115 protein-coding genes (1 of these 115 only partly in view) are annotated in these 112,497 nt (G+C 74.4%); 66 read left to right on the top strand and 49 right to left on the bottom strand.

All coding sequences use genetic code 11. The annotated features are described in order from the left end of the window. Window positions 1-214, bottom strand: partial view of an aldehyde dehydrogenase family protein gene (locus O2W20_RS17945; RefSeq protein WP_269171807.1) — the start only. 1,265 nt of this gene lie to the left of the window's left edge; 214 of the gene's 1,479 nt are visible here — the first part of the coding sequence; its start codon is at window positions 212-214; the stop codon falls past the left edge of the window. A 164-nt stretch (window positions 215-378) separates the two neighbouring features. Between O2W20_RS17945 and rpe the strand changes: the two genes are divergently transcribed. The 8 genes from rpe (at window position 379) to O2W20_RS17905 (ending at window position 6,321) form a co-directional block, all read left to right on the top strand. Beyond that, window positions 379-1,044: a ribulose-phosphate 3-epimerase gene (gene rpe, locus O2W20_RS17940; RefSeq protein ID WP_269171808.1), complete on the top strand. Its 666-nt coding sequence runs from the start codon at window positions 379-381 to the stop codon at window positions 1,042-1,044. A gap of 19 nt (window positions 1,045-1,063) precedes the next feature. Next, window positions 1,064-2,119: a bifunctional diaminohydroxyphosphoribosylaminopyrimidine deaminase/5-amino-6-(5-phosphoribosylamino)uracil reductase RibD gene (gene ribD, locus O2W20_RS17935; RefSeq protein ID WP_269171809.1), complete on the top strand. Its 1,056-nt coding sequence runs from the start codon at window positions 1,064-1,066 to the stop codon at window positions 2,117-2,119. 1 nt (window position 2,120) lies between these two features. Continuing rightward, on the top strand, window positions 2,121-2,738 hold the full coding sequence (locus O2W20_RS17930; RefSeq protein WP_269171810.1) for a riboflavin synthase: 618 nt from the start codon (window positions 2,121-2,123) through the stop codon (window positions 2,736-2,738). Continuing rightward, the gene (locus O2W20_RS17925; RefSeq protein ID WP_269171811.1) at window positions 2,735-4,030 is read left to right on the top strand and encodes a bifunctional 3,4-dihydroxy-2-butanone-4-phosphate synthase/GTP cyclohydrolase II; all 1,296 of its coding nucleotides are present in this window, start codon (window positions 2,735-2,737) and stop codon (window positions 4,028-4,030) included. The genes O2W20_RS17930 and O2W20_RS17925 overlap by 4 nt, the downstream gene beginning before the upstream one ends. An 84-nt stretch (window positions 4,031-4,114) precedes the next feature. Continuing rightward, entirely contained in the window at window positions 4,115-4,624 is a 510-nt protein-coding gene (gene ribH / locus O2W20_RS17920; protein WP_269171812.1) for a 6,7-dimethyl-8-ribityllumazine synthase, read from the top strand. Continuing rightward, window positions 4,621-4,884, top strand: a complete 264-nt coding sequence (locus tag O2W20_RS17915) for a phosphoribosyl-ATP diphosphatase (RefSeq protein ID WP_269171813.1) — start codon at window positions 4,621-4,623, stop codon at window positions 4,882-4,884. The genes ribH and O2W20_RS17915 overlap by 4 nt, the downstream gene beginning before the upstream one ends. Window positions 4,885-4,973: 89 nt before the next feature. Continuing rightward, entirely contained in the window at window positions 4,974-5,837 is an 864-nt protein-coding gene (gene hisG / locus O2W20_RS17910; protein ID WP_269171814.1) for an ATP phosphoribosyltransferase, read from the top strand. Window positions 5,838-5,856: 19 nt separating this feature from the next. Then, entirely contained in the window at window positions 5,857-6,321 is a 465-nt protein-coding gene (locus O2W20_RS17905; RefSeq protein ID WP_269171815.1) for an SSI family serine proteinase inhibitor, read from the top strand. Between the two features lie 18 nt (window positions 6,322-6,339). On the opposite strand, the gene O2W20_RS17900 is transcribed toward O2W20_RS17905, so the two are convergent. Beyond that, the gene (locus O2W20_RS17900) at window positions 6,340-7,335 is read right to left on the bottom strand and encodes a DUF2877 domain-containing protein (protein ID WP_269171816.1); all 996 of its coding nucleotides are present in this window, start codon (window positions 7,333-7,335) and stop codon (window positions 6,340-6,342) included. Between the two features lie 312 nt (window positions 7,336-7,647). On the opposite strand from O2W20_RS17900, the gene O2W20_RS17895 reads away from it, so the two are divergent. From O2W20_RS17895 to O2W20_RS17875, 5 genes are all read left to right on the top strand, one after another. After that, window positions 7,648-9,561 carry a PucR family transcriptional regulator gene (locus tag O2W20_RS17895; RefSeq protein WP_269171817.1) on the top strand — a complete coding sequence of 638 codons (1,914 nt, stop codon included), beginning with the start codon at window positions 7,648-7,650 and terminating at the stop codon, window positions 9,559-9,561. A gap of 153 nt (window positions 9,562-9,714) precedes the next feature. Further along, window positions 9,715-11,157 carry a uracil-xanthine permease family protein gene (locus O2W20_RS17890; RefSeq protein WP_269171818.1) on the top strand — a complete coding sequence of 481 codons (1,443 nt, stop codon included), beginning with the start codon at window positions 9,715-9,717 and terminating at the stop codon, window positions 11,155-11,157. 164 nt (window positions 11,158-11,321) lie between these two features. After that, window positions 11,322-11,693: a VOC family protein gene (locus tag O2W20_RS17885; RefSeq protein WP_269171819.1), complete on the top strand. Its 372-nt coding sequence runs from the start codon at window positions 11,322-11,324 to the stop codon at window positions 11,691-11,693. 95 nt (window positions 11,694-11,788) lie between these two features. Beyond that, entirely contained in the window at window positions 11,789-12,286 is a 498-nt protein-coding gene (locus tag O2W20_RS17880) for an SDR family NAD(P)-dependent oxidoreductase (RefSeq protein ID WP_269171820.1), read from the top strand. Beyond that, entirely contained in the window at window positions 12,283-12,546 is a 264-nt protein-coding gene (locus O2W20_RS17875) for an SDR family oxidoreductase (RefSeq protein ID WP_269171821.1), read from the top strand. The genes O2W20_RS17880 and O2W20_RS17875 overlap by 4 nt, the downstream gene beginning before the upstream one ends. 18 nt (window positions 12,547-12,564) lie before the next feature. Here the strand turns inward: O2W20_RS17875 and O2W20_RS17870 are convergent, their stop codons facing one another. Continuing rightward, the gene (locus O2W20_RS17870; RefSeq protein WP_269171822.1) at window positions 12,565-12,960 is read right to left on the bottom strand and encodes an SRPBCC family protein; all 396 of its coding nucleotides are present in this window, start codon (window positions 12,958-12,960) and stop codon (window positions 12,565-12,567) included. 62 nt (window positions 12,961-13,022) lie between these two features. On the opposite strand from O2W20_RS17870, the gene O2W20_RS17865 reads away from it, so the two are divergent. The 3 genes from O2W20_RS17865 to O2W20_RS17855 all read left to right on the top strand — a co-directional run bounded on the left by O2W20_RS17865 (window position 13,023) and on the right by O2W20_RS17855 (window position 15,711). After that, entirely contained in the window at window positions 13,023-13,694 is a 672-nt protein-coding gene (locus tag O2W20_RS17865; RefSeq protein ID WP_269171823.1) for a hypothetical protein, read from the top strand. Window positions 13,695-13,794: 100 nt separating this feature from the next. After that, a complete protein-coding gene (locus tag O2W20_RS17860; RefSeq protein WP_269171824.1) occupies window positions 13,795-14,718 on the top strand; it encodes a DMT family transporter in 924 nt (307 codons plus the stop codon). Between the two features lie 168 nt (window positions 14,719-14,886). Beyond that, window positions 14,887-15,711 (top strand): sulfite exporter TauE/SafE family protein, encoded by an 825-nt coding sequence (locus O2W20_RS17855; RefSeq protein WP_269171930.1) that lies wholly within the window; start codon window positions 14,887-14,889, stop codon window positions 15,709-15,711. Here O2W20_RS17855 and O2W20_RS17850 read toward each other — a convergent pair. Continuing rightward, window positions 15,704-16,093: an ArsR/SmtB family transcription factor gene (locus O2W20_RS17850; RefSeq protein ID WP_269171825.1), complete on the bottom strand. Its 390-nt coding sequence runs from the start codon at window positions 16,091-16,093 to the stop codon at window positions 15,704-15,706. The genes O2W20_RS17855 and O2W20_RS17850 overlap by 8 nt on opposite strands. Before the next feature lie 117 nt (window positions 16,094-16,210). On the opposite strand from O2W20_RS17850, the gene arsB reads away from it, so the two are divergent. The 5 genes from arsB to O2W20_RS17825 are packed head-to-tail and all read left to right on the top strand — an operon-like array spanning window position 16,211 to window position 20,247. Next, a complete protein-coding gene (gene arsB / locus O2W20_RS17845) occupies window positions 16,211-17,341 on the top strand; it encodes an ACR3 family arsenite efflux transporter (protein WP_269171826.1) in 1,131 nt (376 codons plus the stop codon). Next, complete coding sequence (locus tag O2W20_RS17840; protein ID WP_269171827.1) at window positions 17,338-17,979, top strand: arsenate-mycothiol transferase ArsC; 642 nt, start codon at window positions 17,338-17,340, stop codon at window positions 17,977-17,979. Before arsB ends, O2W20_RS17840 begins: the two co-directional genes overlap by 4 nt. Then, window positions 17,976-19,385, top strand: coding sequence for an FAD-dependent oxidoreductase (locus O2W20_RS17835; protein WP_269171828.1), 1,410 nt, complete (start codon window positions 17,976-17,978; stop codon window positions 19,383-19,385). The genes O2W20_RS17840 and O2W20_RS17835 overlap by 4 nt, the downstream gene beginning before the upstream one ends. A gap of 26 nt (window positions 19,386-19,411) precedes the next feature. Then, on the top strand, window positions 19,412-19,825 hold the full coding sequence (locus tag O2W20_RS17830) for an arsenate reductase ArsC (RefSeq protein ID WP_269171829.1): 414 nt from the start codon (window positions 19,412-19,414) through the stop codon (window positions 19,823-19,825). Beyond that, a complete protein-coding gene (locus tag O2W20_RS17825) occupies window positions 19,822-20,247 on the top strand; it encodes an arsenate-mycothiol transferase ArsC (RefSeq protein ID WP_269171830.1) in 426 nt (141 codons plus the stop codon). Before O2W20_RS17830 ends, O2W20_RS17825 begins: the two co-directional genes overlap by 4 nt. Window positions 20,248-20,285: 38 nt before the next feature. Here O2W20_RS17825 and O2W20_RS17820 read toward each other — a convergent pair whose 3' ends face one another. Next, entirely contained in the window at window positions 20,286-20,609 is a 324-nt protein-coding gene (locus O2W20_RS17820) for a hypothetical protein (RefSeq protein WP_269171831.1), read from the bottom strand. A gap of 202 nt (window positions 20,610-20,811) precedes the next feature. On the opposite strand from O2W20_RS17820, the gene O2W20_RS17815 reads away from it, so the two are divergent. Next, entirely contained in the window at window positions 20,812-22,065 is a 1,254-nt protein-coding gene (locus tag O2W20_RS17815; RefSeq protein ID WP_269171832.1) for an APC family permease, read from the top strand. A gap of 22 nt (window positions 22,066-22,087) precedes the next feature. On the opposite strand, the gene O2W20_RS17810 is transcribed toward O2W20_RS17815, so the two are convergent. Next, window positions 22,088-23,500 (bottom strand): FAD-dependent oxidoreductase, encoded by a 1,413-nt coding sequence (locus O2W20_RS17810; RefSeq protein WP_269171833.1) that lies wholly within the window; start codon window positions 23,498-23,500, stop codon window positions 22,088-22,090. A gap of 100 nt (window positions 23,501-23,600) precedes the next feature. On the opposite strand from O2W20_RS17810, the gene O2W20_RS17805 reads away from it, so the two are divergent. After that, window positions 23,601-23,960, top strand: coding sequence for an ArsR/SmtB family transcription factor (locus O2W20_RS17805; RefSeq protein WP_269156817.1), 360 nt, complete (start codon window positions 23,601-23,603; stop codon window positions 23,958-23,960). Between the two features lie 56 nt (window positions 23,961-24,016). Further along, window positions 24,017-24,457 (top strand): MerR family DNA-binding protein, encoded by a 441-nt coding sequence (locus O2W20_RS17800; RefSeq protein WP_269171834.1) that lies wholly within the window; start codon window positions 24,017-24,019, stop codon window positions 24,455-24,457. Between the two features lie 128 nt (window positions 24,458-24,585). Here O2W20_RS17800 and O2W20_RS17795 read toward each other — a convergent pair whose 3' ends face one another. Next, window positions 24,586-25,395: a DUF998 domain-containing protein gene (locus O2W20_RS17795; RefSeq protein WP_269171835.1), complete on the bottom strand. Its 810-nt coding sequence runs from the start codon at window positions 25,393-25,395 to the stop codon at window positions 24,586-24,588. A 49-nt stretch (window positions 25,396-25,444) separates the two neighbouring features. Here O2W20_RS17795 and O2W20_RS17790 point away from each other — a divergent pair, with 49 nt between their 5' ends. Beyond that, window positions 25,445-25,777, top strand: coding sequence for a YnfA family protein (locus tag O2W20_RS17790; RefSeq protein ID WP_269156815.1), 333 nt, complete (start codon window positions 25,445-25,447; stop codon window positions 25,775-25,777). Between the two features lie 9 nt (window positions 25,778-25,786). Here O2W20_RS17790 and O2W20_RS17785 read toward each other — a convergent pair whose 3' ends face one another. Then, window positions 25,787-26,212 carry a hypothetical protein gene (locus tag O2W20_RS17785; RefSeq protein WP_269171836.1) on the bottom strand — a complete coding sequence of 142 codons (426 nt, stop codon included), beginning with the start codon at window positions 26,210-26,212 and terminating at the stop codon, window positions 25,787-25,789. Between the two features lie 103 nt (window positions 26,213-26,315). Between O2W20_RS17785 and O2W20_RS17780 the strand changes: the two genes are divergently transcribed. Together O2W20_RS17780 and O2W20_RS17775 are read left to right on the top strand one after the other, a co-directional pair. Beyond that, entirely contained in the window at window positions 26,316-27,833 is a 1,518-nt protein-coding gene (locus O2W20_RS17780; protein WP_269171837.1) for a Mur ligase family protein, read from the top strand. A gap of 45 nt (window positions 27,834-27,878) precedes the next feature. Then, on the top strand, window positions 27,879-29,090 hold the full coding sequence (locus tag O2W20_RS17775) for an MFS transporter (protein ID WP_269171838.1): 1,212 nt from the start codon (window positions 27,879-27,881) through the stop codon (window positions 29,088-29,090). Window positions 29,091-29,186: 96 nt separating this feature from the next. Here the strand turns inward: O2W20_RS17775 and O2W20_RS17770 are convergent, their stop codons facing one another. The 4 genes from O2W20_RS17770 to O2W20_RS17755 all read right to left on the bottom strand — a co-directional run bounded on the left by O2W20_RS17770 (window position 29,187) and on the right by O2W20_RS17755 (window position 31,308). Then, complete coding sequence (locus O2W20_RS17770) at window positions 29,187-29,390, bottom strand: hypothetical protein (protein WP_269171839.1); 204 nt, start codon at window positions 29,388-29,390, stop codon at window positions 29,187-29,189. Window positions 29,391-29,462: 72 nt separating this feature from the next. Beyond that, complete coding sequence (locus O2W20_RS17765) at window positions 29,463-29,852, bottom strand: hypothetical protein (protein WP_269171840.1); 390 nt, start codon at window positions 29,850-29,852, stop codon at window positions 29,463-29,465. An 18-nt stretch (window positions 29,853-29,870) separates the two neighbouring features. Continuing rightward, entirely contained in the window at window positions 29,871-30,224 is a 354-nt protein-coding gene (locus O2W20_RS17760; protein WP_269171841.1) for a hypothetical protein, read from the bottom strand. A gap of 103 nt (window positions 30,225-30,327) precedes the next feature. Next, on the bottom strand, window positions 30,328-31,308 hold the full coding sequence (locus tag O2W20_RS17755) for a helix-turn-helix domain-containing protein (protein WP_269171842.1): 981 nt from the start codon (window positions 31,306-31,308) through the stop codon (window positions 30,328-30,330). A 203-nt stretch (window positions 31,309-31,511) separates the two neighbouring features. On the opposite strand from O2W20_RS17755, the gene O2W20_RS17750 reads away from it, so the two are divergent. Next, the gene (locus O2W20_RS17750; protein WP_269171843.1) at window positions 31,512-32,333 is read left to right on the top strand and encodes an alpha/beta fold hydrolase; all 822 of its coding nucleotides are present in this window, start codon (window positions 31,512-31,514) and stop codon (window positions 32,331-32,333) included. A gap of 89 nt (window positions 32,334-32,422) precedes the next feature. Here O2W20_RS17750 and malQ read toward each other — a convergent pair whose 3' ends face one another. Genes malQ through hrpB form a run of 5 tightly spaced genes read right to left on the bottom strand, consistent with a single transcriptional unit; the run spans window position 32,423 to window position 39,343 of the window. Further along, window positions 32,423-34,354, bottom strand: coding sequence for a 4-alpha-glucanotransferase (gene malQ / locus O2W20_RS17745; RefSeq protein WP_269171844.1), 1,932 nt, complete (start codon window positions 34,352-34,354; stop codon window positions 32,423-32,425). Window positions 34,355-34,411: 57 nt separating this feature from the next. Next, complete coding sequence (locus O2W20_RS17740) at window positions 34,412-35,641, bottom strand: MFS transporter (RefSeq protein WP_269171845.1); 1,230 nt, start codon at window positions 35,639-35,641, stop codon at window positions 34,412-34,414. After that, on the bottom strand, window positions 35,638-36,234 hold the full coding sequence (locus O2W20_RS17735) for a TetR/AcrR family transcriptional regulator (RefSeq protein ID WP_269171846.1): 597 nt from the start codon (window positions 36,232-36,234) through the stop codon (window positions 35,638-35,640). The genes O2W20_RS17740 and O2W20_RS17735 overlap by 4 nt, the downstream gene beginning before the upstream one ends. Window positions 36,235-36,256: 22 nt before the next feature. Continuing rightward, entirely contained in the window at window positions 36,257-36,826 is a 570-nt protein-coding gene (locus tag O2W20_RS17730) for a sugar O-acetyltransferase (protein ID WP_269171847.1), read from the bottom strand. Between the two features lie 39 nt (window positions 36,827-36,865). Then, on the bottom strand, window positions 36,866-39,343 hold the full coding sequence (gene hrpB / locus O2W20_RS17725) for an ATP-dependent helicase HrpB (protein WP_269171848.1): 2,478 nt from the start codon (window positions 39,341-39,343) through the stop codon (window positions 36,866-36,868). Between the two features lie 107 nt (window positions 39,344-39,450). On the opposite strand from hrpB, the gene O2W20_RS17720 reads away from it, so the two are divergent. From O2W20_RS17720 to O2W20_RS17695, 6 genes are all read left to right on the top strand, one after another. Beyond that, complete coding sequence (locus O2W20_RS17720; protein WP_269171849.1) at window positions 39,451-41,541, top strand: elongation factor G-like protein EF-G2; 2,091 nt, start codon at window positions 39,451-39,453, stop codon at window positions 41,539-41,541. 45 nt (window positions 41,542-41,586) lie between these two features. After that, window positions 41,587-43,272 (top strand): SLC13 family permease, encoded by a 1,686-nt coding sequence (locus O2W20_RS17715; protein WP_269171850.1) that lies wholly within the window; start codon window positions 41,587-41,589, stop codon window positions 43,270-43,272. 131 nt (window positions 43,273-43,403) lie between these two features. Continuing rightward, window positions 43,404-44,609 (top strand): cation:proton antiporter domain-containing protein, encoded by a 1,206-nt coding sequence (locus O2W20_RS17710; protein ID WP_269171851.1) that lies wholly within the window; start codon window positions 43,404-43,406, stop codon window positions 44,607-44,609. 71 nt (window positions 44,610-44,680) lie between these two features. After that, complete coding sequence (locus O2W20_RS17705; RefSeq protein WP_269171852.1) at window positions 44,681-45,730, top strand: TIGR03885 family FMN-dependent LLM class oxidoreductase; 1,050 nt, start codon at window positions 44,681-44,683, stop codon at window positions 45,728-45,730. Between the two features lie 11 nt (window positions 45,731-45,741). Beyond that, complete coding sequence (locus O2W20_RS17700; RefSeq protein ID WP_269171853.1) at window positions 45,742-47,421, top strand: alpha-amylase family protein; 1,680 nt, start codon at window positions 45,742-45,744, stop codon at window positions 47,419-47,421. 136 nt (window positions 47,422-47,557) lie between these two features. Then, complete coding sequence (locus tag O2W20_RS17695; protein WP_269171854.1) at window positions 47,558-48,238, top strand: hypothetical protein; 681 nt, start codon at window positions 47,558-47,560, stop codon at window positions 48,236-48,238. A 78-nt stretch (window positions 48,239-48,316) separates the two neighbouring features. On the opposite strand, the gene O2W20_RS17690 is transcribed toward O2W20_RS17695, so the two are convergent. The 6 genes from O2W20_RS17690 to O2W20_RS17665 all read right to left on the bottom strand — a co-directional run bounded on the left by O2W20_RS17690 (window position 48,317) and on the right by O2W20_RS17665 (window position 53,235). Beyond that, window positions 48,317-48,799, bottom strand: a complete 483-nt coding sequence (locus O2W20_RS17690; RefSeq protein ID WP_269171855.1) for an SRPBCC family protein — start codon at window positions 48,797-48,799, stop codon at window positions 48,317-48,319. After that, a complete protein-coding gene (locus O2W20_RS17685) occupies window positions 48,796-49,161 on the bottom strand; it encodes an ArsR/SmtB family transcription factor (protein ID WP_269171856.1) in 366 nt (121 codons plus the stop codon). Before O2W20_RS17685 ends, O2W20_RS17690 begins: the two co-directional genes overlap by 4 nt. Window positions 49,162-49,274: 113 nt before the next feature. Continuing rightward, window positions 49,275-50,021 (bottom strand): hypothetical protein, encoded by a 747-nt coding sequence (locus O2W20_RS17680; RefSeq protein WP_269171857.1) that lies wholly within the window; start codon window positions 50,019-50,021, stop codon window positions 49,275-49,277. 76 nt (window positions 50,022-50,097) lie between these two features. Next, a complete protein-coding gene (locus tag O2W20_RS17675; RefSeq protein WP_269171858.1) occupies window positions 50,098-50,862 on the bottom strand; it encodes a sulfite exporter TauE/SafE family protein in 765 nt (254 codons plus the stop codon). Beyond that, window positions 50,859-51,647: a sulfite exporter TauE/SafE family protein gene (locus tag O2W20_RS17670; protein WP_269171859.1), complete on the bottom strand. Its 789-nt coding sequence runs from the start codon at window positions 51,645-51,647 to the stop codon at window positions 50,859-50,861. Before O2W20_RS17670 ends, O2W20_RS17675 begins: the two co-directional genes overlap by 4 nt. A gap of 55 nt (window positions 51,648-51,702) precedes the next feature. Then, on the bottom strand, window positions 51,703-53,235 hold the full coding sequence (locus O2W20_RS17665; protein ID WP_269171860.1) for a GGDEF domain-containing protein: 1,533 nt from the start codon (window positions 53,233-53,235) through the stop codon (window positions 51,703-51,705). Window positions 53,236-53,399: 164 nt separating this feature from the next. Between O2W20_RS17665 and O2W20_RS17660 the strand changes: the two genes are divergently transcribed. Beyond that, the gene (locus O2W20_RS17660; RefSeq protein WP_269171861.1) at window positions 53,400-53,963 is read left to right on the top strand and encodes a hypothetical protein; all 564 of its coding nucleotides are present in this window, start codon (window positions 53,400-53,402) and stop codon (window positions 53,961-53,963) included. Between the two features lie 18 nt (window positions 53,964-53,981). Here the strand turns inward: O2W20_RS17660 and O2W20_RS17655 are convergent, their stop codons facing one another. Then, window positions 53,982-56,603, bottom strand: a complete 2,622-nt coding sequence (locus O2W20_RS17655) for a DEAD/DEAH box helicase (RefSeq protein WP_269171862.1) — start codon at window positions 56,601-56,603, stop codon at window positions 53,982-53,984. 453 nt (window positions 56,604-57,056) lie between these two features. On the opposite strand from O2W20_RS17655, the gene O2W20_RS17650 reads away from it, so the two are divergent. Further along, window positions 57,057-57,914, top strand: a complete 858-nt coding sequence (locus O2W20_RS17650) for an SDR family oxidoreductase (protein ID WP_269171863.1) — start codon at window positions 57,057-57,059, stop codon at window positions 57,912-57,914. A 119-nt stretch (window positions 57,915-58,033) separates the two neighbouring features. On the opposite strand, the gene mmuM is transcribed toward O2W20_RS17650, so the two are convergent. Then, a complete protein-coding gene (gene mmuM, locus O2W20_RS17645; RefSeq protein ID WP_269171864.1) occupies window positions 58,034-58,951 on the bottom strand; it encodes a homocysteine S-methyltransferase in 918 nt (305 codons plus the stop codon). Beyond that, the gene (locus O2W20_RS17640) at window positions 58,948-59,871 is read right to left on the bottom strand and encodes a helix-turn-helix transcriptional regulator (protein WP_269171865.1); all 924 of its coding nucleotides are present in this window, start codon (window positions 59,869-59,871) and stop codon (window positions 58,948-58,950) included. Before O2W20_RS17640 ends, mmuM begins: the two co-directional genes overlap by 4 nt. Window positions 59,872-60,071: 200 nt before the next feature. Here O2W20_RS17640 and O2W20_RS17635 point away from each other — a divergent pair, with 200 nt between their 5' ends. Continuing rightward, window positions 60,072-60,929: an SDR family NAD(P)-dependent oxidoreductase gene (locus O2W20_RS17635; RefSeq protein ID WP_269171866.1), complete on the top strand. Its 858-nt coding sequence runs from the start codon at window positions 60,072-60,074 to the stop codon at window positions 60,927-60,929. Window positions 60,930-60,978: 49 nt separating this feature from the next. Here O2W20_RS17635 and O2W20_RS17630 read toward each other — a convergent pair whose 3' ends face one another. Beyond that, window positions 60,979-61,749 carry a hypothetical protein gene (locus tag O2W20_RS17630; RefSeq protein ID WP_269171867.1) on the bottom strand — a complete coding sequence of 257 codons (771 nt, stop codon included), beginning with the start codon at window positions 61,747-61,749 and terminating at the stop codon, window positions 60,979-60,981. Between the two features lie 143 nt (window positions 61,750-61,892). Further along, complete coding sequence (locus tag O2W20_RS17625) at window positions 61,893-62,387, bottom strand: SixA phosphatase family protein (RefSeq protein ID WP_269171868.1); 495 nt, start codon at window positions 62,385-62,387, stop codon at window positions 61,893-61,895. A 68-nt stretch (window positions 62,388-62,455) separates the two neighbouring features. Here O2W20_RS17625 and arfB point away from each other — a divergent pair, with 68 nt between their 5' ends. After that, a complete protein-coding gene (gene arfB, locus O2W20_RS17620; RefSeq protein ID WP_269171869.1) occupies window positions 62,456-62,893 on the top strand; it encodes an alternative ribosome rescue aminoacyl-tRNA hydrolase ArfB in 438 nt (145 codons plus the stop codon). A gap of 193 nt (window positions 62,894-63,086) precedes the next feature. Here the strand turns inward: arfB and O2W20_RS17615 are convergent, their stop codons facing one another. The 7 genes from O2W20_RS17615 to O2W20_RS17585 are packed head-to-tail and all read right to left on the bottom strand — an operon-like array spanning window position 63,087 to window position 69,175. Beyond that, complete coding sequence (locus O2W20_RS17615; RefSeq protein ID WP_269171870.1) at window positions 63,087-63,821, bottom strand: GntR family transcriptional regulator; 735 nt, start codon at window positions 63,819-63,821, stop codon at window positions 63,087-63,089. Then, the gene (locus O2W20_RS17610; protein ID WP_269171871.1) at window positions 63,818-64,231 is read right to left on the bottom strand and encodes an allophanate hydrolase-related protein; all 414 of its coding nucleotides are present in this window, start codon (window positions 64,229-64,231) and stop codon (window positions 63,818-63,820) included. The genes O2W20_RS17615 and O2W20_RS17610 overlap by 4 nt, the downstream gene beginning before the upstream one ends. Window positions 64,232-64,248: 17 nt before the next feature. Next, a complete protein-coding gene (locus tag O2W20_RS17605) occupies window positions 64,249-65,088 on the bottom strand; it encodes a hypothetical protein (RefSeq protein ID WP_269171872.1) in 840 nt (279 codons plus the stop codon). Further along, window positions 65,085-66,440: a dihydroorotase gene (locus O2W20_RS17600; RefSeq protein WP_269171873.1), complete on the bottom strand. Its 1,356-nt coding sequence runs from the start codon at window positions 66,438-66,440 to the stop codon at window positions 65,085-65,087. Before O2W20_RS17600 ends, O2W20_RS17605 begins: the two co-directional genes overlap by 4 nt. A 5-nt stretch (window positions 66,441-66,445) precedes the next feature. Beyond that, window positions 66,446-67,303 carry an ABC transporter ATP-binding protein gene (locus O2W20_RS17595; RefSeq protein ID WP_269171874.1) on the bottom strand — a complete coding sequence of 286 codons (858 nt, stop codon included), beginning with the start codon at window positions 67,301-67,303 and terminating at the stop codon, window positions 66,446-66,448. A gap of 5 nt (window positions 67,304-67,308) precedes the next feature. Continuing rightward, entirely contained in the window at window positions 67,309-68,124 is an 816-nt protein-coding gene (locus O2W20_RS17590; RefSeq protein WP_269171875.1) for an ABC transporter permease, read from the bottom strand. Then, window positions 68,117-69,175 carry an ABC transporter substrate-binding protein gene (locus tag O2W20_RS17585; protein WP_269171876.1) on the bottom strand — a complete coding sequence of 353 codons (1,059 nt, stop codon included), beginning with the start codon at window positions 69,173-69,175 and terminating at the stop codon, window positions 68,117-68,119. The genes O2W20_RS17590 and O2W20_RS17585 overlap by 8 nt, the downstream gene beginning before the upstream one ends. A gap of 142 nt (window positions 69,176-69,317) precedes the next feature. Between O2W20_RS17585 and O2W20_RS17580 the strand changes: the two genes are divergently transcribed. The 6 genes from O2W20_RS17580 (at window position 69,318) to O2W20_RS17555 (ending at window position 76,129) form a co-directional block, all read left to right on the top strand. Further along, window positions 69,318-70,067, top strand: a complete 750-nt coding sequence (locus tag O2W20_RS17580; RefSeq protein ID WP_269171877.1) for an FAD binding domain-containing protein — start codon at window positions 69,318-69,320, stop codon at window positions 70,065-70,067. Continuing rightward, window positions 70,064-70,546, top strand: coding sequence for a (2Fe-2S)-binding protein (locus tag O2W20_RS17575; RefSeq protein WP_269171878.1), 483 nt, complete (start codon window positions 70,064-70,066; stop codon window positions 70,544-70,546). Before O2W20_RS17580 ends, O2W20_RS17575 begins: the two co-directional genes overlap by 4 nt. Then, on the top strand, window positions 70,543-72,753 hold the full coding sequence (locus tag O2W20_RS17570) for a xanthine dehydrogenase family protein molybdopterin-binding subunit (protein ID WP_269171879.1): 2,211 nt from the start codon (window positions 70,543-70,545) through the stop codon (window positions 72,751-72,753). Before O2W20_RS17575 ends, O2W20_RS17570 begins: the two co-directional genes overlap by 4 nt. Beyond that, the gene (locus O2W20_RS17565; RefSeq protein WP_269171880.1) at window positions 72,750-74,159 is read left to right on the top strand and encodes an amidohydrolase; all 1,410 of its coding nucleotides are present in this window, start codon (window positions 72,750-72,752) and stop codon (window positions 74,157-74,159) included. The genes O2W20_RS17570 and O2W20_RS17565 overlap by 4 nt, the downstream gene beginning before the upstream one ends. Further along, window positions 74,099-75,652, top strand: a complete 1,554-nt coding sequence (locus O2W20_RS17560; protein WP_331254122.1) for an amidohydrolase family protein — start codon at window positions 74,099-74,101, stop codon at window positions 75,650-75,652. The genes O2W20_RS17565 and O2W20_RS17560 overlap by 61 nt, the downstream gene beginning before the upstream one ends. 99 nt (window positions 75,653-75,751) lie before the next feature. Then, entirely contained in the window at window positions 75,752-76,129 is a 378-nt protein-coding gene (locus O2W20_RS17555) for a VOC family protein (RefSeq protein ID WP_269171881.1), read from the top strand. On the opposite strand, the gene O2W20_RS17550 is transcribed toward O2W20_RS17555, so the two are convergent. The 3 genes from O2W20_RS17550 to O2W20_RS17540 all read right to left on the bottom strand — a co-directional run bounded on the left by O2W20_RS17550 (window position 76,123) and on the right by O2W20_RS17540 (window position 77,273). Next, window positions 76,123-76,584, bottom strand: a complete 462-nt coding sequence (locus O2W20_RS17550) for a hypothetical protein (protein ID WP_269171882.1) — start codon at window positions 76,582-76,584, stop codon at window positions 76,123-76,125. The genes O2W20_RS17555 and O2W20_RS17550 overlap by 7 nt on opposite strands. 30 nt (window positions 76,585-76,614) lie before the next feature. Beyond that, window positions 76,615-76,764: a hypothetical protein gene (locus O2W20_RS17545; RefSeq protein WP_269165494.1), complete on the bottom strand. Its 150-nt coding sequence runs from the start codon at window positions 76,762-76,764 to the stop codon at window positions 76,615-76,617. 74 nt (window positions 76,765-76,838) lie between these two features. Beyond that, window positions 76,839-77,273 carry a hypothetical protein gene (locus O2W20_RS17540; protein ID WP_269171883.1) on the bottom strand — a complete coding sequence of 145 codons (435 nt, stop codon included), beginning with the start codon at window positions 77,271-77,273 and terminating at the stop codon, window positions 76,839-76,841. A 286-nt stretch (window positions 77,274-77,559) separates the two neighbouring features. Between O2W20_RS17540 and O2W20_RS17535 the strand changes: the two genes are divergently transcribed. From O2W20_RS17535 to O2W20_RS17525, 3 genes are read left to right on the top strand one after another with little or no spacing between them, the layout of a single operon-like run. Beyond that, the gene (locus O2W20_RS17535; protein WP_269171884.1) at window positions 77,560-80,133 is read left to right on the top strand and encodes a molybdopterin oxidoreductase family protein; all 2,574 of its coding nucleotides are present in this window, start codon (window positions 77,560-77,562) and stop codon (window positions 80,131-80,133) included. Beyond that, window positions 80,133-82,673 carry a nitrite reductase large subunit NirB gene (gene nirB, locus O2W20_RS17530; RefSeq protein ID WP_269171885.1) on the top strand — a complete coding sequence of 847 codons (2,541 nt, stop codon included), beginning with the start codon at window positions 80,133-80,135 and terminating at the stop codon, window positions 82,671-82,673. Before O2W20_RS17535 ends, nirB begins: the two co-directional genes overlap by 1 nt. Further along, the gene (locus O2W20_RS17525; protein WP_269171886.1) at window positions 82,670-83,077 is read left to right on the top strand and encodes a Rieske (2Fe-2S) protein; all 408 of its coding nucleotides are present in this window, start codon (window positions 82,670-82,672) and stop codon (window positions 83,075-83,077) included. Before nirB ends, O2W20_RS17525 begins: the two co-directional genes overlap by 4 nt. Before the next feature lie 47 nt (window positions 83,078-83,124). Here the strand turns inward: O2W20_RS17525 and O2W20_RS17520 are convergent, their stop codons facing one another. Beyond that, window positions 83,125-83,556, bottom strand: a complete 432-nt coding sequence (locus tag O2W20_RS17520) for a DUF2000 domain-containing protein (RefSeq protein WP_269171887.1) — start codon at window positions 83,554-83,556, stop codon at window positions 83,125-83,127. Between the two features lie 50 nt (window positions 83,557-83,606). On the opposite strand from O2W20_RS17520, the gene O2W20_RS17515 reads away from it, so the two are divergent. After that, a complete protein-coding gene (locus O2W20_RS17515) occupies window positions 83,607-84,395 on the top strand; it encodes an AraC family transcriptional regulator (protein ID WP_269171888.1) in 789 nt (262 codons plus the stop codon). A 135-nt stretch (window positions 84,396-84,530) separates the two neighbouring features. Here O2W20_RS17515 and O2W20_RS17510 read toward each other — a convergent pair whose 3' ends face one another. Further along, the gene (locus O2W20_RS17510) at window positions 84,531-85,325 is read right to left on the bottom strand and encodes a hypothetical protein (RefSeq protein ID WP_269171889.1); all 795 of its coding nucleotides are present in this window, start codon (window positions 85,323-85,325) and stop codon (window positions 84,531-84,533) included. Window positions 85,326-85,446: 121 nt separating this feature from the next. After that, a complete protein-coding gene (locus O2W20_RS17505; protein WP_269171890.1) occupies window positions 85,447-86,883 on the bottom strand; it encodes an MFS transporter in 1,437 nt (478 codons plus the stop codon). 200 nt (window positions 86,884-87,083) lie between these two features. Between O2W20_RS17505 and O2W20_RS17500 the strand changes: the two genes are divergently transcribed. Further along, window positions 87,084-87,608 carry a DinB family protein gene (locus O2W20_RS17500; protein ID WP_269171891.1) on the top strand — a complete coding sequence of 175 codons (525 nt, stop codon included), beginning with the start codon at window positions 87,084-87,086 and terminating at the stop codon, window positions 87,606-87,608. Between the two features lie 87 nt (window positions 87,609-87,695). On the opposite strand, the gene O2W20_RS17495 is transcribed toward O2W20_RS17500, so the two are convergent. The 3 genes from O2W20_RS17495 to O2W20_RS17485 form a co-directional block, all read right to left on the bottom strand. Continuing rightward, window positions 87,696-88,571, bottom strand: coding sequence for a formate/nitrite transporter family protein (locus O2W20_RS17495; RefSeq protein ID WP_269171892.1), 876 nt, complete (start codon window positions 88,569-88,571; stop codon window positions 87,696-87,698). Between the two features lie 79 nt (window positions 88,572-88,650). Further along, complete coding sequence (gene cynS / locus O2W20_RS17490) at window positions 88,651-89,100, bottom strand: cyanase (RefSeq protein ID WP_269171893.1); 450 nt, start codon at window positions 89,098-89,100, stop codon at window positions 88,651-88,653. Between the two features lie 182 nt (window positions 89,101-89,282). Then, entirely contained in the window at window positions 89,283-90,434 is a 1,152-nt protein-coding gene (locus tag O2W20_RS17485; protein ID WP_269171894.1) for a uroporphyrinogen-III synthase, read from the bottom strand. Between the two features lie 139 nt (window positions 90,435-90,573). On the opposite strand from O2W20_RS17485, the gene O2W20_RS17480 reads away from it, so the two are divergent. The 5 genes from O2W20_RS17480 to O2W20_RS17460 all read left to right on the top strand — a co-directional run bounded on the left by O2W20_RS17480 (window position 90,574) and on the right by O2W20_RS17460 (window position 93,607). After that, window positions 90,574-91,083 carry a PH domain-containing protein gene (locus tag O2W20_RS17480; protein WP_269171895.1) on the top strand — a complete coding sequence of 170 codons (510 nt, stop codon included), beginning with the start codon at window positions 90,574-90,576 and terminating at the stop codon, window positions 91,081-91,083. A gap of 265 nt (window positions 91,084-91,348) precedes the next feature. Beyond that, window positions 91,349-91,996 (top strand): translation initiation factor IF-3, encoded by a 648-nt coding sequence (infC, locus tag O2W20_RS17475; protein ID WP_269171896.1) that lies wholly within the window; start codon window positions 91,349-91,351, stop codon window positions 91,994-91,996. Between the two features lie 91 nt (window positions 91,997-92,087). Continuing rightward, window positions 92,088-92,282 carry a 50S ribosomal protein L35 gene (rpmI, locus tag O2W20_RS17470; RefSeq protein ID WP_269156764.1) on the top strand — a complete coding sequence of 65 codons (195 nt, stop codon included), beginning with the start codon at window positions 92,088-92,090 and terminating at the stop codon, window positions 92,280-92,282. Window positions 92,283-92,319: 37 nt separating this feature from the next. After that, window positions 92,320-92,709, top strand: a complete 390-nt coding sequence (gene rplT / locus O2W20_RS17465; protein WP_166756901.1) for a 50S ribosomal protein L20 — start codon at window positions 92,320-92,322, stop codon at window positions 92,707-92,709. 94 nt (window positions 92,710-92,803) lie between these two features. After that, window positions 92,804-93,607, top strand: coding sequence for a TrmH family RNA methyltransferase (locus O2W20_RS17460; RefSeq protein WP_269171897.1), 804 nt, complete (start codon window positions 92,804-92,806; stop codon window positions 93,605-93,607). 1 nt (window position 93,608) lies between these two features. On the opposite strand, the gene O2W20_RS17455 is transcribed toward O2W20_RS17460, so the two are convergent. Continuing rightward, the gene (locus O2W20_RS17455) at window positions 93,609-95,858 is read right to left on the bottom strand and encodes a diguanylate cyclase domain-containing protein (RefSeq protein WP_269171898.1); all 2,250 of its coding nucleotides are present in this window, start codon (window positions 95,856-95,858) and stop codon (window positions 93,609-93,611) included. A gap of 155 nt (window positions 95,859-96,013) precedes the next feature. Here O2W20_RS17455 and pheS point away from each other — a divergent pair, with 155 nt between their 5' ends. From pheS to O2W20_RS17440, 3 genes are read left to right on the top strand one after another with little or no spacing between them, the layout of a single operon-like run. Then, window positions 96,014-97,081: a phenylalanine--tRNA ligase subunit alpha gene (gene pheS / locus O2W20_RS17450; protein WP_269171899.1), complete on the top strand. Its 1,068-nt coding sequence runs from the start codon at window positions 96,014-96,016 to the stop codon at window positions 97,079-97,081. Next, window positions 97,078-99,552, top strand: a complete 2,475-nt coding sequence (gene pheT / locus O2W20_RS17445; protein ID WP_269171900.1) for a phenylalanine--tRNA ligase subunit beta — start codon at window positions 97,078-97,080, stop codon at window positions 99,550-99,552. The genes pheS and pheT overlap by 4 nt, the downstream gene beginning before the upstream one ends. Then, window positions 99,545-100,366, top strand: coding sequence for an SDR family NAD(P)-dependent oxidoreductase (locus tag O2W20_RS17440; protein ID WP_269171901.1), 822 nt, complete (start codon window positions 99,545-99,547; stop codon window positions 100,364-100,366). The genes pheT and O2W20_RS17440 overlap by 8 nt, the downstream gene beginning before the upstream one ends. Before the next feature lie 50 nt (window positions 100,367-100,416). On the opposite strand, the gene O2W20_RS17435 is transcribed toward O2W20_RS17440, so the two are convergent. The 4 genes from O2W20_RS17435 to O2W20_RS17420 all read right to left on the bottom strand — a co-directional run bounded on the left by O2W20_RS17435 (window position 100,417) and on the right by O2W20_RS17420 (window position 102,752). Next, window positions 100,417-100,734: an STAS domain-containing protein gene (locus tag O2W20_RS17435; RefSeq protein WP_269171902.1), complete on the bottom strand. Its 318-nt coding sequence runs from the start codon at window positions 100,732-100,734 to the stop codon at window positions 100,417-100,419. A 110-nt stretch (window positions 100,735-100,844) separates the two neighbouring features. Next, window positions 100,845-101,249 carry a glyoxalase superfamily protein gene (locus O2W20_RS17430; RefSeq protein ID WP_269171903.1) on the bottom strand — a complete coding sequence of 135 codons (405 nt, stop codon included), beginning with the start codon at window positions 101,247-101,249 and terminating at the stop codon, window positions 100,845-100,847. Window positions 101,250-101,304: 55 nt separating this feature from the next. Next, entirely contained in the window at window positions 101,305-101,763 is a 459-nt protein-coding gene (arr, locus tag O2W20_RS17425) for an NAD(+)--rifampin ADP-ribosyltransferase (protein ID WP_269171904.1), read from the bottom strand. A 107-nt stretch (window positions 101,764-101,870) separates the two neighbouring features. Then, entirely contained in the window at window positions 101,871-102,752 is an 882-nt protein-coding gene (locus tag O2W20_RS17420) for a diacylglycerol/lipid kinase family protein (protein WP_269171905.1), read from the bottom strand. Window positions 102,753-102,880: 128 nt separating this feature from the next. Here O2W20_RS17420 and argC point away from each other — a divergent pair, with 128 nt between their 5' ends. Genes argC through tyrS form a run of 9 tightly spaced genes read left to right on the top strand, consistent with a single transcriptional unit; the run spans window position 102,881 to window position 112,198 of the window. Continuing rightward, the gene (gene argC, locus O2W20_RS17415) at window positions 102,881-103,921 is read left to right on the top strand and encodes an N-acetyl-gamma-glutamyl-phosphate reductase (protein WP_269171906.1); all 1,041 of its coding nucleotides are present in this window, start codon (window positions 102,881-102,883) and stop codon (window positions 103,919-103,921) included. Further along, window positions 103,918-105,069 (top strand): bifunctional glutamate N-acetyltransferase/amino-acid acetyltransferase ArgJ, encoded by a 1,152-nt coding sequence (argJ, locus tag O2W20_RS17410; protein ID WP_269171907.1) that lies wholly within the window; start codon window positions 103,918-103,920, stop codon window positions 105,067-105,069. Before argC ends, argJ begins: the two co-directional genes overlap by 4 nt. After that, on the top strand, window positions 105,066-106,106 hold the full coding sequence (gene argB / locus O2W20_RS17405) for an acetylglutamate kinase (protein ID WP_269171908.1): 1,041 nt from the start codon (window positions 105,066-105,068) through the stop codon (window positions 106,104-106,106). Before argJ ends, argB begins: the two co-directional genes overlap by 4 nt. Continuing rightward, a complete protein-coding gene (locus O2W20_RS17400; RefSeq protein WP_269171909.1) occupies window positions 106,103-107,293 on the top strand; it encodes an acetylornithine transaminase in 1,191 nt (396 codons plus the stop codon). The genes argB and O2W20_RS17400 overlap by 4 nt, the downstream gene beginning before the upstream one ends. After that, window positions 107,290-108,240, top strand: coding sequence for an ornithine carbamoyltransferase (gene argF, locus O2W20_RS17395; RefSeq protein ID WP_269171910.1), 951 nt, complete (start codon window positions 107,290-107,292; stop codon window positions 108,238-108,240). Before O2W20_RS17400 ends, argF begins: the two co-directional genes overlap by 4 nt. After that, window positions 108,237-108,782, top strand: a complete 546-nt coding sequence (locus tag O2W20_RS17390) for an arginine repressor (protein ID WP_269165463.1) — start codon at window positions 108,237-108,239, stop codon at window positions 108,780-108,782. Before argF ends, O2W20_RS17390 begins: the two co-directional genes overlap by 4 nt. Continuing rightward, complete coding sequence (argH, locus tag O2W20_RS17385; protein WP_269171911.1) at window positions 108,779-110,221, top strand: argininosuccinate lyase; 1,443 nt, start codon at window positions 108,779-108,781, stop codon at window positions 110,219-110,221. The genes O2W20_RS17390 and argH overlap by 4 nt, the downstream gene beginning before the upstream one ends. Before the next feature lie 4 nt (window positions 110,222-110,225). After that, window positions 110,226-110,900 carry a DNA-3-methyladenine glycosylase gene (locus O2W20_RS17380; protein WP_269171912.1) on the top strand — a complete coding sequence of 225 codons (675 nt, stop codon included), beginning with the start codon at window positions 110,226-110,228 and terminating at the stop codon, window positions 110,898-110,900. Then, window positions 110,897-112,198: a tyrosine--tRNA ligase gene (gene tyrS / locus O2W20_RS17375; protein WP_269171913.1), complete on the top strand. Its 1,302-nt coding sequence runs from the start codon at window positions 110,897-110,899 to the stop codon at window positions 112,196-112,198. The genes O2W20_RS17380 and tyrS overlap by 4 nt, the downstream gene beginning before the upstream one ends. The last annotated feature ends 299 nt before the right edge of the window (window positions 112,199-112,497 follow it).

The raw sequence follows: 112,497 nt of genomic DNA, 5'->3' as shown, positions 1-112,497 counted from the left end.
GCCGGGCGGCCCAGTCCCGCTGGGCCTCCTTCGCCCGGGCGTAGGCCTCGTCGAGGTCGTCGGCGTTGGCGAGCGGGATCTCGGTCAGGGTCTCGCCGGTGTAGGGGTTGGTGTCGGTCGCGGTCTTCCCGGCACGGCCGGCGCGCCAGGTGCCGGCGATCGGCATCCGGTCGAAGCCGTCGTAACGGGCAGGTGCTGAGTTGTCCGAAGCCATGGGGGACCGCGTACCCGGTGGTGCGCAACGGACACGTCCGCCCGTGGGCGTCGAGTGCTGAGCGGTGCACGCCTCGGGGCTCCACCAGACGTCGATGCTCCGGTGCTCGCCGGGCCGCCGGTGACCCGGCCAGGGTGCGCGGGGGCGGCCCCTACGATCAGCGCGTGTCCCGGGAACCCATGATCGCGCCCAGCCTGCTGTCCGCGGACTTCGCCCGGCTCGCCGACGAGGTGCAGCGGATCGCCGATGCCGACTGGGTGCACGTCGACGTCATGGACGCCCACTTCGTGCCCAACCTGACCCTCGGCCTGCCGGTGGTCAAGGCGATCCAGGCGGTCAGCCCGGTTCCGCTGGACTGCCACCTGATGATCGACGATCCCGAGCGCTGGGCCCCCGGCTACGCCGAGGCCGGCGCCCGCAACGTCACCGTGCACGCCGAGGCATGCACCGACCCCCGTGCCGTGGCCCGCGACCTCCGGGCCGCCGGAGCGCTCGCCGGACTGGCGATCAAGCCGGGCACGCCGCTGGAGGACTACCTCGACGTGCTGCCGGAGTTCGACACCCTGCTGGTGATGACGGTGGAGCCCGGCTTCGGTGGGCAGTCGTTCATGCCCGAGGTGCTGCCGAAGGTGCGGGAGGCCCGGCGGCTGGTCGAGGCCGGCCACCTCCAGCTGTTCCTGGAGGTCGACGGCGGGATCAACGCAGACACCATCGAGCAGGCCGCCGAGGCCGGCGCCGACGTCTTCGTCGCGGGCTCGGCCGTCTACGGCGCCGACGACCCCGGCCGGGCGATCGCCGCCCTGCGGGCCCAGGCCGCGCGCGCCCGGTGAACACCGCCGAGCAGGCCCGGTGAACACCGCCGAGCAGGCGGCGATGGCCCGCGCCCGGGAGCTGGGGCTGCGGGTGCTGGGCACCACCAGCCCGAACCCCCCGGTGGGTGCAGTCGTGCTGGACGCGGCCGGCACCGTCGTGGGGGAGGGGGCGACCTCCCCGCCGGGTGGCCCGCACGCCGAGGTGCACGCGTTGGCCTCGGCGGGGGAGCGCGCCCGCGGGGGCACCGCGGTCGTCACCCTGGAGCCGTGCGCGCACACCGGCCGCACCGGGCCCTGCGCCGACGCGCTGATCGCCGCCGGGGTCGCCCGGGTCGTCGTCGCCGTCCCCGAGCCGACCCGGCTGGCCACCGGGGGTGCGGAGCGGCTGCGCGCGGCCGGGATCGACGTGGAGGTCGGCGCTGAGCAGGCGGCCGCCGCCGAGGGAGCCCTGGCCGGCTGGCTCACCGGGGTGCGGGAGCACCGGCCGCAGGTGGTCTGGAAGGTCGCCACGACCCTGGACGGGCGGGTCGCGGCCGCCGACGGCACCAGCCGCTGGATCACCGGGCCCCAGGCCCGGGCCGCGGTGCACGAGCTGCGGGCCACCTGCGACGCGGTGCTGGTCGGGTCCGGGACGGCGCTCGCCGACGACCCGGAGCTCACCGTCCGCGACGCCGACGGCCGCCCCGCCGACCGCCAGCCGCTGCGCGTGGTGCTGGACCGCCGCGGCCGGGTGCCGGCCAGCGCCCGGGTGCACGACGACGCAGCACCCACGCTGGTCAGCCGGGCCGCCACCCCGGCCGCCCTGCTGGCCGAGCTGTTCGCCGCCGACGTCCGCCGGGTGCTGCTGGAGGGCGGACCGACGCTGGCCGCCGCCTTCCTCGCCGCCGGCCTGGTCGACGAGGCCGTGGTGCACGTCGCGCCGACCCTGCTCGGCGCCGGCGCCGGCATGGTGGGCGGCCTGGGAATCAGCACGATCACCGATGCGCTGCACCTGCAGGTCACCGACGTCACCCGCATGGGCGGGGACGTGCAGATCCGGTTGCGGCCCACCGGGCACACTGGGCGGGCAACGTCGACCGGCGGAGGGAGCTGAGGTGTTCACCGGCATCGTGGAAGAGCTCGGCACCCTGGTCGTGCGCGAGGACGGCGCGGACAGCGCCGTGCTGCGAATCCGGGCCCGCAAGGCGCTGCAGGACGTCGCGCTGGGCGACTCGATCGCGGTCAACGGCGTCTGCCTGACCGTGACCGGGGTCGAGCCCGGCCCCGACGGCAGCGGCGTGTGGAGCACCGACGTGATGGCCGAGACCCTGCGCCGCAGCAGCCTCGGTGCCACCGGCTCCGGCGACCGGGTCAACCTCGAGCGCGCCGTCACCCCGCAGACCCGGCTGGGCGGCCACATCGTGCAGGGCCACGTCGACGGCGTCGGCACCGTGGTCTCGCGCACCCCCGGCGACGCCTGGGAGGTCGTGCGGATCGCCGTCCCGGCCGAGCTCGCCCGCTACGTGGTGGAGAAGGGCTCCATCACCGTCGACGGCGTCTCGCTCACCGTGAGCGCCCTCGCCGACGCTCCCGAGCCGTGGTTCGAGGTCAGCCTCATCCCCACCACGCTGCGCGAGACCACCCTGGGCGACCGCGCTCCCGGTGACCGGGTCAACCTGGAGGTGGACGTCATCGCCAAGTACGTCGAACGACTGTTGGGAGCACGCCGATGAACGGGTTCCGGTTGGACTCCGTGGAGAGCGCGATCGCGGCGGTCAAGCGCGGCCGGCCCGTCGTCGTCATCGACGACGAGGACCGGGAGAACGAGGGCGACCTGATCTTCGCCTCCGAGCTCGCCACCCCCGAGGTGGTGGCCTTCATGGTCCGCTACACCTCGGGCTACATCTGCGTGGCGGTCACCGAGTCCGACGCCGACCGGCTCGACCTGCCCCCGATGTTCCGGGTGAACCAGGACCGCCGCGGCACCGCCTACACCGTCACCGTCGACGCCCGGGAGGGCGTGACCACCGGCATCTCGGCCGCCGACCGGGCGCACACGATCCGCACCCTGGCGTCTGCGGAGACCAGCTCCGCCGACCTGGCCCGCCCCGGGCACGTGGTGCCGCTGCGCGCCAAGGACGGCGGCGTGCTCCGCCGACCCGGCCACACCGAGGCCGCGGTCGACCTCGCCGTCCTGGCCGGCCTGCGTCCCTCGGGGACGCTGTGCGAGGTGGTCAGCGAGAAGGACCCGACCGGCATGGCGCGCGGGGAGGAGCTGCGGGTCTTCGCCGACGAGCACGACCTGGTCATGGTCTCGATCGCCGACCTCATCGCCTACCGCAAGCGCTTCGACAAACTGGTCGAGCGGGTCGCCGAGGCCCGGGTGCCGTTGCGCGCCGGGGAGTTCACCGCGGTCGGCTACCGCAGCTCCTACGACGAGCGCGAGCACGTGGCCTTCGTCTACGGCGACATCACCGCGAGCGACGGTGAGGACGTGCTGGTGCGCGTGCACTCCGAGTGCCTGACCGGCGACGTGTTCGGCTCGCTGCGCTGTGACTGCGGCCCACAGCTGGACGCCGCGCTCGCCGCCGTCGCACAGGAGGGCCGCGGCGTCGTCCTGTACATCCGCGGTCACGAGGGCCGCGGCATCGGACTGCTGCACAAGCTGCAGGCCTACCAGCTCCAGGACACCGGCGTGGACACCGTCGACGCCAACCTGGACCTCGGGCTCCCCGCCGACGCCCGCGACTACGGCACCGGCGCGCAGATCCTGGTCGACCTGGGCATCCAGACCATGCGGCTGCTGACCAACAACCCGGCCAAGCGCGCCGGGCTCGAGGGGTACGGCCTGAAGATCACCGGCCGGGTCGCCCTGCCCAGCAACGTCACCGTCGACAACGTCGGGTACCTGCGCACCAAGCGCGACCGGATGGGCCATCTGCTGGAGATCATCGAGCCCGACGCCCCCGACACCGGCGGCCAGCCGCCCGCGCCGGGACGGCGCGCCGACGAGCAGCCGATGTGACCGGGTCGCACCGCGGCCCACGGCACACTGCACCGTCCCTTACCGACCGTCCCAGCTGAGGACGAACAGCACCGAGGAGAACTCATGAGCGGGTCCGGAGCGCCGGGGCAGGAGCCCATCGACGCCGCGGGGCTGACCCTGGGGATCGTGGCGACCACCTGGCACGGCGACATCACCGAGTCGCTGCTGCAGCGGTCGATCGCCTGCGCGAAGGCCGCCGGCATCCCGGAACCGACCGTCGTCCGGGTGCCCGGCGCCATCGAGCTGCCCGTGGTCGCCCAGGCCCTCGCCGCGACGCACGACGCGGTCGTTGCCCTCGGGGTCGTGGTCCGCGGGGGCACGCCGCACTTCGAGTACGTCTGCGACTCCTTCACCGCCGGCCTCACCCGGGTGGCGCTGGACTCCGGCAAGCCGGTCGGCAACGGCGTCCTCACCACCGAGGGCGAGCAGCAGGCGCGCGACCGCGCCGGCATGGACGACTCCGGTGAGGACAAGGGCTGGGAGGCCACCGCTGCGGCGCTGCAGACCGCCCTCGTGCTGCGTGAGCTGCGCAGCCCGAAGCAGAGCACCGGTTTCGGGGTCGGCCCGGCGTGAAGACGTTCGACCAGCTGTTCGCCGAGCTGAGCGAGAAGGTGGCGGCCGGTGACCCCGCCTCGGGCACGGTCACCGCCGTGCGCGACGGCGTGCACGCCGCCGGCAAGAAGGTCGTGGAGGAGGCGGCCGAGTCCTGGATGGCCGCCGAGCACGAGGGCCCAGAGCGGACGGCGGAGGAGATCAGCCAGCTCCTCTACCGGGTGCAGGTGCTCATGCTGGCCCGAGGGCTCGACCTGGACGACGTCTACGCTCACCTCTAGAAGGACCCCGCCCTCCTCACCCCTCGCAAGCTCGGGGCGAGCCTCGGGACGGGGCCGGGGTCGGTCAACCACTGTTCGAGGAGTTCGCTGTGCTGCGCGTTGCCGTGCCCAACAAGGGTGTCCTCAGCGAGCCCGCGGCCGCGATGCTGGCCGAGAGCGGGTACCGGCAGCGCCGCACCTCCAGTGAGCTGGCGGTGTACGACCCGGAGAACGACACCGAGTTCTTCTACCTGCGCCCGCGGGACATCGCGATCTACGTCGCGGCCGGCACGCTGGACGTCGGCATCACCGGTCGGGACATGCTGCTGGAGACGACCCCGCCCGAGGGTGGCGACGTGGCGGCCGAGGTGATGCCGCTGGGCTTCGGCCGGTCGTCGTTCCGCTTCGCCAGCCCGGCGGAGTCCCCGGTCGACGAGGTGGCGAAGCTGGAGGGCAAGCGGATCGCCACCGCGTACCCGGGCCTGCTGCAGCGCTTCCTGGACGAGACGGGCATGAAGGCCGCCGTGGTGAAGCTCGACGGCGCCGTGGAGACCGCCTGCCGGCTCGGCGTGGCGGACGCCGTCTGCGACGTGGTGGAGACCGGCACCACGCTGCGCGCGGCCGGGCTGCGGATCATCGGCGACCCGGTGCTGGCCAGTGAGGCCGTGCTCGTCGGGCGGGCCGGGGCCGACGAGGTGCCGGCCGTCGCGCAGCTGCGCCGCCGGCTGCAGGGTGTCCTGGTCGCCCGGCGGTACGTGATGCTCGACTACGACTGCCCCAACGACCTGCTCGCCCAGGCCACGGCCCGCACCCCGGGGCTGGAGGGTCCGACGGTGAGCCCGCTGCAGACGCCGGGCTGGTCGGCCGTGCGGGCGATGGTCCGCAAGGAGGACACCAACCGGGTGATGGACGAGCTGTGGGAGCTCGGCGCGCGGGCGATCCTGGTCACCAGCATCGCAGCGTCCCGCATCTGACCCGGGCAGACTGGCGGGCATGCGCCGCGCCGTCCTGCTGTCCCTGGTCGTCCCGCTGATGCTGCTCGCCGCCTGCGGCACCGCGGACGACACCGGTGAGGCGGTCGGCTCCTCGACGCCACCGGCGACCTCGTCGGACCCGGCCACCACCACGCCCGGGGACGTCATCGGCGACCTGGTGGTCGAGTACGACCCGGGCGAGGGCGCGCCGGTGGAGCGCTACACCCTCAGCTGCGGAGGCACCGTCGAGGGTGATCTCCCCGACCCCGAGGCGGCCTGCGAGCACCTGCGAGAGCTCGAGGAGCCGTTCGCCCCGGTCCCGGACGACGCGATCTGCACGCAGCAGTACGGCGGGCCGCAGACGGCGCACGTCACCGGCGTGTGGCGAGGGGAACCGGTCGACCTGCAGCTCTCCCGTACCGACGGCTGCCGGATCGCGCAGTGGGAGCGGCTCGGGCCGCTGCTCCCCGGACCGGCCGGCTGACCGGTCGCCCCGGCCGGCTCAGCGGGGCCGGCTGGTCCGGTCGACGAGGTCGATCGCGGTGCACAGCCCCAACGCCATCGCCCGCCCGCTGGTCGACCCGGTGGTCAACAGGGTCGTGATCGCCGGTGCGAGCGCGCCGTGGCCGACCAGGCCCCGCAGCACGGCGGCGAACTCCCCGCTGACCCGCCCGGCCGCCGCGTGCCGGAGCAGCGCCCGGGACAGCTCGGTCGTGCGCCCGGCGGCCAGCCCGGTCACACCGGCCCCGAAGCGCTCGGCGGCGGGGTGCCCCAGCAGCACGAGACCCGCGGTGACGCCGGCCAGCACGTCGTCGCCGGCGGGGGTGAGGCCGGGACCCAGCCCGATCAGCCGGGTCGCGGTGCGCAGCGCGGCGTCGACGTCGGCCCGGCGGACGGCGCCGCGCAGCGCGGCCAGCGGACCGCTGGGACCGCTGGGCAGGCCGGGGAGGACGAACGCGCTGTGCGGCACCCCCTCGCCGTAGAGGGCGGAGCGGAGCTGGCGGACCCCTTCGGGGAGCAGCGCCGGGCGTGCGGTGGGCAGCTTGGGCCGGGGGTCCCACCATGCGGCGGCGCTGATGGTCAGGTCGCCGACGGTCAACCGGCCGCCGCCCAACCGGGCGGGGGCACCGCTGGGCACCGAGACCAGAGGCCGGCCGTTCGAGGGCCGGAAGAGCACGCAGCCCAGCGGCAGCCGGGCGGCGTCCGAGGTCAGCACGCCCACCACGTCGGGGCCGTGCGGGGTCTGCACGGTCAGGTACACCGCTGCCGGGACCGACAGCAGGACCCGCGCCGACCGGACCGGTCCGCGCAGCAGGTCGGCGATGCCGGTGCTGGCCTGGGCGGGGACCGTCGTGCCGGGGGTCCGGGCGCCGGCGGCTGCGGACTCGCGCGGCAGGGGGATCGTCGGGACGCCGGCCCGGGCGGCCTGCCCGGTGCGGGTGTCATCTGGGGTCGTGTCCCGGCCGTGGCTGCCGGTGCTCTCGTCGATGGTGCGCATGTGCCCTCCACCCGTGCGGTCGACGGGCGACGCCTGCAGCGGAGCCCGTCCCGGTCTGGCTCTCCCGGCCGGGACGCCGGACCCTCCGTCGATCGACGGAGCCGCCTACCATCCGAGCCGGGACACAGGACCGGGGCTCGAACCTACTGGCGCGTCCCCCGTGCCTGTATGGCGATTCTCGCCAAGCGTGCCTTCTGCCGTCCAGAGACGTCTGACAGAATCTCGCGCAGCCTGCTCGTGCACGGTGTTTTGGGGGAACGTACAGTGACCGAACGTGATTCGTCTGTGACCTACGCATCGCACAGCGACCGGATGGCTACGTTCAGTACCGTCCCCGCGTCGGCCGAGCCGGTGCTCTCCCAGCTCCCGCCGGCCGACCGGACCGCCCTCCAGGACAGCATGGGCCTGACCGTCGACCAGCTGCTGCAGCTGCCGGGGCTGACCGGCGCGCTCGTCGTCGGCGGCGCCACCGGCACCCGCCGGATCGTCCGGCACGTGGCCGTGCAGGACCCGGCCGACCCCGTCGCCGGTGCCGGGCCCGACCTGCTCGTCGTCCTCGGTGCCCGGCTGCCCAGCGGCGACCCGGCGCAGAGCCGGGCGCTGATCGATCGGCTCCACCGGGCCGGCAGCGGCGCTCTCGCCTACCGCGCGGAGGCCGGCTCCGGGAACCCGGCCGGCGACGTCCCCGCCGAGCTGCTCGCCGAGGCCGACCGCCGCGGCTTCCCGGTGCTGGCCCTGCCCGCGCGGGCCCGGCTGGACGAGGTGGTCGCCGAGGTGCTCGGCGCCATCATCGACAAGCAGACCCAGGCGCTGAGCCTCGCCAACCGGATGCACAACCAGTTCATCGACGTGGCGCTGTCCGGCGGGGGGCTGTCCGAGGTCACCACCCAGGTGTCGACCTTCCTCGCCGGGGCCGCCGTGCTCGGTCTGGGCCCCGACCGGGAGGTCGCCACCCATGCCGGCCCGCCGGAGGAGGTCACCGAGATCCGCGACTGGCTGTGGCTGCTCGACGCCGCGGCCGACGACGCGTTCGCCGACCTCACCCCGTCCCGCCGGCTGTCGGGCAACCGCGCCGACCAGAGCGTGGTCACGCCCGCCGACGTGCTCGCCGATGCCGACCTCTCGCCGGCCGACGGCATCCTGCTGGTCCCCGGGCACCACGAGCTGCCCGGCGGGGTCGGGGAGTACGCGGTGGCGCCGATCATGGCCGGTGACCAGCGGCACGGCTGGCTGGTCGCGGTGAACCGGCACGGCCCGATGCTGCTGGGCGCCGGTGCGGTCCTCGAGCAGGCCGCGGTCATCGCCGCGCTGTCGGAGATCCGTTCGCAGGCGGTGCACTCGGTGGAGCTGCGGTTCCAGGGCGACATGGTGCGCCGCCTGGTCGGCGGCACCTTCGCGCACACCGAACGGGCGCTGGCCTACGCGCGCTCGTTCGGCTGGCGGCTCGACGGCCCGGTCGTCGTCCTGGTGACCGCCACGGAGACGGTGGCCGACGCCGGCGCGGACCCGACCCGGGCGCTGGACGTGCTGGACCGGCTGGCCGACGGCTGGCGGGCCGCGGTCGACAGCGAGGTCGCCGGCGCCGCGGTCGCCGGGCTCGCCACCGAGATCGTCACCGTGCTCCCGCTGGACGGGCGCACGCCCGAGGAGCTCTCCAGCCTGGTCGCCTCGGTGACCGCCCGGGTCAACGCCCGGCTGCGCCGGGTCGGCCGGCTGCTGGGCACCGGGATCGGCCGGCCGGCCGAGTCGCTGTCGGCGCTGGGGGAGGCCTACCAGCAGTCCCAGCGCGCGCTCGTGGTCGGGCAGGAGATCCACGGCGGCCACGCGGTCACCCACTTCGACCAGCTCGGCGTCTTCCGGCTGCTGTCGCTGATCCCGGACAGCAACGAGCTGCGCTCCTACGTCGACGAGGTGCTCGGCACCCTCGCCGACTCCTCCGACGCGGACGCGGTGGACCTGCGGGAGACCCTGCGCGTGCTGCTGGAGACCAACCTCAACGTCGCGGAGTCCGCCCGCCGGCTGCACTTCCACTACAACACGATGCGCTACCGGATCGGCAAGCTGGAGCGGTTGCTCGGTCCCTTCACCACCGATCCCACGCTGCGGCTCAACCTGCTGCTCGCGCTGCACGCCGCCCGTATCCGGGGGCTGGACCAGCCGCACCGGCCGCCGGTGGAGAGCGTGGTCGCCGCCGTCCTGGACGACGGGCTCGAGTCACTGGTCTGAGGCGGCGGCGAGTCCGCCGTGTTGCGGCGCCGTTCATCTGCCGGTCCGTGATGGGAACGTGTCCAGGACCCCCTGGTGTGATCCACGGACTTCTGCCACTGTCCGGTACCTCAGCGCTGAGCTATCTGTTCGGCGTGGCTGCGAGGAGGACCGATGGCGTTCGGCTGGAAGCTCTACGGGGACGGGAAGACCCCACCGCTGGGTGAGGCGGTGGCGCCCGACGAGCGGCTGTCCTGGCCGTTGACCGTCGGCATCGGCGCCCAGCACGTGGTCGCCATGTTCGGCGCCACGTTCGTCTTCCCGCTGATCATGGGGCTGGACGCCAACCTGGCGATCATGATGAGCGGGATCGCCACGATCATCTTCCTGCTGATCGTGCAGGGGAAGGTGCCCTCCTACCTGGGCACCAGCGCCGCGTTCGTCGGCGGTGTCGCCGCGGTCCGCGCCCAGGGCGGGGACAGCTCCGACGTGGTCGGCGCGATCCTCGTCTCCGGCATCGTGCTGGCGCTGGTCGGGCTGCTCATCCAGGCCGCCGGTGTGGCCGTGGTGAACCGGGTGCTGCCCCCGGCGGTGACCGGCGCGGTGGTCCTGCTCATCGGCTTCAACCTGGCACCCGTCGCCGCGGGCCTGTACTGGCCGCAGGACCAGTGGGTCGCGTTGGCCACCATGGCGTTCGTCATCGTCGTCTCGCTGGCGCTGCGCGGGTTCTGGGCCCGGATCTCGATCCTGCTCGGCCTGGTGTTCGGCTACCTGCTCTCGCTGCTGCTGGACACCTTCTCCCAGGCCGTGACCTACGACGCCGCGGGTGTGGGGGTCGCGCACGACCGGGTCGACCTCAGCGGCGTCGGCGAGGCCTCGTGGTTCGGGCTCCCCGAGCTCACCGCGCCCTCGTTCTCGGTCAACTTCGCGCTGCTGGTGCTGCCCGCGGTGATCGCGCTGGTCGCGGAGAACGCCGGCCACGTCAAGGCGGTCGGCGAGATGACCAAGCGCGACCTGGACCCGGTGCTCGGCCGGGCGGTCTTCGCCGACGGCGCCGCCACCGTGGTCGCCACCTCGGTCGGTGGCTCCCCGACCACCACCTACGCGGAGAACATCGGCGTCATGGCCGCCACCCGGGTCTACTCGACCGCGGCCTACTACGTCGCCGCGCTGGTGGCGATCATGCTCGGGCTGGTGCCCAAGTTCGGCGCCATCGTCAACGCCACCCCCGGTGCGGTGCTCGGCGGGATCACCGTCGTCCTCTACGGGATGATCGGCCTGCTCGGCGCCAAGATCTGGAAGGAGAACCGGGTCGACTTCGCCAACCCGATCAACCTGGTGCCCCTGGCGGCCGGGATCATCATCGGCATCGGTGACGTCCAGTTGCGGTTCAGCAGCGAGTACTCCATCGGTGGCATCGCGCTGGGCACGATCGTCGCCGTCGTCGGTTGGCACGTCGCCCGGATGCTGGCCCCGGCGGAGATGAAGGCGTCGCTGTACCAGGAGGGTGGCTTCGCCGCCGGCACCGGTCCGGCGCTGGGGGCCACCGGCAGTCACAACACAGACCCGGGTGGGCCAGACCCCTCCGACGTCGACCGGGTCAACCGGACCCGCTGACCCTCGGACGCACCGGCCCGGCTCCTCGCGAGGAGCCGGGCCGGTGGCACGTCCGGGACGGTCCCGCGACGGCGTGCCTGTACGGATCCTGCCCGGGCAGGTGATGATGGCCGCCGACACCAGCCGGACGGTTCCTGAACATCACTGGCCAGCCAGGAGACCACGTGGACTTCCGACTGCAGCTCGTCACGGTCCCCGTCACGGACGTGGACCGATCCACGGCGTTCTACGTCGACCAGGTCGGTTTCCGGGTCCAACAGGACATCGAGGTCGACGATGACCACCGGTTCGTGGAGCTCGTGCCACCGGGGTCGGCCTGCTCGATCGCCCTGACCGCCGGCTACGTCGACGCCGAACCCGGCTCGTTGCGCGGAGTGCAGCTCGACGTCGACGACGTCCACGAGGCACACGCCGCCCTGCGCGCCGGCGGGGTGGCGGTCACCGATGTCGAAGAGCACCCCTGGGGCAGCTTCTGCTTCTTCGCCGACCCCGACGGCAACGGCTGGTCGGTGCACCAGCCGCCTCGCCTCGGCTGAGCACCCGGTCCGGGCCGCCGCGAGGGCGTGAGGCGCGCCGTCCCGGGGCACTGGGGCTCCGGGGCCGCACCGGTCGGCCCGGGGAAGAGGGACGCATGACCGAGAACAGCCGGCCGTTGCAGGGGAAGGTCGCCCTGGTCACCGGGGCCTCGTCGGGGATCGGCGAGGCCACCGCGGCCGCGCTGGCCGAAGCGGGGGCGGCGGTCGCCATCGGCGCCCGGCGCAAGGACCGGCTCGACGCGCTGGCCACGAAGCTGCGCGACGACGGTGCCCGGGTGCTGCAGCTGGACCTGGACGTCACCGACGAGCAGGCCTGCACCGCGGCGGTCGCCCGCACCCGCGAGGAGCTGGGCGGGCTCGACGTCCTGGTGAACAACGCCGGGGTGATGCTGCTGGGCACCATCGTCGGCGCGGACTCCGACGACTGGCGCCGCATGATCGACACCAACGTGCTGGGCGTGCTGTACATGACCCACGCGGCGATCGAGGGCATGGTCGAGCAGGGGTCGGGCGACGTGGTGAACATGTCCAGCGTCGCCGGCCGGACCGCCGCAAGGGCGCCGGGGTCTACAACGCCAGCAAGTGGGCGGTGAACGCCTTCAGTGAGTCACTGCGCCAGGAGGTCACCGGCCGCGGGGTGCGGATCAGCCTGGTCGAGCCGGGCGCGGTGGCCACCGAGCTGACCGACCACATCACCCAGCCCGAGGCCAAGCGGGCCTCGCAGGAGATGGCCGCGGGGATGACCCGGCTGCAGGCCGAGGACATCGCCCGGGCCGTGCTCTACGTGGTCAGCCAGCCGAGCCACGTGGCGGTCAACGAGGTCCTGGTGCGCCCCACCGACCAGGAGCGCTGAGCCCCCCAGCAGTGGGGGTCAGCCGGCCTCGAGCACCCGCTTCAGGGTCTCGAGGTCGGCGGACACCGCCGCGGCGTCGGCCTCGAACTCCTCGGCCGGTGCGCCGGCCGCCCGGCGGAGGGTGAAGACCACCTCACTGCCGGCGCCGTCGGCGAGCACCCGCACCGGGTTGGTGGTGGTCGTGCCGTCGGGCAGGACGACGTCGTGGTCGAGCACCCCGTACTCGTTGACCGGCACGAACCGCACCAGCACCCGGCCCATCGGGGAGTCGGCCACCCACTCGCCCCGCTCCCGTCGGATCCCGCTGGCCAGGCCGGCGGCCCACAGCGGCAGGTGGGCCGGGTCGCGGACCCAGGAGTAGACCGCAGCGGCGGGGCGGTCGATGGAGACGGTCAGGTGGCGGGACTCGGTCATGCCCGCATGGTGCCGCAGGCCGCCGACTGGAGGTCCACTCGCGCCTGCGGCACGCTGCCGCCGTGGACGGCACCTCCCCGCGAACCGGACCTGCGCAGACGGACGACGACCGGCGGTGGGCCGAGGCCGCGTCGGTGCTCCACGGCGTGCCGAGCAGCTCCGCAGAGCGGCGGCTGCGCCGTTCCCGGCTGCTCCGCTGGTCGTGGGTGCTCGCCGGGATGCTGCTGGCGCTGGCCGGCGGGGTGCTCCTGGCGGTGCTGGCCGGTGCGGCGCTGGTGCCCGACCCGGACCCGTCCGGCGGGTGGGTGGTGGTCGGCCTCGTCGTCCAGGGCGCCGGCCTGGTGGTGATGACCGGCTACCTGGTCGTCGCGTGGCGGGTCGGGCTGTTCCGGGTCGCGTGGTGGCAGCGGCAGCCGACCAGCGTGCTCAGCCGGGCCCAGCGACGCGGACTGCGCGCGCAGGTGCGGGGCCGTACGGAGGTCGACCCGGCGCGGCTGCCGCTGGCCCGGGACCTGGCCCGACGTCTGGTGCTGCAGCAGTACCAGGCGCTGCTGATCGTCGGCGTCGTCCTCCAGCAGGTGGGGCGCACGATCGGTGCGCCGACGCGGCTGAACGTGGTGATCACCGTGCTGGTCGGAGGAGGTCTCGTGGTGGCCGCCGTGCTGATGCGCCGGGAGGCCGGGCGGGCGGAGCGGTTCCTCGCCGACCACCCGGACCCCGGGTCTCCGGTCTGACCGCATCGATCCGGCCATCGTCCGGGACGGGACGGCCAATGCGGCTGCGACGACCGGAAACCGCCGGATCCCGTCGGCGGCGCCCCCTAGCGTCCGGTGCGTGTCCAGCCCCGTCCCGCGCGAACCGCTCACCCTCCTCGCCGTCAGCGTCACCGTCCTGGCGTGGGCGTCGGCGTTCATCGGCATCCGCGCGGTGGGCGAGGACCTGTCACCCGGGGCGCTGGCGCTCGGCCGGCTGGCCGTCGGCACTGCCGTCCTCGGCGCGCTGCTCGCCCGGCGCGGCTGGGTGGCACCGACCGCGGGGGAGTGGCGCCTGCTCGCCGTCTGCGGGATCGGCTGGTTCGGCATCTACAACGTGGCGCTCAACGCCGCCGAGCAGCACCTGGACGCCGGCACCACGGCGATGCTGGTCAACATCGGCCCGGTGCTGATCGCGGTCTTCGCCGGCCTGCTGCTGGGTGAGGGCTTCCCGCGCTGGCTGGTCATCGGCCTGGGCGTCGCCTTCTGCGGGGTGCTGCTGATCGGCTTCGCCACCCGCAGCGCCGGTGCCGACCTGCTGGGGGTCGCGCTGTGCGTGGTCGCGGCGGTCACCTACGCCGCGGGCGTGGTGGCGCAGAAGCCGTTGCTGCGCCGTCTGCCCGCGCTGCAGGTGACCTTCACCGCCTGCGCCATGGGGGCGGTCTGCTGCCTGCCCTGGGCCGGCGTGCTCGTCGACGAGCTGGGCACCGCGCCCGCCTCCTCGATCGTCGTCACCGTCTACCTCGGGGCGGTGCCGACCGCGCTGGCCTTCAGCACCTGGGCCTACGCGCTGCGCCGGATGGACGCCGGCCGGCTCGGGGCGACCACCTACCTGGTGCCGCCGATCGTCGTGCTGCTGGGCTGGGGTCTGCTGGACGAGGTGCCGCCAGCGCTGGCCGTCGTCGGTGGCAGCGTCTGCCTGCTGGGCGTCGCCCTGTCCCGCCGACGCGCCCGGGCGACCGGGCCCGTGCCGGTGCCGCAGGAGGCCGGGACCTCGACGGTGTGAGCGGCATCCTCCGGCGGGCGCGTGGTGGCCGGCGACGGAGTTGCCGAGCTCTCACGCGTCGTCTCACGGGCCGAGGGTGGGTGGTAAGCAGACTCTCCGTGACAGGCCGTGCCGTCCCGTTCCGCTGACGGGAGACGACCGGGCCGAGGAGAGGGGTTCGTGGCCGGGATGACGGACGTGTTCCCGGGTGACCTGCTCCCGGCGGGGCTGACCCCCGAGGTGCTCGTGCTCGTGCTGGTCGCGGCACTGGCGGCCGGGTGGATCGACGCCGTCGTCGGTGGCGGCGGCCTCCTGCAGCTGCCCGCGTTGTTGCTGGTCCCGGGGATGAGCCCGGTCCAGGCCCTCGCGACCAACAAACTGGCCTCCGTCTTCGGCACCACGACGAGCGCCGTCACCTACTACCGGCGCGTGCACCCCGACCTGCGGACCGCCCTCCCGATGGCGGGGGTCGCCCTGGTGTGCAGCTTCGCGGGCGCCTCGGTGGCCGCAGCGCTGCCGGCCAGCGTGTTCAAACCGGTCATCGTGGTCGCGCTCATCGCGATCGCGGCGTTCACCGTGCTGCGTCCCTCCCTCGGGGAGGTGACCGCGCTGCGCCACAGCGGCCGTCGCCACCACGGCGTCGCCGCAGTGACGGGCGCCGGGATCGGCTTCTACGACGGCATCCTCGGGCCGGGCACCGGGTCGTTCCTGGTGTTCGCCATGGTCTCGCTGCTGGGGTACGACTTCCTCCACGCCAGTGCCAAGGCCAAGATCGTCAACGTCGCCACCAACCTGGGGGCCCTGCTCTTCTTCGCGCCCTACGGCGCGGTCTTCTGGGGTCTGGGGCTCCTCCTCGGTGCGGCCAACACGTTCGGGGCCTACCTGGGTGCCCGGACGGCGACCGCCCGGGGCAGCCGCTTCATCCGGATCGTCTTCCTGGTCGTCGTGACCGCGCTGATCGGCCGGGTCGGCTGGGACGTCTGGACGGAGAACCTGCGGCCTCTCCTCAGCTGAGGTCGCTGTGCTGCCGGACACCGGGCAGTGCGGTCACGACCGCGTCCAGTGCCCCGGGCACCAGGGAGAAGTAGGCCCAGACGCCGCGCTTGTCGCGGGCGAGGAAGCCGGCGTCCACCAGCACCTTGAGGTGGTGGGACACGGTCGGCTGGGACAGGCCCAGCGGTTCGGTCAGGTCGCAGACGCAGACCTCGCGGCCCTCGTTGCCGGCCACCAGGGCGAGCACCCGCAGCCGCGCCGGGTCGGCCAGGGCCTTCAGCGTGCGGGCCAGGTCGGCGGCCTGCTCGGCGCTCATCGCGCCGGCGAGCTCGGCAGGGGAGCACCCGGGTGCCCCCACGTCGACCAGCTCGAGGTCCAGCCCCGCCGTTCGGCTGCTGTTCACCCGGCCAGTATCGGTGTGGCATTGACGGCTGTCGATACCCCCGGCATCCTCTGGGACAGATAGACCGACGTCGATGCACAGCCTCCCTCACCGGGGGGCAGAGGAGCAGCCCACCCCATGAGCGATCTCGCCGCGGAGACCCCCCGCTCCGGCACCGACCTCGAGACCCCGGTGCTGGCCCGGTTGTCGACCCTGGACCGCTTCCTGCCGGTGTGGATCGTCGCCGCGATGGTGCTCGGCCTGCTGCTCGGCCGGTTCGTCCCCGGGCTGGACGACGCGCTGGACGCCGTCCGGGTCGGTGAGGTGAGCCTGCCGATCGCCATCGGGCTGCTGCTGATGATGTACCCGGTGCTGGCCAAGGTGCGGTACTCCGAGCTGGACCGGGTCACTGGCGACCGCAAGCTCCTCGGCGCCTCGCTGGCGCTGAACTGGCTCGTCGGCCCGGCGTTGATGTTCGCGCTCGCCTGGTTGCTGCTGCCGGACCTGCCCGAGTACCGCACCGGGCTGATCATCGTGGGCCTGGCCCGCTGCATCGCCATGGTGCTGATCTGGAACGACCTGTCCTGCGGTGACCGCGAGGCCGGCGCCGTGCTCGTGGCGATCAACTCGGTGTTCCAGATCCTCGCCTTCGCCGTCCTCGGCTGGTTCTACCTCCAGGTGCTGCCCGGCTGGCTGGGGTTGTCGACCACGTCGGCGGAGTTCAGCTTCTGGGCGATCGTGCTCTCGGTGCTGGTCTTCCTCGGCATCCCGCTGCTCGCCGGCTTCCTCACCCGCACGATCGGCGAGCGCGCCAAGGGCCGCGACTGGTACGAGGGCCGGTTCCTGCCGAAGATCGGCCCGGTCGCCCTCTACGGCCTGCTGTTCACCATCGTCATGCTCTTCGCGCTGCAGGGCGACGCGATCACCTCGAACCCGTGGGACGTCGCCCGGATCGCGCTGCCGCTGCTGGCCTACTTCGCGCTGATGTTCGGCGGCTCGTTCCTGCTCGGCATGCGGCTCGGGCTGGGCTACGCCAAGACCGCGACGCTGGCCTTCACCGCGGCCGGCAACAACTTCGAGCTCGCCATCGCCGTCGCGATCGGCACCTTCGGCGTCACCTCCGGCCAGGCGCTGGCCGGCGTCGTCGGCCCGCTGATCGAGGTCCCGGTGCTGGTCGGGCTGGTCTACGTCTCCCTCTGGGCCGCCCGCCGCTGGTTCCCGGGCGACCCCACCGTCCCGGCACCCCGTACCGAAGGAGCGTCCCGATGACCTCGACACCCCGGTTCGTCGGGCTGCTGGACCCCGAGGTGGTGCTCCGGCGGCACGTCGAGGACCTGTCGGCCCGGTTCGCCGGCATGGTCAGCGCGGAGACCGTCGAGCGGATGGTCTTCGAGTCCTACGCCGCCCTGGGTCGCACCGCCCGGGTCAAGACGCACCTGCCGGTGCTCACCTGCCGCTTCGCCACCGAGCGGCTCACGGCCCTGGCCCAGGCCAAGGGGGCGCTGGCGAAGGGGGCGCCCGAGGTGCTGTTCGTCTGCGTGCAGAACGCCGGTCGGTCGCAGATGGCCGCGGCCATGGTGGAGCACCTGTCCGAGGGGCGCGTGCACGTCCGGTCGGCGGGCTCGATGCCCGCCGACCAGGTCGACCCGGTCGTGCTGGAGGTGCTGGAGGCTCGCGGCATGACGGTGACCGACGCCTTCCCCAAGCCGCTCACCGACGACGTCGTCCAGGCCGCCGACGTGGTGATCACCATGGGTTGCGGGGACGCCTGCCCGGTCTACCCGGGCAAGCGGTACCTGGATTGGAACGTGGTTGACCCGGCCGGCCGGCCACCGGCCGAGGTGGAGGCGATCGCCGCCGACGTCGAGGGGCGGGTGCGGGAGCTGCTCGCCGAGTTCGGCGCATGAGCCGCCGTCTGGTCGTCATCGGCGGCAGCGACGCCGGCATCTCCGCCGGGCTGCGGGCGCGCGAGGTCGACCCGACCGCCGAGGTCACCGTGGTGGTGGCCGACGCGTACCCGAACTTCTCCATCTGCGGGATCCCGTACCTGGTGTCCGGGGACGTGCAGCCCTGGCAGTCCCTGGCCCACCGCAGCCACGCCGACCTCGAGGCGGCCGGGCTGACCCTGCGGGTCGACACCCGCGCCACCGCCATCGATGTCGCGGGTCGGCAGGTGACCGTGACCTCCCCGGACGGCGCACCGGAACAGCTGGACTACGACGAGCTCGTCGTCGGCACCGGCGCCGTCCCGGCCGTGCCTCGGATGACCGGGCTCGGCGGACCGGACGGTCTCGGGACGGATGACGGCGTCCACCTGCTGCACACCATCGACGACACCCATGCCCTGCTGGCCGGCCTGACCGGTCGCACGGTGCGCTCGGTGCTGATCGTGGGTGCCGGGTACATCGGCGTGGAGATGGCGGAGGCGTTCGTCGCCCGGGGCATCGCCACCACCGTGGCCCAGCGCCCCGCCGAGGTGCTCGCCACCGTCGACCCCGAGCTGGGCGCGCTCGTCCGCAGCGAGATGGTGGCCCGCGGCGTCGAGGTGCTCACCGGCACCGGAGTCACCGGCCTGGCCCGCACCGCCGACGCCCGGGTCGCGGTCTCCGGGGACGGGTTGCACCGGACCTTCGACCTGGTGCTCGTCGTGGCCGGGGTCCGCCCCGACGTGCAGCTGCTGGTCGACGCCGGGGCGAGCACCGGTGCCGGCGGCGCGGTGGTGGTGGACGAGACGATGGCCACCGGGCTGCCGCACGTCTGGGCGGCCGGGGACTGCGTGGTCACCCACCACCGGTTGATGGGCGTCACCTACCTGCCGCTGGGCACCACGGCCCACAAGCAGGGTCGGGTCGCCGGGGCCAACGCCGTCGGCGGGCACGCCCGCTTCGCCGGCAGCGTCGGCACCCAGGTGGTGAAGGTCTTCGGTCTGGTCGCCGCCCGCACCGGTCTGCTCGAGCACGAGGCGCTGGCCGCCGGCTTCCGCCCGGTCACCACCCAGTCGAGCCCGGACGACCACAAGGCCTACTACCCGGGGGCCCAGCCGATCACGATCCGGGTCACCGCCGACGCCGACACCGGCCGGTTGCTCGGCGCCCAGCTGGTCGGGCGGCTGGGCAGCGAGGTGGCCAAGCGCGCCGACGTCTACGCCACCGCCCTGTTCCACGGCATGACCGTCGACGGCATGGCCGACCTGGACCTGGCCTACACCCCGCCCTTGAGCTCACCCTGGGACGCGGTGCAACTGGCCGCCCAGGCCTGGAGCTCCGAACACCGACCCCCTGCGCCCGCCGCACGAGCTGCGGCGTTGGCGTGAGCAGCCCCCTGAACGAGGAGACACCCGTGAACGACCGCCCCAGCGTCCTGTTCGTCTGCGTGCACAACGCCGGCCGTTCCCAGATGGCCGCCGGCTGGCTCCGTCACCTCGCCGGCGACGGCGTCGAGGTGCGCTCGGCCGGTTCGGTGCCCGGCGACCAGGTCAACCCCTCGGCTGTGGCCGCGATGGCCGAGGTCGGCATCGACATCTCCGACCAGCGGCCCAAGGTGCTGACCACCGACGCCGTCGAGGCCTCCGACGTGGTGATCACCATGGGCTGCGGGGACGCCTGCCCGGTCTTCCCCGGCAAGCGGTACCTCGACTGGGCGCTGGAGGACCCGGCCGGCAAGGGCGTGGAGTCCGTGCGCCCCATCCGGGACGAGATCGAGACGCGCATCCGGGGGCTGATCACCGAGCTCCAGGTGCCGGTCGCGCCGTGACCGGCCGACCCCAGGTGCTGTTCGTCTGCGTGCACAACGCGGGCAAGTCCCAGCTCGCCGCCGGTCTGATGCGGGACCTGGCCGGGGACGCCGTCGAGGTGCGCTCCGCCGGGACGGCACCGGGTGAGGCGGTCGACGAGGAGTCCGCGCACTCCCTGGCCGAGGTCGGCATCGACATCACCGCGGAGCGTCCCAAGCCGCTCACCGATCAGCTGGTGCGGGACGCCGACGTCGTGGTCACCCTCGGCCGGGAGGCCCGGGTGGTGCCGGTGCCCGGCACCCGCTTCCTGACCTGGGACGTCGACGAGCCCTCCGCGCGCGGCATCGAGGGGATGGCCCGGACGCGGCTGGTCCGGGACGACATCGCCCGGCAGGTGCGGTCGCTGGCCACCGAGCTCGGCGTCGGCCTGCGCCAGCGATGAGCCGGTCGTCCGTGCGGGACCGGGGACGCGGCCCCCGGTCAGGTCGTCGCCTCGGCCCCCTGAGCGGCGACCAGGTGGGTGACCGTGACGCCGGTGACCTTGCGCAGCCGGGACGGGAGGTCGCGGTGCAGCCACCGCGAGAGCCCCTGGGGCAGCGTGGAGACGATGATCTCGTCGGCGGTGAAGTGGCGCAGCGTGGTGCGGACCGCCTCCAGGGCGTCCGGGTCTCCCACCTCGCCGGTGACCGTGGCCCCCAGCGACCCGAGCTGGTCGAGGGCGTGGTCCAGGCGCTGCGCCGCGAGCGCGTAGGCGCGGTCGGCCGGAGCGGGGCCCAGGTGCCGGTAGGCGCTGGGGACGTCCACTGGTCGTCCAGTGGGGTGGCCGGCGCCACGACGTGGAACTCGTGCGTCTCGGCGGCGACCCGCTCCTCCACGGCCGCGCTGAGGGTGTCGGTGGTGAGGGTCTGGTTGGCGACGATCAGGCAGCGGCGCATCCTCGTCCTCCCGTGGGGTCGGGCATCCACTGTGACCCACGTCATGGTCGCGCGCCAGGCCTGGTGCTGCGGTGAGCGCCGGACCGGGTCTGTCCCGCCGGCTCGGCACCGGCGACGCCGTCGGCATCGGGCTGGGTTCGATGATCGGGGCGGGCGTGTTCGCCGCCTTCGCCCCGGCCGCGCAGGCCGCCGGTGCCGGCCTGCTGATCGGGCTGGCGATCGCCGCCGTGGTCGCCTGGTGCAACGCCACCGCCTCGGCCCAGCTCGCCGCGCAGTACCCCGCCTCCGGTGGCACCTACGTCTACGGGCGGGAGCGGCTCGGGGACTGGTGGGGCTTCCTCGCCGGCTGGGGGTTCGTGATCGGCAAGACGGCCAGCTGCGCGGCGATGGCGCTCACCTTCGCCGCGTACGCCGCGCCGGCCGGCTGGCAGCGCCCGGTCGCGGTGGCCGCGGTGCTCGCGCTCACCGCGACGAACTACCGCGGCGTGACCCGCACCGCCGGGCTGACCCGGGTGATCGTCACCGTCGTGCTGGCCGCGCTGGCCGTCGCGGTCGCCGCGATGCTGCTCGGCGATCCGTCGGGCCGGACGGCGTCGGGGGACTGGGCGATCGAGGGCGGCGTCCTCGGGGTGCTGCAGTCGGCCGGGTTGTTGTTCTTCGCCTTCGCCGGCTACGCGCGCATCGCGACCATGGGCGAGGAGGTCCGCGACCCGGCGCGGACCATCCCGCGTGCGATCCAGCTGGCGCTGGGGCTCACCGTCGCGGTCTACCTGGTGGTCGCGGTGTCGCTGCTGACGACGCTGGGCGCCGACGGCGTCGCGGCCACCGCCGAACCGCTGGCCGCCGCCGTGGCCGCCGGCAGCTGGGACTGGGCCGGGCCGGTGGTGCGGATCGGCGCGGCCGCCGCGGCGCTCGGCGCGCTGCTGGCCCTGATCGCCGGCGTCGGCCGGACCAGCCTGGCGATGGGCCGGCAGGGTGACCTGCCGCGGTACCTGGCCGCGGTGCACCCGCGCTTCTCCGTGCCGCACCGGGCCGAGGTGGCCGTCGGCGTCGTCGTCTGTCTGCTCGTGCTGACCGTCGACCTGCGCGGCGCGATCGGCTTCTCCTCCTTCGGGGTGTTGCTCTACTACGCCGTCGCCAACGCCGCGGCGTTCACCCAGGACGGCGAGCACCGCCGGTTCCCCCGGGCGCTGCAGGTCCTCGGCCTGGTGGGCTGCCTGGTGCTGGTGGCGACCCTGCCGTGGCAGGCCGTGGTCGCCGGCACCGCGGTCTTCGCCGTGGGGATCGCCTACCGGGCCACCCGGCTGCGGCTGGCGGCCCGGTGACCTCTTGACGGGCGTGAGGGGGTCACCGGCCTGGGGAGGAGGCCCCGGAACCGACCGGCTGCGGGGCCGCGCCGCAGCAGCTCGCCGCGTCCGGCTCCTCGGCCGACCACCCGTGGGCACTGCCGGTCGGGAAGCCGACGCCGGCGGACTCGGCGGCCTCCCGGTCGCCCAGGTCGGTGCTGCAGACGCCGGTCGAGGGCAGGTGCAGCTGCACCGAGTCCGCGGCCTCGGTGTCCCCGGCCAGCGCGGCGGCGATCGAGCGCACCTGCTCGTAGCCGGTGGCCAGCAGGAACGTGGGCGCGCGCCCGTAGGACTTCATGCCCACCAGGTAGAAGCCCTCGTCGGGGTGGGCCAGGTCGCGGTGCCCGTGCGGCGGCACGGTGCCGCAGGAGTGGGAGTTCGGGTCGATCAGCGGCGCCAGCCGGGCCGGGGCCTCGAGGGCGGCGTCGAGGTCGAGCCGCACCTCACGCAGGAGGTCCAGGTCGGGGCGGAAGCCGGTCGCGGCGGCCACCGCGTCGACCGCCAGCTCCAGCGGGGCGCCGTCCCGGCCGGTGCCGAGCAGGCGCAGCCGGCCGTCACCGGTCGGTGCGAGTTCGGTCCAGGTGACCTCGCGGTGCAGCTCGACGTGCCCGGCCTGGACGGCGGCCTTCAGCGTCGATCCGAGCAGCCCGCGAGCGGGGAGCCCGTCGGAGTCACCACCGCCGTAGAGCCGGGCGGGGGAGCGGCCACGGATGGTCCAGCTGATCCGCGTGCCCGGCTCGCTCTGCTGCAGCTCCACCAGGGCCAGCAGCGTGTTCGCCGCCGAGTGGCCCATGCCGACCACCAAGGTGTGCTTCCCGGCGAACCGGGCGCGGTCCCGGCCGAGCACGTCGGGCAACGGCCCGACCAGCCAGTCGCCGGCCTGCTCCTCCCCGATCGCGGGGAGGCCGGCCGCGCCGAGCGGATTGCGCTGACCCCAGGTGCCCGAGGCGTCGACGACCGCGCGGGCGGTCAGGTCCTGCACCCGACCGCCGACGACGGTGCGCACCACGTACGCCCGGCCCTCCCGCCCGACGGTGCGGGTCTTGTCCACCCCGGCCCGGCTGACCGCGACCACCCGGGTGCCGGTGCGGACCCGGCCGGCCAGCTGCGGCGTCGCGGCCAGGGGCGCCAGGTACCGCTCGACGAGCTCGGTGCCGGTGGGCAACGCGGTCCGGTCGGGGGACTCCCAGCCGGTCGGCTCCAGCAGCCGGACGGCGGCGTCGTCGACGTCGTACTCCCACGGGGAGAACAGCCGCACGTGCCCCCAGGCCCGCACCGCGGCCGCGGGGTGGTCCCCGGCCTCCAGCACCAGTGGTTCCAGCCCCCGCTCCAGCAGGTGTGCGGCGGCGGCCAGGCCCACCGGGCCGGCGCCGATCACCACGACCGGCAGGTCGTTCGTCGTGTACGCGCTCATGCCGTGCTCACGTCCTCGCTCGTCGGTGGTCCGTCCAACGTCGAGGCACGTTAACAGCGAACGCTGTTGACAACAACCATCGTGTGGCAGACTGGTCGGCATGCGCCAGGACCTGGACGTGCGACTGCTCGACGTCGACGAGCTGACCTCTCCCGCCGACCGTGCCCGCCTGCTCGCCCCGCAGCTCAAGGCGCTCGGCGACCCGAACCGGCTGCACCTGCTGCTGCTGCTGGCCGAGGGCCCGCGCACGGTGCGGGAGCTGACCGACGCCGCCGGCATGAGTCAGACCCTGGTCAGCCACCACCTGGCGCCGTTGCGCGAGCAGGGGCTGGTCACGATCACCCCGAAGGGCCGCAGCAACGTCTACGCGCTGTGCTGCGAGGCCCTGGCCGGGCCGGTGAAGGCGCTGGCCACGCTGGCGGCGCTGACCCCCGAGGGCGCCGACGCCTGCTGCTCGTGACCGGCCGCGGTCGGGCTTGACCCTGGACCCGGGTCCAAGCCCTAGCGTCCCGGGACATGACGACGACGGCTCCCCGAGGCCTCCGGGTCGCTGACCTGGCGCGCGCGGTGGGGGTGCGCACCGACACGATCCGCTACTACGAGCGGGTCGGGCTGCTGCCTCCTCCCGCCCGCACGGCCGCTGGCTACCGCGACTACGACACCGGCGCGGTCGACCGGCTCCGGTTCATCCAGGGTGCGCAGCGCCTCGGGCTGCGGCTGGTCGACATCGGGCACCTGCTCGCCGTCCGGGACACCGGGGACTGCCCGTGCGAGCCGGCCGCCGACCTGCTCCGTCGCCGGCTGGCCGACGTCGACGCCGAGATCACCCGGCTGACCGAGCTGCGCGCGGAGATGGCGGCCATGGCCGCCGCCCTGCCGGCCCCGGGGTGTCCCGAGCCGCTCCCCGGCACCTGGTGCCCGTCGGAGGAGGGAGGTGACTGCTCATGTCCGCACTGACCTGCGACTGCGACTGCTCGACCTGCGGGTGCTGCTGACCCGCTGAGCCCCCGGCACCGGCACGCGGACGGCCATCCCGCGCCGGGCTGCGGACGGGCCGGGGTGGCCGCCCCTGCCCGCCCGGCCGGTCAGCGGTCGGCGGATCGTCCCCGCCGGGGAGCCCAGGGGTCGTCGGGGTCGAAGTCGTCGGACTCGTCCGCCGTGGTGCCTGCGGTGCTCGCGCCCGGGGCCGGGCGGGCCGCAGCCTCCAGGGCGGCGTCCCGCTCCGCGGCCCGCCGAGCCCGCTCCAGCCGGGCGTCCTCGCGAAGCTGGCGGCGGCTCGGCGTCCCGTCGGGGTTGGTCAGCGCCAGCCAGCCGTCCTTCTGCCGCCACAGCACCGCACCGGCCAGGGCGAGGCCCAGCGGCACGACGTAGCCGGCCACCCGCTCCATGCCGCCCTCGCCCAGCCCGACGAAGACGGCGGAGGCGAAGAAGATCGTCGCGATGACGCCGACCAGCCCGAGCAGCGCCAGCGTGGTGCCCAGCGCCTCCGAGCGCGGCCGCACCCCGTAGGCCATCGCGATCAGCCCGATCCCGCCGCCGAGGAAGTGCGCGCCGGCCGCGATCGCGTGGACCGTGGTGTTGCCGTCGGAGGGGAAGAGCCCGACCAGGAGCACCCCGAGCCCGGCCACCACCAGCACCGGGCGGGCCAGGCGGCCACCCGTGCCGGAGAGCCCCGGTCGCAGCAGCAGCGCGCCGGCGATGATCAGCACCCCCTGCAGGACGAAGGAGGCGTTCATCAGCAGCCGGTCGGGCGAGGTCGCCGTCCCCAGGTCGCTGATCACGTTCGCCGAGTACGAGTAGCCCTCGTACTGCAGCGCCGCGATCGCCTCGACGACGAAGAACTGCAGGGTCAGCACCCACGCGAGCCCGCCCCAGCGGTACCGGCTGTCCGTCACGGTGAGCCATGGTCCCAGCCCAGGCTGTGCGACCGGGAGACTGGCCGGTGTGACCATCCGCTCCATCGCCCTCTTCGTGCTCGCCGCCCTGCTGGAGATCGGCGGCGCCTGGCTCGTCTGGCAGGGCCTGCGGGAGCACCGCGGCTGGCTCTGGGTGGGCATCGGGATGGTGTCGCTGGCGCTCTACGGCATGGTCGCCACGCTGCAGCCGGAGGCCGCCTTCGGCCGGGTGCTCGCCGCCTACGGCGGGGTCTTCGTCGCCGGGTCGCTGCTCTGGGGGATGGCCGCCGACGGCTTCCGGCCCGACCGCTGGGACGTCGCCGGTGCGCTCGTCTGCCTGCTCGGCGTCGCACTGATCATGTACGCGCCCCGGGGCGCCTGAGCAGCTCGGTCAGGCGGTGACCCCCGCGTGGGTGAGCACGGCGGCGTACTGGCCGGGCGACAGCCACGACGGGTTGCTCCCCGCCGGCATCCGCAGCACCTCCGCCGAGCGGGTCGCCGGGTCGGCCAGCAGGTCCGCCCGGTCCACCGGGTGGGCCAGCCGGGTCCACCGGACGGCGACCGCCGGCCCGCCCGGGGCCGCGGCGTCCACCGGCCCGGCCAGCTCACCGAGGGCGTGCACCCCGGGCCGGTCGCGGCCGCTCACCCACAGCAGGCACGGCCGGCCCGGGGTCATCAGCGTCAGCCGGTAGGAGGGCCGGACGCACCGGTCCAGCACGGCGACGGCGCCGGGCCGCCAGTCGGGGAGCAGCGCCTCCGGCGGCCGGCTGCTCTTCAGCACCCAGCAGGCGACGTCCTCGGCGGTCAGCTGCGGCACGTCCGTAGCCAACCAGCTCGCCCCGCGTGTCGGCGAGGGGGACGGTGGCGCGCCACCGGATCTCGTGCTGCCGAGTGTCGGTCCCTCGCCTACCGTCGGCCGGGTGTCGCCCCCCGCGGTGCCCTGGGCATCCGTCGAGTCCCGTGCCCGCACCGTGGCCGCCGGCCCCGTCGTCCGCTCCGGCGGCGAGGACCACCTGCTGCTGCACGACCTGGTCACCGACTCCCGGGCGGTGACCCCCGGCTGCCTGTTCGCCTGCGTGCGCGGGGCGCACAGCGACGGACACCGGTTCGCCGAGTCGGCCCTGGCCCGCGGCGCCGCCGCGCTCCTCGTCGACCGGCCGCTGCCGCTGGACGCACCGCAGCTGCTGGTGCCGTCGGTCCGCGCGCTGCTGGGGCCGCTGGGCGCCCTGCTGGCCGGCGACCCCGCCGAGCACCTGCGGCTGGTCGGCGTGACCGGGAGCAACGGCAAGACGACGACCAGCACGCTGGTGCGCGGCGTGCTCGAGGCCGCCGGCGAGTGCGCTGGAGTGGTCACCACACTCGGCGCACGGGTGGCGGGTCGGACCCGCGGCACCCGGCTGACCACCCCGGAGGCGCCGGAGCTGCACGGGCTGCTGCGCTGGATGCTCGACGCAGGCGCGACCAGCGCGGTGGTGGAGGCGTCGTCGATCGCGTTGGACGTCGGCCGGGTCGACGCCGTTCACGTCGAGGTGGCGGTCTTCACCGGCTTCGAGGAGGACCACCTCGACCACCACGGCACGATCGAGCAGTACTGGGCGAGCAAGGCGCTGCTGTTCACCCCGGAGCGCACCGACAGCGCCGTCGTCGTGGTCGACGACCCGTGGGGACGCCGGCTGGCCGACCAGGCGCGGGTGCCGGTGACCCGGGTGGCCACCCGGCCGGGGGAGCCGGCCGACGTCCGGGTGCTGGCCTGGCGCACCGGCGCGGACGGCACCAGCCTGGTCGTCGAGGACGACGGCGGGCGGCACTGGGTCTGCTCGCCGCTGGTCGGCCGGGTGCACGTGGGCAACATCGCCGCCGCCTGGGCGACCGGTCGCTCGCTCGGGCTGGCGCCGGAGACCATCGCCGCGGGCCTGGCCGCGACCGCGGCACCGGCGGGGCGCAACACCCTGCTGCGCGAGCCGGGTGGGCCGCTCGTCGTCGTCGACTACGCCCACACCCCTCGGGCGCTGGCCGCCGCCGTGCAGACCGCCCGCGACCTCACCGGCCCCGGCGGCCAGGTGCACCTGGTGCTCGGGGCACGCGGACGCCGCGACCGGTACAAGCGCCAGGGGCTCGGCGTCTCCGCCCGCGCCGCGGACGTGGTGTGGCTGACCAACGAGGGCAGTCACGGGGAGCGCCCGGAGGCGATCGTCGAGGAGCTGCGGGTCGGGCTGATCGGCAGCACCGCGACCGTGCACACCGTGCTGGACCGCCGGGAGGCGATCACCGCCGCCGTGGCGGCCGCCGGCAGCCGGGACGTGGTGCTCGTCGTCGGTCGCGGCCACGAGACCACGCTGACCGACGACGGTGCCCCCGTGCCGTTCGACGACGCCGGGGTGGCGCAGGAGGCGCTGGACTCCCGGGCCGCCGAGCTGGTGGACGAGCAGGCCTGTTGACCCCCCGCGCTGGGTGCCGAGCTCCACACGGGCAGGCTCCCGGGCGTGACGACGGGGGAGTGGCCGGGCCACCGGTCCGGTGAGCCCGCCTTCCGCCGGGCCGCGACCGCCGTCTTCCTCGCCGGCATCGCCGTCTTCGTCAGCCTGTACGCCCCGCAGGCGCTGCTGCCGGAGTTCAGCCGTTCCTTCGGTGTGACCCCGGCGGCCTCGACCCTGGTCATCTCGGTCAGCACCGCCGCGCTGGCCGTGGGCCTGCTGGTGCTCGGGCCCCTGTCGGACCGCCGCGGCCGCACCGGCATCCTCCACGCCAGCCTCGCCGCCGCGGCACTGCTCGCGGTGCTGATCGCGCTGGCCCCCGGGTGGGAGGCGCTGCTGGTGCTCCGCGGGCTGCAGGGGTTCGCCCTGGCCGGACTGCCCGCCGTGGCGGTGGCCTACCTGCGCGAGGAGCTGCACCCGGCGATGAGCTCGCGGGCGATCGGGCTCTACGTCAGCGGCACCGCGATCGGCGGCCTGTCCGGCCGGTTGCTCACCGGTGTCCTCACCGAGCTGGGCGGCTGGCGGACGGCGTTGGGCGGTGCGGCCGTGGTGGCCGTCGGCTGCGCGGTCGCCGTCCGGCTGCTGCTGCCCCCCGCCCGCCGGTTCACCCCGCTGCTCCGGCAGGGGCGGCTGCTCCGCCAGCTGGGCGCGGCCTTCACCGACCCGGCGCTGCTGGCGCTGTACGGGCTGGCCGCGCTGCTGATGGGCGGGTTCGTCGCCGTGTACAACGCCGGCACGTTCCGGCTGGAGTCCGAGCCCTACTCGCTGACGCCCGCGGTGGCCGGGCTGGTGTTCCTGGCCTACCTGCTCGGTTCGGCGAGCTCACCGACCGCCGGCTGGCTGGCCGACCGGCTGGGACGGCGGGTGGTGGTGCCCGGCGCCGTGGCGCTGATGGCGGCGGGGATCGCGCTGACCCTGCCGACGCCGCTGTGGTGCGTCGTCCTGGGGCTGTGCGTGCTGACCGTCGGGTTCTTCGCCGCCCACGGCGTGGCCAGCGGCTGGGTCGCGGCGCGGGCCCAGCTGGGCGGCCGACCGGTCGGTCAGGCGGCCTCGCTGTACTCGTTCTGGTACTACGTCGGCTCCTCGGTGGGCGGCACGCTGGCCGGCCGGGCCTGGCAGGACGCCGGCTGGCCCGGGGTCGTGCTGCTCGCCGGCGGGTGTGCGCTCGCAGCCCTGGTGCTCACCGGTGCGCTCGGCCGCACCCGCTCGCTGCAGCCCTGACCCGGACGCCCTGACCCGGACGCGACGAGGGCGGCGCCCCGGGTGGTCCCGGGTGCGCCGCCCTCGTCGGAGCCGGTCGGCTCAGGCCCTGCTTGCTCAGCCCTCGGTGGCGTCGTGCTCGTAGGCGCCGGCCGGGTCAGCGTCGTCGGACTGCACCGCCTGGCGTTCGAGCTCGGTGCGGTGCTCGAGCACCTCGTCGGACAGGTGCGGGTCCTTGGCGTGCTCGGTGCGGTCCCGGGGGGCCGGCTCCTCGGGGGTCATCACGTCGTCGAGCGTCGGCTCGTCGTGCGGGCTGGTCATCGCGTCCTCCGCTCTCGTGGCCCGGCGGCTCCGGGCGGCTCCCCCTCCCCGGTATCCCGTGGCGGCGTCCCCTCAAACGGGGGGCAGCTCCACGGTCTGCTCGCCGACGTGCACCCGGGTCCGCGTGTGCGGGTCCAGCCCGGCCGGCGGCTCGATCAGCGTCGTGTGCGAGGCCAGGTCCGCGGTCATCACGTCGACGGAGCCCGGGGGGAGCGGGGCGGTCTCCCGCCGGCCGATCGTCAGCGTCAGCTCGCCGTCCTGCACCCGCGCGGTCCGGGGCACGGTGGGATGGCTGCTGCTGCCCCAGGTGGTCACCGCGAGGAGGGCGCCGCCCTCGACCCACCGGACGCCGAAGCCGGGGTGGTGATCCCCGGGGTGCGGCGGGGCCCCGATGACCGGCAGGTCCCTGCCGTCCGGCCGGCCCTGGGCGCGGACGACCGGCTGATCCTGCTCTTCCGTCATGCCGCGCACGGTAGGGGGTCAGCCCTGGCTGAGCTGCCCAGCGGGCAGCCAGGCCTCGACCAGCACCGGGCCGTGCGCGCCGACGACGGTGTAGGCGACCCGGCCGTGCCAGCCGTCCTCCCGCTGCCGCCACTCCACCAGCAGCCCCGGCCAGGTGCCGGGTGCGTCGGGCGGGTCCTGCACCCAGCAGTGCCGGCCGTGCCCGGTGCCCGCCGGACGTCGGGCCTCGGCAGCCGGTGGGGCAGGCGGCTCCGGTGGGGCAGGCGGCTCCGGCGGGGCAGGCGGCTCCGGTGGGGGAGCCGGCACCCCGGAGCGGGCGGCGCGGTCGGCCAGCGACCCGCCGTGCCGCCCGCGCTGCATCCCCCCGGCCACCCGCTCATCCTCGCACGAGATCGAACACACGTTCGACCAGCGCCCTGCTCGCGCCGAGTGGCAGCTGAGCGGGCTTCCCGGCGCCGGGATCCCCGCTCAGCTGTCACTCAGTGCGGGCGGGGGCGGGGGCGGGGGCGCCGGAAGGGGTGGGCGGGCGCTGGGCGCGCCATTCCCGGGGTGTGGTGCCGAAGGCGGCGCGGAACCGGCGGCTGAAGTGCGACGGGTCGCCGAAGCCCCACGACCGGGCGACGGCGGCGATCGGTCGGCCGCCGGGTCGCGCCAGCTCCGCGCGGGCGCCCTCCAGGCGCTGGTCGATGACCCACTGCTCCAGGCTGAACCCGGCCGCCGAGCACAGTCGGTAGAGCTGGCGGACGCTGACCGCGTGCTCGGCCGCGATGCGGGCGGCGTCGAGGTCGGGGTCGGTCAGGTGCTGGCCCACCCAGGTGCGGATGCGGGGCAGCAGGCTCTCACCCGGCACCGTCCCGCCGGCGCCGTCGGCGGAGACGAGGAGCGCCCGCACCAGCTCGACGGTGGCCACGGACAGCGCCGGCCACCCCGGGTCGGCGGCCAGCCGCTCGGCGTCCCGGGTCACCTGGGCGACGTGCGCCCGGACCAGCTCGTACAGCGGGCTCTCCGGCGCGTACGGCGCCGCCCGCCGCACGACGTCCACCGACAGCCCGAGGCGGGCGACCGGGACCTGCAGGGCGCTGCCCGCACCCTCGGTGCCGCCCCAGCAGAAGTCGTACGGGGAGGTGACGTCGGTGACCGTGAGGCTGCCGGGCGGCAGTGCGCGGCGTCGTCCGCCCTGCTCGTGCTGGCCGGTGCCACGCTCCTGCACGTAGAGCGACAGCACCGGCGGGGTGTCCGCCGGGGGTCGGCGGCGGCTGACCACCAGCGGGCCGACGACGTCGGCGCGCAGCACCGGCAGTCCGCCGAGCTGCCAGGCGTCCAGCCGCACCTGCACGGATGCTGCCGGCTCGCGCAGCCGCACCCGGGAGCTCATGCCGGCCTGCAGTCGCGCGACCACCGCGGCCGGGCGGCGGTCGGCGCCGGTGAGCTGCCGGCTGTCCAGGAGCGTGACCATCGCGCCTCCCTGTTCGGGTGGTCGGCGACGCTGCCGCGGGCGCCGACATCCTGTCGCCCCGACCGGCTGCGGGGGAAGGGGGTCCGCCCCGGGGTGGGTCGGCACCCAGGGGCCAGCACCGGGCACCGAGGGCACAGTCCCGGGGCGTCGTCGTCCCTAGCGTGCTGACCGCCACCCACCGCAGCACCGATGGAGGAGACGCCATGCCCGTCCTGGACCACGACGGCATCGAGACGTACTACAAGGACTGGGGGACCGGTCAGCCGATCGTGTTCAGCCACGGCTGGCCGCTGTCGTCGGACGACTGGGACGCCCAGCTGATGTTCTTCGTGCAGCGCGGCTACCGCGTCATCGCGCACGACCGCCGGGGGCACGGCCGCTCGACCCAGGTCGCCGACGGGCACGACATGGACCACTACGCCGACGACCTGGCCGCGCTCACCGCCCACCTCGACCTGCACGACGCGGTGCACGTGGGCCACTCGACCGGCGGCGGCGAGGTCGTCCGCTACCTCGCCCGGCACGGCGAGGACCGGGTCGCCAAGGCGGTCCTGATCAGCGCGGTGCCGCCGATCATGGTGCAGACCGACGCCAATCCCGGCGGGCTGCCGCAGAGCGTCTTCGACGGCATCCAGGAGCAGGTGGCCACCAATCGGGCGCAGTTCTACCGCGACCTGCCGGCCGGGCCGTTCTACGGGTTCAACCGGCCGGGCGTGGAACCGGTCGAGGGGCTGATCCAGAACTGGTGGCGCCAGGGGATGACGGGCGGGGTCAAGGCCCACCACGACGGCGTCGTCGCGTTCTCCCAGACCGACTTCACCGACGACCTGAAGAAGATCACGGTGCCGGTGCTGGTCATGCACGGCGACGACGACCAGGTCGTGCCCTACGCGGACTCCGCTCCGCTGTCGGCCGAGCTGCTGCCGAACGGGACGCTGAAGACCTACGCCGGCTTCCCGCACGGCATGCCGACCACCCAGGCCGCCACCATCAACGCCGACCTGCTGGAGTTCATCCAGAGCTGATGACGACCGGGGCGCGTGCCCCGGCGGTGATCACCACGGGCTGGTGGCTGTCTCGCGAGGGTCGAGGCAGCCACCAGCCCGGTCTCGGCTCACCTGTGCTTGGTGCGGGTGCTCCGGCCGGTGCTCTTGCTGCGCTTCCCGCTCTTGACCTTGCCCTTGGTGGTGACCGGGTGCAGCCCCGCGTTCAGCACGCCCGCGACGGCCTGGACGCCGGGGTGTGCGGCCAGCTCCTCGGTGGGCACCGGCAGCGGCAGGCACCAGTTGGGCCGTTCGTTCGCGCCGGGCATGTTCGGCCGGCGCTCCTCGGCGAGCGCGTCGTCCAGCGTCGCCGAGAGCAGGGTCGAGGGCGCCGTGGCCAGCTGCCGGTGGGCCGCCTCCACCGCCTCCGCCGGGGTGGCGTCCTCGGCGATGAAGTCCAGGTGCTCCAGCAGCGAGGCGCGGCCGCGCAGCAGCTCCTCCTCGGTGCCCAGCCCGCGTTCCCGCTGCTCGGCCAGGTCCGACCCGGTCCACAGCCCGGCCACCGTCGGCAGGTCGTGGGTGGTGATCGCGGCCATCGCCTCGGCCGGCCACTGGGCGGGCTCGTCGTCCTCGAACCACAGCAGCCGGTAGGAGAGGATCCCGTGCTCGGCCATCGCCTCCCGGACGCCGTCCTCGACGGTGCCCAGGTCCTCGCCGACGACGATCGCCTGCGCGCGGTGGCTCTCCAGCGCGACGATGTCGAGCATGTCCTCGTGCGGGTAGCGGACGTAGGCGCCCTCGGCGGCGGAGCCGTCGGACGGCACCCACCACAGCCGGAAGAGGCCCATCACGTGGTCGACCCGCAGGCCGCCGGCGCCGGCCATGGTCGCCCGGATCGACTGGATGAACGGCTCGTAGTCGGCGGCCTGCAGCCGCCAGGGCACCAGCGGGGGTGAACCCCAGTCCTGGCCCTGGCTGTTGAAGGCGTCCGGCGGGGCGCCGACGCTCACGCCCTGCGCCAGCACGTCCTGCCAGGCCCAGGCGTCCGCACCGCCGCCGGCCACCCCGATCGGCAGGTCCTGGATCACGGTGGTGCCCTCGGTGGCCGCCCGCAGCTGGACGTCGAGCAGCCACTGCAGCCAGGCGTGGAAGGCGATCTCCCGGTCGTGGCCGGCCACGAAGTCGGCCACCGCGGCGCCGCGGGGGTCGCGGAGCGGCTCGGGCCAGGTGTGCCAGTCGGGGCCGTGCTCGTCGGCGATCGCGCACCAGGTGGCCCAGTCCATCAGCGGCTGGCCCTCGTGCCACCACCAGTCGCGGAAGGGACCCTCGTCGACCCCGGCGTCGAAGACCCGCTGGAGCACCCGGCGCTTGAGCGCCCAGATGGCGTCGCGGTCGATGAGCTCGCCGTCGTTGAGCGCCCGCCCGGCGTCGGCCTCCACGTCGACCGCGTCGGCGCCGGGCACCTCGGCGATCCGCAGGTAGACCGGGTTGCGGAACCGGCGGGTGGCCGGCAGGTAGGGGCTGTCCTCCTGGCCCGGCGTCGGGGCCACCGCGTGCAGCGGGTTGACCAGCACGAAGCCCGCGCCCTGTGCCTGGGCGAGCTCGCGCACGGTGCGCAGGTCGCCGAGGTCGCCGATGCCCCAGCTCTCCCGGCCGCGGGTGGCGTAGAGCTGCACCGCCCAGCCCCAGGCCCGCCAGCCCTCGGGCAGCCAGCAGCGCCCGGGGGAGACGATCAGCCGGCGCTCCCGGCCGTCGGGGGTGCGCAGCCGGTGGTAGCCGAGCGGGAAGTCCTCGGGCAGCTCGCCGTCGATCTGGCGGGTCCGCCCGTCCTCGCACTCGACGTCGGCGAGGTCGACCTCCAGGGCGTCCCCGGGCCGGGCGACGATCGGGGCGCGGTCCGGCAGGTCCGCGGGTGGGGTGCCGATCACCTCCCGCAGCCGGTCGATCGTCGACTGCGCGACGGTGTGCTCCTCGTCGAGGGCGTCGAGCCAGCTGGCGTCGATGCCCCAGGCGTCCGTGGGCGGGGCGGTCGCGGACTTCGGCGGTGGGGCGGTGCTCGTCACCCCCCGATCCTCACCGGTCCCGGCGGGCTCTGCCCACTGGGGTGGCTGCGGAGGCGGTCACACCCGCTGTTCCGGCGTCCGGTCCGGGTCCGGGACCACCCCGGCCGGAGGGCGGAGCGAGCCGGCGACCAGGACGGCGACGCCCAGCAGGACGGCGACGACGGTGAGCGCGCGCAGCACGGTGACCTGCTGCCCGAGGAGCCCGATCAGCGGCGGCCCGGCCAGGAAGGCGCAGTAGCCGATGGAGGCGACGACGCTGACCCGCGCGGCGGCCTTCGCCGGGTCGTCGGCCGCGGCGCTCATCCCGGTCGGGAAGCCCAGCGACGCCCCCGCGCCCCAGAGCAGGGCGCCGAGGAAGGCGACCGGCGGGGAGCCGAACACGAACAGCAGCAGGCCGACGACGGCCAGCCCGGCCAGCAGCCGGATCACCGGCACCCGGCCGTACCGGTCCAGCAGGGAGCCGCCGAACCAGCGGGCCAGGGTCATCGCCGTGAGGAACAGGGCGAACCCGAGCGTGCCGGCGGTCGCCGAGGTGCCGTGGTCGTCGATCAACGCCACCGCCAGCCAGTCGTTGGCGGCGCCCTCGGCGAAGGAGAAGGCCAGCACGACCACGCCGATGACCAGCGTGCGTGGCTCCCGCCAGGCAGCCAGTGCGCTCACCTGCTCGGTCGGGACGCCGTCGGCGTCGGTGTCGACGTCGGGGACGAAGCCCCGGGTGGTCAGCGGCACGACCGCCGCGACCAGCACCGCGACCCCGGCCAGGTGGACCGGCACCGGCACGTCGAGGGCGACCATCGCCGTCCCCAGGAGCGCCCCGGCGACCGTGCCCAGGCTGAAGCCGGCGTGGAAGCGGGACATGACGACCCGGCCCAGGTGCCGCTCGACCACGGCGCCCTGGACGTTCATCCCGACGTCCCAGGCGCCGTTGGACAGGCCCATCACGAACAGTCCGGCCGTCAGCACGGCCACCGAGGTGACCGAGCCGACCGCGATGACGACCATCGCCGCGGCCAGCACGAGCGCCATGACGATCACCGTGGCGCGCGAGCCGATCCGCCCGATCAGGGTGCCGGCCAGCGGCAGGGCGATCACCGAGCCGGCCGCGATGGCCAGCAGCACCAGGCCGAGCGCGGCCGGGTCGAGGTCGAGCCGGTCCCGCACCTGGGGGATCCGGCTGGCCCAGCTGGCGAAGGCGAACCCCGCGCCGATGAAGGCGGTGTAGACCGCCCGCATGGCGGTGGTCACCCGCGCCGGGTCGGGTGACCGGCGGACGTCGGTGCTGGTCAACGCGGGAGCTCCTGGGGGGTGGTGGGGCGCACGGCCCGGGCGATGATCTCGTGGGTCTCGGCGCGGGAGACCGGCCGGGTGGAGAGGACCTTGTGCATGACCAGGCCCTCGATCAGCCCGTCCAGCCCGCGGGAGGTGGTCGGGTCGACGAACCGCTCCAGCACGCTGCGGCTGCGGCGCATCCACGACTCGGTGACCGTGCGCAGCCCGGGGTCGCGCAGCGCGGCGAGGAAGAGCTCGTAGGCGACCGCCCAGTCGCGGTCGTCGGCGTCGGCATCGGCGTGGACCAGGTCGGTCACCGCGTCGACGACGTCCGCGACGCTGGCGACCTCGGCGAAGTGCGCCTCGTACTTCAGCGCCATCCGCTCGGCGTGCAGCGCGAAGGCCTGCGCGCGCAGGTCGTCCAGGCCGGTGAAGTGGTAGGTCAGCGAGCCCAGCGGGACGTCGGCGGCCGCGGCGATCAGCCGGTGGGTGGTGCCGGCGACGCCGTGCTCGGCGATCACGTCGACGGTCGCCTCGACGATCCGCTGCCGTCGGTCGGGGTCGTGCCGCCGCACCGGCCGGTCGTGCTCCTCGGGGGCGTCAGTGGTCACGGCAGCGGCCTGATGGTGGTGGTCACGGGAGCGGCCGGACGACCCGAGCCGGGCTGCCGACCGCGACGACGTCGGCGGGCAGGTCACGCGTCACCACGGACCCGGCACCGACGACGGTGTTCGCGCCGATCCGGACACCGGGGCAGACGATCACGCCGCCGCCGAGCCAGACGTTGTCCTCGATCACGATCGGCTCGGCGGACTCCCACTTGTCCCGCCGGGGGCCGGCCTCGAGGGGGTGGGTCGCGGTGAGCAGCTGGACGTTCGGGCCCAGCTGCACGTCGTCGCCGATGGTGACCCGGGCGACGTCCAGGCAGACCAGGCCGAAGTTCGCGAAGGTGCGCGACCCGACCGTGGTGTGCCGGCCGTAGTCGCAGTGGAACGGCGGGCGGATCTCGCTGCCCGCGCCGAACGCGCCCAGCAGCTCCTCCAGCACCGCGCGGCGGGCCGCGCCGTCGGTGGGGTCCATGGTGTTGTAGCGGTGCGACAGCGCCTGCGCACGGGTGCTCGCAGCGGCGATCTGGGGGTCGTCGGCGATGTAGGGGTCACCGGCCGTCATCCGCTCGTACATCGAGCGCCTGTCGCTGGTCATGTGTACGACCGTACACATGCTGTGTACAGCCGTACACAGTCAGGTCCCGCGGGGTTTCGCCCGGCGGGTCGGGACGGCGGTGGCCGGGTCCTCCGGCCAGGGATGGCGGGGGTAGCGGCCGCGCAGCTCGCTGCGCACCGCCGGGTACCCGGTGACCCAGAAGCCGGCCAGGTCCGCGGTCGTCGCGACCACCCGGGAGGCGGGGGAGAGCAGCTGCAGGCGCAGCGGCCGGCCGGCCACCACCGGTGCGGTCGCCCAGCCGAACACCTCCTGCACCCGCACCGACAGCGTCGGAACCGTGGGATCGGCATAGTCGACCCGCACGTTGGAGCCCGTGGGCACCTGGACCCGTTCCGGTACCAGCTCGTCCAGTCGCCCGGCCAGCTGCCAGGGCAGCAGCCCGCGCAGCGCCGCGGTCAGGTCCACCCGGGCGAGGTCCCGGCGGCTGCGGGCGCCGGACAGCGCCGCCCCGCCGGCCAGCGCGGCGAGCAGCGACTCGTCGTCCACCGCCGGCCACGGCTCGCCCAGCCCGGCGTGCGCGGCGGCCAGCCTCTCCCGCAGTGCCCGGGCGGCCGGCGTCCAGGTCAGCAGCGTCAGCCCGTCCCGGCGCAGCCCTTCGGTGAGCGCCCCGGTCACCGCCGCCGGGTCCGGGACGGGCAGCGGCCGCTCGGCGAGCACGATCGCGCCCAGCCGCTCGACCCGGGCCGCCCGGACGTCGCCGTCCCGCCAGGTCACCTCCGGCCCGTCGGTGTGCGCCGCCGCCCCGGCCGACAGCGCCGTCGCCTCGTCCACCGCGACCGCGGCGCGGACCCGGGCGTCGCGCCGCCCCGGTGCGCGGTCGGCCGCGGCCACGGCCAGCCAGCCTGCCCCGGCCAGCGCGGTCCCCGGCGCCAGCTCCGCGCCGGTGCCGGCGGCCAGGAGGTAGGTGCGCTCGGTGCCGGGACGGCGGCGGGCCAGCCACTCCGGGTGCGCCAGCCCGACGAGCAGCCCCGCGGCGGCGTCGTCCGGCAGCCCGGTGTCCGGCGCCGACGGGGCCGCCCGGGTCAGCCGGGCCACCTCGTCCCGCCACCGCGCGGCCGGGCCGCCGGACTGGCCGCGCAGCGCCCGCCACTCGGCGACCAGGTCGTCCGAGCGGGGCGCGACGTCACCCGACAGCAGGGCGACGACCTCCGCCGCCCGCCGCCGGCCCACCTGCGCGGCGCCGTCGAGCAGCGCCCGGGCCAGCCGCGGGTGCGCCCCGACGGCGGTCAGCGCCCGGCCGCGCGGGGTGACCCGGCCGTCGTCGTCCACCGCGCCCAGCCGGCGCAGCGTCGCCCGGGCCACGGCGAACGCGGCCTCCGGCGGAGCGTCCGGCAGCGCGAGCCCCGCGCCGTCCGGGGCGCCCCAGACCGCCAGCTCCAGCGCCAGCCCGGTCAGGTCGGCGAGGGCGATCTCGGGCTCGGCAGCCGCGGGCAGCCGGTCGTGCTCGGCGGCCGACCACAGCCGGTACACCCGCCCGGGCGCCTCCCGGCCCGCCCGCCCGGCCCGCTGCACCGCCGAGGCGCGGGAGACCCGGACGGTGACCAGCGCGCCCATCCCGCGGGCCACGTCGAAGCGCGGCACCCGGGCCAGGCCGGCGTCGACCACCGTGCGCACCCCGGGCACGGTCAGGCTGGTCTCGGCGACGTCGGTCGACAGCACCACCCGGCGCCGCGGGCCCGGGGTGAGGGCGGCGTCCTGCTGGTCGGGTGGCAGCCGGCCGTGCAGCGGCCGGACGTCGGCGTCCACGCCGGTCAGCAGGCCGGCGACCCGGCCGATCTCGGCCGCCCCGGGGAGGAAGACCAGCACGTCGCCGGTGGTCTCGGCCAGCGCCCGGCGCACGGTGCCGGCGACCGCGGCCAGCAGCCGCGGGTCCACGACGGTGCCGTGCGGCGGGGCGACCGGCGGGCTGGGTGGGCACCAGACCGGCTCCACCTCGTGCAGCGACCCGGTCGCCTCGAGCACCGGTGCACCGCCCATCAGCTCGGCCAGCCGGTCGGCCGCGGCGGTGGCGGACATGGCCAGCAGTTCCAGCTCCGGGCGCAGGGCGGCCCGGACGTCGAGGGTGAAGGCCAGCGCGAGGTCGGTGTCCAGCTGCCGTTCGTGGCACTCGTCGAGCACCACGGCCGACACCCCGGGCAGCTCGGGGTCGGCCTGCAGCCGGCGGACCAGCAGGCCGGTGGTGACCACCTCGACCCGGGTGGCGTCGCTGCGCCGGCTGTCGCCGCGCACGCTGTAGCCCACCGACCGCCCCACCGGCTCACCCAGCAGTGCCGCCATCCGGCGGGCCGCGGCCCGGGCGGCGACCCGCCGGGGCTCGGCCACCAGCACCCGGCCGGGCAGCCGGCCGGCCAGGGCCAGCGGGACGAGCGTGGTCTTGCCCGTGCCCGGCGGGGCGACCAGCACCGCCGCACCGGCCGCGGTCAGCGCCGTGTCGAGCGCGGGCAGCACCCCACGGACCGGCAGGTCGGTCCCGGGCGTCCCCGACGGCGGCAGCACGCCGGCCAGTCTCGCCTGCGGTGCAGACCCGAGCCCGCTCAGGACTTGTCCGGGTGGGCATCCGGGGCCAGGGTGGGCACCTGGGACGACGACGTCCGGAGGTCTGCGTGGCGACGCACAGCGGCAGCAGCAACCGAACCGGCGCGGGTGCACCGGCACCCCGCCCGCCCGAGCGGGTGCGCAACGTGGCGCTGGTGGGCCGCGCCGGCGCGGGCAAGACCACCCTGGCCGAGGCGCTGCTGGTGGCCGCCGGGGCGCTGCCCCGCGGTGGCCGGGTGGAGGACGGCACCACCTGCCTGGACACCGAGGAGGTGGAGGTCCGCCTCCAGCACTCGGTCTCGCTGCACGCCGCGACGGTCGAGCACGCCGGCCACCGGGTCACCCTCCTGGACACCCCGGGCGCCCCGGACTTCGTCGGCGAGCTGCGGGCAGCGCTGCGGGCCGCCGACGCCGCGCTGGTCGTCGTCTCCGCCGTGACCGGGGTGGACGCCGGCACCGTGCAGGTGTGGGACGAGTGCGCCGCCGCCGGGCTGCCGCGGGCGGTGGTGGTCACCCAGGTCGACCGGCCGCGGGCCGACGTCCCGGCCGTCGTGCGGAGCTGCCGGGAGCTGCTCGGCGTCGGGGTCCACCCGCTGCACGTGCTCGGGGACGACGGCGCGCTGACCTCGCTGCTGGAGCCGCTGCCCGGTGACCCGGAGCGCGACCGGCTGCGCGCCGAGCTGATCGAGGGGGTGATCGCCGAGAGCGAGGACGAGACGCTGATGGACCGCTACCTCGCCGGCGAACCGATCCAGGTCACCGACCTGGTCGCCGACCTGGAGACGGCGGTCGCCCGCGGGGACTTCCACCCGGTGCTCTGCGCCGCGCCGCCCACCGGGCTCGGGGTGGGGGAGCTGCTGGACCTGCTGGTGAGCGCCTTCCCCTCGCCGCTGGAACGCCCGTGCCCACCCGTCGTCCGGCCGGACGGCCGACCGGCCGGGCACGTGGGCTGCGACCCGGCCGGGCCGCTCGTCGCCGAGGTGGTGCGGACGACGACCGACCCCTACCTCGGCCGGATCTCCCTCGTGCGGGTCTTCTCCGGCACCCTGCGCCCCGACGCCCCGGTGCACGTCTGCGGCGCCGGATCGGGGCACGGCTGGGGGGAGCAGCACCCCGACCACGACGCCGACGAGCGGGTCGGGGGCATCGCCGCCGTGCTGGGCAGCACGCTGCGGCCGGTCGCCGAGTGCCCGGCCGGTGACCTCTGCGCCGTCGCCCGGCTGAGCAGCGCCGAGACCGGCGACACGCTGTCGGACCCGGAGCACCCGCTCGTGGTGCCGCCCTGGCCGCTGCCGGACCCGCAGCTGCCGGTGGCGGTCGAGGCGGCCTCGCGCACCGACGAGGACCGGTTGGCCGCCGCACTGGCCCGGCTGGTCGCCGAGGACCCGGCGGTGCGGGTGGAGCGGCGGCCGGACACCGGGCAGCTTCTGCTGTGGTGCGTGGGCGACGCGCACGCCGAGGTGCTGCTGGACCGGCTGCGCGGCCGGTACGGCGTCGCGGTGCAGACCCCGCCGGTCCGGGTGCCGCTGGTGGAGACGCTGGCCGGCCCGGCCACCGTGACCGGGCGGCACGTCAAGCAGTCCGGCGGGCACGGCCAGTACGCCGTGGTGGTCCTCGAGGGCCGGCCGGGGCCGCCCGGGTCCGGGGTCACCTTCAGCCAGCGGGTGGTCGGCGGGGCGGTGCCCACCCAGTTCCACGCCGGCGTGGAGAAGGGCGTGCGCGCCCAGGCCGCCCGCGGGGTGAGCGGGAACCGGCCGCTGGTCGACGTCGAGGTGGTCCTCGTGGACGGCAAGGCGCACTCCGTCGACTCCTCCGACGCTGCGTTCTCCGCCGCCGGCGCGCTCGCCCTGCGGGAGCTCGCCGCCGCGGCCGGCACCCAGGTGCTGGAGCCGTGGTGCGCCGTGGAGGTGACGGTGCCCGCCGAGCACGTCGGCCCGGTCCTCGGCGATCTCGCCGGGCGGCGGGCCCGGGTCACCGGGAGCGTCGCCGACCCCGCGCGGGAGGAGACGACGGTGCACGCCGAGGTGCCGGAGCGGGAGCTGATCACCTACCCACGCGCACTGCGGTCGGTGTCGCACGGCACCGGCCGGTTCACCCGCCGCCCGCTGGGCCACGAGCCGGCTCCGGCCGCCGTCGTCGCCGACCTGCAACCGGCCTGAGCCCGGGCCGGGGGCACCGGCCGAGCGACGAGGAGAGGACCCACCGTGCCACGACGGGGAGATCGGCAGCAGGCGCCCGGCGCCGAGGTGACCGACCGCAGCAAGCCGGCGACCGGCCGAGGTGGGGAGCAGGCGAACGTCACCGACACGTCGGTCCCGCCCGGCCGCCAGTGGGCGGGCCGGATCGGTGGGCCGGTCGCCGCGCTGGTCGTCTACTTCCTGCTCCGTCAGGACGACGCCCTGAGCACCGCCGGCCGGACGACGGCGGCCATCGGTGTGCTGCTCGCCGTCTGGTGGATGACCGAGGCGCTCCCGCTGCCGGCGACCGCGCTGGTGCCGATCGTCGCCTTCCCGCTGCTGGGCGTGCTGTCGGTGGAGGAGGCGACCGCGCCCTACGCGAACTCGAACATCTTCCTGTTCATGGGCGGCTTCATGATCGCCCTGGCCATGCAGAAGTGGGAGCTGCACCGGCGGATCGCGCTGCTCACCGTGCGGGCGGTGGGCACCAAGCCACCCCGGCTGATCGCCGGCTTCATGCTCGCCACCGCCTTCCTGAGCATGTGGGTGAGCAACACTGCGACCACGGTGCTGATGCTCCCCATCGGGCTGAGCGTGCTGATGCTCGTGCTGGACCGGGTGGCCGCCGGCAGCGCCGACGCCGAGGCCGTCGCGGCGGCCACCGCCACCGACGGCGGGACCGGCAGCGACACCCCCGGCGACGGCGGCCCGGCGGTCACCGAGCTGATCCAGGACTCCGACACCCGCAACTTCGCCGTCGCGATGATGCTGGGCATCGCCTACGCGGCCAGCATCGGCTCCCTCGCCACGCTCATCGGCACGCCGCCCAACCTCATCCTCGCCGCCTTCGTGGAGCAGAACTACGACATCGAGCTGGGCTTCGGCGAGTGGATGCTGATGGGCCTGCCGTTGGCCGTCGTCTTCCTGACGCTGGCCTGGCTGGTGCTCACCAAGGTGGTGTTCCGTTCCGGGCTGCGCGAGATACCGGGCGGGAAGCGGGTGATCCAGTCCGAGATCGAGAAGCTCGGCTCGATGTCCCGGGGCGAGTGGACCGTGCTGGTGGTCTTCGTGACCACCGCGCTGCTGTGGGTGTTCCGCCAGCCGCTGACCGGCTGGGGCGCGCTGACCGACGTGCTGCCGTTCGTGGCCAACCTCGACGACGCCACCATCGCCATCGCCGCGGCCGTCGCGCTGTTCCTCATCCCGGTCAAGGCCCGGGAGGGCGTCTCCGCGCTGGACTGGCAGCAGGCGCAGAAGCTGCCCTGGGGCGTGCTGCTGCTCTTCGGCGGGGGCCTGAGCCTGGCCGCCGCGGTGCAGGCGAGCGGGCTGGACGAGTACGTGGGCAACCAGGTGGGGGCGGTCGGGACGCTGCCGGCCATCGTCCTGGTGGTCGTCACCGCTGGCGTGGTCCTGCTGCTCACCGAGGTCACCAGCAACACGGCGACGGCGGCGGCCTTCCTGCCGGTCCTCGGCGGGGTGGCCCTCGGGCTCGACCTGTTCCCGCTGGTGCTCCTGGTGCCCGCGGCGCTGGCCGCCACCTGCGCGTTCATGCTGCCGGTGGCCACCCCGCCGAATGCGATCGTGTTCGGCTCCGGCTACGTCACGATCGGGCAGATGATCCGCGCCGGCGCCGTCCTCAACGTGATCGGCATCGTGCTGATCACCGCCGCGGTCTACTTCCTCGGCGGGGTCGCCCTGGGCATCACCTTCTGAGCCCGCCCCCCTCGGCCGCAGGACCAGGGTCCGGCCGGGTGTTTCCCGCCGGGCGGCCGGTGGGCAGGGGTCGCCGGGGCACGTGACCGGCGCGTCGTCCTGCCGCACCCGAGCCGGCGGAGGAGGACGTCGTGGAAGACCTGCACCTGGGGTACGCGCTGGTCGGCAGCCTGGCCGTCGCCCTGGCCGCGCTGTCCAGCAAGATGCGCGACCTGCCCTTCAGCGAACCCCTGCTCGCCCTCCTGCTCGGGGTGGTCGTCGGCCCGCAGGTGCTCGGGCTGGTGGAGATCAGTGAGGGGATCCAGACGCCGCTGGTGCACGAGCTGGCCCGCGTGCTGCTCGCGATCTCGCTGATCGGGGTGGCCCTGCGCTTCCCGGTGCGCCGGCTGCGCCCGATCGTCACCCCGACGACCGTGCTGGTGACGGTGGGGATGCTCGGGATGGCCGCGCTCTCGGCCGGGCTGGCCTGGCTGGTGCTCGGCGTCCCGCTGGCGCTGGCCGTGCTGATCGGTGTCTGCCTCACGCCGACCGACCCGGTGCTGGCCTCCAGCGTGGTCACCGGGAAGCCGGCCGAGGAGCACCTGCCGGCCCGCACCCGGCAGTTGCTGTCGGAGGAGTCGGGCACCAACGACGGGCTGGCCCTGCCGCTGGTGCTGCTCGGGATAGCCCTCGTGCTGGGGGACTCCCTCGGGCACGCCGCCCTCGACGGCCTCTACCAGGTCGTCGTCGGCGTCGTCGTCGGGATCGTGGTGGGCCTGGTCGCCGGCCGTGCGATGAGCTTCGCGCAGAGCCGCTCCGACGTCGACGAGGGCCCGTCGCTGATCTTCACCCTCGTCCTGGCGGTCGCGGTGCTCGGCATCGCCCGGGTCGCCAACTCCGACGGCATCCTGTCGGTGTTCGTCGCCGGGCTGGCCTACAACTTCACCGTGAGCCAGGACGACGTCGGCCCGCAGAACACCATCGACGAGGGGGTGAACCGGTACGTGGTGCTCCCGCTGTTCCTGCTGCTGGGCATCCTGCTGCCGTGGTCGGAGTGGGCCGACCTCGGCTGGGCGGCACTCGTCTTCCCGGTGGCCGTGCTGCTGCTGCGGCGGCCGCCCGTGCTGCTGGCCCTGGCCCGCCCGCTGGGGTTGGAGCTGCGGGACGCGGTCTTCCTGGGCTGGTTCGGGCCGATCGGGGTCAGCGCGTTGTTCTACCTGACCCTCAGCGAGGAGCACGGCGTGACCGATCCCCGGCTGTGGGCGGCCGGCACCCTGGTGGTCGCGGCCAGCACCTTCGCGCACGGGGTCAGCTCCGCGCCGGGTCGCCGGCTCTACCGCCGGGCCGCGGGCAGCTGATCACCGCCGCCGGAGTCGTTGCCGATTGCACTCACCCTGCGGTTGATCACCACTGCCGGTAGGCATGCGCCATGACGGTGATCGGCTTCCACAACTCCCACGAGCAGGTGCACCCCAGCGACCTGCTCCGCGCGGTGCAGCACGCCGAGCAGGTGGGCTTCACCGCGGCGATGTGCTCCGACCACCTCGAGCCGTGGAACCCGCGGCAGGGTCAGTCCGGGTTCGCCTGGTCCTGGCTGGGCGCGGCACTGGCGACCACCGGTCTGCCGTTCGGGGCGGTCAACGCCCCCGGGCAGCGGTACCACCCGGTGATCATCGCCCAGGCGATCGCCACCCTCGGGTCGATGTTCCCCGGCCGGTTCTGGGTCGCGCTGGGCTCCGGTGAGGCGATGAACGAGCACATCACCGGGCACGTCTGGCCGCGCAAGGAGCTGCGCGACGCCCGGCTGCGTGAGTGCGTCGACATCATCCGGGCGCTGCTGGCCGGCGAGGAGGTCAGCCACGACGGGCTGGTCACCGTCGACCGGGCGCGGATCTGGACGCTGCCCGAGCAGCAGCCGGCGCTCATCGCCCCGGCCGTCACGGCGAAGACCGCGGCCCGGCATGCCGAGTGGGCCGACGGCCTGGTGACCATCAACCAGCCGCACGACACCCTGCGCGAGGTGATCGCCGCCTACCGGGACGCCGGCGGGCAGGGGACGCTGACCATCCAGGTGCACGTCTCCTGGGACCCCGATCCCGACCGCGCGGTCGCGCTGGCCCACGACCAGTGGCGCAGCAACGTCTTCCCGCCGCCGCTGTGCTGGGACCTGGACAGCACCACGGCCTTCGACCAGGCCAGCCGGCACGTCAGCCCGGAGGCCGTGGGGGAGGCGGTGCGCATCTCCAGCGACCTGGCCCAGCACGCGGCCTGGATCCAGGAGTACGTCGACCTCGGGTTCGACCAGGTGTACCTGCACCAGGTGCCCCAGGAGCAGTTGCCGTTCCTGGACGCCTTCGGGGAGCACGTGCTGCCCCAGCTGGACGTCACCGCACCGGCCCCCGCGGTCGCGATCGACCCACCCGGCCCGGTCGAGCCCCGCCGTCCGGCGCAGGCCCCCGAGCCCGCCGTCCTGGACTGAGGAGAAGACCGATGCGGATCACCGACACCGCTGACCTCTGGTGGAAGAACGCCGTCGTCTACTGCCTGGACGTCGAGACGTTCATGGACTGGAACAGCGACGGGGTCGGCGACCTCGAGGGGCTGGCCCAGCGGCTGGACCACCTGGCCGACCTCGGCATCACCTGCCTGTGGTTGATGCCCTTCTACCCGACCGCCGGTCGGGACGACGGCTACGACATCACCGACTACTACGCGGTCGACCCCCGGCTGGGCACCCTCGGCGACCTGGTCGAGATGATCCGGACCGCGAACGACCGCGGCATGCGGGTGATCGCGGACCTGGTGGTCAACCACACCTCCGACCAGCACCCCTGGTTCCAGTCGGCGAAGGCGAGCAAGGACTCCCCGTACCGGGACTTCTACGTCTGGCGGGACGACGAGCCGCCGGACACCTCGGGCCAGGTGGTCTTCCCCGACGCCGAGGAGGGCATCTGGACGCACAGCCCGGAGACGGACACGTGGTACCTGCACCGGTTCTACGCCGAGCAGCCCGACCTCGACGTCACCAACCCCCGGGTCCGGGACGAGATCGCCAAGATCATGGGCTTCTGGCTGCAGCTCGGGCTGGCCGGCTTCCGGGTCGACGCCGTCCCGTTCCTGCTGGAGACGGCCGGGGTGGACCAGGACTCCGCCGCGCACTTCCCCGACCCGCACGAGTACCTGCGCGCGCTGCGCGCCTTCCTCGGTCGGCGGACCGGGTCCGGGGTGCTGCTGGGTGAGGTGAACCTGCCGTTCGAGCAGCAGGCCGAGTTCTTCGGCGGCCAGGACGGCGACGAGCTGACCATGCAGTTCGACTTCAACACGATGCAGCAGATGTACCTGTCGCTGGCCCGCTGTGACGCCGGGCCGCTGGCCGCCTCGCTGGCCGCCCGTCCGGAGATCTCCCCGGACAGCCAGTGGGGGACGTTCGTGCGCAACCACGACGAGCTGACCCTGGACAAGCTCGGTGACGACGAGCGCGCCGAGGTCTTCGCCGCCTTCGGCCCGGAGGAGGAGATGCAGGTCTACGACCGGGGCCTGATCCGCCGGCTGCCGCCGATGCTGGCCGGTGACCCCCGGCGGGTGCGGATGGTCTACAGCCTGCTGTTCTCCCTCCCCGGCACCCCGGTGCTCTTCTACGGCGAGGAGATCGGGATGGGGGAGGACCTCTCGGCCGGCAGCCGGCTGTCGGTGCGCACCCCGATGCAGTGGACCAGCGGCGCCAACGGAGGGTTCTCCGACGCGCCGGCGGAGGAGCTGACCCGGCCGGTCGTCGACGGTGGCTTCGCCCCCGAGTTCGTCAACGTCGCCGACCAGCGCCGCGACCCGGACTCGCTGCTGTCGTTCATGAAGCTGCTCATCCGCCGCTACCGGGAGTCCCCGGAGCTCGGCTGGGGCGGGTTCCTGCTGCTGGAGCAGCCGCACGCCGCCGTCCTGGCGCACCTGTGCACCTGGGACGACGGAGCCCTGGTCGCGGTGCACAACCTCGGGGCCGATCCGCTGTCGGTGCCGCTCACGGTGCCCGGCTGCGGGGCCGGTCACCGGCTGGAGGACCTGCTCACCGCGGGCGGCGCCCGGCTGGCCGACGACGGCTCGGTCGAGCTGGCGCTGGAGGGCTACGGGTACCGCTGGCTGCGGGTGGTCGCCGAGGACAGCCGCCGGATCCTGTAGCTGACGCTTTGATCGCGCGGGATCACGGTGGGTCACTCCCCGCCGTGGTCGCGCGCGTCCCACCCGCCACACCGGGGCACCTGCGCAGGTTCGTCGGAGGGCACACCTACCGTCCGCACCCGAGGTGATCACACAGATGAGCGACGAGCAGGACGTGTTGGCGGCCGGGACGGTCGACCGGGGACGACGGACGGAGACCGGGTCGACGGCGGCGGTGGTGCCCGACCAGCGGACGCAGGGCGAGCCGGAGGCAGCCCCGCCGACAGCGCCGGATGCGGCACCGCCGGCGGCTCCGGCGGGGGAGCGGCCGGACGGTGTGCCCGCGGGTGCGTCGGTCCCGGCGTCTCCGGCGCCCGCCGCGGACGGCGCGCCCGAGCCGCGGGACGACCCGGCTGCCGAACCGCAGGCGGCCCCGCACCCGACCGCCCCGGTCGGCTTCCGGCCGCGGCCGCGGATGCCGCGGCCAGGGCTCCCGATGGTGCGGATGGGGCCGTGGGCCCCGGTGGCCGGCGCGGGGCTCGGCCTGCTGCTGGGCCTGGTCGTCGTGCTGTCCCTGGCGCCGGCGGTGGACACCTTCGACCAGCGGCTGTCCCTGGTGTTCGTCGTCCTCGGGCTGACCCTGCTGGGCGCCGGCGGCACCCTGCTTGCCGACGAGGTCCGGCTGCTCCGCCGGGGTGCCCAGGCCGCCGAGGCGCGGGCGTCGAACGCCGGGGTGATCGCCGGCATGCTCAACGGCCTCACCCCGGCCCGGCTGCTGATCACCGCGAGCGCCTTCGTGCTGCTGCTCAGCGCCTACGTCACCAACGGCGGGGTCTGACCCCCGGCCCTGGCCCGGTGCGGCCGGTCAGCTCTGCTCCCGCTGACCGGGCCGCCCCACGCTCCTGACCGGCGCCGGTCAGCCGGCGAGCAGGGCGTCGAGGCGTCGGTAGCCCTCCCGGACCCCGCTCTCCATGCCGCTGGCCAGGAAGGCGTCCCGGTCGGCGAAGGAGTCGACCAGCGAGGTCGCGGTCAGCCGGGTGCGCCCGCCGGGCAGCTCCTCCAGGACGAGCTTCTCCAGGGCCACGCCGTCGGGCATCCCCTCGAAGGTGAAGGTCTGCACGATCAGTTCGGCCGGGCGCACCTCGTGGAAGCAGCCGTGGAAGCCGTACTCGACGCCGTCCTGCACGTGCACGTACCGGTAGGAGCCGCCGGTGCGGCAGTCGTAGTGCTCGATCCGGGCCTGCGTGTCGCTGGGGCCCTGCCACTGCACGACGAGGTCGGGGTCGGTGTGCGCCCGGAAGACCTTCTCCCGGGGTGCGTCGAACTCGCGGGTGATCCGGACCAGCGGGACGTCGGGGTCGGCGACGATCTGGGTCTCGGGGGCGTCGGTGGTGGTCATGTCGGGGGGCCTTCCGGTGTGGGTGGCATGGGTGGGACGTCGTCCGGCATCGCGGCGAGGACGTCGTCGAGCCGGCGGTAGCGCTCCTCGGCCTGGCGCCGGTAGCGCTCGATCCACTTCGTCATCAGGTCGAAGACCTGCGCTTCCAGGTGCACCGGGCGGCGCTGGGCCTCCCGGCTGCGGCTGACGAGGCCGGCGTCCTCGAGCACCTTCAGGTGCTTGGACACCGCCTGCAGGCTCACGTCGTAGGGGGCGGCGAGTTCGTTGACCGTGGCGTCGCCGACGGCGAGCCGGGCCACCATGTCCCGCCGGGTGGGGTCGGCCAGTGCCGAGAACACCTGGGACAGGGCATCTGCCGCCACGGCACCTCCTCTCGTTGTCAACCGATTGGTTGACAACGAGAGTGGCCCTGGTCGGGATCCTTGTCAACCAGCTGGTTGAGAAAGCCGCGTGGGCGTCGTGCTGCTGGGCGCGCTCAGCTGCCGGTGCCCGCGGTCCGCAGCTCGGCCAGCGACAGCCGGCCGGTCACGAGGTCGTCGGCGACGTCGTCCACGACCCGGTCGGTGGCGAAGGCGTGCGCCCGGAGGACGGCCAGGGCGTCGGCGGTGTCCAGGCCCAGGGCGACGTTCACCATGCCGGTCGCCTGCCAGACCTTCGCCCGGCTCGACGCGTCCGGCGTGTCCCACCAGCCGCGTCGGGTCTCCGTCGCCGGTGCGCCGGTCACGGTGGCCGCCATGGCGCGGGTCAGGGCCTCGGTCACCTGCGCGACGTCGTCCCGGTCGGTGGCCGACAGCGAGGTCAGGTCGCGCACCCAGAGGTCGAGGACGACCAGGGGCCCCAGCGGCGGCGGCAACGGCACCGACAGGACGCCGCGGAAGGGCGTCTCGCCGACCAGCGCACCGTGCAGGTCCGGCCAGTTCCGGGCGATGTCCGCCGCGTCGAAGGCGATCTCGTGGCCGTCGTCGTGCGCCCGCAGGCAGGGGCCCGCGCCGAGCGTGAACTGGAGGCGCTCGGCCCGGGAGGCCGCCGGGTCGCTGGCGCCGATCGGCGTCCGCCGGCCGTGCACGTCGTGGATGCTCAGGCCCGCTCCGTCGACGGGCAGGGCGGCCACGCAGGCCTGGGCGAGCCGGACGCCGAGCAGTTCCGGCCCGCGCAGGTCGGGCGGGGGCAGCTGACCGAGTGCAGCGCTGAACCGCTGTGACGCCGGGGTGGGGCCGTTCATGGTCGCTCCTGTCCGAGGGCGCGGGACCGCGCCTGGCCAGCCTGGCGGCCGGAACGGCGGTGCACCACCGGAGTGCTCAACTGAAGGCGTCGAACCCGAGCCGGACGGCGAGGGCCAGCCCGGCCGCGGCGATGAGCCGGCGCAGCAGCGTCTGCGGCACCCGACGCACCACCCGCGGGCCGAGTCGGCCGCCGAGCAGGAAGCCGATGGCCAGGGGGAGAGCGGCCAGCCACGCGACGTCGGCGAAGAAGGCGTAGCCCAGCGCGGCCACCCCGTTGGCCAGGGCCAGGACGACGTTCTTCAGCGCGTTGCTGCGCGGCACGCCCTCGCCGGTGGCCAGGAGGTACACCGCCAGCAGCAGCACCCCGGCGGCAGCCCCGAAGTACCCGGCGTAGACGGAGGCGGCGAAGGTGCCCAGGACCAGGCCCCAGTGGTCGCGAGCCGGCCGCCCCGTCGCCCCCTCGGCGGCCAGCTCCCGGGGCGGCCGCTGGACCAGGATGGCGACGGCCGCTCCGGCGATGAGGAAGGGCACCAGCTTCTCGAACGCCCCGCTCGGGGTGGACAGCAGCAGCACCGCCCCGACCACGCCGCCGAGCAGTCCGACAGGCCCGAGCCGGAGGAGCCGGGCGCGCTGACCGGTCAGCTCCGGTCGCGATGCGCTCACTGCGCCGACCCCGCTGAGCACCAGGGCCACGGTGTTGGTCACGTTGGCCGCCACCGGCGTCAGGCCGGTGGCCAGCAGCGCGGGGTAGCTGATCAGCGAGGCCAGGCCGGCGATGCTGCCGATCAGCCCGGCCCCCAGGCCGGTCAGCACGAGGAGCCCGAACTCCAGCACGCTCATCGGCGCAGCAGCACCCAGATGGCGGTCACCCCGAGCACCACGATCGCGCTGCGCAGCAGCGCCGGGGGCAGCCGCCGGCCCAGCGTCGACCCGACGTACCCGCCGACCAGCGCGCCGCCGGCCACGAGCGCGGCCGCTCCCCAGTCGATCCGCTCCGTCGCCACGACCACGTAGGCCAACGCCGCCACGGCGTTGACGGCGAGGGTCAGCACGTTCTTGATCGCGTTGAGCCGGTGCAGCGGCTCGCGGAGCAGCAGCCCGAAGATGCCGATCTGGAGCACGCCCTGGCTCGCGGCGAAGTAGCCGCCGTAGGTGCCGGTCGTGTAGGCGCCGGCGAAGAGCGCAGCCAGCCGGCCACGGCCGATCCCCTGCTCCTCCTCGACGGTGCCCGCCCGGGCCCGCCGGGCGGCCAGCCGGCGCTGCAGCAGGGGCTGGACGGCGACCAGCACGACGGCCAGCCCGACCAGCACCGGCACGATCGCCTCGAAGGCGGAGGCGGGCAGGTGCAGCAGCAGGAAGGCGCCGGTGAGCGCACCCAGCACCGAGGCCGGGAGCAGCTGGAGCAGCAGCCGGCGCTGGCCGTGCAGCTCCCGGCGGTAGCCGATCGCGCCGGTCAGGTTCCCGGGCACCAGGCCCAGGGAGTTGGTGATGGTCGCGGTCACCGGCGGCAGCCCGATGGCCAGCAGCACGGGGAAGGTGACCAGCGTGCCGGAGCCGACGACGGCGTTGATGCCGCCCGCGGCCAGTCCGGCGGCGGCCACCGCGACCATCTCCCACACCGTCATGCCCGCATCGGCGCGAGGGTGTCACAGCGGGCTCGTGTGAGCCCGCGCACGGCGGTCAGGCGCGGGTGAGCGCCCCGGTGGTGACCGGCGGTGCGGAGCCGGCGACCTGCACCCGGTTCTTGCCCGCCGCCTTGGCCGCGTACATCGCCAGGTCGGCCTGCTGCAGGGTGCTGGTCCAGGAGACGCCGGGCAGCACGCAGGCGGCTCCCACGCTCGCGCCCACCTGCGCGGTGCCGACGGCCAGCTGCACCGGCGCGGAGGCCACCTCGACCAGTCGCCGGGCCAGTGCCGCCGCGTCCCCGGCGTCGGCGGCGTGCACCAGGACGGCGAACTCGTCACCACCCAGCCGGGCGCACAGCCCCGGTGCGCGGACGGCGCCGGCCAGCCGGGCGCCAACGGCCCGCAGCAGCTCGTCGCCCGCCGCATGGCCGAGCCGGTCGTTGACCAGCTTGAAGTCGTCCAGGTCGAGGAACAGCACCCACGGTTCGCCGTCGGTGCTGGCCGAGGCCCCTGCCAGGGCGGTGGAGAAGGTGCTGCGGTTGGCCAGGCCGGTGAGGGCATCGGTGCGCGCCTGCACCTCCAGCTCGCGGTGGGCGCTGGTCGACCGCACGGCGAGGGCGGTCTGGTTCACCAGTGACTGGACGAGGGCCACGCCCTCGGGGTGCAGCACGCTGCCGCCCAGCAGGAGGTGCCTGCCCGGCTCGTCCGGCAACGGGATCGCCGCCCAGCAGTGCGCCCCGCCGGCCGCGGTCACGAGCTCCGGCGGGGCCGTGATGGGCCGGGGCTCCTGCGCCGTGGTGGCCTCGGCCAGGCCTGCGGCGGCCGGGGTGCGGTCGATGGTGCCGGGGGGCTGTGGGAGCAGGCCGACCGATCGCTGGACGACCAGGTGTGCCCCGTCGCCCTCGACGACGACCATGGCCAGGCCGGGGGTGATCCGGCAGATCTCCACGGCGGTCTCCCAGCCGCGCTGCCTGATCTGCTCGACGTCGGTGACGCCGAGCAGCTGGATGGTCAGCCGGGCGAGCGTGGCGTCCCAGGCCTGCGCGTGCTGGTGCTGCTGCAGCACCGAGGCGAGGTGTCGGGCGACCACGGCGAGCAGCGGGGCGATCGGCAGGGCGCCGAGCAGCGGGGCGGCCGGGGCCGCCGTGGCGTGCCCGGGGACGGCCTCCCACAGCAGGAGCGCGGCGACCAGGCCGGCGCACTGGGCGGCCGTGTAGGCCCAGGTCTCCCAGGTGCGTCCGTAGACGGCGCGGAACCACAGCGCGGAGAAGGTGACGCCGAGGGCCACGGCCGGCACCGGTGAGGCGAGCGCGAACGCGCAGACGGCGAGGGCGTCGAGGAGGTCCAGGGCGACCGATCCACGGCGTGCCGTGTAACGGTGCAGCCAGGAGGCGGCCAGTGCGGCCACGCACAGCGCGATCACGCTCAGCCGCCAGGCGCCGGCACCCGCCGCGGCACCGAAGGAGGTGAGGACCAGGGAGACCAGGGCGCAGGCGCCGAACAACCAGCGGGTGCGCTCGACCAGGTCGGCAGGGCGACGGAAGACCGTCCGGTGCATCGCCGGTCGCATCGCCGGGGGTGGGGGCATGGCGGTCCTCGTCCTCGAGCCCGGCTCTGCTCGCCGGTGCGTCCACCCAGTTCTTCGGCGTCCGGGGGCAGGACCTGGATCACCCGTCCGGGTCGATCGCGCCGAGCGCTGCCCGCCTGCCCGGGGCCTGGACAGCCCGCACGCAGGTGAGCAGAGTGCGAGCCGTGCCCCGCCACCCGCCCGCGTACCGCTTCGTCACCGTCTGGCGGGTGCCCGGCACGATCGCCGAGGTCCGGGCAGTGCTCAGCGACAGCGCCGCGCTGCCCCGGTGGTGGCCGGCCGTCTACCTCGACGTCGTCCCGGTCGCCGACGGCGGCCCGGACGGCGTGGGGCGCACGGTCGAGGTGTTCACCACGGGCTGGGCGCCGTACACGCTGCGCTGGACGCTGCGGATCACCGAGACGATGACCGACGCCGGGTTCGCCCTCGTCGCGGTCGGGGACCTGGTGGGCAGCGGCCGGTGGACCTTCGCGCAGGAGGGCCCGGAGGTGGTGATCACCTACGACTGGCAGGTGCGTGCGGCCAAGCCGCTGCTGGCCCGGCTCAGCTGGCTGCTGCGGCCGGCGTTCGAGGCCAACCACCGGTGGGCGATGGCCCGCGGTGAGGAGAGCCTGGCCCTGGAGCTCCGTCGCCGGCGCGACCCGGCCGCCGCCGTCCCACCGCCACCCGGCCCGACCTTCCGCCGTCCGGCCCCGTCCAGAGGCTCGTCCCGAGCTCGCGAGGGATGAGGAGGACGGGGTCCTTGCTCAGTCCTTGCGGCCGGCGTCGAGCAGGCGCATGACCAGCACGCCCTCCTCGTCGGAGGCGTCCAGGTCGATCTCGGCGTCGAAGCCCCAGTCGTGGTCCCCGGCCGGGTCGTCGAGGATCTGCCGCACCTGCCACAGCCGCGGCTCGGACTTGTCCACGATCAGCAGCGCCGGGCCGCGGGCGTCGCCGCCGGTGTTGAGGTCGGCGTGCTCGGCGAAGTAGGCCTGGACCACCTCGCCCCACCGGTCGGCGTCCCACCCAGCGGCGGAGTCCAGCTCGCCGAGGTCGTACCAGCGCCGCCGGGCGATGAGCTCGACCCGGCGGAACAGCGCGTTGCGGATCATCGCGGTGAACGCCCGCTCGTTGCCGGTCAGCGGCCGCGGCCGGGCCGGGACGGCGACCGGGGCGTCCAGCGGCTGGTCGGCGCTGGTCAGCTGCTCCCACTCGTCCAGCAGCGAGGAGTCGACCTGGCGCACCAGCTCGCCCAGCCACTCGACCATGTCGGTGACCTCCTCGGTGCGGGCGTCGGCGGGCACGCCGGACCGCAGCGCCTTGAACGCGTCGGACAGGTAGCGCAGCACCGCCCCCTCGGAGCGGGTGAGCCCGTAGTGGTTCACCAGCTCCCGGAACGTCATCGCCTGCTCCCACATGTCCCGGACCACGGACTTGGGGGAGAGCTGCGCGTCGCGCGCCCACGGGTTGCCGGCGGAGTAGACCTCGAACGCGTGGTCGAGCAGCTCCTCCAGCGGCTTGGGGTAGGTGATCTCCTCGAGCAGCTCCATCCGCTCCTCGTACTCGATCCCCTCGGCCTTCATCTGGGCCACGGCCTCGCCCTTGGCCTTGTTCAGCTGCGCGGAGATGATCTGGCGCGGGTCGTCCAGCGTCGCCTCGATCACCGAGACGACGTCCAGGGCGTAGGTGTCGTTGCCCTCGGCGTCCGGGCCGGGGGTGAGCAGCCCGATGGCGGCCAGCGCGAAGGTCGACAACGGCTGGTTGAGCTGGAAGTCCGGCGGCAGGTCCAGCGTCAGCCGGTAGCGGCGGCCGTCGGGCTCGGGGACCTCGAGCCGCTCGATCACCCCGGCGGTGATCAGCGACCGGGCGATGCCGATCACCTCGCGGACGTGCTTGAGCTGCCGCGACCGGGGCTCGTCGTTGTCGGTGAGCAGGTGCCGCATGGCCGCCACCGGGTCGCCCGGCCGGGCCAGCACGTTGAGCACCATCCCGGTCGACACCCGGAAGTGGCTGCTCAGCGGCTCGGGAGCGGCGTTGATCAGCCGCTGCTGGGTCGACTCGCTCCACGGGACCATGCCCTCGGGGACCTTGCGGCGCACCAGCTTGCGGCGCTTCTTCGGGTCGTCGGCGACCTTCGCGAACTGCTTGAGGTTCTCCACCTCGTGCTCGGGCGCCTGGACGACGACGGTGCCGGCGGTGTCGTAGCCGGCCCGCCCCGCCCGCCCGGCGATCTGGTGGAACTCCCGGGCGTTGAGCAGCCGCGTGCGGGTGCCGTCGTACTTGCTCAGCGCGGAGAACACCACCGTGCGGATCGGTACGTTGATGCCGACCCCGAGGGTGTCGGTGCCGCAGATGACCTTGAGCAGCCCGGCCTGGGCCAGTTGCTCCACCAGTCGCCGGTACTTGGGCAGCATCCCGGCGTGGTGGACGCCGATGCCGTGCCGCACCAGCCGGGACAGCGTCGTCCCGAAGGCGGAGGAGAACCGGAAGCCGCCGATCAGGTCGGCGATCGCCTGCTTCTGCTCCTTGGTGGAGACGTTCACGCTCATCAGCGCCTGGGCGCGCTCCAGCGCCGAGGCCTGGGTGAAGTGGACGACGTAGACCGGCGCCTGCCGGGTGTCCAGCAGCTCCTGGATCGTCTCGTGCATCGGCGTCGTCGCGTAGTAGTGGTGCAGCGGCACCGGCCGCTCGGCGTGGGCGACCAGCGCGGTGGGCCGGCCGGTGCGCCGGGTGAGGTCCTCCTGGAGGGAGGTGACGTCGCCGAGGGTGGCGCTCATCAGCAGGAACTGCGCCTTCGGCAGCTCGATCAGCGGCACCTGCCAGGCCCACCCGCGGTCGGGGTCGCCGTAGAAGTGGAACTCGTCCATCACCACCAGGCCGATGTCGGCGTCCGGCCCCTCGCGCAGCGCGATGTTGGCCAGCACCTCGGCGGTGCAGGCGATGATCGGGGCATCGGCGTTGACGCTCGCGTCGCCGGTGAGCATGCCGACGTTCTCCGCGCCGAAGACGCCGCACAGGGCGAAGAACTTCTCGCTCACCAGCGCCTTGATCGGCGCGGTGTAGAAGCTCACCCGGTCGGTGGCGAGTGCGGCGTACTGGGCGCCGGTGGCCACCAGCGACTTGCCCGACCCGGTCGGGGTGGCGAGGACGACGTTGGCGCCGCTGACCAGCTCGATCAGCGCCTCCTCCTGCGCCGGGTACAGCGTCGTGCCCGACGCCTGCGCCCACTCGGCGAACCGGGTGAACACCGCGTCCGGGTCGTCGCCCAGGGCGAACAGCGACGAGAGGTCGCCGGGGTCGGCGATCAGCGGCGGTGCGTCCGGTGAGGGCAGCGCAGCGGCGGGGGAGTCGGCCGGGGTCGAGTCGGTACCGGCAGGAGAGAGCGTCATCGTGAGGAACAGCGTGCCCGACGCCCCGGACGTTCCCGCACGGACGCCGCCGGCCCTCGTCCCCGTGCGGTTCAGGTCACAGTTCGGTCACGACTGCTCCGTGCGGGAGTGGGCCAGGTGGATCCTGGTCACCGGGTGAACAACAGGTGAACGGAAGGTGGAGCGGACATGCGTGAGAGTCGTTGCCCGGAGTGTCGTTGGGTGCCCGTCGTGGACGGTGCCGGCCGTCGTCACCTGGAGATGCGGTGGGACCGTCCGGGCAGCGCCGTCGTGGCGTTCCCCGGCGCCGGCATGACCAGCCGGGCTGCCTGACGGTCGAAGAGGTCCGGTTCGTCGTTCCGCCGCAGGGGTAGGCGCGAGCACGACGCGGCACCGGGCCGGCGCGGAGGATGCACCGGCTGCGTGAGCAGAGCGCTGGGGTGCCGCCGCCCGGACCTTGCAGGAGGAACCACCGTGACCTCGCCCCGCCCCGAGTCGCAGCCCGAGCAGCAGCAGACGCCGCCCGGAACGCTCGGTCAGATGGACCCCAAGCCCGACCACGGCGAGGAGAGCTACCGCGGCTCCGGGAAGCTGACCGGGAAGCGCGCCGTGATCACCGGCGGCGACAGCGGCATCGGCCGCGCGGTCGCCATCGCCTTCGCACGGGAGGGCGCCGACGTCCTGATCGCCTACCTCGACGAGCACGAGGACGCGCAGGAGACCGCGAAGTACGTCGAGGACGCCGGCCGGAAGTGCGTGCTGGTGCCCGGGGACCTCGCCGACCGGGCCCACCAGAAGACGATCATCCCCAAGGCCCTCGAGGAGCTGGGCGGGATCGACGTCCTGGTCAACAACGCGGCCTTCCAGATGAGCCACGAGTCCCTGGACGAGATCACCGACGACGAGTGGGACCACACCGTCGCGCTGAACCTCACCGCGATGTTCACTCTGATCCGCGACGCCGTGCCGCACATGCAGCCGGGCGCGTCGATCATCAACTCCTCGTCGGTGAACTCGGACAACCCGAGCCCCACCCTGGCGCCCTACGCGATGACCAAGGCCGGCATCGCCAACTTCACCGCCAGCATGGCCCAGCTGCTGGGGGAGAAGGGCATCCGCGCCAACAGCGTGGCGCCCGGCCCGGTGTGGACGCCGCTGATCCCCTCGACGATGCCGCCGGAGAAGGTCGCCGCCTTCGGGGGCGACACGCCCCTGGGCCGCGCCGGACAGCCGGCCGAGCTGGCGCCGGTCTACGTGCTGCTGGCCAGCGACGAGTCCAGCTACGTCTCCGGGGCCCGGGTCGCCGTCACCGGCGGCCGGCCGATCCTCTGACCCGGTGGTCTTCGTCCGGGGCTGGGGCTGGGTGCCTGAGAGCTGACCGGGCCTCCGGCCAGTGAGCAGTTCCGGTCGCTGACGACGGCGTGTCCGCGCGTGTCGGCGACCGGTACTGCTCACTCGCGGGGGAGTGGGACGGCGTCGGCGATCGCGCGGACGTCGTCCGGTCGCACCCGGCAGCAGCCACCGACGAGCCGGGCGCCGGCGGCCAGCCACCCTGACACGTCGCCGACCCCCGGCTCGCCGGTCCACCGGCGGGCGGCGGCGTCCCACACCTCGCCGCTGTTCGGGCAGGCCACCACCGGCTTCCCACTGGCGGCCGCAGCCACCTCCACCGCGGCGGCGACACCGGCCGGGTCGGTGCAGTTGACCCCGACGGCGACGACCTCCTCGACGTCCCGGGCCATCGCGCAGACCTCGGCCAGCGCCTCGCCGCGGCGGGTGCGCACGACGCCGTCCGGGCCGGTCGCCGAGGTCAGGGACAGCCAGGCGGGGACGCCGAGCGCGGCCAGCTCCGCCAGCAGCGCCTCGACCTCCGCGGCCGCGGGCAGCGTCTCGCAGGCCAGGACGTCCGCGCCGGCCTCGGCCAGCACGGCCAGCCGCGGCCGGTGGAACGCCCGCAGCTCGGCGACGGAGACGCGTTCGACGTAGTCACCGGTGTACTCCGAGCCGTCGGCCAGGAACGCGCCGTACGGGCCGACCGAGGCGGCCACCCAGCCGTCCCGGCCGGCCTGAGCCAGGCCGTCGCGGGCCAGCTGCACCGAGCGGGCCATCAGCGTGCGGGCCTCCGCCTCGTCGATGCCGGCGGCGGCGAAACCGGGGAAGGACGCCTGGTAGCTGGCGGTGGTGGCGACCTGGGCGCCCGCGCTCGCGAAGGAGGCGTGCGCGGCGACGACGGCCTCCGGGTCGTCGCGCAGCAACCGGGCCGACCAGAGCGAGGAGGTGACGTCGTGCCCGCGGAACTCGAGCTCGGTGGAGAGGCCGCCGTCGGCCACGACGACCCCGGTGCGGAGTGCCTCGGCGAGGGGGGTCACGCCGCCGGCCCCCGCGCGCCGGGCGCGCCGGGTGGGACGACGCGGTCGTCGCCACCCGGTGGCACACGGCCGGTGCGCGCCCGCTGCTGCGCCGTCCAGGAGGCCAGCAGCCGCATGCCGTCGTGCGAGGCACTGCCCGGTTCGGTGCTGTAGACGAACATCGTCTGGTCGGGGTCACCGGGCAGGGCGAGGGCCTCGTAGTGGATGACCACCGAGCCGATCGCCGGGTGTCGCATCCGCTTGGTGCCGTGGGTGCGCTCGTGCACTCGCCGGTCCTGCCACCAGCCGCGGAACTCCGGGCTCTTGATCGACAGCTCGCCGACGAGGCGCTCGAGCAGCGGGTCGTCGGGGTGGCGGCCCGCGTCCAGGCGCAGACTGCCGACGGCGTCGGCGGCCACGGCCGCCCAGTCCTCGTACGTCTCCCGGGCAGCGGGGTCCAGCAGCAGCCACCGGGTGTAGTTGCGGTGCCGGGCCGGGAGCGCGTCCCAGTCGGTGATCAGCGCTCGGGCCAGGGGGTTGGCGGCGAGCACGTCGGTGCGCCGGCCGATCAGGAAGGCCGGGTGGTCGACGAGCGAGTCGAGCATCTGGTGCACGGCGGGCCGCACACGCTGGGCCTGCTGCTGCTCGGGCCGGCCGCGCCCCGGCCGGGCGAGATCGGCCAGGTGGAGGTGCGCGGCGGCGTCGAGCCGCAGCGCCCGGGCGAGCGCGTCGACGACCGCTGGGGACGGGCTGGCGTGCCGCCCCTGCTCCAGCCGCGTGTAGTAGTCCACGCTCACCCCGGCCAGGTGCGCGACCTCCTCGCGACGCAGCCCGCGGACCCGCCGGCCGGACGGGACGGCGTCGTCCAGCCCGATGCGCTCCGGCGTCACGTTGGCGCGGCGGCTGCGGAGGAACTCGCCGAGCTCGGTGCGTCCTGCCATGCCGCCAGTGTGCCGCCCGCGGGGCCGGCCGGCGCCCGCCTGGGTGGGCACGCCGTGCCCCGGCAGGCCGTTCCCGGTCCGCGCTGGGCCTGCTGGCCGCCTCCGCGGCGGCCGCCCGGACAGCAGGCTCGTCGGTGTCCCGGATCGAGCAGCGGTCGTGACCGGGGCGCTGTCGTCCGCACCCCCGAGAAGGAGATCCCGTGTCCTCGTCCCTCCCCGCCCCCGCCACCTGGTTCGTCACCGGCACCTCGCGCGGCCTCGGCCTGGAGCTGGTGCGGCAGCTGCTGCAGCGCGGCGACAACGTCACCGCGACCACCCGGTCGATCGAGCGCCTCTCCGCCGCCCTCGGCGCCGTGGACACCAGGCGCCTGCTCCCCGTCGAGCTCGACCTCACCGACGAGCAGGCGGTCGCCGACGCGGTCCGCCGCACGACCGATCGCTTCGATGCACTCGACGTCGTGGTCAACAACGCCGGCTACGGCTTCCTCGCCGCCGTCGAGGAGGTCACCGACGCGGAGGCGCGGGAGATGTTCGACGTACAGGTCTTCGGCGTCTGGAACGTGCTGCGCGCCGTGCTGCCGCTGTTCCGCGCCCGTCGCGGGGGCCACGTCATCAACGTCTCGTCCATCCTCGGTCTGACGGCCTTCCCGGGCTGGGGCCTCTACTGCGCCGGCAAGTACGCCCTCGAGGGCCTGACCGAGTCCCTCGCTGCGGAGGTGGCCGAGGACGGCGTCCAGGTGCACCTCGTGGAGCCCGGCTACCTGCGGACCGACTTCCTGCGGCCCTCCTCGCTCGGCCTCCCGACCAGCCCGAGAGAGGGGTACGGCGCGATCCGGGAGATGACCGAGGCCCACCTGGCGATGCCCGGCACTCAGCTGGGGGACCCGGCCAAGGCCGCTCGGGCGGTCATCACCGTCGTCACGTCCGAGGACGCGCCCCTGCACCAGCTCCTCGGATCGGACTCCTACGGCCTGGCGCGCGCCAGGATCGAGGCGCTGAGCGCCGACATCGAGGCCTCTCGGGAGCTGGCGCGCACGACCGACGTCGCGCCGGTGTGACGACCGCCGGCCCGTCCGGCGCAGCGGGCCGTCCCGCTGCGCCGGACGGTCACCGGGAGCGGTGCCGCCGGTCGGCCGCCACGAAGGCGACGGCCAGGGCCAGCGGGGCGGCGGCGGCGATGCCGGTCACCGCCAGGACGTCGGCCAGGCCGGCCGTCGACCGGGCGGAGGAGGACAACAGGGCCCAGCCCAGGCCGCACAGCGGCACGGTGACCAGCCCGGTGCCCAGGGCCAGCCGGACCCGGGCAGCCCGCCCGTCGTGCCGGGCGACGAACCCCGCGAGGACGGCGGGCACCGCGATCACGGCACAGCGCGCCACGACGTCACCCGGGCCCGCCACGCCGGCGAACGAGGCCAGCGAGACGGTGGCGGCCAGCGAGACCACGGCCGAGCCGCCCAGCAGCGCCCACCACGTCTGGACGGCGGTGGCCGAGCGCAGCGTCGCCGCCGGCCGCGTCAACCGGCCGGCGGCCCAGACGCACAGCGCGGTGGCGAGCACCAGGAAGGTGACCAACGACTGCGGGACGTCGGTGACCGACCCGCCGGCCCGGGTGGGCAGCTCCCACGGCTGCCGGCCCAGCAGGGCGAGGAGGACGGTCAGCGCTGCACCCACCGCGGCCAGTCCGGCCGGGTGCAGCGGGCGCGCGGTGGTCTCCGCGGCGACCCGGGCGTCGAGGGTCTCGGCGCGGCGGAGCAGGTCGGCGAACACCGCGTTCTCGGGCTCCGCGTGCCGGCGGCCGGCCGGCGGGGCGTCCTCGACGAGGGGCTCCACCGCGTTGCCGGTCACCAGGTGCAGCCGGGGCGAGGCGTCCTGAGTCACCCGCTCAGCGTCACACCCGGTGACCGACCCGGCCAGGTGAGTCGGTGGGCTTCAGCCGACCGGGCGACAACCGGGTCGCCCGGTGCCGGTGGCGGCGCCCCTCGGACCGGGTCGTTCACCCGACCGGTGGCCCCCTGTGACGCTCAGTCGCTGCCCGGGACCGCGAACGCGGACAGCCGTGCGCTGCCGGGGCCGACGGCGGCGAACGGCGTGCTCAGGTCGAGGACGGCCACCCCGCCGGCCGGGAACCCGCTCGCGGAGCCGCTCCGGGCCGCGTCGTCCCCCTGCCCGTCGTCGAGCAGCGCGGCGAGCACGCTGATCGACGGGTTGTGGCCGACGACCGCCAGCTGGTCCACCTCGTCGGGGGTCTCGCGCACGACCTGCAACAGCGCCTCGACCGTGTTGCCCTGGACCCGCGGGTCCAGGACGGGCGTCACCCCGCCGGCCCGCTCCCAGGTCTGGACCGTCCGGCGGGCGGGGGAGACCAGCGCCCGCGCCGGTGCCACCCCGTTGTCGGCGAGCCAGACGCCGATCGCGGTGGCCCGGTGGGCGCCTGCGTCGGTGAGGGGGCGGTCGGCGTCGACGGCGGCGGAGCCCGCCTCGGCGTGGCGGACGAGCACGAGGCGGCGGGTCGGCACCGCCCGAGTCTGGCACCGGAGCGGGAACTCGGTCGTGGCGGCGTCCGCCGTCCGGGAGACTGGGCGACGTGGCTGGAGACGATGCGTTCGGCGACCTGCCGGTGAGTGACCGCTTGGTCGTCCCGGCCGGGGCGCTGTCGTGGCGGTTCTCCCGGTCCTCGGGGCCTGGTGGGCAGGGGGTGAACACCGCCGACTCCCGGGTGGAGCTGGCGGTGTCGCCGCTGGAGCTGCCCGGGCTCACCGAGACCCAGCGGCGGCGGCTGGTCGAGCGGCTCGGCGACCGGCTGGTCGACGGCGTGCTGACCATCGCCGCCAGCGAGCACCGGCAGCAGCTGCGCAACCGGGAGGCCGCCCGGGCGAGGCTGGCCGCGCTCCTCCGCGGGGCGATCGCGCCCCCGCCGGCGGCCCGGCGGAAGACCAAGCCGACCCGCGGCTCCAAGGAACGGCGGATCACCGCGAAGAAGCAGCGCGGGGAGACCAAGCGGCTGCGCGGCCGGTGGGACTGATCATCTCAGCCCCGCCTTTGCTCGAGCACGACCAGGACCGGTCCCCACGCCGCCCGATCGCGTTCACGCATCGACCATGCGGTCGAACGAGTCTCGGGCAGGCGAACCGGACGGCGTGGGCCGACCTGGGTGGTGGAGCTGATGGCGGTCCTGTCCTCCACCACAGGAGTTCGTCGAGGGCGCAGCTGCGCGGTCAGGAGGCCGGTAGCTCTCCTTGGATGCGTCTGCTCCGGTCAGCGTCGGCGGCCCCGCGGTTGCAGTGTTCCGCAGCCGCTGCGACAGCCAGTCCGGCGTCCCCGCTGGAGAGTGCGTCGATCAGACGGCAGTGCTGCTCGTACGGTGGTTCGGCAGGCGCTTCGTTGCCGTAGCTGAGTTCGGCGGACACCTCGAGGGGGAAGCGCAGGTGGTTCTCGATCCACCCGGCCATACGAGAGCTGAAGGCGATCCGGTAGATGGAGGCGTGCAGGGACTCGTGGACCTCACTGAACTCCGGGGACGCAACTCCGTGCCGCTCGATGGTCGTCCGCATCAACTCGAGCAGTTGGCGTGGTTCAGCCCACTGGCCCGGTTTCGCGCGCTCGCAGGCCAACCGGGCGGCCAGCTGGTCGAACTGGGCGCGCACCAGGAAGATGTCGGCGATCTCCTCCGGGCCGAAGTCCGCGGAGACGAGACCACCACCAACCGCGCGCTGAGCGAAACCCTCGCTCTCCAGTCGCCCCAGGGCCTCCCGGACGGGCGTCCGGCTCACCTGTAGTCGCTGGGCGATGTCCGTCTCCACCAACCGCGTGCCTGCGCTGATCCGCTGCGTCAGCAGCGCGTGCCGCAGTTGCCGGTAGACGTGCTCGCTGGACAGCTGTCGCCGTTCCGCGAGCCCGGCGAGCCCGGCGAGCCCGGTCGCCCTCCTGGCCGGCTCCGCCGACCCGGTCACGACGTCCTCGAGGCAGCTGCCTGACCGGGCAGGCTGGCCAGGTACTTGCGCCATCCGCCGTGCTCGGTGATGTCGACGAGGTCCTCGTCGGGCACCCGGGTGAGGTCCAGGATCATCGCGCGGACACGACGGCCGTCCTCGAGCTGGATCTCGCCCGGATCCAGTTCCGACGGCTCGCTCGGCAACAGCGACTCGCGCCACACCTCGTCGTCGATGGCGTACACCTCGCCGATGATCGCGCTTCCCTCGTCCGACGCCACCAGCCCGGGGAACTCGTCCCGAACGGAATAGAAGCGATACCTGGACGCGGTCCGGGCCGGGCCCACGAACGTCGCCCCGGAGATCCGCTCGTGGTCGGCTCCACCGCTCATCGCCGTGCCGTTGAGGAACATCAGAGTCCGGCTCTCCACGTGGTCATGATGTTCAGTCATCTCCCCACCAGCAACCCCACGCGGAGCGCGTTCGTCACCCGCTGCATCATCACGCCGCCGACGGTGACACACCCCGCAGAGACAGCAGCCTGTTGAAGCGCACCGCTGCGGTTGTTGAGGTCGAAGAACCGCACACCGGGCCGCAGCGCGTCCAGCAGCGGGAACCGCGGTGGCACCGGTTCGGCCGTCTGCCCGACGGTCGTCGCGTTGACGACCAGGTCGGCGTCCCATCCCGCGGGCTCCGGCACGACTTCGACGGAGAGCATCTCCGCTGACAGGGCAGTCGACTTCAGCAGGGATCGCCCCCAGACCCCGATCCGGGCAGCGGGGTAGCGGTCGCGCAGACCGGCGACCAGGGAGCGGGTGGACGCGCCCGTGCCGGCGATGAGCACCCGCTCGGGGAGGTCGCCGCCGACCAGCACGCTCACTGCGGCTGCCGCCGCTGTGCTGTTGGTGTTGCACCCGAGCACACCACCGTCACCCCGGCGCAGTGTGTCGACGACGCCGGTTGCGCGAGCTGCCGGCGTCAGTGCGTCGCACAGGCCGGTGACCTCCTGCTTGTACGGGCTGAGCACCATGGCCAGGTTCCACGTGGGCTGCGCCGCGAGCTCGTCGGGACCGTCGGCGACGAGGGTGCGCCACGCCTCGACGCCCCGGTCCTCCAGCTGCTGAGTCAGGAGCGGGCTGCGCACCGCATCGGGAGCGACCGTGCCGATACCGCCGATGCACGGTACGTGCGGACGGGTCAGTTGCCACGGCACCTCGTCGCGGAGGAACGCCGCGACGGCCGCCTCGCTCACCGACCGGAAGCCGGCCCGCCCAGTTGCCGCGGTCACGCCGTGGCCCGGTGCACGCGGCGCGGCTTCACCAGGCGACCGCGCGGGTCCCCGACGGGGACCCCGTCCCTGGCGACGCACTGGCCGCGGAGGTAGGTGGCGACCGGCATCCCGGTGGCCTGCCAGCCCTCGTACGGCGTCACGGGGTGCGCGGAGTGGAGCTGCTGGCCGCTGATGACGGCGGTGCGCTGGGTGTCGACCAGGACGAAATCCGCGTCGGCGCCCAGGTCGAGGGAGCCCTTCTGAGGTGATGCGCCGTAGATGGCGGCCGGCCCGGCGCTGGTCAGCTGCACCAGCTGCTCCAGCTCGAGGCGTCCGGCGGCCACCTGGGTCAGCAGCAGTGGCAGCAGGGTCTCCACGCCGATGAAGCCGCCGACCGCGGACCACACGTCGGTGCAGGCCTGCTCCTCCCCGGTGTGCGGGGCGTGGTCGGTGGCGATGCAGTCGATCGTCCGCGCCGCGATCCCCTCCCACAGCGCCTGCACGTGCTCAGCCGGGCGGATCGGTGGGTTGAGCTGGACGAGGTTGCCCTGCGACTCGTACGCGGCGTCGTCCAAGAGCAGATGACCGATCAGCGCCTCGCAGCTGATGCGCGTGCCCAGTGCCCGCGCCTGCACCACCCGCTGGAGCCCCTCACGGGTGGAGAGGTGGTGGATGTGCAGGTGGTTGCCCGCCGCGGCGGCCAGGGTCGCCGCGCGGGACACCGCCTCGGCCTCGATGAAGGCCGGACGCGACTCCAGATGGGCGCGCGGGTCGGTCCGCCCGGCCGCCCTCAGCTCCCGCTTGAGCAGCTGCAGGACGGCGTTGTTCTCGGCGTGTGCGCCGATGGTCAGTCCGAGCGTGGCCGCCGTCCGGAAGGCGGCGAAGATGACCCCGTCGTCTGGGCAGGGGTTGTCCCCGGTCGTCTGGCCCATGAACAGCTTGAAGCCCATCGCGCCCTCGTCCGCCATGGCGGTGAGCTCAGCGCCGTTGTCCTGGGTGACGACGCCGTACAAGCCGAAATCGACCCGGGCCTTGGGGGCGACGACCTCGTACTTGGCGCGCCACCGCTCCGCGGTGGAGACCGGGGGGTCGGTGTTGGGCATGTCGAACACGGTGGTGACGCCGCCGACCGCGGCAGCGGTGCTGCCGGAGCCGAAGTCCTCCTTGGCGGTCATCCCGGGGTCGCGGAAGTGCACGTGCACGTCGATCAGGCCGGGCAGGACGTGCAGCCCGGCGGCGTCGACGTGCTCCCGGGCCTCGCCCAGGTCCTCCCCGACGGAGACCACCCGGCCGTTCTTGACACCGAGGTCGGCGCGGACGCGACCTCTGGGCGAGACGATCGTCCCGCCGCTGACGAGCATGTCCAACATGGTGGTCACTCCTGGTTCGGTCGATCGGTGTCGTGGTGCCCGCCGATGAGGTCGAAGATCCTGGCCTTGACCTCTCCGTATCCCGGCTGCCGGTACACCAGGTGCGAGCGGGGACGCGCGAAGGGGTTCTCGAAGGACTCCACGATGCGTCCGGGTGCACCACCCATGACGGCGACCGCGTCGCCCACGATCAGCGCCTCGTCGATGTCGTGGGTGACGAAGACCACCGTCATCCCGTAGTCGGCCACCAGCTGCGCGAGGAGTTCCTGCATGTTGATCCGGGTGTGGGCATCCAGTGCCGCGAACGGCTCGTCCATCAGCACCACGGACGGCTCGGCTGCCAGGCACCGGGCGATGGCCACCCGCTGTGCCATGCCGCCGGACAGCTCGTTGACCCGCTTGCTCTCGTGCCCGGTCAGCCGCACCCGATCGATCCAGGAGCGCGCTCGCTCGTGTCGCTCTGCCCGGGTGGGCAGCAGGTGGCGCAGGCCGAATTCGACGTTGCGCTGGATGTTGTGCCAGGGGTAGAGAGCCAGGTCCTGGAAGACCATCCCGCGGTCGGGGCCTGGACCGTCGACGAGCCGGGAGGCCACCAGCACCTCGCCCTGGCTGGGCGTCAGGAAGCCGGCGATCGCGTTGAGCACACTGGACTTCCCGCAGCCGGAGGGGCCCAGCAGGCAGAGGGTGCGCCCGCGCTGGACGTCCAGTGAGACGTCAGTGACGGCGTCGACCTGACGCTCCCGGGTCTGGAAGCTGAGCCGCAGGTCACGGACCTGGAGCAGCGGTGCCTCCGTGGACACCGACTGGTCCGGCGTCGCGGCGTCGGACCGGGGGGGCGGTGGTGCGGTGGTGTTGCGGGACATCGGCTTCAGCTCCAGGGGACGAGGCGGCGGGCGGCACGCGAGAAGAGGAAGTCGACGGCGGCGCCGATGAGCCCCAGGAGGATCAGTCCGACCACCATCCGATCGGCCCGGAACAGCAGGTGTGACTGGGCGATCAGCGCCCCCAGGCCCGTGCTGGCCCCGGTGAGCTCGGCGGCGACGAGCAGGAGGAAGGCCAGCGCGATCCCCTGGCGCAGCCCGGCCACCGCGAACGGCAGTGCGGCCGGCAGGCTGACCCGGAAGAAGAGGTCCCGTCGGTTGGCCCCCAACGTGCGGGCGACGTTGAGGTAGCGCAGCGGCGTACCGGCGACGCCCAGATGGGTGTTGAGCCAGACCGGGAAGAAGACGCCGAGGGCGATGACGAAGAGCTTCTGGCCCTCGCCGATGCCGAACCAGAGGATGCTGAACGGCACCCAGGCAAGTGCGGGGATGGGCCGGAGGATCTGCAGCGTCGGTTCGAGCAGCCCCCGGACCACCCGTGACCGACCGGTGAACAGCGCCACTGCGATGGCGAGCGCGCTCCCCACGACGTAGGCCGTCAGCGCCCGACGCCCACTGATCAGGACGTCGTTCACCAGCGTGCCCGCCTGCAGGAGGTCCAGCCCGGCCGCCAGCACGGCGCTCGGGGGAGGTGCGTCCCGGGCCGAGACCAGACCGGTCGTCACCACCAGTTCCCAGACGGCCACCGTCACGGTGAGCGAGCCGATCGGGAGCAGCCAGGAGGGGAGCCGCACCGGCGGGGTCAGCCGGCGCCGCTCGTCCGGACCCGCCTGCGGGCGTGCCGACGCGACCGCGCTAGCCACCGAGACCCACGCTCATGACCTGGGCGTCGAAATCCGGGGCAGGCCCCGGCTGGGAGCCATTGTCGATCGCGAACTGGGCAGCCTCGTCGAGCTGGCTGATGATTTCTGAATCCGGCTCGCTCGTCTCGAAGTCGAAGTCCTCCCAAATGGTCGAGAGGATTTCCCGATCAATTCGGGACGGTGCCACCATGATGTCCAGTGCGCGTTCCCGGTCGTCGTTGATGAGCGAGTCGTTTGCCTGGTTCGCCTCCATGAAAGCGAGGAGCAGGTCCTCGTTCTCCTCGGCGAACTCGCGGCTGGTCGCGAACAGGAAGCTGCTGGGCATGTCGAAGGGCAGGGACACCGAGTCCGGCACGGCCTCCTCGAGCACCGACAGGTTCGGCTGCCAGATGTTGATGGCATCGACCGAGCCGCTCTCGAGCGCCGGGATGACGTCGGGGGCGGCGACGTTGACGACCTCGACGTCTTCCCGGGACAGCCCGTTCTCCGTCAACAGGACGTCGAGGCTCTGGTCGGCGCTGGTCCCGGTGGGCACCCCGATGGTCTTGCCCCGTAGGTCAGACGGTTCGGCGATGCCGCGGTCGTCGCGGGCCACCAGTCGCCAGGACCCCCAGCGGGACGCCACGCCGAAGACCACGATGTCCTGGCCGCCCATCACCGCAGGGGCGACGTTGGACGGGGTGACCATGGCGATCTCCACGGCTCCTCCGGTGAGTGCCTGGAGGGCGTCCCTGCCGCTGGGGAACTCCGTCATCTCCACCTCGAGGTCGTGCTCTCCGAACGTCCCCTCCTCGGCGGCGAGCACGGGCTGGACCCACTCGGCGGGCGTTGACTGGGCGACCCGCAGGAGGCTCGTCTCGCCGCCGGCGGCCTCCTCGGAGGTGTCGGCCGGGTCGCTCGAGCACGCTGCCAGCGTGGTCGCGAGGAGGGCTGCCGCGACGATCCGTGGGCCGCGACGGCGCGCAGTGGACGTGGTGTGCATGGGGTTGCCTTCCGCATCATGGGTCGCATCGAGTGACGACAGCCAGCTGCTGCATACAGTGTGCAGCATGTGTGTCGGTCACGTTTCCGTCGTGAGGAATGACCGTAAAACCTGACCGTCCGATGCAATTCCGAATCGTTCGCAGAGGGGGACCGACCAGGCGACGGACCGAGGCTTGCGCCATTCCGGGAACTGCACATATGTTGCGCCGATGAACCCATCCTGGAGCCCGGCGTGGCACGCTCCGCGGTCCCGGGCGGAGGCCGTCGAGCTGCTCCGCCACGGTGCGACCCCCGTCGGCGGCGGTGCTGCGCTCCTGTCGCGGGCCTTCCCGCACTCGGCAGGCAGCGCGGTGGTGGACCTGCGGGCAGCGGTGGACGCCGGGAGCACACCCCCCGTGGTCGGCGCAGGCGCGACGATCGCCTCCCTGGCCGCTGACCCGGCCCTCCTCGCCGGCTGGCCCGCCGTGGCACAGGCCGCTGGACTCACCGCCAACCCGGGCATCCGGCGGATCGCGACCATCGGCGGCACCGTCGCCGGCCGCATCCCGACGGCCGACCTGGCCGCCCCGCTCGCCGTCCACGCAGCCGTGGTGCTGCTGGAGACGGGGGTCCGGCCCGGCCCGGCCCGGCTGCCCTACCTCGAGTACCTGGCGCAGGCCGCGACGCTCGGCCCGCATCTCGTCACCGGCCTCGACCTGGGCGCGCCCGCTCGCGGCGCCTACCGGCGGATCGCCGGCCGACACGGACCCGCGCCGGCGCTCGCCACGGTCGCTGGCGTCATCGATCGGGAGGGCCGGGTGCTGCTCTGCGCCGGTGCCTGCGCGCCCATGCCACTCCTCTTCACGCCGGGGGAGTTGCCCGGCCCCGACCAGTTGCTCGACGACGACCGGGCATCGGCGCTGTACCGGTCGCGATTGCTCTCGGTGCTCGCCGACGAGGTCGTCGAGGCGCTGTCGTGACCGGGGACGGCGTCGTCGTCAACGGCGTCCGGCATCGGCTCGATCCCGCAGCCATGTCCCGACGGCTCTCGCAGTGGCTGCGCGACGACGTCGGCGAGCGCACCGTCAAGGTGGGCTGCGAGGAGGGTGCCTGCGGTGCCTGCACCGTGCTGCTCGACGACGAGCCCGTACCGAGCTGCCTGGTGCACTGCGGGCTGGTGGACGGAGGACGGGTGGACACCGCACCGGCCTTCACGGCGACAGGGCCCGGCAGCGCACTCGCCCAGCAGCTGGTCGCGGCCGGGGGCCTGCAGTGCGGCTTCTGCACGCCTGGGATCGCCGCGACGATGACGGCGCTGCTGCGTGGCGGCAGCGTCACGCCCGAGCAGGTGCGGGCAGCGCTGGTCGGTCACGCCTGCCGGTGCACGGGCTACGCGGCCATCGTCAGCGCGGTGCTGGCGGCCCGCGACGACGTCGCCACCGGGCGGGACGACTCGTGAGGGCGACGGTCGCTGCCGCCGCTCCACGCCGTCTCGAGGGCGCGCGCAAGGTCGCCGGGCGGGCGCCGTACGCCGCGGACGCGGTGCCGCAGCCGCACCTGTTCGGTGGGGTCGTCGAGTCACCCGTCGTCGGGCCCGTCTCGGTCGACCTGACCGCCGCCGAGGCGGTGACCGGCGTGGTCGCGGCCCTGGGACCCCCGGACGACCCTGGGGTGCTGTGGTGCCCGAACCCGCACGGCACGGTGCTCGACACGCTCGTCTTCACGTCCCAGCCGCGGTTCGTCGGGGACGTCGTCGGCGCCGTGGTGGCGGAGACCAGGGCAGCGCTCGAGGCGGCCCTGGCGCTCGTCGTGGTCACGCCCCGCGCTGCGGAGCAACCGGCCGGGGCGGGCGACGGCTCGGCGCTGGACCCCCTGGTGGGGGAGGTCTGCTACGGCGACGACGCAGACACGGTCGAGCGGGCATTGCTGGCCGCACCGCACGTGTTCACCGCCACCTACACCGTGGACGCAGCGCCGCACGGGTACCTCGAGCGGCCCTGCGCCGCCGCCCAGTGGGCCGGGGACGGCTCGCCGTGCCGGATCTGGTCGACCACGCAGGTGCCGGGGCCGGTCGCGGCCAGGGTCGCCCGGATTCTCTCGCTGACAGCCGCGGACGTGGTGCTGGAGCCGGTCTACGTCGGAGGTGGCTTCGGTGGCAAGGAGGAGATCCAGTTCGAACCGGCGGCAGCGCTGCTCTCACGTGCCGCCGGGGGGAGGCCGGTGCTGCTGGAGATCACCCGGTCGATGACCAACGGACGCTTCCGCGTGCGGCACGGCGCCTCGGTCACCCTGCGCACCGGCGTCGACGACGACGGGGTTCTGCTCGTCCGCGACGTCGTCCTGGAGCTCGACGCCGGTGGCTATTCCGGGCACAGTCCGGACGTCGCCGCCGCCGGTGCCGCCCGGGCCCTCGTCCTCTACCCCGCCCCGGTCTCGCGGTCGGTGGGCCGGGCCACCCTCAGCGCGACCACCCCGGCGACCGGCTTCCGCGGGTACGGCGGCACCGAGACGCTGTTCGCGGTGGAGAGCCAGATAGACGAGATCGCCGACGCACTCGGGCACGACCGGGTGGTGATCCGTTCCCGCAACGTCCTGCGTCAGGGTGCGTCGGACCCGCTGCACGCCTGGCCGGTGCTCACGTTCAGCGCCGAGGCATGCCTGCGCGAGGCGGTGCGGCGGTCGGAGGCCTGGCCGGCCCCGACGGTGCCGAACGGCCCACCAGGACGGTGGCGCACCGGCCGTGGCATCGCCCTGCTGCTGGACACCTCCAGCAAGACCCGGCGCACCGGCCCGCCCGATGGTGCATCTGCCCGCTGCCGGCTGACCCTCGACGGTGCCCTGGTCGTCGAGACCGGTTCCACCGAGATCGGACAGGGCAACCACACCGCGTTCGCGGTGGTGGCGGCTGAGGCTCTCGGGGTGGCCGTGGAAGACGTGCGCGTCGACCAACCGTCGACGGCTACGGCGCCGGAGGATCCCGGTGCGTACGGCGCCCGGGGCGCCTACGTCACCGCCGGCGCCGTCGTCCTGGCGGCGCGCGGCCTGCTCGACCGGATCGTGCAGGCCGTGGTCGAGCGGACCGGCTGCGCGGCCACCGATGTCGAGGTCACCGGCTCGTGGGCGGGATCGGGCGCCGACCGCATCCCGCTGGCCGACCTGGCGCCCCTGGCCGCCGACGCGGCGTTCCGGGCGCCGGACAACGCCCTGTGCGCCGGCGCACAGGTCGCCGAGATCGTCGTCGACACGGCCACGGGGGTCGTCCGGGTCACCCGGGTGGTCTCCGTGCACGACGTCGGTCGTGTCCTGCACCGCACGTTGGCCACCGGTCAGGTGGTCGGTGGCGTGGTCCAGGGGGTGGGGACGACGGTGACCGAACGCCTGGCCCGTGACGAGCAGGGCGTCCCGTTCCGCGGGACCTTCCTCGACCACCTGCTGCCGACGGTGGCGGACGCGCCGGAGGTGGATGTCGTCTTCGTGACGGTGCCGCACCCACACAGCCCGACCGGGGCCAAGGGGCTGGGTGAGGCACCGGTGATGGGCATGGCCCCGGCGATCGCCAACGCCGTCGCGGATGCGACCGGTGTGCGAGTGAGGTCGTTGCCGATGCACCCCGAGCGCTTGCTGGCTGCGCTGGACGCTCGGCAGACGGAGGGGGTGCGGGCGTGAGCGCCACGCTGATCAGTGACGTCACGGTGCTGACGATGGACGAGCAGCGCAGCGTCGTCCCGCACGCCGCGGTGCTCATCGAGGACGACACCCTCGCCTACGTGGGGCCCGCGGAGGGCTGCCCGGCTGCGGAGGGGGTCGTCCGTCTCGACGGACGGGGGATGCTCGCCCTGCCGGGGTTGGTCAACGCGCACACCCACGTGCCGCAGATCCTCCTGCGCGGCGCGCCCTCGCAGGGGCGACGCCTGCAGGACTGGCTCAACAACGTGCTGTCCCCGGGGCTGGCCGCCTTCTCCCCGCAGGACCTGGAGGTGGCCACGCTCCTCTACTGCGTGGAAGCGGTGCGCAGCGGCATGACCACCGTCGTGGTCAACGAGGACGCCGGTGGCGCGGACTACCTCGGCGTGGCAGACCGGGTGCTCGGTTCCCTCCGGCAGTCGGGTCTTCGGGTGCGCTATGCCCGGATGATCAGGGACCTGGTCGACGACCGGGTCCTCGCCGCCAGCGGTTCCCGGGACCTGGAGCGCATGCGTGAGCGCACCTGGGCCGGCCGGCACGACTCGGCTCGTGCGCTGGCGGAGTTCGACGAGCTGGTGCGGCGCCACCACGGCTCGGGCAACGGGCGGGTGGAGGTCTGGCCCGCGCCGGCGACCACCGTCACCACGACCTTGGAGACCTTCGCCGCCGCACAGCGATTGGCCGCCGAACGAGGCACCAGCTGGACCATCCACCTCGCGGAGACGCCGATCGAGCAGGAGCTGCACGGGCGCAGCCCGGTCGACCTGCTCGACTCCCACGGCCTGCTCGACGGAGCGCTGCTGGCCGCCCACTGTGTGCACCTGGACGACCAGGACCTGTCGACCATGGCGGCCCGCGGGGTGCGCGTGGCGACACAGCCATCGAGCAACGCCTATCTCGGTGCCGGTGTCGCCCCGGTGCCAGCCATGCTGCGCCACGGGCTGACCGTGGGGATCGGCACGGACGACGCGAACGCCAACGACTCGGTGAACCTCTTCGTCGAGATGCGCATGCTGGCGCTGCTCCAGCAGGCGGTGAACCAGGACCCGGCGGTCATCCCGCCGGGTCGGGTGCTGGAGATGGCCACCAGCGCAGGAGCCCGGGCCATCGGTGCCGGGGACCTCATCGGATCGCTGGAGGTGGGCAAGCGGGCCGACCTCGTCCTGCTCGATCTCGGCGGTGTCCGGACCACCCCGGTTCACGACGTCGTCACCAGCCTGGTCTTCCAGGCCGGCGGTGCGGAGGTCGACACGGTGATCGTCGACGGGAGGGTGCTCATGCGCGATCGGGTGCTCACGTTCCTGACCGCGCAGGAGGAACGTGCGTTGTGCCGAGACGCGCAACAGCGCTCCGAACGCATCGTCACCCGAGCGGGGCTCACGTGGTGAGCGGCGCATCGGGACCGGCGCCGCGCACCTGGTCGATCACGGCGGAGCGGGGGCTCCTGGCACCGGGGCGCGATGCGGTCCGCACCTCGCCGACCGTGCTCCTGGACGGTGCGGAGGTGTCCGTGGCGGCGGGGGATGTGGCCTTCCAACGCTTCGACGCCGGCCGCGGATCACTTCTCCTGCCCGCACTGGCGAACGGGCACGATCACGGGAGGTACTTCTCGCCGGTCACCTTCGGTGCCGTGGACCAGCCGCTGGAGACCTGGTTGGCAGCACTCGCGTTGCAGCCTGATCTGGACCAGCACTTGACGGCGCTCGCCTACCTGACACGACTGGCTCGCAGTGGCGTCGCCAGCACCATGCACCTGCACCGCGCTCGCCCCCTGGACGTCCTGGTCGACGAAGCCGCGGACGTCTGCGCCGCCGCCGAACTCGTCGGCCTGCGCATGGCCTTCGCCGTCCCCTTGCAGGACCGCAACCACGTCGCCTACACGTGCGGCGGTGCAGGCAGCACGGGTTTCGGGACAGGCCTCGACGGTGTGGGTCCGCCCTGGCGCCCGACGGCGGTCCCATCGGTGCCGGCGTTGATGGACGCCGTCGACTCGATCGCCGCGGCCCATGAGTCGCCCACCGTCACCGTCCAGTACGGGCCACTGGGACCGCAGTGGGCATCGGACGAACTGATCTCCGCCATCGCCGAGGGATCGGCCCGAACCGGGCGACGGGTGCACATGCACCTGCTGGAGACCCGGCGCCAGCGGGAGTGGGCCGATGCTGCCCACCCCGATGGCCTGCTCGCGCACCTCGACCGGCTGGGGCTGCTCTCTCCCCGGCTGTCGGTCGCCCACGGGGTGTGGCTCCGCGCGGAGGAGTGCGCTCTGCTGGCGGAGCGCGGCGTCACCGTCGTGGTGAACACGAGCTCCAACCTACGACTGCGTTCGGGGGTCGCTCCGGTCGGTGCGCTCCTCGACGCAGGCGTGGACTGCGCCATGGGCCTGGACGGCGCGACCCTGGACGACGACGGCGATGCCTTCCGAGAGCTGCGCCTGTTGTACCTCCTGCAGGCGGGTGACGGTCTCGACCCCCGGCTGACGACCGAGCAGCTCTTCCGGGCAGCGGTCGACGGAGGTGCCCGCGCCGTCCATGGCGGGCGTGGCCCATGGGGCCTGGAGCCTGGGGCGGCTGCCGATGTCGTGGTGTTGGACCGCGAGGCACTCACCCGAGACGTGTTGCCGGCGAGTCAGGACGACCTGCCCCTGCTCCTCAGCCGGGTGACCAGTTCATCGGTGCGACATCTGTGGGTGGCGGGCCGGCCTGTACTGCGGGACGGGACGGTCCTCGGCGTCGACGAGGAGGCTGTCGTCGCTGAACTGCGGGCGCGGCAGGCCGGACTCCCCGCAGTGGACCCGCGGGCTGCTGCCCTCCCGCAACTCCAGGAGGACCTGTTGCAGCATTACCGGACTGCCCAGCACCGCCGGCGACAGGGCGGGTGATGCACCGGCTGTGCCCGGGGAGCAATCGTTGGTCGACCGTCGGTCAGCGACCGCCGGGTCGCTCCCGTCGGGGTGCTGCCGAGGGTGTAGGACCGGCGCATGCGCATCGACCGGATCGACCACCTGGTGCTGACCGTGGCCGACCTCGACCGGACCGTCGCCTTCTACACGCAGGTGCTCGGCATGACCGTGGAGACCTTCGGCGAGGGGCGGACGGCGCTGCGGTTCGGCCGGCAGAAGATCAACCTGCACGTGCGCGGCGCCGAGTTCGATCCCCGGGCCGCACAGGCCGGCACCGGCACGGCCGACTTCTGCCTGGTCACCGAGGACCCGCTGGACCAGGTGCGCGAGGACCTCGCGGCGCACGGCGTGCCCGTCGAGGTGGGCCCGGTGACCAAGCAGGGGGCGCTCGGGGAGATGCGCAGCGTGTACGTGCGCGACCCGGACGCCAACCTGGTGGAGATCTCCCGCTACTGAGCGCCCGGGGCGGCGGCCTGACCGGCGGGGCCGACCAGCCGGTCCCGCAGCCAGGCCACCTGGTACTCGGGGACGGCGAGCTCGATGCGGCCCTCGGGGGTCCGGACGGTCAGCACCCGGGACCTCACCGCCTGCATGCGCCACCACTCACGGACCTGCGGCCGGCGGGTCTGCGGGTCGACGGCGAGCACCGTCACCGCCGGCCCCGCCCCGTCGCGCCGGAACCTGCGACGCAGGACCAGTTCGCCCAGCCGCGGCGTCGCGAGGTAGGTCCGCCAGCTCCGCGACAGGGAGGGACCCCAGCCGTCCGCGGAGCGCGCGGACAGCTCGGTGCGGCCCTCGCGCATCCGGCGCCGCAGCCGCTGGTGGCGCAGCCGCCGGCCGAACAGCCCGCCCACCCCGGCACCGATCGCCGGGATCAGCAGGGCCAGGACCTCGCCGCCGTCCTCGAACACCGGACCAGCCTGGCACGGATCGGGGAGAGCTCAGCGCCGTCGGGCGACCCGGGTGCCGACGAGGACGCCCATCAGCGTCCAGAACGAGCCCACGCCGACCCCGGCCAGCACCACCCAGAACGGCACCCGCATCTCGTCGGTCGCCACCTGCACCAGCCGCTGCTCGGTCTGCTCGTCCACGGCCGACAGCCTGCCCTGCGGCCCGACCGTGCACCAGCCTCCCGGCGCGCGCCGGCAACGGGCTCGCCGGGTCGTCAGTCCGGTCCCGCCTCGCCCACCACGTGCTCGACCGGCAGGTCGAAGGACCGCGACACCCGGCTCGGCAGGTCGGCCCGCAGCCAGCGGGAGACCCCCCGAGTCAGGGTCGACACCACGATCTCGTCGGCGCTGAACCGGCGCAGCGCCAGGCGCACGGCCTGCAGCGGATCGGGGTCGCCCACCTCGCCGTCCGCGGCTGCCCCGAGTCCGCGGATCTGCGCCAGTGCGTCGGTCAGGCGCTGGGCGGCCAGGGCGCGCGCGGGGTCGGCCGGCGCGTCGCCCTCGGACCTCGCGCGCTGCTGGTGGGCGACCGGCGTGGCGGGGACGACGACGTAGAAGACGTGCTCCCGTACGGCCATCCGCTGCTGGATCGCCTCCAGCAGGCGTGGCCCACCGAGGGTCTGGTTGGCGAGCACCAGGCACCGTCGCATCGTCTCTCCACCCGCCTGTCGATCGGGACCGCGTCGTTCGACGGTAGGACGTCCCCCGTCACGGAGGCGAGCCCACCCGTCACAGCGGGACGACGCACCGAGTGACAGCACAGCGGGCTTCCCGGAGCGGGGGAGCCCGCTCAGCTGTCACTCGCCGGACGACGGCCGTGCGGGGGCGCCGCGAGGAACGGTGCACCGTCCTGGGCGCGCCGGTGTGAGGGCGACGGAACGCGAGCTTGACCTGAGCGCCCCCACCGGGAAACCGGGCCACCGCACGCTCGCAGATGTGTCCGCCGCCGTCTCGTTGCCCACCCCCGGCGTCGGCACGCGCACCACCGCCACCCACTGCCCGTACTGCTCGCTGCAGTGCGGGGTCACGATGACCGCCGGCGACCGCCCGGCCACCCTGGTGCCGGCCGACTTCCCGACCAACCGCGGCGGGCTGTGCTCCAAGGGCTGGTCGGCCCCGGAACTGCTCGACCACCCCGAACGCCTCACCCGGCCGCTGGTCCGCGCCGACCCCACCAACCGGACCAGCCCGCTGGTGGAGAGCAGCTGGGAGGTCGCCCTCGACCGGGTCGTCACCGCGATCCGGGCCACCCAGCGGGACCACGGCCGCGACGCCGTCGGCTGCTTCGGCGGCGGCGGGCTGACCAACGAGCAGGCCTACCAGTTCGGCAAGTTCGCCCGGGTCGCGCTGCGCACCAGCGCCATCGACTACAACGGCCGGTTCTGCATGTCCTCGGCGGCCGGCGCGGCGATCCGGGCCTTCGGGCTGGACCGCGGCCTGCCGTTCCCGCTGGCCGACATCGCCGAGGCCGACGTGGTCGTGCTGGTCGGCAGCAACCCGGCCGACACGATGCCCCCGGCGATGCAGTGGTTCGACGCCGGCCGCGCGCGGGGCGCCGAGCACATCGTGGTCGACCCGCGCCGCACCAGCACCGCCCGCCACGCCTCGCTCCACCTGCAGCCGCTGCCGGCCACCGACCTCGCGCTGGCCAACGGGCTGCTGCACATCGCGATCGCCGAGGGGCTGGTCGACGAGACCTACGTCGCCGCGCGCACCACCGGCTTCGACGCCGTCCGGGCCGGGGTCGCGGGCTACTGGCCCGACCGGGTGGAGCGGCTCACCGGGGTGCCGGTCGAGCAGCAGCGCCGCACCGTCTTCGCCCTCGCCCGGGGACGACGGTCGATCATCCTGACCGCCCGGGGTGCGGAGCAGCACCGCAGCGGGGTGGACACCACGCAGGCCTGGATCAACCTGGCGCTGGCCCTCGGCCTGCCCGGGCGCGAGGGCAGCGGCTGGGGCACCGTCACCGGCCAGGGCAACGGGCAGGGCGGGCGGGAGCACGGGCAGAAGGCCGACCAGCTGCCCGGCTACCGGAAGATCACCGACCCGGCGGCGCGGGCGCACGTCGCCGCCGTCTGGGGCGTCGACCCCGACGACCTGCCCGGACCCGGCCGCAGCGCCTTCGAGCTGCTCGACGCCCTCGGCACCGAGGGCGGGGTCCGCACGCTGCTGGTGATGGCCTCCAACGTCGCCGTCTCCGCCCCCGACGCCCGGCGGGTGATCAGCCGGCTGCGCGACCTGGACTTCCTCGTGGTCAGCGACTTCTTCCTCTCCGAGACCGCCGAGCTCGCCGACGTGGTCCTGCCCAGCGCCATGTGGGCGGAGGAGGAGGGGACGATGACCAACCTGGAGGGCCGGGTGATCCGCCGCCGCCGCGCGATGGACCCGCCTGACGGCGTCCGCGACGACCTGCAGCTGCTCGCCGAGCTGGCCGACCGGCTGGGGGTGCCGGGCTTCAGCGGGGACGCCGCGACCGTCTTCACCGAGCTCGGCCGGGCCAGCGCCGGCGGGCCGGCCGACTACTCCGGCATCACCTACCGGCGGATCGACGACGAGCAGGGCCTCTTCTGGCCCGTCCCGCACCCCGACCACCCGGGCACGCCGCGGCTGTTCACCGACCGGTTCGCCACCCCCGACGGGCGGGCCCGGTTCTGGCGGGTCGAGCAGGTCGACGCCCACGAGCGCCCCGACGCCGAGTACCCCTACGTGCTCACCACCGGCCGGGTGCTCGCCCAGTACCAGTCGGGCACCCAGACCCGCCGCTCCCGCAGCCTGCAGCTGGTCGCACCCACCCCGCGGGTGGAGCTGCACCCCGACCTGGCCCGCGCCCTCGGCATCGGTCAGGACGACGTCGTCGAGCTCGCCACCCGGCGCGGCCGGGCCCGCTTCCACGCGCTGATCACCGACACGATCCGCCCGGACGTCGTCTTCGCGCCCTTCCACTGGGGCGGCGGCTCCAGCGCCAACGCGCTCACCGACCCGGCGCTGGACCCCACCAGCCGGATGCCGGCCTTCAAGGCCTGCGCGGTCGCCGTCTCCCGGGTCGGTGAACCCGCGGAACACCTCCCGCCACCGGCACCGGCCACCCAACCGCAGCCCGGCCCGCACGCCGCACCGACGGCCCACACCCCGCACGCCCCATCCCGGAGGAGGACCACCAGCGTGAAGAGCACCCCGCGCTTCCTGCACGGCGTCTACCCGATCACCGGCGAGGGGCTGGGCAAGCCCGGCCCGCTGGACCCCGCCCTGCGCTACCAGGTCCCCGAGGGCAAGAGCGCGCAGGCGCTCTACTTCCGCGGCGGCAACTCCACCGACGAGCTCGTCTACGTGCTGCTGGTGCGCGACGGCCAGCCGATGCGCTGGTTCCCGATCGGTGCCAAGGGCGACTGCCACGTGCCGCTGCGGGTGGTCGAGGACCTCGACGGCGGCACCGTGGTCGAGCTGCACGCCGCCGCACCGGTGGGCGTCACCGGCGACCTGGTGCTCGACCTGGGCCTGGTGGAGGTCTGATGACGGCGGTCCTGGGTGGGCGCCCCGCAGGCGTGAGCACGCTGCACTTCGCCATGGACGACGCCGACGGGACGGACTCCCGGCAGCGGCTGGTCGTGGTGGGCAACGGCATGGCCGGGGCGCGGGTGGTCGAGGAGGTGCTCGAACGCGGCGGCGGCGAGCAGTTCGCGATCACCGTGTTCGGCGAGGAGCCGCACGGCAACTACAACCGGATCATGCTGTCCCACGTCCTGGCCGGGGAGGAGCACGAGGACGACATCGTCCTCAACAGCCACGACTGGTACGCCGACCAGGGCGTGACGCTGCGGGCCGGCGTGCGGGTCGACCGGATCGACACCCACGCCAAGATCGTCTACGCCGCCGACGGGACGACGACCGCGTACGACCAGCTGGTGCTGGCCACCGGCAGCCGCTCGTTCATCCCGCCGATGACCGGGCTCTACACCGCCGACGAGCAGCTGCTCCCCGGCGTCTTCGGCTTCCGCACCATCGACGACACCCGGGCGATGCTCGCGGCCGCCGCAGAGCACGAGCGGGTCGTGGTCGTCGGCGGCGGGCTGCTCGGCCTGGAGGCCGCGCGTGCCCTGCAGGGGCACGGGCTGCAGGTCGAGGTGGTGCACGCCGGCACCCACCTGATGAACCAGCAGCTGGACCCCGACGGCGGCGCGATCCTGAAGAACAGCGTCGAGGCGCTGGGCATCGTCGTCCACCTGGCCACCCGCACCACCGAGGCGATCGGCCCGGACCGGGTGCGCGGCGTCGTGCTGGCCGACGGCCGCGCGGTCGACGCGGACATGCTGGTCATCGCCGCCGGCATCCGGCCGGTCACCGAGGTCGCGCTGCTCAGCGGTCTGGAGGTGGAGCGGGGCATCGTCGTCGACGACCAGCTGCGCACCGACGACCCCGACGTCTACGCCGTCGGCGAGTGCGCCCAGCACCGCGGTGAGCTCTACGGGTTGGTCGCCCCGGTGTGGGAGCAGGCCCGGGTGCTCGCCGACCTGCTCACGGGCGCCGATCCGGACGCGGAGTACCACGGCTCCCGGACGGCGACGAAGCTCAAGGTCGCCGGGGTGGACGTCGCCACGATGGGCGTCAACCGCCCCGAACGGGACACCGACGAGTTCCTGGTGATCTCCGAGCCCCGCCGCGGGGTGCACCTGTCGGTCGTCGTCCGGGACGACAAGCTCGTCGGCGCGACCCTGCTCGGCGACACCCGCAAGGTCGCCTTCCTGACCCAGGCCTTCGACCGCGGCACCCCGCTGCCCGCCGAGCGGATCAGGCTGCTCGTCGACCTCTCCGACGGCGCCGCGGAGGTGGGCGTCGCGGAGATGCCCGGCGACTCGCAGGTCTGCAACTGCAACGGGGTGACCAAGCAGGCGCTGGTCGACACGGTCAAGGCGGGGACGACGAGCGTCGGCGGCTGCATGGACGCCACCCGCGCCGGCAAGGGCTGCGGCTCCTGCAAGCTCCTGGTGAAGCAGGTCGTCGAGTGGGCCGCCGACGGGGACGTGCAGGAGGACCCGGCCGAGTCCTGGTACGTGCCGGGCATCCCGCTCCCCAAGCCCGAGCTGATCGCCGCGATCCGGGACCAGCAGCTGCGCAGCGTCTCCGCCGTCTTCACCGCGCTGGCCCCCGGTGGGGAGGAGGACGCGAAGTCGAAGATGGGCCTGACCTCGCTGCTGCGGCTGGTGTGGGGTGCGGAGTACGAGCAGGAGAACGACGCCAAGTTCATCAACGACCGGGTGCACGGCAACATCCAGCGCGACGGCACGTTCTCCGTCGTCCCGCAGATGAAGGGCGGGGTGACCACCCCGGCCCAGCTCCGGAAGATCGCCGACGTGGCCGAGAAGTACGAGGTCCCGATGGTCAAGGTCACCGGCGGCCAGCGGATCGACCTGCTCGGGGTCCGCAAGGAGGACCTGCCGGCGATGTGGGCCGACCTGGGCATGCCCTCGGGCTACGCCTACGGCAAGAGCTTCCGCACCGTGAAGACCTGCGTGGGCACCGACTTCTGCCGGTTCGGGCTCGGCGACTCCACCCAGCTGGGCATCGACCTGGAGACCCGCTTCCAGGGCATCGAGAGCCCGGCCAAGATCAAGATGGCCGTGGTCGGCTGCCCGCGGAACTGCGCCGAGGCCTACGTCAAGGACGTCGGCGTCGTCGCGGTCGGCAACGGGAAGTGGGAGGTCTACGTCGGCGGTGCGGCCGGTGCCACCATCCGCAAGGGCGACCTGCTGGCCACCGTCGACTCCCCGGCGGCGGTGATGGAGCTCAGCGGCCGGTTCATCCAGTACTACCGGGAGAACGCCAACTGGCTCGAGCGCACCTACGACTTCGTGCCCCGGGTCGGTCTGGACCACATCAAGGCGGTCCTGCTGGAGGGCAGCGAGGAGGTCCTCGCCGACCTCGACGCCGGCCTGCAGCGCTCCATCGACGCCTACACCGACCCGTGGGGCCAGGACGGGGCGCAACCGGCCACCCCCGGCCAGTTCCGCACCGCGTTGCCGCTGGTCGACCTGCCGATGGTCCCGGTCCGATGATCGCCACCCACTCCGACGCCCCCGGGGCGCCCACCAGCGCACCGCCGAAGGCCGGCACGCCGGCCACCGAGGTCACCGACGGTGCGGCGGCCGGAGGAGCGGGCGTGCCGCACGTGGTCGGCCGGGTGGACGACGTGCCGCCGGGGGAGGGCCGGGCATTCGTCGCCGGTGACGTGCAGGTCGCCGTGTTCCGGCTGCGCGACGGGTCGCTGCACGCCACCCAGGCGGCCTGCCCGCACTCCGGCGGGCCGCTGGCCGACGGGCAGACCGACGCGACCGTGCTGGTCTGCCCGCTGCACCTGTACGCCTTCCGCTGGTCCGACGGCACCTGCACCAGCACCGCGCCGCCGGTGCGGCTCTTCCCGGTCTCCGACCAGGACGGCGCCCTGGTCGTCACCGTGTAGTCCGGCCCCCTCGCAGGGGGCCCGCCGCGAGCGTGCGAGGGAGTCCTTCACGGGTGCATGCCGGCGCCCTTCACGACCTTGTCGACGGCGTTCCTCGGGCCGTGCACCGCAAGGCCCACGAGGTCCAGGTCGGTGCCGGCGACCGCGCGGACGGCGGCCCGGTTCTGCACGTCGCCCGGCGTGCTGAACAGCTCGGCGGTGAAGACGGCGGGGGTCAGCGACCGCTCCAGCGCCCGGGTGCGGGCGGTGCGCAGCAGCTCGGCCCGCCCGGTGAGGACGAGCACCGGCTGGCGCAGCATCGGCAGGTAGCCGGTGCCGTCGGCGTCCTCGTACGGCTCGCCGACCAGCTCGGGGCCGGTCGCGGTGATCCCGCTGACCAGGAACGCGGTCACGTTCAACGCCTGCCAGGGGGCGAGGTCCGCGCGCAGCAGGACGGCGATCTTCGTGGCCCAGCGGGGTGCCTCGGCGGGGGTGTCCATGCTGCTCAGCGTCGCGGCCCGCCGTCCGTCGGGTCTTGTACGTTCCTGACGTGAGCGAGGTGGTCGCCTGGCGGCCGGACGTGCCCGGGCTGACCGAGGTCTTCCACGCCCACTTCACCGACCACGTCTACCCCGCGCACACCCACGAGTCCTGGACGCTGCTGCTGGTCGACGACGGGGTGGTCCGCTACGACCTGGACCGGCACGCCCACGGCGCCTCCCGGGCCGAGGTGACCCTGCTGCCGCCCGGCGTGCCGCACGACGGCCGGTCCTGGTCGCCCGGCGGCTTCCACAAGCGGGTGCTCTACCTGGCCGCCGACACCCTCGGCGCCGACCGGGTCGGGGTGGCCGTCGACCAGCCGGCGTTCGACGACGACGCCCTGCGCAGCCGGCTCTCCGCCCTGCACGCGGCGGTGCGGCCCGGCGGTGACGCCCTGGAGGCGCAGAGCCGGTGGGCGTTCGTGCGGGAGCGACTCGGCCAGCACCTGGACCGCGCCGTGGCCGCCCCGCCGGCCGTGCGGGACGACGCCCTGGCCGACCGGGTGCGTGACCTGCTGGACACCCGGGTGGCCGAGGGGCTGGCGCTGGAGGAGGCCGCGGCGCTGTTCGGGGTCTCGGCGACCCACGTCGTCCGGGCGTTCACGAGGCGGCACGGGCTGCCGCCGCACCGCTACCTGACCGGCCGGCGGATCGACCTGGCCCGGCGGTTGCTGCTCGACGGGATGCCCGCCGCCGAGGTCGCCGCGGCCAGCGGGTTCACCGACCAGTCGCACCTGACCCGGCACTTCCGCCGGATGATCGCGACGACGCCGGTGGCCTACGCGCGGTCCGCGGGCTGACCCGGTCGCGACGGCGGCACCACGCGGCCGATCCGCCGTCCCCCTGCACCAACGCCTGGCCCCCCGCACCAACGTTGGTGCAGGGGGACAGGCGGTGATCAGGGCACCTGATCACCGCTGGGAACAGGGGCGAGGTCAGGCGGGGGGCAGCTCGAGGTCGGCGAGGGCGGCGGCGACGTCGTCCTCGCGGACGAAGTCCAGCGCCAACAGCCGGTGCACCAGCACGCCACGGCGGGTCAGCCGCAGGTCGGTCGGGCGCAGCCGGGGCCGGACGGCGCCGGGGCGGGAGACGACCGGCGCCGGGTCCAGCAGCCCGCTGCGCTGCAGGTCCGACACGTCCTCCCGCGCCCCCCACGCCCGCCAGCCGCGCGGGTCGTCCTCCAGGGCGCCCAGCGGCAGCGGGGCACGGTCGCGCCGGCCCACGGCGGCCAGGTACACCAGCTGGCGCCAGCTGCACGACTCGGCCAGCTGCAGCGCCCGGGCGGCCAGCGCCACGTCGATGTCGGGGGAGACGACCACCTCGGCGACCAGGTAGCCCAGGTGCCGCACCCGGCGCTCCTCGGTGGTCCGCCGCGCGGCCTGGACGACGTCCTCGACCAGCCGCTCGGCGGCCGACCGGGCCGCGGTGCTCACGCTGAAGAAGCCGTCGCTGCGCACCGGGCGGCCCTGGTGGGCGCGGGTGACCGACAGCTCCGCGGCGAAGGCCAGGACGGCGCCGGCCCGGGCGCGCTCCCAGGTCAGCGGCAGCTCGGCGGCCGAGGTGGCGGCGTCCCGGAGGCAGGAGGCGAGCCGCTCGTCCAGCCGCAGCGGGCTGGAGTCGGGCTCGAACAGCAGCCCGGCGACGGCCCGGGTCATCGACCCGGCGACCAGCTCTCCGGTCTCGACCAGGTCCCGGCCGGGCACGCGCTCATCGCCGATGGGTTCCCTCACGCGGTGATCATGGCCCGCCGCGGGCCGTGCTGCACCTGGCGGAGACCGCGTCTCACCACGGCGGGGCAGCAGGAGGCCGCCCCGCCCCCGGAGCAGGGGCGGAGCGGCCAGGAGCAGTTGGTCAGACGCCGGCCTGCTGCATCAGCGTGCCGCGGCGCAGGTAGACGAACCAGGTCACCGCGACGCAGGCGATGTAGAAGCCGCAGAAGGCGCCCAGGGCGGTCACCACGCTGCCGGTGGCGAGGTAGGACTCCGACACGATCCGCGGGATGAACACCGCCCCCAGCGCACCGACCGCGGAGATGATGCCGACGGCGGCGGCGGTGTCCCGCCGCGCGCGGTAGAGCACCTGGGCCGGGGTGTCCGCCGAGCGCGCCGCGGCGGCCTCGGCCCGGTAGATGATCGGGATCATCCGGTAGGTCGACCCGTTGGTCATGCCCACGACGGCGAACAGCACCAGGAAGCTGGCCAGGAAACCGCCGAAGCTGCCGGCCCCCAGCGCGGCGATGGCGGCGCCGATCGCGACGGCCTGGCCGATGAAGGTGACGATCGTGACCTTCGCGCCGCCCACCCGGTCGGCGAGCCACCCGCCGAAGGGCCGGGACAGCGAGCCAACCAGGGGCCCGAGGAAGGCGTAGCGGTAGGTGTCGGCGGCGAACTCGTTGGCCAGCACCAGCGGGAACGCCCCGGAGAAGCCGATGAACGAGCCGAACGCGCCGATGTAGAGGAAGGACATGATCCAGGTCTGCTTGCGCCGGGCGATCGCTGCCTGGTCGGCGATGTTGGCCTTCGCCCCGGACAGGTTGTTCATCCCGAACCAGGCGCCGACGACCGCCAGGACGATGAACGGCACCCAGATCAGCGCCACGTTCTGCACGTACCGGGCGTCGCCGCCGGCCGTCGTCCCGGTGCTCCCGCCGATCACCGCGATGGTGCCGGCGGTGACGGCGAGCGGGCCCACCAGCTGGATGATCGCCACGCCGATGTTGCCGCCGGCGGCGTTGAGGCCGAGGGCGAAGCCCTTCTCCTTGTCCGGGTAGAAGAAGGAGATGTTGGCCATCGAGGAGGCGAAGTTGCCGCCGCCGAAGCCGCAGGTGATCGCGGTGAGCACCCAGAACCAGTAGGGCTGCCCGGTGGTCGCGGCGACCACGAGCATGGTCACCGGCACCAGTAACAGCGCCGCGCTGACGACCGTCCAGTTGCGCCCACCGAGCAGCGCCGGCATGAAGGTGTAGGGCACCCGCATGATCGCGCCCACCAGGCCGGCGGTGGCGACCAGCCAGAAGAGCTGGTCGCTGGTGAAGCCGTAGCCGATCGAGGCGAGAACGGCGGTGGCGACGCTGAACATCTGCCACACGCTGAACCCGATGTTCTCCGCGAGCACCGACCACACCAGGTTGCGGCGGGCGACCGGCTTCCCCTGCGGTGAGGCCCAGAACGCCGGGTCCTCCGGGGCGTAGTGGTCGATCCACCGACTGCCACCCCGGGTCGCGGTGGCGCCGCCGGCAGGGGGCGACACAGCCGGTGCGCCCGGGCGGTGGAGCTGGGTCTCTGTCATGAGGTCATCCCTGGTTCGAGGCCGGACCGCGGGCGCCCACCCGGCTGGGACGGCGCCGGGGACGACGCTAGGAACCGGGCGTTTCCACCCCACCGCGACGGCGTGACCGGTGCGGTACATGCCCCGCACGGGCCGCCGGACCACGATGTGAGGCCGGGTGGGCCCCCGAACGTGGGCGGGTCGCCCTACGGTCCGAGGGCATGGCCGGACTCGTGCTGCCCGTGCTGCTCCGAGGCTGGGACGACGCACGCGCCCGGCTGGACCAGCGGCTGGACGGCCTGGGCGACACCGAGTACCTCGACGAGCCGGTGGACGGCGCCTGGTCGGTGCGCCGCGGCGACGACGGCACCTGGACGGCGGACTGGGCCGACCCGGCGCCGGATCCCGCGCCGGTCACCACGATCGCCTGGCGGCTGTGGCACCTGGCCTCGGGCTGCTTCGCCGACTACCTCGCGCAGTCCCCGCCCGGGCGGCCGCTGACCGTGTCCGGGCGGGAGTGGCACGGCGACGTCGCATCGGCGCTCCGGGACCTGGACGTCGCCGCGACCGCGTTCCGCACGGCGATGACCGACCTGGGGGAGGAGGGCATCTGGCGACCGCTCGGGCCGGCCTGGGGGCCCTACGCCGACTCCAGCTGGGCCGACCTGCTGGTGCACGCCACCGACGAGCTCGCCCACCACGGCGCCGAGATCGCCCTGCTGCGCGACCTGTACCACTGGCGCTGAGCCCGGACCACCAGCATGACGAACCGGCCCCCTCCCGAGGGAGAGGACCGGTTCGTCGTCCGCAGGTGCGCCGCCGGCGCCGGGGGGTCAGCGGGCCCCGACGGGCGTGGTGTCGGCCGGCACGGCTGCGTCCCGGGGGAGGTCGGCGGAGAGCGCCGGCTTGCGGGAGGCCCCTGTCTTGGCATGGGTGGCGTAGAGCGTGAGCCCGACGAAGGCGAGCCCACCGACCAGGTTGCCGAGGACGGTCGGGATCTCGTTCCAGATCAGGTAGTCACCGACGGAGAAGTTGCCGCCGAGGAGCAGGCCGGAGGGGAACAGGAACATGTTCACGATCGAGTGCTCGAAGCCCATGTAGAAGAACAGCAGGATCGGCATCCACATCGCGATGACCTTGCCGGAGACCGAGGTCGACATCATCGCCGCGACCACGCCGGTGGAGACCATCCAGTTGCACAGCACGCCGCGCAGGAACAGCGTCAGCATCCCGGCGGCGCCGTACTCGGCGTACCCGACGGTCCGGCCCTCACCGATGGTGCCGATGGCCTGCCCGACCTCGTTCGGGGGCATCGCGAAGCCGTAGGTGAAGATCACCGCCATCATCACCGCGACGGTGAACGCGCCCAGGAAGTTGCCGGTGAAGACCAGCCCCCAGTTGCGCAGCATGCCGCGCACGGTCACGCCCGGCCGCTTGTCGAACAGCGCCAGCGGCACCAGCGTGAAGACCCCGGTCAGCAGGTCGAAGCCGAGCAGGTAGAGCAGGCAGAAGCCGACCGGGAAGAGCAGCGCCCCGACGATGGGCTGGCCGGTCTGCACGGTGACCGTGACGGCGAAGGCAGCGGCCAGCGCCAGGATGGCCCCGGCCATGAACGCCCGGATCAACGTGTCGCGGGTTGCCATGAAGACCTTCGCCTCGCCCGCGTCGATCATCTTGGTGGTGAAGTCCTTCGGGCTCACGTAGGACATGGGTGGCTCCTCGGCTGTGCGGGTGGGAGGGGAGCGCGCGCAGCGACCGCGGCGGCGCGTGGGGGGAACCGGCGCGGGGTCACCAGCGGTAGTCCAGGAACTTCCCGTCGAAGGTGACGACGACCCGGTCGCCGTCCGGGTCGGGCCGGCGGGCGACGTCCACGCGGAAGTTGATCGCGCTCATGATCCCGTCGCCGAACTCCTCGTGGATCAGCTCCTTGAGCGCCGGTCCGTAGACCGACAGCGCCTCCAGGAAGCGGTAGACCGTGGGGTCGGTCATCCGGGCCGGGTCGGAGCCGCGGGAGGGCTGCAGGCGCAGGCTCTCCTCGACGCTCTCGTCCAGCTCCAGCAGCCGGCAGACCCGCTCCGCCTGGTCCGCGGTCATCGGGTGCTGTCCGAGCAGGGCGGCGGTGGTCCAGACGACCGGCGCGTCGATCTCCTCGGCGAGCTGGGCCCAGGTCAGGCCGCGCCTGAGTCGGGCGGCGACCACCAGGTCGGCGGCGTCGGACTTCGGGAGGACGGGCGTCATCGAGCTCCTCGGGTGCGGTCGGCCAGGTCGCCCGGCGGTCCAGCCCGGGCACCGCGAACGCTAGGGACGAGGGGTTTCGACGACGGCGCGGTGACGTGACCCGCACGGAACAACGGCCGCACCGGCCCGGTGCCCTCGCTGTGAGGGCGCGGACACGCGGCCGTCGCCGGACGGTGGGGTGCTCAGACCGCCAGGCGGTAGCCGCGCTTGACCACGGTCTGCACGACCGGGGCACCCAGGGCGGCGCGCAGCCGGGTCACGGCCATCTCCACGGCGTGCGCGTCGCCGCCGCCGGAGAGCTCGCCGAGCAGGTCGGCGCGGGAGACGACCACGCCGGGCCGGCGGGCCAGCGCACGCAGCACCGCCATCGGCCCGGGGGCGAGCTCCACCAGCCGGCCGTCCAGGACGGCGGCGTGCCCACGCACCTGCAGCGTGTGCGCACCGGAGTGCAGCACCGGGTGCCGGGCCGGCAGCGCGCTGACGACCTCGCGGGCCAGCGCGCCGAGCCGGGCCCGCTCGGGCTGGGCCGTCCGGATGCCGGCCGCCTCGAGCGGTCCGGCGGTGACCGGCCCCACGGCGACCGGGAGCACGGCGTCGGTCAGGGCACCGAGGACGCCGGGGTAGACGCCCTCCTCCTCGGCGACCTGCAGCAGGCTGGCGGCAGCGGGGGCGCTGGTGAAGGTCACCGCGTCGACGGCGCGCGCGGCGATCACCGTGACGAGGCGGCGCAGCGGGGCGGTGTCCTCGGGCAGCACCCAGCGGTAGACCGGGACCTTGACGACCTCGGCACCGGCCCGCACCAGCCCGGAGACGAGCTCGGGCAGCGGGTCACCGTGCAGCTGGACGGCGATCCGGCGGCCGGGCAGCGGGCCCTCGGCCCCGGACAGCAGGTGCGAGAGCACCTCGGCCGAGCTCTCCGACTCCGGGGACCAGGCATCGACCAGGCCGGCCCCGCGGATCGCGCCGCGGGCCTTCGGTCCCCGGGCCAGCACCCGGGCGGTGGCCAGGTGCTCGCGCAGGGGCAGGTCCCACGCCTCGGCGGCCTCCAGCCAGCCGCGGAACCCGACCCCGGTGGTGGCCACCACCAGGTCGACCGGTGCGGCGAGCACCTCCCGGGTGGCCGCGACCAGGTCGGCGTCGTCGGACAGCGGCACGATCCGGATCGCCGGGGCGTAGAGCACCCGGGCACCGCGGCGGTCCAGCAGCGCGCCCAGCTCCTCGCTGCGGCGGGCCGCGGTCACCGCGACGGTGTAGCCGGCCAGTGGCAGCAGGTCCGGCACCGGGGGCTCTCCGGCAGGGCTGGCCACGGGGTGGTCGAGCTGGCTGTCGGTCACTCGTCCATGGTGCGTCCTCGGTGTTCCATCCGTGTGACGTCCCGCCTCAGGAGTGGACGTCCGGGCGGGCTGTGCTCAGCCGGCGCCGTCCCGACCTGCACGTCTGCGCGGCACTGTCGGGAGCGGGCAGGATGGTGACGTGCCCGCCGAGCCCACGCCCACCGACCCCGCGCCCCACCCGGTCTCCGCTGTCCCGCGCCGCCTGCGGGTGATCACCGCGGTCATGGCGGCCGGTCTGGTGATCGTGATGAGCGTGGTCGCCCTGCTGCTCAAGGAGTCGACCACCGGGGTGGTGTCCTTCCGGACCTCCGACCAGGTCGCGATGGTGGGCCTCGGTCTCGCCATGGGGGCGGGCGTGCTCCTGCTGGGGCGGTCCCGGGTGGACGCCGACGCCTCCGGGGTGCGGATCCGCAACGTCGTCATCAACCACGAGGTGCCCTGGTCGGCGGTGATCGCGGTGCGCTTCGACCAGCACTCCCCGTGGGCCAGCCTGCTGCTGAGCAACGACGACGAGGTGGCGATGGGGGCGATCCAGGCCGCCGACGGTCAGCGGGCGCTGGTCGCCGTCCGGGGGCTGCGGGCGCTGCTGGCCGACCACCGGGAGCGCAACCCCGCGCCGCGCGAGGACCTGCTGTACCCCCGGGAATGACGGCGGGGGCCCGCGCGCTGTACTGTGAGCACGCCTCCCCCCGCTACATCGAGGCGCGTGAACCACAGCGGCCGCCGTCTGCAGAGACCGGCGGTCACTGACCAAAGAGGAGCCCGCTCCCACCTGGCGCCGCACAGGCGTCCAGGTCCCCGGATCGCGCAGGTCGGCCCCGGCCGGCTCGCGCGGCCGCGACGGCACCCCCGCCCCGGGGTGTCGGCTGCGGCACCCCGGCGAGTGGGCCCCGTGAGCACCAGCTCACGGGGCCTTGCTGCGTCGGCGACCCGGGACGGGTGCGACTCCTCCCCGCAGCAGCAGAGGAGAGGCCATCACCGAGCCCCGCATCAACGACCGCATCCGCGTTCCCGAGGTCCGCCTGGTCGGACCGGAGGGCGAGCAGGTCGGCATCGTGCCGATCGGCGAAGCGCTGCGCCTGGCCCAGGACTCCGAGCTCGACCTGGTCGAGGTCGCGCCCATGGCCCGGCCTCCCGTCGTCAAGCTCATGGACTACGGGAAGTTCAAGTACGAAGCCGCGCAGAAGGCCCGTGAGGCCCGGCGGAACCAGGCGCTCACCGTCATCAAGGAGATGCGGCTGCGCCTCAAGATCGACCCGCACGACTACGAGACCAAGAAGGGCCACGTCGAGCGCTTCCTCAAGGGCGGCGACAAGGTCAAGATCACCGTGATGTTCCGCGGTCGCGAGCAGTCCCGCCCGGAGATGGGCTACAAGCTGCTGCAGCGGCTGGCCGGCGACGTGGCCGACCTCGGGGTGGTGGAGTCCAACCCCAAGCAGGACGGCCGGAACATGGTCATGGTTATCGCGCCGCACCGGAACCAGGCGGCGACCGACGACGCGCGGCGCTCTGCGAAGGCCGAGAAGCAGGCGGCATCCGAGGAGCAGGCCCCCCCGGCCTGAGCCGGGCGAGGGCCCCCGCACGACCGAGACGGCCCGCGCCAGGAGCAGCCCGCTGCTCCTGGCGCGGACAGACACGAACAAGGACGAGGACATGCCGAAGAACAAGACCCACAAGGGCGCGGCCAAGCGCATCCGCGTCACGGGCACCGGGAAGCTGGTGGCTGAGCACACGAACAACCAGCACAAGTTCGAGCACAAGTCCTCGAGCCGGAAGCGCCGTATCAGCGGCACCGCAGAGCTCTCTCCGGCGGACACCAGCCGGATGAAGAAGCTCCTCGGTCTCTGACCGTCCCTTCCCGTAACCAGCAGACAGGAGCTCTCACGTGGCACGCGTGAAGCGGGCGGTCAACGCCCAGAAGAAGCGCCGCACGACCCTCGAGGCGGCCAGCGGTTACCGCGGCCAGCGCTCGCGGCTGTACCGCAAGGCCAAGGAGCAGATCCTCCACTCGGCCACCTACAACTACCGCGACCGCAAGGTCCGCAAGGGTGACTTCCGCAAGCTGTGGATCACCCGGATCAACGCCGCGGCCCGGCAGAACGACATGACCTACAACCGGTTCATGCAGGGCCTCAAGCTCGCCGGGATCGAGCTGGACCGTCGTGTCCTGGCCGAGCTCGCCGTGAACGAGCCCGCCACCTTCGCCACCCTGGTGGAGTCCGCCCGGGCCGCGCTCGCCGCGAACCCCGAGGCGACCGGCGCCCAGGCCGCCTGAACCAGAACCACCTTCGACGCCGTCGCCGGCGGGTCCTCGTGACCCGCTGGTGACGGCGTCGTCGTCTGCGCCCACCCTGCGAGAGGAGCTCCCCGTGCCCGACCTGCTGACCGAGCGCTCGGCGCGGGTCGCCGGTGCCCGCAAGCTCACCCGGCGCAGCGGCCGGGACGACGCCGGGGCCTTCCTCGCCGAGGGGCGGCAGGCGGTCAGCGAGGCGCTGGCGCAGGCGCAGGCCCAGCCGGGCGCCGTCCTCGAGCTGTTCGTCACCGCGGCTGCGGCGGACACCCACCGCGACCTGCTGGCGGCCGCCCGGGTGCCCGTGCACGTGGCCACCGACCGGGCGGTCGCCTCGCTGTCGGAGACCGTGACGCCGCAGGGGCTGGTCGCCGTCTGCGCGCTGCGCGACGTGCCGGCCGCGACGCTGGTGACCGACCCGCCGCGGCTGGCGGTCGCGCTGGCCGAGCTCAACGACCCCGGGAACGCCGGGACGGTGCTGCGCACCGCCGATGCCTGCGGCGCCCGCACCGTGGTGTTCGGCACCGGCTCCGCCGACCCCTACGGCGGCAAGGTGGTGCGCAGCAGCGCCGGCAGCCTGTTCCACGTCGACGTCGTGCGCAGCACGCCGCTGGCCGAGCTGGTGCCGCAGGTGCAGGCCGCCGGCACCACCGTGCTGGCCGCCGACGGCGGGGGAGAGGTGGCCCTGGACGCCGCCGGGGACGCGGGGTTGCTCAGCGGGTCGGTGCTGTGGCTGTTCGGCAACGAGGCCCGCGGGCTGGACGCCGGTCTGGCCGCGCTCGCCGACGCGCGGGTGCGCATCCCGATGCGCGGCCGGGCGGAGAGCCTCAACCTCTCGGTGGCCGCCTCGATCTGTCTCTACGCCACCCAGCTCGCCGAGTAGCTCACGCGCCGGCCGGGTGCTTGGCGGCGTACATCCGGGCGTCCGCCCGGTGCAGCAGCGGGCCGAACTCGGCGCCGTCGTCCGGGTGGACGCTGATCCCGACGCTGGCCTGCACCTGCACGGTCCGCGCGCCGAGCACCACCGGCTCGGTCACCGCCGCCACCAGCTGCTGGGCCACCTGACCGGCCTCCCGCAGCGCGGTCGAGGGGTCCAGCCCGAGCAGCCCGACGAGGAACTCGTCGCCCCCGAGACGGGCCAGCAGGTCACCCCGGCGCAGCCGGCCGCGCAGCCGGTCGGCGACCACCTGCAGCAGCTCGTCACCGGCGGCGTGGCCCAGGGCGTCGTTGACCGCCTTGAAGCCGTCGAGGTCCAGGAAGAGCAGCGCGACCGCTGAACCGTCGAGCCGGGCCTGCCACAGCGCGGACTCCATCCGCTCCTCGAAGCGGCGCCGGTTGGGCAGCGCGGTGAGCGGGTCCTTGTAGGCCAGCTCCTCGATCTGCGCCAGGTGCTGGCGGGTGCGGTCCCGCTCGCGGAGCAGCTCCCGCTCCGCGGTCACCCGGCCGGTGACGTCGGTCTGCACGCCGATGTACTGGATGACGTCGCCGGCGGTGTCGAGCACCGGGGCCAGGTGGATCTCGTTCCACCACGGCTCCCGGTCCGGCCCCCGGTGGTTGAGCAGCGTCGCCCGGAACTCCGCGCCCTCCCGGATGGCCAGCCGCATCCGGTCCACCGTGCCCGGGTCGGTGTCCTGTCCCTGCAGGAAGCGGCAGTTGCGGCCCAGCACCTCCCCGGCCTCGAGGCCGGCGAGCTGCTCGAAGGCGGCGTTGACGTAGACCAGCGGCTGGTCCGGCGCCGTCATGTCCGCGATCGTGACCCCGCTGGTCGTCGCCGCCAGCGCGCGGCGCAGCAGCGCCTCCTCGACAGTGCCGCCGGTCGCGCCGGTCGTGATCGCGGCGCCGGCGGCCGGAGCGGGCCGGTCCGCCACCGGCAGCTCCGGGGCCGGCTGCGCGGCGACCCGGGCGACCAGGGCCACCCCGGCGCGTTCGACGGTGTGGCGGTCGTAGGTGAGGGCGTACTCGTACCGGCGCTGCAGGTCCGGACCGGTGTCGCCGAGGTCGCGGGCGAGCAGCGCGGCGCTGAAGTGCGGGCTGAGGACGACGACGTCCCACTCGCCTCGCACCGGGTCGTCGGCCGCCAGGTGCGCCCCGCGCACGCCGGGCACCGGCTCGATGGGGAGGTCCTCGCCGAGCGCGGCGACGAAGCCGGTACGGGCGACCAGGTCCCGGTAGCGCAGCGACGTGGCCGGGGTGAAGTGCCGCGCCTCCTGGAAGGTGGCGGCGACCACGCAGGTCTCACCGAGTCGCATGGCCTGGCGCTCCAGGTGCTTGCTGAGCTCGATGAGCAGCGCCTTGGGCGCCGTCCGCAGCTGGGTGCCCGGGAGCAGGCAGCTGAACGGGGAGGCCTGGGTGTCGATGGCGGAGGAGCTGCACGACGGGAGGTCGAGCCGCCCGACGGTCCGGCCCGGCGCAGCGGTGGCCGCCGGGCGGCCGAAGTACCAGCCCTGGCCGAGGCTCGCCCCGAGGGCGCGCGCCATGGCCAGGTGGGCCTCGTCCTCGATCCCCTCGGCGAGGATGAGCGCACCGGTGCGCTCGGCGTAGCCGTTGACCGCGTTCATGATCTCGGCGACCGCCGGACCGGGCCGCTGCTGGACCAGGCGCAGGTCGAGCTTGACCACGTCCGGGCGCAGCAGGGGCATGAACGCCAGGGACATCGACTCCGCCCCCACGTCGTCCAGGGCGATGCCCCAGCCGACCTCACGGACCCGCTCCACGGCGCGCAGCAGGTCCGCCGGGCGGGTCGCCAGCGCCCGCTCGGTGATCTCCACGACCACCCGCAGCCCCGCCGGGGCGCTGGTGGCGATGGCGAGCAGCTCCTCCAGCGGCGCGGACTCCAGCACCTGCGGCTCGACGTTGACGAACACCGTCAGCGGCGGGCCGAGCTCGGCGGCGACCGCACCACGCAGCGCGGCCGACCGGCACAGCGCGTCCAGCTCGGCGAGCCGGCCGGCCGACCGGGCGGCGGCGAAGAGGGCGTCAGGGGTGTACAGCGGACCCTGCGGCCCGCGGGCGAGCGCCTCGTAGGCGACGACGCGGCCGGAGTCCAGTTCGACGATGGGCTGGTAGAGGCTGTGCACGCTGCCGGCGGCGAGCACCGCGTCGATCGTCGCGACGGGGGCGTGGGTCGAGGTCACGAGCTGGGGATCGGCGCCGGCGGGCCCGAACTCCCCTGGTGCGGGCGGCGGTACCACCCCTGGGGGTGAGTCGTGCCCGTCGTCCGGGTCGTCGCATCGCTCGCAGCCCCGACCCGGGCGCGCCGACCAGCGCCGTCCGGGCAGAATGGCCTCCCGTGTCTGGCGCCAACGACCCCTATGACCCCAAGCAGGTCGCCGCGCTGTCCGCGGAGGCCCTCGACGCCGCGGTGCACGCAGCGACCGAGGCCTTCGCCGCCGCCGGTGACCTGGAGGCCCTGGCCGCCGTCCGACCGGCCCACCTGGGCGATCGGGCGCCGGTGCTGCTGGCCCGGCGGGAGCTCGGCGCGCTGCCCCCGCACGCCCGGTCGGACGCCGGCAAGCGGGTCAACGCCGCCCGCGTCGCGGTCACCGAGGCGCACGCCGCCCGGCTGGCGGTGCTGGAGGCCGAGCGCGACGCGCGGGTGCTGGCCGAGGAACGGGTCGACGTCACCCTGCCCTGGGACCGCGCCCTCCACGGCGCCCGGCACCCGCTCACCACGCTGACCGACCGGATCTCCGACGTCTTCGTCGGGATGGGGTACGAGATCGCCGAGGGCCCCGAGCTCGAGGCCGAGTGGCTGAACTTCGACGCGCTGAACACCGGTCCCGACCACCCGGCGCGGTCGCTGGCCGACACCTTCTTCGTCGCGCCGGAGGACTCCGGACTGGTGCTGCGCACGCACACCAGCCCGGTGCAGGCGCGCACGATGCTGGAGCGCCGCCCCCCGATCTACGTGGTCGCGCCCGGGCGGGTCTACCGCACCGACGAGCTGGACGCCACGCACACCCCGGTCTTCCACCAGGTCGAGGGCCTGGCCGTCGACCGCGGCCTGACCATGGCCCACCTGCGCGGCACGCTGGACCACCTGGCCCGCCAGCTCTTCGGTGCCGACGCGCTCACCCGGTGGCGGCCGCACTTCTTCCCCTTCACCGAGCCGTCGGCGGAGTTCGACGTCTGGTTCCCCGAGCACCGGGACGGGCCGCGCTGGGTGGAGTGGGGTGGCTGCGGGATGGTCAACCCCCGGGTGCTGGTCGCCTGCGGCATCGACCCCGAGGAGTACACCGGCTTCGCCTTCGGGATGGGCATCGAGCGGGCGCTGCAGTTCCGCTCCGGGGTCGGCGACATGCGCGACATCGTCGAGGGCGACGTCCGCTTCACGAGTGCGTTCGGAGTTGAGCAGTGAAGGTCCCGATCAGCTGGCTGAGCGAGCACGTCGACATCCCCGCGGGGACGACGGTCGAGGAGCTGGACGAGGCGTTCGTCCGGCTCGGCTTCGAGGTCGAGGAGGTCCTCCGCGCGCCGGTCACCACCGGCCCGCTGGTGGTCAGCCGGGTGCTGGGCATCGAGGAGCTCACCGGCTTCAAGAAGCCGATCCGGTTCTGCCAGGTCGACGTGGGGGAGGACGCCCCCCGGGGCATCGTGTGCGGCGCCCGCAACTTCGCCGTCGACGACCTGGTCGTCGTGGCGCTGCCCGGCGCCGTGCTCCCCGGCGGCTTCGCCATCGCCGCACGGACCACCTACGACCACGTCTCCGACGGGATGATCTGCTCGGTCCGCGAGCTGGGCATCGGCGAGGACCACGCCGGCATCCTGGTGCTCGGGCAGGACGGCTTCGCCCCCGGGACGCCGGCCGCCGGTGTCCTGGGCCTGGACGACGTCGTCTTCGACCTCGAGGTCACCCCCGACCGCGGCTACGCGATGAGCCTGCGCGGGATCGCCCGCGACCTGGCCGGCGCCCTGGGCGTCGACTGGCGCGACCCGGCCGCCCTCACGCCCCCGGCGTGGTCGGGTGAGCCGGGCTGGGCCGTCGAGGTCGACGACCCGGCCCGCTGCGACCGGTTCTCGATGCTGGCGATGGAGGGGCTCGACCCGGCCGCCCCCAGCCCGTGGGAGCTGCGCCGGCGGCTGGCCCAGTGCGGCATCCGCAGCATCTCGCTGGCCGTCGACGTCACCAACATCGTGATGCTCGAGCTCGGCCAGCCGATGCACGCCTTCGACCGCGACACCGTCACCGGGCCGATCACGGTGCGCCGGGCGAGCGCCGGCGAGCGGCTGACCACCCTGGACGGTGTCGACCGCGCGCTCAGCACCGACGACCTGCTGATCGCCGACGAGTCGGGGCCGATCGGGCTGGCCGGGGTGATGGGCGGCGCCTCGACCGAGATCGGCGCGAGCACCACCGCGGTGCTGCTGGAGGCCGCGCACTGGGAGCCGGCCGGCATCGGTCGCGGGGTGCGCCGGCACAAGCTGCCCAGCGAGGCGGCCAAGCGCTTCGAGCGGGGCACCGACCCCGACGTCACCGTCGTGGCCCTGGCCCGCGCCGCGGCGCTGCTGGCCGAGCACGGCGGCGCCCACGTCGTCGGCGCGCCCGTCGACCTGGACGTGCGCCGCCCGCGCCCGGCGATCGCGCTGGACGCCGGCCGGCCCGGCCGGATCGCCGGCGTGGCGTACCCGCCCTCGCAGGTGGTGGAAGTGCTGCAGGCCATCGGCGCGACGGTCGAGGGCGACGGCCAGCAGCTGCAGGTCACCCCGCCGTCCTGGCGCGGTGACCTCACCGACCCGGCCGACCTGGTCGAGGAGGTGGTGCGCTACCTCGGCTTCGACGAGATCCCCTCCGTGCTGCCGACCGCGCCGCCCGGCCGCGGGCTCACCGAGCGCCAGCGCCGCCGGCGCAGCATCGGTCGCGCCCTGGCCGACGCCGGGTACGTCGAGGCGCCGTCCTACCCGTTCGTGGGGGAGGCGCAGCTCGATGCCCTCGGGCTGCCCGCGGACGACGCCCGGCGGCAGCTGATCACGCTGCGCAACCCGCTGTCGGAGGAGGCCCCGGCGATGCGGACGACGCTGCTCCCCGGCCTGCTCGGCACCCTCGCGCGCAACCTGTCCCGCGGACAGCGGGACGTCGCCGTCTTCGAGCACGGTGCGGTCTTCCCCGGCGGCCCGCGCACCCAGGCGCCGGTGCCCGGGGTCGACCGGCGCCCCGACGACGAGGTGCTGGCTGCGCTGCTCGGCGCGGTCCCCGAGCAGCCCTGGCACGTGGGCGTGGTGCTGGCCGGGAACGTCGAACCGCGCGGCTGGTGGGGGCCGGGCCGGCCGGCCAGCTGGGCCGACGCCGTCCAGGCCGCGCGCACCGTGGCCGCCGCGGCCGGTGTCGAGCTGACCGTGCGGGCCGGTGAGCTGGCGCCCTGGCACCCGGGCCGCTGCGCCGAGCTGCTCGTCGGCGACGGTGCCGAGGCGACGGTCGTCGGGCACGCCGGCGAGCTGCACCCGCGGGTGTGCGCGGCGCTGGACCTCCCGGCGCGCACCTGCGCCATGGAGCTCGACGTCGACGCCCTGCCCGCAGCCCCGGTGGCCGTCGGGCCGCACGTCTCGACCTTCCCCCCGGTGCTGGTCGACCTGGCGCTGGTCGTCGCCGACGCCATCCCGGCCGCCGACGTCGAGGCGGCGCTGCGGGAGGGCGCGGGTGAGCTGCTGGAGGTGCTGCGGCTCTTCGACGTCTACACCGGCGCCCCGGTGCCGGCCGGTTCGCGGTCGCTGGCGTACGCGCTGACGCTGCGGGCCCCGGACCGGACGCTGACCGGCGAGGAGGCGAACGCGGCCCGCGACGCCGCGATCGCGGTCGCCCTGGAGCGCACGGGGGCTGTCCTCCGTGGCTGACGTGAGTCGGCCGGACCTCACCGGCACCGTCGCGCTGGTCACCGGTGCCTCCGCCGGCATCGGCCGGTACCTGGCGCAGGGGCTGGCCGAGCGCGGCGCGACCGTGGCCGGCCTGGCCCGGTCGGCCGACCGGCTGCACGGGGCGATGGCCGAGGTCGCCGACGCCACTGGTGCCCGCACGCTGGCCGTGGCCGCCGACGTCACCGACCCTGACGCCGTGCAGGCCGCGGTCACCCAGGTGGTCGCGGAGCTCGGGCCGGTCACCCTGCTGGTCAACAACGCCGGCCTCATCGACGCCGCAGAGGTGCCGCTCTGGGAGGCCGACCCCGACCAGTGGTGGCAGGTGGTGGAGAGCCAGGTGCGCGGGCCGTTCCTGGTCTCCCGCGCCGTCGTCCCCGGGATGCTGGCCGCCGGCGGCGGCCGGGTGGTCGGGCTCGCCAGCGGCCTGGGCACCCGGGGGAGCGACGTCTACAGCGCCTACTCGGCCGGCAAGACGGCCCAGATGCGGATCACCGAGGCGATCGACCTGGCCGGTGCCGAGCACGGCGTGCGCGCCTTCGACCTGGCGCCGGGGGTGATCGACACGGAGATGACCCGGGCGATGCCGATGCACGCCGGGCGCACCGAGTGGACCCGGCCGGAGGACGTCGTGGCGCTCGCCCTGGCGATCGCCGCCGGGGAGCTGGACCAGTGGTCGGGGCGCTTCTTCCGGGCTGGTGCCGACGACCTGGACCTGCTGCGCGCCACCACGCCGGCGGGCGCCGCCCGCCAGCTCCGGCTGCGGCCCTACGGCACCGAGGACCCGATCGGCTGAGCCGCCGCGGTGCCCGAGGCGGTCAGCAGACCGCGGTGCCCGCAGGCGGCTCAGCAGATCGCGGTGAACAGCACGGCGGCGCCGGTGACCTCGAGCATCCGGCGGACCATGGGGGAGGGCCGGCGGAGCTCGGGCAGCCCCCCGGCCCGGCGGGCGTGCTCGGTCTCCCGCACCAGCAGCCGCAACGCCCGGCCGTCCAGGAACGTGGCCGCCGAGAGGTCGATGGCGCCGGCCCCGGAGATGCGCGGCCCGCCGGCGTCCCAGGCCTCGACCACCAGGCTGTCGACCTCCCCGCAGAGCCGGAGCACGGTCACGCCGTCCTCCTCGACCAGGTCGATCCCGCCGGACAGCTGCTGGACGTCGCGCATGGCGGTGTTCCTCCCCCTGCCCGGCGTCGATCGCCGGGGCAGGGGGGACTCTGCACGGCCCTGCTGACAGAACGCCCTCAGCAGTCCGAGGACCAGCTGTGCGGCGACCGTCAGCCGGCCGCTTCCTCGACGACCCAGATCGTGTTGCCGTCAGGGTCACGGACCGCGAAGAGCAGCGGCGCGCCGGGCACCCGGGTCGGTGCCGGGTCGACGTCGACGTCGCCGCGGGCGGCGAGCCGCCGGTGCTCGGCGAGCACGTCGGTCGACTCGACCCCGACGGAGCCGCCGCCGGGGGAGCCGCCCATCGGCGGGTTCAGCGCCAGCCGCGCGGAGGAGCCGGGCGGGGCGACCTCCAGCCAGCGGTCGGTGCCGTCCTCGCCGAAGCGGTCGTCGCCGCGCACCTCGAAGCCCAGCACCTCGGTGTAGAAGGCCCGGGCGGCGTCCTGGTCGCGGACGGAGAACATCGTGACGGCGAGCTGGGTCAGGGTGGTGGTCTGGTGCTGGGTCTGCGTCATGCCGGTCAGACCGGTGGCGCCGGCCCAACTCATCGGTGAACGGACGTGACGACCATCAGTCCTCGATGAGGTCCCGGCCCTCCGCCCGCAACAGCGCAAGGTGGTCCAGCATCCCCTGCAGCGCCTCCGGGGCGTGCCCCTGCCAGCTGTCCAGCTCGCTGACGACGCGCACCGGGTGGCGGGTCCGGTAGGACCGGGTGGGGTTGCCGGGGAACCGCTTGTCGGTCACGTTCGGGTCGTCCTCGAACGGGCCGAGGGGCTCCACGACGTAGATGCGTCCCGGCTCCCCGCTGCCGGCGAGTGCAGCTGCCAGCTCCGCGCCCCAGGCGGCGGTGTCCACGAGCGAGGTGAAGTAGACGTGGTGGGACACCCGGCCCTCCTGGAAGTTCGAGCCGTGGCCGGGGACCAGCTCGACGCCGGGTGCCAGGGCGGCCCGGGTCCCGTGGAAGAAGGGGCCCTCGACGTGCCCGCAGCTGTCGTAGGTCGCGGGGACGGGGAGGTCGTTCTCGTCCATGGCCGGGTCTCCTCGGGGCTCGTCTCGGTCGGCTGCTGAGGACCAGCCTGTCGCAGATCCGCCGGCCCGCGGGCGCCATCACCTCCTCGCCCCTCGGGCACCCCGCGTCAGAACACGGTGGCCAGCGCCCGTGGCGCGATGTCGACCGAGATCTCGGTGTCGGCCTCCAGCTCCACCAGCTCACCGTCCAGCTGCAGGGGCATGGGGGCCAGGGTGGTGAAGGCGTAGTGGGTCACGCTCGGCTGCCGGCCCAGCCCCCGGGTCGCGGCCCGCAGCGCGGTGGCCAGGACCTGCAGCTTGCCGGTCCGCCGCTGGGCGATCACCTCGAAGCGGCCGTCGTCGGGGCGGGCGCCATCGCTGAGCCGGGCCACCTTGGCCATCTGCGCGATGTTGGCGAAGAGCAGGCTGTCGACGGTGCGCTCCTCCCCGTCCTCCATCCGGATGGGGAAGGGCCGGAAGCGGGTGAAGCCGCGGATCACCGAGAGCGCCTCCCGCCACGACCCCTTGCCGCCCTTCTCCAGGTCGACGGCGATCACCGGGGTGACCCCCACGCCGATGTAGGAGTGGGCGTACCGCACCTGGGCGTCGGCGCCGCTGCCCAGGGTCAGCCGCAGCAGGTCGATCCGGCGGACGTCGCCGGCCACGATCGCGTCGGCCAGGTGGTGCTGGCGCGTCGTCCGGCGGTGGTCGTTGGCGTTGCCGGCCGCCCGCACCGCGCAGACCGCGTCGGGGTTGCCCGCCTGCATGACCCCGTCGACGACCTCGTTGTAGCCGCCGTCCCCGCTCACCGAGACGAGCAGTGGCCGCCCCGTGGCCGCGGCCTCCCGAGCCAGCTCGCGGGCGTGGCCGGCGCGCTGGGTCGGGCACAGCGCCACGGGGACGTCGGGGAGCCGCCGGGCCAGCTCGGCGTGCAGCTGCTCGGCCGACCCCGCTGCCTCGCCGGTGCTGTGCGGGTTGAAGATGACGACGATCCGGTCGAACGGGCTCACAGGTGACGGCCTCCTCGGCGTGGTCGGGCACGGCTTGCCCGCTGGGACCCTGCCCGAGAACCCGGCTCCGCGCGCACCGGCCCACCACGCACTGCACGGTCATGCACGGTCGGGTATGGTCATGCACCGTGAACAGCCAACGGACGTGGACGGTCGGGGTCACCGGCGCCACCGGGTACGCGGGGGGTGAGGTGTGCCGGCTGCTGGCCGGGCACCCTGACCTCCGGCTGACCGGGGTGCATGCCAACTCGAGCGCCGGCCGACGCCTGGGTGAGCTGCAGCCGCACCTGCTGCCCTACGCGGACATGGAGGTCCAGGGCAGCGACGCGGCCGCGCTGGCCGGCTACGACGTCGTCGTGCTGGCCCTGCCGCACGGGGAGTCCGCGGCGATCGCGGCCCAGCTGCCCGCCGACACGCTGGTCATCGACTGCGGCGCCGACCACCGGCTCAACGACCCGGCCGCCTGGGCCCGCTGGTACGGCGGCGAGCACGCCGGCCACTGGCCCTACGGCCTGCCCGAGCTCCCCGGTCAGCGGGAGCAGCTGGCCGGCGCCCGGCGGATCGCCGTCCCGGGCTGCTACCCGACCTCGGTCACCCTGGCGATGGCCCCGGCGCTGGCCGCCGGGCTGGTCACGCCGGACGTCGTGGTGGTGGCGGCGAGCGGCACCTCCGGAGCCGGCAAGAGCGCCAAGCCGCACCTGCTCGGCAGCGAGGTGATGGGCTCGGCCAGCGCGTACGGCGTCGGCGGCGCCCACCGGCACACCCCGGAGATGGTGCAGAACCTGGCGCAGGCCGCCGGTGGGCCGGTCCGGATCAGCTTCACCCCCACCCTGGTGCCGATGAGCCGGGGCATCCTGGCCACCTGCTCGGCCCCGCTGGCCGACGGCGTGGACGCCGCCCGGGCGCGGGCCGCCTACCAGGAGGCCTACGGCGACGAGCCGTTCGTGCACCTGCTGCCGGAGGGCCAGTGGCCCACCACCGCCGCGGTGCTCGGTGCGAACACGGTGCAGCTGCAGGTCGCGGTCGACCCGGACGCCGGCCGGCTGGTCGTTGTGGCCGCCGTCGACAACCTCACCAAGGGCACCGCCGGCGCGGCACTCCAGTGCGCCAACCTGGCCCTGGGCCTCCCCGAGACCACCGGTCTCCCCACCGTCGGAGTAGCACCGTGACCGTCACCGCCCCGCAGGGGTTCCGGGCGGCCGGGGTCGCCGCCGGGCTGAAGTCCAGCGGTGCACCGGACGTCGCGCTGGTCGTCAACGACGGGCCGGACGACGCCGCGGCGGCCGTCTTCACTACCAACCGCTTCCCGGCCGCCCCCGTGCTGTGGAGCCGCCAGGTGCTCGCCGACCACCGGCTGCGCGCGGTCGTCCTGAACTCCGGCGGCGCCAACGCCTGCACCGGCCCCGACGGCTTCGCTGACACCCACGTCACCGCCGAGCGCGTCGCGGCCGAGCTGGGCATCGGTGCGGTCGACGTCGCGGTCGCCTCCACCGGCCTGATCGGGGTCCGGCTGCCGATGGACGCCCTCCTCGCCGGGGTCGGCGCGGCGGTCGCGGGGCTGTCCGCCGACGGAGGGCCCGACGCCGCCCGGGCGATCATGACCACCGACTCGGTGCCGAAGACGACGGTGCAGACCGGGAACGGCTGGACGATCGGCGGGATGGCGAAGGGCGCGGGCATGCTCGCCCCCTCGTTGGCCACGATGCTCGTCGTCCTCACCACCGACGCCGTGGTGCCGGCCGAGGTCCTCCAGCCCGCGCTGCGGGCGGCGACCAGTGTCAGCGTCGAGCGGGTGGACTCCGACGGCTGCCTGTCCACGAACGACACGGTGATCGTGCTGGCCAACGGCGCCAGCGGGGTCACGCCCAGCGCGGAGGAGTTCACCGCCGCCCTCACCGCGGCCGCCACCGACCTGGCGATGCAGCTGCTCGCCGACGCCGAGGGCTCGACCAAGGACATCGCGATCACCGTCCGCAACGCGGCCAGCGTCGCCGACGCGGTCACCGCCGGCCGGGCCTGCGCCCGGAACAACCTGCTCAAGACCGCGCTGTTCGGCAACGACCCCAACTGGGGCCGGGTGCTGGCCGCGATCGGCACGACCGACGCGGCGTTCGAACCCGACCAGGTGGACGTGACGATCAACGGCGTCACGGTCTGCCGGGCCGGCGCGATCGGCGACCCGCGCGAGGGCGTCGACCTGTCCGGCCGGGCCATCACCATCGACGTCGACCTGCGGGCCGGCAGCGAGCAGGCCACGATCTGGACCAACGACCTGTCCCTCGCCTACGTCCACGAGAACTCGGCCTACTCGACATGACCAGTGACCTGACCAGCAACGACGCCCCGCAGGACCCCACGCCGCCCGACGTCGCGCCCGACCTCGCCACCCCGCCGGCCCGGCGCTCGGTGGGCAGCCCCCGGGTCATGCGCACGCACGACCCCGAGGGCGACGCGCGCAAGGTCGCCGTCCTCACCGGTGCCCTGCCCTGGCTGCGCGAGTTCCACGGCCGCGTCGTGGTGGTGAAGTACGGCGGGCACGCCATGGTCGACGAGCAGTGCCGGCACGCCTTCGCCGAGGACATGGTGTTCCTGCGGACCTGCGGGATCCTGCCGGTCGTCGTGCACGGCGGTGGCCCGCAGATCAACGGCATGCTCGGCCGGCTGGGGATCGAGAGCGAGTTCCGCGGTGGGCTGCGGGTCACCACCGAGGAGACGATCGACGTCGTCCGGATGGTGCTGACCGGGCAGGTCGGCCCCGAGGTGGTCGGCCTGATCAACTCCTACGGGCCGCTGGCCGTCGGGCTCTCCGGTGAGGACGGCGGGCTGTTCACCGCCGAGCGGACGCACGCCATGGTCAACGGCGAGCCGGTGGACGTCGGCCTGGTCGGCGACGTCGTCGCGGTCGACCCCGCGCCGGTCACCGCGCTGCTCGAGGCCGGGCACATCCCGGTGGTCGCCACCGTCGCCCCGGACGCCTCCGGCCAGGTGCACAACGTCAACGCCGACACCGCGGCCGCGGCGCTGGCCGTCGCCCTCGGCGCGGTCAAGCTGGTCGTGCTGACCGACGTCGAGGGCCTCTACGCCAACTGGCCCGACCGCGACTCGCTGGTGCAGAAGATCGACGCCACCGAGCTGGCCGAGATCCTCCCGACCCTGGACGCCGGGATGATCCCGAAGATGGCCGCCTGCCTGCGGGCGGTCGAGGGCGGGGTGCGCCGGGCCACCGTCATCGACGGGCGGCTGCCGCACGCCCTGCTGCTGGAGACCTTCACCACCGAGGGCACCGGGACGATGGTCGTCCCGGCCGGCACCGACACCACATCACCGACACCGGAGGGAGTGACCGCACCATGACGCACACCGAGGAGCTGGCCACCCGCTGGTCGGCCGTGATGATGGGCAACTACAAGACCCCGCCGGTGGCGCTGGCCCGTGGCGCGGGCGCGACCGTCTGGGACGTCGACGGCACGGAGTACACCGACCTGCTCGGCGGGATCGCCACCACGATCCTCGGCCACGCCCACCCGGCGGTGGTGCACGCGATCACCGCCCAGGCGCAGCTGCTGGGCCACGTCTCCAACCTGGCGATGCACGAGCCCGGTGTACTGCTGGCCGAGCGGCTGCTGGAGCTCGCCGGCCGGCCGGGCCGGGTCTTCTTCTGCAACTCCGGCGCCGAGGCCAACGAGGCCGCCTTCAAGCTCAGCCGGCTCACCGGGCGGCCGGAGGTGGTCACCGCGATCGGCTCCTTCCACGGCCGCACCATGGGCTCGCTCGCGCTCACCGGGCAGCCGGGCAAGGCGGCAGCGTTCGCCCCGTTGCCCGGCGGCGTCCAGCACGTCCCCTACGGCGACGCCGACGCGCTGTCGGCCACCGTGGGCGAACAGACCGCGATGGTGCTGCTGGAGCCGATGCTGGGGGAGGGCGGCGTGCTGCCGGCGCCGCCGGGCTACCTCGCCGCCGCCGCGGAGACCGCCCGTGCGGCGGGTGCGCTGTTCGCCGTGGACGAGGTGCAGACCGGCAGCGGACGCACCGGACAGTGGTTCGCCCACCAGTCCGACGGCCTGCAGCCCGACGTCGTGACCCTGGCCAAGGCCCTCGGCGGCGGCCTGCCGCTGGGCGCCACCCTCGCCTTCGGCCCGGCCGCGGAGCTTATGACCGCCGGATCGCACGGTTCCACCTTCGGCGGCAACCCGATCGTCGCCGCCGCCGCGCTGGCGGTGCTGGACACGATCCGCGACGAGGGGCTGCTGGAGCGCGCCAAGGAGATCGAGCACCGGGTCGCCGCCGGCGTCGACGCGCTCGGCCACCCGGGCATCAGCGGCGTCCGGGGTCGGGGTGCGCTGCTCGGCGTCGTCCTCACCGCGCCGGTCGCCGCCGCGGTCGAGACCCACCTGCGGGCCGCCGGCTTCCTCACCAACGGCGTGGCCGCCGACGTCGTCCGGCTGGCGCCGCCGCTGGTCGTCACCGACGCCCAGCTCGACGCGTTCGTCACCGCCCTCCCCGCCGCACTGGACGCCGCCCTCCGGGACGCGGACCGGTGACGGTCCGGCACCTCACCCGGGACGACGACCTCACCCCAGCGGAGCAGGCGGAGGTCCTCGCGCTGGCCGCCCAGCTCAAGGCCGGCCGGCACACCGCCGCCGCGCCCACCCCGCTGCGCGCGGCCAACGGCACCCAGCGCACCGTCGCCGTGCTGTTCGACAAGCCCTCCACCCGCACCCGGCTCTCCTTCGCCGTCGGGGTCACCGAGCTCGGCGGGCAGCCGCTGGTCATCGACGGCGCGGCCAGCCAGCTGGGCCGCGGGGAGTCGGTGGAGGACACCACCCGGGTGCTGGACCGGCAGGTCGCCGCGATCGTCTGGCGGACCTCGGGCCAGGAGCGGATGGACGCCATGGCGGCGGTCAGCCGCGTCCCGGTGGTCAACGCGCTGACCGACACTTTCCACCCGTGCCAGGTGCTCGCCGACCTGCAGACGGTGCTCGAACGGCGCACGCAGCTGGCCGGGCTGACCCTCAGCTACCTCGGCGACGGCGCCAACAACATGGCGCACTCCTACCTGCTGGGCGGCGCCCTGGCCGGCATGCACGTGCGGATCGGCTCGCCGGAGGCATTCCAGCCCGATCCGGGGGTGCTCACCCGGGCCGGGCAGATCGCGGCGGAGACCGGCGGGTCGGTGCAGTGGACGGCCGACCCGGCCGCCGCCGCCGACGGTGCCGACGTGCTCGCCACGGACGCCTGGGTGTCGATGGGCCAGGAGTCCGAGCACGCCGCCCGGACCGGCCCGTTCGTGCCCTACGCCGTCGACGAGCAGGCGCTGGACCGGGCCGCCGACGACGCCGTCGTGCTGCACTGCCTGCCGGCCTACCGCGGCAAGGAGATCGCCGCCGCGGTCATCGACGGGCCGCAGAGCGCCGTGTGGGACGAGGCGGAGAACCGGCTGCACGCGCAGAAGGCGCTGCTGCTGTGGTTGCTGGAACGGTCGCAGTGACCACGGCGCTGACCCGCTCGGCCCGGCACGCCCGGATCGCCGAGCTGATCACCGCCGGCCCGGTGACCTCGCAGACCCAGCTGGCCCGCCTCCTGGCCGAGTCCGGGGTCGACGTCACCCAGGCGACGCTCTCCCGCGACCTCGAGGAGCTCGGCGCGGTCAAGCTGCGTGGGTCCGACGGGGCGCCGGCCTCCTACGTGCTGCCGCCGGAGAACGCCCCGCTGCGCCCGGCGCAGTCGGCACCGGCCCGGCTGACCAGGCTGCTGGCCGACCTGCTCACCAGCGCCGAGGGCAGCGCGAACCTGGCCGTCGTCCGCACACCGCCGGGCGCGGCCCAGTTCCTCGCCTCCGGGCTGGACAAGGTCGGGCTGCCCGACGTGCTGGGCACCATCGCCGGGGACGACACTCTGATGGTCGTCTCCCGGGACCCCCACGGGGGGCCCGCGCTCGCCGCCCGGCTGCGCGCGCTCGCCGAGCGCGCCCGGCCGGCGCACGGGGACGACACCGACCTGCAGGCCGACGTGGAAGAGAGCGCAGAGTGACCGAGGGCAACGCCGGCAGCCAGACCCGACTCTGGGGCGGCCGCTTCGGCGGCGGCCCGTCACCGGCGATGGCGGCGCTGTCGAAGTCCACCGACGTCGACTGGCGGCTGGCGCCCTACGACCTGGCCAGCTCCCGGGCGCACGCCCGCGTGCTGGAGCGGGCCGGGCTGCTGACCGTCGACGAGCTGGCCAGGATGATCGGTGCCCTCACCGAGCTGTCCGCCGAGGTCGCCGACGGCACGTTCGCGCCCATCGAGGCCGACGAGGACGTGCACGAGGCACTCGAGCGCGGCCTGCTGGAGAAGCTGGGCCCGCTCGGCGGCAAGCTGCGCGCCGGCCGCAGCCGCAACGACCAGGTCGCCACCGACCTGCGGCTGTACCTGCGGCACAACGTGCGCAGGCTGGTCGGTGAGCTGGCCGCGCTGGAGAACGCGCTGGTCGGGCTCGCGCTGCGCTACCGCGACGTCGCCGCACCGGGGATGACCCACCTGCAGCACGCCCAGCCGGTGCTCATCGCCCACCAGTTGCTCGCCCACGCCCACTCGGTGTCCCGCGACGTCGACCGGCTGCTGGACTGGGACCGGCGGGCGGCGGTCAGCCCGCTCGGCGCGGGCGCGCTGGCCGGCTCCTCCCTGGCACTGGACCCCGACGCCGTGGCCGCGGAGCTGGGCTTCGACCGGGCCGCCGACAACAGCATCGACGCGGTCAGCGACCGCGACTTCGCCGCGGAGTTCTGCTTCGTCGCGGCCCTGCTCGGGGTGCACCTGTCCCGGCTGGGGGAGGAGGTCGTGCTCTGGACGTCGACCGAGTTCGGCTGGGCCCGCCTCGACGACGCCTGGGCGACCGGGTCGTCGATCATGCCGCAGAAGAAGAACCCGGACATCGCCGAGCTGGCCCGGGGCAAGGCCGGCCGGTTCGTCGGCAACCTGACCGGCCTGCTCACCATGCTCAAGGGCCTGCCGCTGGCCTACGACCGCGACCTGCAGGAGGACAAGGAGCCGGTCTTCGACTCCGTCGAGCAGCTGCTCCTGCTGCTGCCCGCGGTCACCGGGATGGTCGCCACCCTGACGCTGCGCCCGGAGGTGATCGAGGCCGCCGCTCCACAGGGCTTCGCCCTGGCCACCGACGTCGCCGAGTGGCTGGTGTCCAACGGCGTCCCGTTCCGGTCCGCGCACGAGATCAGCGGCGCGATGGTCGCCTTCTGCGAGGACGCCGGCCTCGAGCTCGACGAGCTGGACGACGACCAGCTCGCAGCCATCGACGAACGGCTCACCCCGGAGGTGCGCTCGGTGCTCACCGTGCCCGGTGCACTGGCGGCCCGGCGGGCCCGTGGCGGGACGGCGCCGGAGCGGGTGGCCGAGCAGCTCGGCACGCTCACCGAGCTGGCCCGGCAGCACACCGAGTGGGCGTCGTGGTCGCCGGTGGCCGGGGCCCTCTAGCCCCGTGGCCGCCGACCTCCCGTCGTCCGACCGGCCCGGGCCGGGGCCGCTCCTCACCGAGGACGCCCTGCTCGGGCCGGTCGACGAGGTGGCCCGCGCGCTGCTGGGCTGCTGGGTGGTGACCGACCGCCCCGACGGCCGGGTCGCGCTCCGGCTCACCGAGGTCGAGGCCTACTCGGGGGAGGGGGAGGACCCGGCGTCCCATGCCCACCGGGGCCCGACCCCGCGGGCGGAGATCATGTTCGGTCCACCCGGCCGGCTGTACGTGTACTTCAGCTACGGGGTGCACTGGTGCGCCAACGTCGTCGTCGGCCCGGCCGGTCGCGGCTCGGCGGTCCTGATGCGCGCCGGTGAGGTGCTGGTGGGGGAGTCGCTCGCGGCGTCCAGGCGCCCGGCTGCGCGGGTGCCGCGGGACCTGGCGCGTGGTCCGGCCCGGCTCACCCAGGCGCTGGCGATCGGCCCCGACGACCGGGGGACGGACCTGTTGGACCCCGCGTCACCCGTGCGCCTGCACGCCGGCGCCCCGCCGGCGGGCACCTCGGCCGGTCCCCGGGTGGGGATCAGCGTGGCGGCCGAGCTGCCGTGGCGGTTCTGGGAGACCGACGCCCCCTCGGTGAGCGTCTTCCGGGCAGGCGGGAAGCCGCGGCGCCGGGGCCCCAGGCAGGATGGACGACCGTGACCTCTGCGCATTCCGTGATCGACGAGCTGCACCGCCGCGGGCTGATCGCCCAGAGCACCGACGAGGACGCCCTGCGCGCCCACCTCGCGGAGGGGCCGGTCACCTTCTACTGCGGCTTCGACCCGACCGCGGCGAGCCTGCACGTCGGCCACCTCATCCAGTTCATGGTGCTGCGGGCCCTGCAGCGAGCCGGGCACCAGCCGATCGTGCTGGTCGGCGGGGCGACCGGGCTGATCGGCGACCCCCGCCCGTCGTCCGAGCGGCAGCTGAACGACCCCGCCCAGGTGGCGACCTGGGTGGACGGGATCCGCCGTCGGGTGGCGCGCTTCCTCGACCTGCCGGCGGCCGAGCAGGGGCTGCGCGAGCCGATCTACGTGGACAACCTCGAGTGGACGTCGCCGCTGTCGGCGATCGACTTCCTCCGCGACCTCGGCAAGCACTTCCGGGTCAACCGGATGCTGGCCAAGGAGGCGGTCTCCGCCCGGCTGAACTCCGACGCGGGGATCAGCTACACAGAGTTCAGCTACCAGATCCTGCAGGCCAACGACTTCCGGGAGCTGTTCCGCCGGCACGGCTGCACGCTGCAGAGCGGGGGCTCCGACCAGTGGGGCAACATCACCGCCGGCGCCGACCTGGTGCGGCGCACCGAGGGGGCGTCGGCCCACGCGCTGGCCACCCCGTTGATCACCACGGCCGACGGGAAGAAGATCGGCAAGACCGAGGGCGCCACGATCTGGCTGGACCCGGAGCACACCACCCCGTACGCGTTCTTCCAGTACTGGCTCAACATCGACGACGTCGACGCGCGGGCCTGGCTGCCGCTGTTCTCCGAGCGCCCGGCCGAGGAGGTGGCGGCGCTGATCGCGGAGTCCGAGGAACGTCCGGCGTCCCGGGCGCCGCAGCGGGCACTGGCCGAGGAGCTCACCCGGCTGGTGCACGGCCCTGCGGAGCTGGCGCAGGCCGAGGCCGCCGGCCGGGCGCTGTTCGGCCGGGCCGAGCTCTCCGAGCTGGACCCGCAGACCCTGGCCGCCGCGCTGACCGAGGCCGGCGCCGTGGAGGTCGACGACCCGGCGCTGTCCGTCGCCGTCCTGCTCCAGCGGGCGGGCCTGGCGTCGTCGCTGACCGACGCGCGGCGCACGGTCAAGGAGGGCGGGGCCTACGTCAACAACGTCCGGGTCGGCGACCCGGACGCGGTGCCGGCGCCGGGGGACTGGCTCCCCGGAGGGTGGCTCGTGCTCCGCAAGGGCAAGCGCTCGGTGGCCGGCGTGCACTGCCCGGGAGCCGGTCGGGCCGACTGACCTGGGCCCTGCCCGGCACCGCGCCCCGTCGCCGGCCGCGTGTGAACGCCGGGTGACGGCGACGTTCCAGCCAGGTGGCGGGCGTCACTCGGTCCGGGTTTGACACGTCCCGCGGAGCCACGTAACTTTCTCTTTGCGCCGGGAACGACCGCGAGGCCGGGACCGGGCGCCGAGCAGGACAACACAAGCCGGAGACGACGACCTGAGAGGGTCTGGTTCGCCGCGCGTCCGCTCCTTGAGAACTCAACAGCGTGCCGAAAGTCAGTGCCAAGTAACAAATCCCCCTTCGGTGTCTTCGG

The organism is Modestobacter sp. VKM Ac-2982 (genome assembly GCF_026967935.1).
Lineage (GTDB): Bacteria > Actinomycetota > Actinomycetes > Mycobacteriales > Geodermatophilaceae > Modestobacter.
Note: the sequence above shows the minus strand (reverse complement) of the source record. Positions and strands in the feature narration are given on the sequence as shown.

What these genes read in the sequence shown, in the direction of transcription:
- O2W20_RS17925 (WP_269171811.1), top strand. Translation starts at nt 2,735, where the DNA reads ATGAACGGGTTCCGGTTGGACTCCGTGGAGAGCGCGATCGCGGCGGTC.
- ribH (WP_269171812.1), top strand. Translation starts at nt 4,115, where the DNA reads ATGAGCGGGTCCGGAGCGCCGGGGCAGGAGCCCATCGACGCCGCGGGG.
- O2W20_RS17905 (WP_269171815.1), top strand. Translation starts at nt 5,857, where the DNA reads ATGCGCCGCGCCGTCCTGCTGTCCCTGGTCGTCCCGCTGATGCTGCTC.
- O2W20_RS17900 (WP_269171816.1), bottom strand. Translation starts at nt 7,335, where the DNA reads ATGCGCACCATCGACGAGAGCACCGGCAGCCACGGCCGGGACACGACC.
- O2W20_RS17895 (WP_269171817.1), top strand. Translation starts at nt 7,648, where the DNA reads ATGGCTACGTTCAGTACCGTCCCCGCGTCGGCCGAGCCGGTGCTCTCC.
- O2W20_RS17890 (WP_269171818.1), top strand. Translation starts at nt 9,715, where the DNA reads ATGGCGTTCGGCTGGAAGCTCTACGGGGACGGGAAGACCCCACCGCTG.
- O2W20_RS17880 (WP_269171820.1), top strand. Translation starts at nt 11,789, where the DNA reads ATGACCGAGAACAGCCGGCCGTTGCAGGGGAAGGTCGCCCTGGTCACC.
- O2W20_RS17870 (WP_269171822.1), bottom strand. Translation starts at nt 12,960, where the DNA reads ATGACCGAGTCCCGCCACCTGACCGTCTCCATCGACCGCCCCGCCGCT.
- O2W20_RS17855 (WP_269171930.1), top strand. Translation starts at nt 14,887, where the DNA reads ATGACGGACGTGTTCCCGGGTGACCTGCTCCCGGCGGGGCTGACCCCC.
- arsB (WP_269171826.1), top strand. Translation starts at nt 16,211, where the DNA reads ATGAGCGATCTCGCCGCGGAGACCCCCCGCTCCGGCACCGACCTCGAG.
- O2W20_RS17840 (WP_269171827.1), top strand. Translation starts at nt 17,338, where the DNA reads ATGACCTCGACACCCCGGTTCGTCGGGCTGCTGGACCCCGAGGTGGTG.
- O2W20_RS17835 (WP_269171828.1), top strand. Translation starts at nt 17,976, where the DNA reads ATGAGCCGCCGTCTGGTCGTCATCGGCGGCAGCGACGCCGGCATCTCC.
- O2W20_RS17810 (WP_269171833.1), bottom strand. Translation starts at nt 23,500, where the DNA reads ATGAGCGCGTACACGACGAACGACCTGCCGGTCGTGGTGATCGGCGCC.
- O2W20_RS17805 (WP_269156817.1), top strand. Translation starts at nt 23,601, where the DNA reads ATGCGCCAGGACCTGGACGTGCGACTGCTCGACGTCGACGAGCTGACC.
- O2W20_RS17800 (WP_269171834.1), top strand. Translation starts at nt 24,017, where the DNA reads ATGACGACGACGGCTCCCCGAGGCCTCCGGGTCGCTGACCTGGCGCGC.
- O2W20_RS17770 (WP_269171839.1), bottom strand. Translation starts at nt 29,390, where the DNA reads ATGACCAGCCCGCACGACGAGCCGACGCTCGACGACGTGATGACCCCC.
- O2W20_RS17765 (WP_269171840.1), bottom strand. Translation starts at nt 29,852, where the DNA reads ATGACGGAAGAGCAGGATCAGCCGGTCGTCCGCGCCCAGGGCCGGCCG.
- O2W20_RS17755 (WP_269171842.1), bottom strand. Translation starts at nt 31,308, where the DNA reads ATGGTCACGCTCCTGGACAGCCGGCAGCTCACCGGCGCCGACCGCCGC.
- O2W20_RS17750 (WP_269171843.1), top strand. Translation starts at nt 31,512, where the DNA reads ATGCCCGTCCTGGACCACGACGGCATCGAGACGTACTACAAGGACTGG.
- O2W20_RS17730 (WP_269171847.1), bottom strand. Translation starts at nt 36,826, where the DNA reads ATGACCAGCGACAGGCGCTCGATGTACGAGCGGATGACGGCCGGTGAC.
- O2W20_RS17705 (WP_269171852.1), top strand. Translation starts at nt 44,681, where the DNA reads ATGACGGTGATCGGCTTCCACAACTCCCACGAGCAGGTGCACCCCAGC.
- O2W20_RS17700 (WP_269171853.1), top strand. Translation starts at nt 45,742, where the DNA reads ATGCGGATCACCGACACCGCTGACCTCTGGTGGAAGAACGCCGTCGTC.
- O2W20_RS17695 (WP_269171854.1), top strand. Translation starts at nt 47,558, where the DNA reads ATGAGCGACGAGCAGGACGTGTTGGCGGCCGGGACGGTCGACCGGGGA.
- O2W20_RS17690 (WP_269171855.1), bottom strand. Translation starts at nt 48,799, where the DNA reads ATGACCACCACCGACGCCCCCGAGACCCAGATCGTCGCCGACCCCGAC.
- O2W20_RS17680 (WP_269171857.1), bottom strand. Translation starts at nt 50,021, where the DNA reads ATGAACGGCCCCACCCCGGCGTCACAGCGGTTCAGCGCTGCACTCGGT.
- O2W20_RS17675 (WP_269171858.1), bottom strand. Translation starts at nt 50,862, where the DNA reads ATGAGCGTGCTGGAGTTCGGGCTCCTCGTGCTGACCGGCCTGGGGGCC.
- O2W20_RS17670 (WP_269171859.1), bottom strand. Translation starts at nt 51,647, where the DNA reads ATGACGGTGTGGGAGATGGTCGCGGTGGCCGCCGCCGGACTGGCCGCG.
- O2W20_RS17665 (WP_269171860.1), bottom strand. Translation starts at nt 53,235, where the DNA reads ATGCCCCCACCCCCGGCGATGCGACCGGCGATGCACCGGACGGTCTTC.
- O2W20_RS17655 (WP_269171862.1), bottom strand. Translation starts at nt 56,603, where the DNA reads ATGACGCTCTCTCCTGCCGGTACCGACTCGACCCCGGCCGACTCCCCC.
- O2W20_RS17640 (WP_269171865.1), bottom strand. Translation starts at nt 59,871, where the DNA reads ATGGCAGGACGCACCGAGCTCGGCGAGTTCCTCCGCAGCCGCCGCGCC.
- O2W20_RS17600 (WP_269171873.1), bottom strand. Translation starts at nt 66,440, where the DNA reads ATGTTGGACATGCTCGTCAGCGGCGGGACGATCGTCTCGCCCAGAGGT.
- O2W20_RS17595 (WP_269171874.1), bottom strand. Translation starts at nt 67,303, where the DNA reads ATGTCCCGCAACACCACCGCACCACCGCCCCCCCGGTCCGACGCCGCG.
- O2W20_RS17585 (WP_269171876.1), bottom strand. Translation starts at nt 69,175, where the DNA reads ATGCTGCACACTGTATGCAGCAGCTGGCTGTCGTCACTCGATGCGACC.
- O2W20_RS17580 (WP_269171877.1), top strand. Translation starts at nt 69,318, where the DNA reads ATGAACCCATCCTGGAGCCCGGCGTGGCACGCTCCGCGGTCCCGGGCG.
- O2W20_RS17555 (WP_269171881.1), top strand. Translation starts at nt 75,752, where the DNA reads ATGCGCATCGACCGGATCGACCACCTGGTGCTGACCGTGGCCGACCTC.
- O2W20_RS17540 (WP_269171883.1), bottom strand. Translation starts at nt 77,273, where the DNA reads ATGCGACGGTGCCTGGTGCTCGCCAACCAGACCCTCGGTGGGCCACGC.
- nirB (WP_269171885.1), top strand. Translation starts at nt 80,133, where the DNA reads ATGACGGCGGTCCTGGGTGGGCGCCCCGCAGGCGTGAGCACGCTGCAC.
- O2W20_RS17525 (WP_269171886.1), top strand. Translation starts at nt 82,670, where the DNA reads ATGATCGCCACCCACTCCGACGCCCCCGGGGCGCCCACCAGCGCACCG.
- O2W20_RS17520 (WP_269171887.1), bottom strand. Translation starts at nt 83,556, where the DNA reads ATGGACACCCCCGCCGAGGCACCCCGCTGGGCCACGAAGATCGCCGTC.
- O2W20_RS17505 (WP_269171890.1), bottom strand. Translation starts at nt 86,883, where the DNA reads ATGACAGAGACCCAGCTCCACCGCCCGGGCGCACCGGCTGTGTCGCCC.
- O2W20_RS17500 (WP_269171891.1), top strand. Translation starts at nt 87,084, where the DNA reads ATGGCCGGACTCGTGCTGCCCGTGCTGCTCCGAGGCTGGGACGACGCA.
- O2W20_RS17495 (WP_269171892.1), bottom strand. Translation starts at nt 88,571, where the DNA reads ATGTCCTACGTGAGCCCGAAGGACTTCACCACCAAGATGATCGACGCG.
- cynS (WP_269171893.1), bottom strand. Translation starts at nt 89,100, where the DNA reads ATGACGCCCGTCCTCCCGAAGTCCGACGCCGCCGACCTGGTGGTCGCC.
- rpmI (WP_269156764.1), top strand. Translation starts at nt 92,088, where the DNA reads ATGCCGAAGAACAAGACCCACAAGGGCGCGGCCAAGCGCATCCGCGTC.
- O2W20_RS17435 (WP_269171902.1), bottom strand. Translation starts at nt 100,734, where the DNA reads ATGCGCGACGTCCAGCAGCTGTCCGGCGGGATCGACCTGGTCGAGGAG.
- O2W20_RS17430 (WP_269171903.1), bottom strand. Translation starts at nt 101,249, where the DNA reads ATGACGCAGACCCAGCACCAGACCACCACCCTGACCCAGCTCGCCGTC.
- arr (WP_269171904.1), bottom strand. Translation starts at nt 101,763, where the DNA reads ATGGACGAGAACGACCTCCCCGTCCCCGCGACCTACGACAGCTGCGGG.
- argB (WP_269171908.1), top strand. Translation starts at nt 105,066, where the DNA reads ATGACCAGTGACCTGACCAGCAACGACGCCCCGCAGGACCCCACGCCG.
- O2W20_RS17400 (WP_269171909.1), top strand. Translation starts at nt 106,103, where the DNA reads ATGACGCACACCGAGGAGCTGGCCACCCGCTGGTCGGCCGTGATGATG.